This is a genomic window from Streptosporangium lutulentum, assembly GCF_030811455.1.
Lineage (GTDB): Bacteria > Actinomycetota > Actinomycetes > Streptosporangiales > Streptosporangiaceae > Streptosporangium > Streptosporangium lutulentum.
Map to the genome: position 1 here is coordinate 9842253 of NZ_JAUSQU010000001.1, position 114260 is coordinate 9956512.

At 69.4% G+C, this 114260-nt stretch carries 101 protein-coding genes, 1 tRNA gene, 3 pseudogenes and 1 riboswitch (2 of these 106 cut by a window edge); of the genes and pseudogenes, 61 read left to right on the forward strand and 44 right to left on the reverse strand.

Annotated features, from left to right (window positions below):
• Positions 1–343, forward strand: partial view of a hypothetical protein gene (locus J2853_RS44240; RefSeq protein WP_307567836.1) — the 3' portion only. It extends 407 nt beyond the left edge of the window; the window shows 343 of its 750 coding nt (coding positions 408–750); its start codon lies beyond the left edge, outside the window; the stop codon is at positions 341–343.
• Positions 344–418: 75 nt separating this feature from the next.
• Here J2853_RS44240 and J2853_RS48180 read toward each other — a convergent pair.
• Positions 419–475: pseudogene (locus J2853_RS48180) on the reverse strand (hypothetical protein); the annotation flags it as partial.
• A gap of 44 nt (positions 476–519) precedes the next feature.
• Positions 520–1638, reverse strand: coding sequence for an SMI1/KNR4 family protein (locus tag J2853_RS44245; RefSeq protein ID WP_307567837.1), 1119 nt, complete (start codon positions 1636–1638; stop codon positions 520–522).
• 553 nt (positions 1639–2191) lie between these two features.
• On the opposite strand from J2853_RS44245, the gene J2853_RS44250 reads away from it, so the two are divergent.
• Positions 2192–2941, forward strand: coding sequence for a glucose 1-dehydrogenase (locus J2853_RS44250; protein ID WP_307567839.1), 750 nt, complete (start codon positions 2192–2194; stop codon positions 2939–2941).
• A gap of 81 nt (positions 2942–3022) precedes the next feature.
• Here J2853_RS44250 and J2853_RS44255 read toward each other — a convergent pair whose 3' ends face one another.
• A complete protein-coding gene (locus tag J2853_RS44255; protein ID WP_307567840.1) occupies positions 3023–3622 on the reverse strand; it encodes a TetR/AcrR family transcriptional regulator in 600 nt (199 codons plus the stop codon).
• 233 nt (positions 3623–3855) lie between these two features.
• On the opposite strand from J2853_RS44255, the gene J2853_RS44260 reads away from it, so the two are divergent.
• The gene (locus J2853_RS44260; RefSeq protein WP_307567842.1) at positions 3856–5082 is read left to right on the forward strand and encodes an alpha/beta hydrolase family protein; all 1227 of its coding nucleotides are present in this window, start codon (positions 3856–3858) and stop codon (positions 5080–5082) included.
• 94 nt (positions 5083–5176) lie between these two features.
• Here J2853_RS44260 and J2853_RS44265 read toward each other — a convergent pair whose 3' ends face one another.
• Entirely contained in the window at positions 5177–6544 is a 1368-nt protein-coding gene (locus tag J2853_RS44265; RefSeq protein WP_307567843.1) for an ADP-ribosylglycohydrolase family protein, read from the reverse strand.
• 512 nt (positions 6545–7056) lie between these two features.
• On the opposite strand from J2853_RS44265, the gene J2853_RS44270 reads away from it, so the two are divergent.
• Both J2853_RS44270 and J2853_RS44275 read left to right on the forward strand, forming a co-directional pair.
• Positions 7057–8169, forward strand: a complete 1113-nt coding sequence (locus J2853_RS44270; protein WP_307567845.1) for an ROK family transcriptional regulator — start codon at positions 7057–7059, stop codon at positions 8167–8169.
• Between the two features lie 165 nt (positions 8170–8334).
• A complete protein-coding gene (locus tag J2853_RS44275) occupies positions 8335–9795 on the forward strand; it encodes a M81 family metallopeptidase (protein ID WP_307567847.1) in 1461 nt (486 codons plus the stop codon).
• A gap of 90 nt (positions 9796–9885) precedes the next feature.
• Here J2853_RS44275 and J2853_RS44280 read toward each other — a convergent pair whose 3' ends face one another.
• The gene (locus J2853_RS44280; RefSeq protein WP_307567848.1) at positions 9886–10272 is read right to left on the reverse strand and encodes a hypothetical protein; all 387 of its coding nucleotides are present in this window, start codon (positions 10270–10272) and stop codon (positions 9886–9888) included.
• Positions 10273–10349: 77 nt separating this feature from the next.
• Between J2853_RS44280 and J2853_RS44285 the strand changes: the two genes are divergently transcribed.
• Positions 10350–10505, forward strand: a complete 156-nt coding sequence (locus tag J2853_RS44285; protein ID WP_307567849.1) for a hypothetical protein — start codon at positions 10350–10352, stop codon at positions 10503–10505.
• A gap of 64 nt (positions 10506–10569) precedes the next feature.
• On the opposite strand, the gene J2853_RS44290 is transcribed toward J2853_RS44285, so the two are convergent.
• From J2853_RS44290 to J2853_RS44310, 5 genes are all read right to left on the reverse strand, one after another.
• Entirely contained in the window at positions 10570–13500 is a 2931-nt protein-coding gene (locus J2853_RS44290) for an AfsR/SARP family transcriptional regulator (protein WP_307567851.1), read from the reverse strand.
• Between the two features lie 390 nt (positions 13501–13890).
• Positions 13891–15039 carry an NAD(P)/FAD-dependent oxidoreductase gene (locus tag J2853_RS44295; protein ID WP_307567853.1) on the reverse strand — a complete coding sequence of 383 codons (1149 nt, stop codon included), beginning with the start codon at positions 15037–15039 and terminating at the stop codon, positions 13891–13893.
• 17 nt (positions 15040–15056) lie between these two features.
• Positions 15057–15818: an amino acid ABC transporter ATP-binding protein gene (locus tag J2853_RS44300; protein ID WP_307567855.1), complete on the reverse strand. Its 762-nt coding sequence runs from the start codon at positions 15816–15818 to the stop codon at positions 15057–15059.
• The gene (locus J2853_RS44305; RefSeq protein ID WP_307567856.1) at positions 15815–16669 is read right to left on the reverse strand and encodes an amino acid ABC transporter permease; all 855 of its coding nucleotides are present in this window, start codon (positions 16667–16669) and stop codon (positions 15815–15817) included. The genes J2853_RS44300 and J2853_RS44305 overlap by 4 nt, the downstream gene beginning before the upstream one ends.
• On the reverse strand, positions 16666–17550 hold the full coding sequence (locus J2853_RS44310; RefSeq protein ID WP_307567857.1) for an ABC transporter substrate-binding protein: 885 nt from the start codon (positions 17548–17550) through the stop codon (positions 16666–16668). Before J2853_RS44310 ends, J2853_RS44305 begins: the two co-directional genes overlap by 4 nt.
• Before the next feature lie 252 nt (positions 17551–17802).
• On the opposite strand from J2853_RS44310, the gene J2853_RS44315 reads away from it, so the two are divergent.
• Together J2853_RS44315 and J2853_RS44320 are read left to right on the forward strand one after the other, a co-directional pair.
• On the forward strand, positions 17803–18738 hold the full coding sequence (locus tag J2853_RS44315; protein WP_307567859.1) for a LysR family transcriptional regulator: 936 nt from the start codon (positions 17803–17805) through the stop codon (positions 18736–18738).
• A gap of 57 nt (positions 18739–18795) precedes the next feature.
• Positions 18796–21048, forward strand: a complete 2253-nt coding sequence (locus J2853_RS44320; protein ID WP_307567861.1) for a sensor histidine kinase — start codon at positions 18796–18798, stop codon at positions 21046–21048.
• An 18-nt stretch (positions 21049–21066) separates the two neighbouring features.
• Here the strand turns inward: J2853_RS44320 and J2853_RS44325 are convergent, their stop codons facing one another.
• A complete protein-coding gene (locus J2853_RS44325; RefSeq protein ID WP_307567862.1) occupies positions 21067–21672 on the reverse strand; it encodes a response regulator transcription factor in 606 nt (201 codons plus the stop codon).
• A gap of 91 nt (positions 21673–21763) precedes the next feature.
• On the opposite strand from J2853_RS44325, the gene J2853_RS44330 reads away from it, so the two are divergent.
• The 4 genes from J2853_RS44330 (at position 21764) to J2853_RS44345 (ending at position 27483) form a co-directional block, all read left to right on the forward strand.
• A complete protein-coding gene (locus J2853_RS44330; RefSeq protein WP_307567863.1) occupies positions 21764–22495 on the forward strand; it encodes an ABC transporter ATP-binding protein in 732 nt (243 codons plus the stop codon).
• A complete protein-coding gene (locus tag J2853_RS44335) occupies positions 22495–25026 on the forward strand; it encodes an ABC transporter permease (RefSeq protein WP_307567865.1) in 2532 nt (843 codons plus the stop codon). The genes J2853_RS44330 and J2853_RS44335 overlap by 1 nt, the downstream gene beginning before the upstream one ends.
• Positions 25027–25261: 235 nt before the next feature.
• Positions 25262–25804 (forward strand): hypothetical protein, encoded by a 543-nt coding sequence (locus J2853_RS44340; protein ID WP_307567867.1) that lies wholly within the window; start codon positions 25262–25264, stop codon positions 25802–25804.
• Positions 25805–25920: 116 nt separating this feature from the next.
• A complete protein-coding gene (locus J2853_RS44345) occupies positions 25921–27483 on the forward strand; it encodes a PepSY-associated TM helix domain-containing protein (protein WP_307567869.1) in 1563 nt (520 codons plus the stop codon).
• 232 nt (positions 27484–27715) lie between these two features.
• On the opposite strand, the pseudogene J2853_RS44355 reads toward J2853_RS44345, so the two are convergent.
• The 3 genes and pseudogenes from J2853_RS44355 to J2853_RS44365 form a co-directional block, all read right to left on the reverse strand.
• A pseudogene (locus tag J2853_RS44355) lies at positions 27716–28794 on the reverse strand (methyltransferase).
• Positions 28791–29111, reverse strand: coding sequence for a zinc-binding dehydrogenase (locus J2853_RS44360; RefSeq protein ID WP_307567875.1), 321 nt, complete (start codon positions 29109–29111; stop codon positions 28791–28793). Before J2853_RS44360 ends, J2853_RS44355 begins: the two are co-directional and overlap by 4 nt.
• A 159-nt stretch (positions 29112–29270) precedes the next feature.
• Positions 29271–29909, reverse strand: coding sequence for an HD domain-containing protein (locus J2853_RS44365; protein WP_307567876.1), 639 nt, complete (start codon positions 29907–29909; stop codon positions 29271–29273).
• 461 nt (positions 29910–30370) lie between these two features.
• Between J2853_RS44365 and J2853_RS44370 the strand changes: the two genes are divergently transcribed.
• A complete protein-coding gene (locus tag J2853_RS44370) occupies positions 30371–31342 on the forward strand; it encodes a GlxA family transcriptional regulator (RefSeq protein WP_307567878.1) in 972 nt (323 codons plus the stop codon).
• A gap of 127 nt (positions 31343–31469) precedes the next feature.
• Here J2853_RS44370 and J2853_RS44375 read toward each other — a convergent pair whose 3' ends face one another.
• From J2853_RS44375 to J2853_RS44385, 3 genes and pseudogenes are all read right to left on the reverse strand, one after another.
• Positions 31470–32273, reverse strand: coding sequence for a helix-turn-helix domain-containing protein (locus J2853_RS44375; protein WP_307567880.1), 804 nt, complete (start codon positions 32271–32273; stop codon positions 31470–31472).
• A 285-nt stretch (positions 32274–32558) separates the two neighbouring features.
• Positions 32559–32987 (reverse strand): annotated as a pseudogene (locus tag J2853_RS44380) (ClpB D2-like domain containing protein); the annotation flags it as partial.
• Between the two features lie 127 nt (positions 32988–33114).
• Complete coding sequence (locus J2853_RS44385; RefSeq protein ID WP_307567882.1) at positions 33115–34329, reverse strand: cytochrome P450 family protein; 1215 nt, start codon at positions 34327–34329, stop codon at positions 33115–33117.
• 102 nt (positions 34330–34431) lie between these two features.
• On the opposite strand from J2853_RS44385, the gene J2853_RS44390 reads away from it, so the two are divergent.
• The 3 genes from J2853_RS44390 (at position 34432) to J2853_RS44400 (ending at position 36336) form a co-directional block, all read left to right on the forward strand.
• A complete protein-coding gene (locus J2853_RS44390; protein WP_307567884.1) occupies positions 34432–35565 on the forward strand; it encodes a TetR/AcrR family transcriptional regulator in 1134 nt (377 codons plus the stop codon).
• Between the two features lie 220 nt (positions 35566–35785).
• Positions 35786–36064 carry a type II toxin-antitoxin system Phd/YefM family antitoxin gene (locus tag J2853_RS44395; protein ID WP_307567886.1) on the forward strand — a complete coding sequence of 93 codons (279 nt, stop codon included), beginning with the start codon at positions 35786–35788 and terminating at the stop codon, positions 36062–36064.
• A complete protein-coding gene (locus J2853_RS44400) occupies positions 36061–36336 on the forward strand; it encodes a type II toxin-antitoxin system RelE family toxin (protein WP_307567888.1) in 276 nt (91 codons plus the stop codon). Before J2853_RS44395 ends, J2853_RS44400 begins: the two co-directional genes overlap by 4 nt.
• 214 nt (positions 36337–36550) lie before the next feature.
• On the opposite strand, the gene secA2 is transcribed toward J2853_RS44400, so the two are convergent.
• Complete coding sequence (secA2, locus tag J2853_RS44405) at positions 36551–38752, reverse strand: accessory Sec system translocase SecA2 (RefSeq protein WP_442480525.1); 2202 nt, start codon at positions 38750–38752, stop codon at positions 36551–36553.
• A 344-nt stretch (positions 38753–39096) separates the two neighbouring features.
• Here secA2 and J2853_RS44410 point away from each other — a divergent pair, with 344 nt between their 5' ends.
• Positions 39097–39888, forward strand: a complete 792-nt coding sequence (locus tag J2853_RS44410; RefSeq protein ID WP_307567891.1) for a class II aldolase/adducin family protein — start codon at positions 39097–39099, stop codon at positions 39886–39888.
• A gap of 292 nt (positions 39889–40180) precedes the next feature.
• On the opposite strand, the gene J2853_RS44415 is transcribed toward J2853_RS44410, so the two are convergent.
• The 4 genes from J2853_RS44415 to J2853_RS44430 all read right to left on the reverse strand — a co-directional run bounded on the left by J2853_RS44415 (position 40181) and on the right by J2853_RS44430 (position 42900).
• The gene (locus J2853_RS44415; RefSeq protein ID WP_307567892.1) at positions 40181–40495 is read right to left on the reverse strand and encodes a hypothetical protein; all 315 of its coding nucleotides are present in this window, start codon (positions 40493–40495) and stop codon (positions 40181–40183) included.
• Positions 40496–40760: 265 nt separating this feature from the next.
• A complete protein-coding gene (locus J2853_RS44420; protein WP_307567893.1) occupies positions 40761–41000 on the reverse strand; it encodes a hypothetical protein in 240 nt (79 codons plus the stop codon).
• A gap of 235 nt (positions 41001–41235) precedes the next feature.
• The gene (locus J2853_RS44425; RefSeq protein ID WP_307567894.1) at positions 41236–41730 is read right to left on the reverse strand and encodes a hypothetical protein; all 495 of its coding nucleotides are present in this window, start codon (positions 41728–41730) and stop codon (positions 41236–41238) included.
• Positions 41731–42009: 279 nt separating this feature from the next.
• Entirely contained in the window at positions 42010–42900 is an 891-nt protein-coding gene (locus J2853_RS44430) for a DMT family transporter (RefSeq protein ID WP_307567896.1), read from the reverse strand.
• Between the two features lie 447 nt (positions 42901–43347).
• Between J2853_RS44430 and J2853_RS44435 the strand changes: the two genes are divergently transcribed.
• From J2853_RS44435 to J2853_RS44450, 4 genes are all read left to right on the forward strand, one after another.
• Positions 43348–44607 (forward strand): lipase/acyltransferase domain-containing protein, encoded by a 1260-nt coding sequence (locus J2853_RS44435; protein ID WP_307567897.1) that lies wholly within the window; start codon positions 43348–43350, stop codon positions 44605–44607.
• An 87-nt stretch (positions 44608–44694) separates the two neighbouring features.
• The gene (locus J2853_RS44440) at positions 44695–45057 is read left to right on the forward strand and encodes a VOC family protein (protein ID WP_307567898.1); all 363 of its coding nucleotides are present in this window, start codon (positions 44695–44697) and stop codon (positions 45055–45057) included.
• Between the two features lie 520 nt (positions 45058–45577).
• Positions 45578–47401 (forward strand): M14 family metallopeptidase, encoded by a 1824-nt coding sequence (locus J2853_RS44445; protein ID WP_307567900.1) that lies wholly within the window; start codon positions 45578–45580, stop codon positions 47399–47401.
• A gap of 198 nt (positions 47402–47599) precedes the next feature.
• A complete protein-coding gene (locus J2853_RS44450) occupies positions 47600–48460 on the forward strand; it encodes a DMT family transporter (RefSeq protein WP_307567901.1) in 861 nt (286 codons plus the stop codon).
• Here the strand turns inward: J2853_RS44450 and J2853_RS44455 are convergent.
• Positions 48450–49703, reverse strand: a complete 1254-nt coding sequence (locus J2853_RS44455; RefSeq protein ID WP_307567904.1) for an FAD-dependent monooxygenase — start codon at positions 49701–49703, stop codon at positions 48450–48452. The two genes, J2853_RS44450 and J2853_RS44455, sit on opposite strands and share 11 nt — an antisense overlap.
• A 73-nt stretch (positions 49704–49776) precedes the next feature.
• On the opposite strand from J2853_RS44455, the gene J2853_RS44460 reads away from it, so the two are divergent.
• The gene (locus tag J2853_RS44460) at positions 49777–50346 is read left to right on the forward strand and encodes a TetR/AcrR family transcriptional regulator (RefSeq protein ID WP_307567905.1); all 570 of its coding nucleotides are present in this window, start codon (positions 49777–49779) and stop codon (positions 50344–50346) included.
• 73 nt (positions 50347–50419) lie between these two features.
• Here J2853_RS44460 and J2853_RS44465 read toward each other — a convergent pair whose 3' ends face one another.
• Both J2853_RS44465 and J2853_RS44470 read right to left on the reverse strand, forming a co-directional pair.
• Positions 50420–51004 carry a GNAT family N-acetyltransferase gene (locus J2853_RS44465; RefSeq protein WP_307567907.1) on the reverse strand — a complete coding sequence of 195 codons (585 nt, stop codon included), beginning with the start codon at positions 51002–51004 and terminating at the stop codon, positions 50420–50422.
• 80 nt (positions 51005–51084) lie between these two features.
• Positions 51085–51645: a YdeI/OmpD-associated family protein gene (locus J2853_RS44470; protein ID WP_307567909.1), complete on the reverse strand. Its 561-nt coding sequence runs from the start codon at positions 51643–51645 to the stop codon at positions 51085–51087.
• A 75-nt stretch (positions 51646–51720) separates the two neighbouring features.
• On the opposite strand from J2853_RS44470, the gene J2853_RS44475 reads away from it, so the two are divergent.
• The 3 genes from J2853_RS44475 (at position 51721) to J2853_RS44485 (ending at position 55356) form a co-directional block, all read left to right on the forward strand.
• The gene (locus tag J2853_RS44475) at positions 51721–52947 is read left to right on the forward strand and encodes an acyl-CoA dehydrogenase family protein (RefSeq protein WP_307567910.1); all 1227 of its coding nucleotides are present in this window, start codon (positions 51721–51723) and stop codon (positions 52945–52947) included.
• A gap of 42 nt (positions 52948–52989) precedes the next feature.
• Positions 52990–54165 carry an acyl-CoA dehydrogenase family protein gene (locus tag J2853_RS44480; protein WP_370879499.1) on the forward strand — a complete coding sequence of 392 codons (1176 nt, stop codon included), beginning with the start codon at positions 52990–52992 and terminating at the stop codon, positions 54163–54165.
• An 84-nt stretch (positions 54166–54249) separates the two neighbouring features.
• On the forward strand, positions 54250–55356 hold the full coding sequence (locus tag J2853_RS44485; protein ID WP_307567911.1) for an acyl-CoA dehydrogenase family protein: 1107 nt from the start codon (positions 54250–54252) through the stop codon (positions 55354–55356).
• A gap of 236 nt (positions 55357–55592) precedes the next feature.
• Here J2853_RS44485 and J2853_RS44490 read toward each other — a convergent pair whose 3' ends face one another.
• Positions 55593–56195 (reverse strand): TetR/AcrR family transcriptional regulator, encoded by a 603-nt coding sequence (locus J2853_RS44490; RefSeq protein ID WP_307567912.1) that lies wholly within the window; start codon positions 56193–56195, stop codon positions 55593–55595.
• A gap of 216 nt (positions 56196–56411) precedes the next feature.
• Between J2853_RS44490 and J2853_RS44495 the strand changes: the two genes are divergently transcribed.
• The 4 genes from J2853_RS44495 (at position 56412) to J2853_RS44510 (ending at position 60267) form a co-directional block, all read left to right on the forward strand.
• Positions 56412–57149, forward strand: a complete 738-nt coding sequence (locus J2853_RS44495; protein ID WP_307567914.1) for a nuclease-related domain-containing protein — start codon at positions 56412–56414, stop codon at positions 57147–57149.
• Positions 57150–57705: 556 nt separating this feature from the next.
• Entirely contained in the window at positions 57706–58683 is a 978-nt protein-coding gene (locus J2853_RS44500; protein WP_307567915.1) for an ABC transporter ATP-binding protein, read from the forward strand.
• 9 nt (positions 58684–58692) lie between these two features.
• A complete protein-coding gene (locus J2853_RS44505) occupies positions 58693–59454 on the forward strand; it encodes an ABC transporter permease (protein ID WP_307567917.1) in 762 nt (253 codons plus the stop codon).
• Between the two features lie 9 nt (positions 59455–59463).
• Positions 59464–60267: an ABC transporter permease gene (locus J2853_RS44510; RefSeq protein ID WP_307567919.1), complete on the forward strand. Its 804-nt coding sequence runs from the start codon at positions 59464–59466 to the stop codon at positions 60265–60267.
• Positions 60268–60483: 216 nt separating this feature from the next.
• Here the strand turns inward: J2853_RS44510 and J2853_RS44515 are convergent, their stop codons facing one another.
• The gene (locus J2853_RS44515) at positions 60484–60945 is read right to left on the reverse strand and encodes an ATP-binding protein (protein ID WP_307567921.1); all 462 of its coding nucleotides are present in this window, start codon (positions 60943–60945) and stop codon (positions 60484–60486) included.
• Positions 60942–61289, reverse strand: a complete 348-nt coding sequence (locus J2853_RS44520) for a hypothetical protein (RefSeq protein ID WP_307567922.1) — start codon at positions 61287–61289, stop codon at positions 60942–60944. Before J2853_RS44520 ends, J2853_RS44515 begins: the two co-directional genes overlap by 4 nt.
• A 146-nt stretch (positions 61290–61435) precedes the next feature.
• On the opposite strand from J2853_RS44520, the gene J2853_RS44525 reads away from it, so the two are divergent.
• From J2853_RS44525 to J2853_RS44550, 6 genes are read left to right on the forward strand one after another with little or no spacing between them, the layout of a single operon-like run.
• A complete protein-coding gene (locus J2853_RS44525) occupies positions 61436–62338 on the forward strand; it encodes a helix-turn-helix domain-containing protein (RefSeq protein ID WP_307567924.1) in 903 nt (300 codons plus the stop codon).
• Positions 62329–62535, forward strand: coding sequence for a DUF397 domain-containing protein (locus J2853_RS44530; protein WP_307567926.1), 207 nt, complete (start codon positions 62329–62331; stop codon positions 62533–62535). Before J2853_RS44525 ends, J2853_RS44530 begins: the two co-directional genes overlap by 10 nt.
• A 44-nt stretch (positions 62536–62579) precedes the next feature.
• The gene (locus J2853_RS48075; RefSeq protein ID WP_370879500.1) at positions 62580–63014 is read left to right on the forward strand and encodes a DUF397 domain-containing protein; all 435 of its coding nucleotides are present in this window, start codon (positions 62580–62582) and stop codon (positions 63012–63014) included.
• Positions 63007–66495: a DEAD/DEAH box helicase family protein gene (locus tag J2853_RS44540; protein ID WP_307567928.1), complete on the forward strand. Its 3489-nt coding sequence runs from the start codon at positions 63007–63009 to the stop codon at positions 66493–66495. Before J2853_RS48075 ends, J2853_RS44540 begins: the two co-directional genes overlap by 8 nt.
• Positions 66492–67901, forward strand: a complete 1410-nt coding sequence (locus J2853_RS44545) for a restriction endonuclease subunit S (RefSeq protein ID WP_307567930.1) — start codon at positions 66492–66494, stop codon at positions 67899–67901. Before J2853_RS44540 ends, J2853_RS44545 begins: the two co-directional genes overlap by 4 nt.
• Positions 67898–69475 carry a type I restriction-modification system subunit M gene (locus J2853_RS44550; protein WP_307567932.1) on the forward strand — a complete coding sequence of 526 codons (1578 nt, stop codon included), beginning with the start codon at positions 67898–67900 and terminating at the stop codon, positions 69473–69475. The genes J2853_RS44545 and J2853_RS44550 overlap by 4 nt, the downstream gene beginning before the upstream one ends.
• Positions 69476–69521: 46 nt before the next feature.
• Here the strand turns inward: J2853_RS44550 and J2853_RS44555 are convergent, their stop codons facing one another.
• Positions 69522–70892, reverse strand: a complete 1371-nt coding sequence (locus J2853_RS44555) for a vWA domain-containing protein (protein WP_307567934.1) — start codon at positions 70890–70892, stop codon at positions 69522–69524.
• Positions 70893–71146: 254 nt separating this feature from the next.
• Between J2853_RS44555 and J2853_RS44560 the strand changes: the two genes are divergently transcribed.
• Positions 71147–72340: an RNA-guided endonuclease InsQ/TnpB family protein gene (locus J2853_RS44560; RefSeq protein WP_307567936.1), complete on the forward strand. Its 1194-nt coding sequence runs from the start codon at positions 71147–71149 to the stop codon at positions 72338–72340.
• Between the two features lie 40 nt (positions 72341–72380).
• On the opposite strand, the gene J2853_RS44565 is transcribed toward J2853_RS44560, so the two are convergent.
• Complete coding sequence (locus J2853_RS44565) at positions 72381–73232, reverse strand: AAA family ATPase (RefSeq protein ID WP_307567937.1); 852 nt, start codon at positions 73230–73232, stop codon at positions 72381–72383.
• A gap of 101 nt (positions 73233–73333) precedes the next feature.
• Here J2853_RS44565 and J2853_RS44570 point away from each other — a divergent pair.
• Positions 73334–73407, forward strand: a tRNA-Lys gene (locus J2853_RS44570).
• Between the two features lie 128 nt (positions 73408–73535).
• On the opposite strand, the gene J2853_RS44575 is transcribed toward J2853_RS44570, so the two are convergent.
• A complete protein-coding gene (locus J2853_RS44575; protein WP_307567939.1) occupies positions 73536–74441 on the reverse strand; it encodes a S41 family peptidase in 906 nt (301 codons plus the stop codon).
• Between the two features lie 345 nt (positions 74442–74786).
• On the opposite strand from J2853_RS44575, the gene J2853_RS44580 reads away from it, so the two are divergent.
• The 4 genes from J2853_RS44580 (at position 74787) to J2853_RS44595 (ending at position 79594) form a co-directional block, all read left to right on the forward strand.
• On the forward strand, positions 74787–75686 hold the full coding sequence (locus tag J2853_RS44580) for an amidohydrolase family protein (RefSeq protein WP_307567941.1): 900 nt from the start codon (positions 74787–74789) through the stop codon (positions 75684–75686).
• A 229-nt stretch (positions 75687–75915) separates the two neighbouring features.
• Complete coding sequence (locus J2853_RS44585) at positions 75916–77265, forward strand: MFS transporter (RefSeq protein WP_307567943.1); 1350 nt, start codon at positions 75916–75918, stop codon at positions 77263–77265.
• 17 nt (positions 77266–77282) lie between these two features.
• The gene (locus tag J2853_RS44590; RefSeq protein ID WP_307567945.1) at positions 77283–78803 is read left to right on the forward strand and encodes an acyl-CoA synthetase; all 1521 of its coding nucleotides are present in this window, start codon (positions 77283–77285) and stop codon (positions 78801–78803) included.
• A gap of 257 nt (positions 78804–79060) precedes the next feature.
• Positions 79061–79594 carry an SPW repeat protein gene (locus J2853_RS44595; protein ID WP_307567946.1) on the forward strand — a complete coding sequence of 178 codons (534 nt, stop codon included), beginning with the start codon at positions 79061–79063 and terminating at the stop codon, positions 79592–79594.
• A 794-nt stretch (positions 79595–80388) separates the two neighbouring features.
• Here J2853_RS44595 and J2853_RS44600 read toward each other — a convergent pair.
• Together J2853_RS44600 and J2853_RS44605 are read right to left on the reverse strand one after the other, a co-directional pair.
• A complete protein-coding gene (locus J2853_RS44600; protein ID WP_307567948.1) occupies positions 80389–80967 on the reverse strand; it encodes a DUF7144 family membrane protein in 579 nt (192 codons plus the stop codon).
• 86 nt (positions 80968–81053) lie between these two features.
• Complete coding sequence (locus J2853_RS44605) at positions 81054–83990, reverse strand: helix-turn-helix transcriptional regulator (protein WP_307567950.1); 2937 nt, start codon at positions 83988–83990, stop codon at positions 81054–81056.
• Positions 83991–84478: 488 nt separating this feature from the next.
• Between J2853_RS44605 and J2853_RS44610 the strand changes: the two genes are divergently transcribed.
• The 5 genes from J2853_RS44610 (at position 84479) to J2853_RS44630 (ending at position 89074) form a co-directional block, all read left to right on the forward strand.
• A complete protein-coding gene (locus J2853_RS44610; protein WP_307567952.1) occupies positions 84479–85087 on the forward strand; it encodes a biotin transporter BioY in 609 nt (202 codons plus the stop codon).
• 7 nt (positions 85088–85094) lie between these two features.
• On the forward strand, positions 85095–86465 hold the full coding sequence (locus tag J2853_RS44615; protein ID WP_307567953.1) for a class I adenylate-forming enzyme family protein: 1371 nt from the start codon (positions 85095–85097) through the stop codon (positions 86463–86465).
• Positions 86465–87619: a thiolase family protein gene (locus J2853_RS44620; protein WP_307567954.1), complete on the forward strand. Its 1155-nt coding sequence runs from the start codon at positions 86465–86467 to the stop codon at positions 87617–87619. Before J2853_RS44615 ends, J2853_RS44620 begins: the two co-directional genes overlap by 1 nt.
• Before the next feature lie 54 nt (positions 87620–87673).
• Positions 87674–88348, forward strand: a complete 675-nt coding sequence (locus J2853_RS44625) for an energy-coupling factor ABC transporter ATP-binding protein (RefSeq protein ID WP_307567955.1) — start codon at positions 87674–87676, stop codon at positions 88346–88348.
• 120 nt (positions 88349–88468) lie between these two features.
• Entirely contained in the window at positions 88469–89074 is a 606-nt protein-coding gene (locus J2853_RS44630) for an energy-coupling factor transporter transmembrane component T family protein (protein WP_307567956.1), read from the forward strand.
• A gap of 132 nt (positions 89075–89206) precedes the next feature.
• Here the strand turns inward: J2853_RS44630 and J2853_RS44635 are convergent, their stop codons facing one another.
• Positions 89207–89764, reverse strand: coding sequence for a DinB family protein (locus tag J2853_RS44635; RefSeq protein WP_307567958.1), 558 nt, complete (start codon positions 89762–89764; stop codon positions 89207–89209).
• Between the two features lie 97 nt (positions 89765–89861).
• Here J2853_RS44635 and J2853_RS44640 point away from each other — a divergent pair, with 97 nt between their 5' ends.
• The gene (locus tag J2853_RS44640; RefSeq protein ID WP_307567960.1) at positions 89862–90842 is read left to right on the forward strand and encodes a helix-turn-helix transcriptional regulator; all 981 of its coding nucleotides are present in this window, start codon (positions 89862–89864) and stop codon (positions 90840–90842) included.
• Between the two features lie 132 nt (positions 90843–90974).
• On the opposite strand, the gene J2853_RS44645 is transcribed toward J2853_RS44640, so the two are convergent.
• Together J2853_RS44645 and J2853_RS44650 are read right to left on the reverse strand one after the other, a co-directional pair.
• Complete coding sequence (locus tag J2853_RS44645) at positions 90975–91778, reverse strand: YqjF family protein (protein ID WP_307567961.1); 804 nt, start codon at positions 91776–91778, stop codon at positions 90975–90977.
• Positions 91779–91783: 5 nt separating this feature from the next.
• Positions 91784–92287, reverse strand: a complete 504-nt coding sequence (locus J2853_RS44650; RefSeq protein WP_307567963.1) for a winged helix-turn-helix transcriptional regulator — start codon at positions 92285–92287, stop codon at positions 91784–91786.
• Positions 92288–92373: 86 nt separating this feature from the next.
• Here J2853_RS44650 and J2853_RS44655 point away from each other — a divergent pair, with 86 nt between their 5' ends.
• The 7 genes from J2853_RS44655 to J2853_RS44680 all read left to right on the forward strand — a co-directional run bounded on the left by J2853_RS44655 (position 92374) and on the right by J2853_RS44680 (position 100531).
• The gene (locus tag J2853_RS44655; protein WP_307567965.1) at positions 92374–94608 is read left to right on the forward strand and encodes a molybdopterin-dependent oxidoreductase; all 2235 of its coding nucleotides are present in this window, start codon (positions 92374–92376) and stop codon (positions 94606–94608) included.
• Between the two features lie 61 nt (positions 94609–94669).
• On the forward strand, positions 94670–95071 hold the full coding sequence (locus J2853_RS48080) for an FmdB family zinc ribbon protein (protein WP_370879501.1): 402 nt from the start codon (positions 94670–94672) through the stop codon (positions 95069–95071).
• Positions 95072–95256: 185 nt separating this feature from the next.
• The gene (locus tag J2853_RS44660) at positions 95257–95904 is read left to right on the forward strand and encodes an AmiS/UreI family transporter (RefSeq protein WP_307567967.1); all 648 of its coding nucleotides are present in this window, start codon (positions 95257–95259) and stop codon (positions 95902–95904) included.
• Between the two features lie 98 nt (positions 95905–96002).
• Positions 96003–97250, forward strand: coding sequence for a formamidase (gene fmdA / locus J2853_RS44665; protein WP_307567969.1), 1248 nt, complete (start codon positions 96003–96005; stop codon positions 97248–97250).
• Positions 97251–97477: 227 nt separating this feature from the next.
• Positions 97478–98329 (forward strand): DUF4253 domain-containing protein, encoded by an 852-nt coding sequence (locus tag J2853_RS44670; RefSeq protein ID WP_307567970.1) that lies wholly within the window; start codon positions 97478–97480, stop codon positions 98327–98329.
• A 193-nt stretch (positions 98330–98522) separates the two neighbouring features.
• Positions 98523–98670, forward strand: a riboswitch (cyclic di-AMP (ydaO/yuaA leader).
• A gap of 223 nt (positions 98671–98893) precedes the next feature.
• Positions 98894–99550, forward strand: a complete 657-nt coding sequence (locus J2853_RS44675) for a hypothetical protein (RefSeq protein WP_307567971.1) — start codon at positions 98894–98896, stop codon at positions 99548–99550.
• Positions 99551–99670: 120 nt separating this feature from the next.
• Entirely contained in the window at positions 99671–100531 is an 861-nt protein-coding gene (locus tag J2853_RS44680; protein ID WP_307567972.1) for an alpha/beta fold hydrolase, read from the forward strand.
• 47 nt (positions 100532–100578) lie between these two features.
• On the opposite strand, the gene J2853_RS44685 is transcribed toward J2853_RS44680, so the two are convergent.
• The 6 genes from J2853_RS44685 to J2853_RS44710 all read right to left on the reverse strand — a co-directional run bounded on the left by J2853_RS44685 (position 100579) and on the right by J2853_RS44710 (position 104752).
• Positions 100579–100950 carry a hypothetical protein gene (locus J2853_RS44685; protein WP_307567974.1) on the reverse strand — a complete coding sequence of 124 codons (372 nt, stop codon included), beginning with the start codon at positions 100948–100950 and terminating at the stop codon, positions 100579–100581.
• A gap of 12 nt (positions 100951–100962) precedes the next feature.
• Complete coding sequence (locus tag J2853_RS44690; protein ID WP_307567976.1) at positions 100963–101343, reverse strand: roadblock/LC7 domain-containing protein; 381 nt, start codon at positions 101341–101343, stop codon at positions 100963–100965.
• 58 nt (positions 101344–101401) lie between these two features.
• Positions 101402–102349 carry a hypothetical protein gene (locus J2853_RS44695; protein WP_307567978.1) on the reverse strand — a complete coding sequence of 316 codons (948 nt, stop codon included), beginning with the start codon at positions 102347–102349 and terminating at the stop codon, positions 101402–101404.
• Between the two features lie 4 nt (positions 102350–102353).
• The gene (locus J2853_RS44700) at positions 102354–102734 is read right to left on the reverse strand and encodes a roadblock/LC7 domain-containing protein (protein WP_307567980.1); all 381 of its coding nucleotides are present in this window, start codon (positions 102732–102734) and stop codon (positions 102354–102356) included.
• A gap of 151 nt (positions 102735–102885) precedes the next feature.
• Positions 102886–104100, reverse strand: a complete 1215-nt coding sequence (locus tag J2853_RS44705; RefSeq protein WP_307567981.1) for a DUF4032 domain-containing protein — start codon at positions 104098–104100, stop codon at positions 102886–102888.
• Between the two features lie 4 nt (positions 104101–104104).
• Positions 104105–104752: a class II aldolase/adducin family protein gene (locus J2853_RS44710; RefSeq protein WP_307567983.1), complete on the reverse strand. Its 648-nt coding sequence runs from the start codon at positions 104750–104752 to the stop codon at positions 104105–104107.
• Between the two features lie 331 nt (positions 104753–105083).
• On the opposite strand from J2853_RS44710, the gene ngcE reads away from it, so the two are divergent.
• From ngcE to J2853_RS44740, 6 genes are all read left to right on the forward strand, one after another.
• Positions 105084–106538: an N-acetylglucosamine/diacetylchitobiose ABC transporter substrate-binding protein gene (ngcE, locus tag J2853_RS44715; RefSeq protein WP_307567985.1), complete on the forward strand. Its 1455-nt coding sequence runs from the start codon at positions 105084–105086 to the stop codon at positions 106536–106538.
• A gap of 6 nt (positions 106539–106544) precedes the next feature.
• Entirely contained in the window at positions 106545–107456 is a 912-nt protein-coding gene (locus tag J2853_RS44720) for a carbohydrate ABC transporter permease (RefSeq protein ID WP_307567987.1), read from the forward strand.
• Entirely contained in the window at positions 107456–108334 is an 879-nt protein-coding gene (locus tag J2853_RS44725; RefSeq protein ID WP_307567989.1) for a carbohydrate ABC transporter permease, read from the forward strand. Before J2853_RS44720 ends, J2853_RS44725 begins: the two co-directional genes overlap by 1 nt.
• Before the next feature lie 97 nt (positions 108335–108431).
• Positions 108432–109034, forward strand: a complete 603-nt coding sequence (locus tag J2853_RS44730) for a hypothetical protein (protein WP_307567991.1) — start codon at positions 108432–108434, stop codon at positions 109032–109034.
• On the forward strand, positions 109021–109311 hold the full coding sequence (locus J2853_RS44735; RefSeq protein WP_307567992.1) for a 4a-hydroxytetrahydrobiopterin dehydratase: 291 nt from the start codon (positions 109021–109023) through the stop codon (positions 109309–109311). The genes J2853_RS44730 and J2853_RS44735 overlap by 14 nt, the downstream gene beginning before the upstream one ends.
• A 109-nt stretch (positions 109312–109420) precedes the next feature.
• A complete protein-coding gene (locus J2853_RS44740; protein WP_307567994.1) occupies positions 109421–109981 on the forward strand; it encodes a superoxide dismutase family protein in 561 nt (186 codons plus the stop codon).
• A gap of 48 nt (positions 109982–110029) precedes the next feature.
• Here the strand turns inward: J2853_RS44740 and J2853_RS44745 are convergent, their stop codons facing one another.
• Complete coding sequence (locus J2853_RS44745; RefSeq protein WP_307567995.1) at positions 110030–111001, reverse strand: pirin family protein; 972 nt, start codon at positions 110999–111001, stop codon at positions 110030–110032.
• 327 nt (positions 111002–111328) lie between these two features.
• Positions 111329–112696, reverse strand: coding sequence for a serine hydrolase (locus J2853_RS44750; RefSeq protein ID WP_307567997.1), 1368 nt, complete (start codon positions 112694–112696; stop codon positions 111329–111331).
• Positions 112697–112875: 179 nt separating this feature from the next.
• On the opposite strand from J2853_RS44750, the gene J2853_RS44755 reads away from it, so the two are divergent.
• Positions 112876–114260, forward strand: partial view of a sensor histidine kinase gene (locus J2853_RS44755; RefSeq protein WP_307567999.1) — the 5' portion only. Its footprint extends 382 nt past the window's final position; only the first 1385 of its 1767 coding nucleotides appear in the window; it begins with the start codon at positions 112876–112878; the stop codon falls past the right edge of the window.

Sequence of the window (114260 nt, forward strand, 5' to 3'; positions counted from 1 at the left end):
CGGTGAGGTGCAGTTCGGTCGTTCGGCGGGGGCTTCCTGTGCGCCCTTCGTCAGGCATGGCGGTGAGACCCTGACCATGGTCCGCTTCTATTCCAGGACGGTTGAAGTGCCTTTCGGGACGCTCAAGAAGCGCGTCCCGTTCAGCGACCCCATTCTCCGCGACGAGCTGCGCAGGCGCTTCAACGACGCTCCAGGCGTAGAGCTGCCCGCGGCCAAGCTGGAGCTCTATCCCTCCTTCGAGATTGATCTGATGGCGGACGAAGCCGTCTGGGACGTGGTGGTCGCCTGCCTCGACTGGTTCACCGCCCAGACCGAAACCGATGGCGGTCCGTCGACGACCTGAGAGTAGGGCGTGCACTACCGGAAACCTCGGGGGTGCGCTACAGGGGATCCGGGTAGAGCCCGGTAGCCGATCGGCCGCCTCGGCCATGCGGGCACGCAGCTCCGGCGGGTCGACTACCTCCGCCTCCGGGCCGAGGCGTAGAACTCATCGACGCGATCAGTACAGGTTCCAGGCTGTCACTTCGGGGCTGCGCGTGGAGCCCAGATCGGCCATGCCCACTCATCGGGATCACCGAGCTCGGAGCTGGTCATGCCAAGCCCGTCATGGCCCGTGAGCTCGGCGACAAGGAGCTCGGTGAGGGTACCGGTGAAGACCTCGGGGCCACCGTAATCCGCGTTCACGATGGGCCATTTATCGGGATCCGGGTCCTTGGTGTCCCAGCACAGGACGTCCCGGCCTTCGGTGCTCCCGCAGAACAGCAGACCGCCGGGTTCCGGGTAGACCGTGTAGCGGTCTCCCGGACCGGCGTCTTCCGGTCTGCCCTTGTCTACACACCACTCCCGAAGGAGGTTGGTGTGCAGTGCGTGCAAGGAGACGATTTCGGCCGGTCCCGCGACAAAAAAGCCATTGACGGCGAAACGCGGCCCGTACTCTTCGTAGAGTCGTTTGTAGTCCGTCGGCAGTCCGGTGACGTCCACCTCGCGTTCGACCGCGTCCCAATCATAAGTACGTGGTGTCCCCGGCCCGATGATGGTCCCCAACTGCGCCAGCGGATCCCGGACGGTCTCCGGGGCGGGTGCGGTGGTAGGGGCGGGTGCGGCGGCTTCCTGGCCGGCCCGGGTCAGGATGCGCTCGCGCCGCACCGGCGGCAGGGACAACACCGGCAGGTCGAGGCCGCCGTCCAGCCACTCGGTGAGGAACTCGGTGGTGGTGATGTTGAGCTGCTGGTGGCCCGCGCCGACAAGAACCAGTAGCCACCGGGCCGGATCGGGGTGAATCGGCAGCCACCAACAGGTCTCTCCGCTGCTGAATACCCCCCAGAGTCGCGCCTCTTCGTCTTCGTCCGGGGCACGGTGTCGTTGCTGCTCCGTTTCCAGGTCGAAGCCGTCGAAGCGCCCTGAACCGTCGTCGCATCCGGGGGCGAGCAGCCGGAGGGTCCCCCCGAGCGTTCCCGGTCCGGTCTGGGATATCAGCGCGACATAGTCCTCGGGGAAAGGAACATCGGGGAACCGTGGCTCCCACTTCTGTCCCTCCTCCGGCACGATCCGCAGGGTCGCGGCCAGCGCCAGGCCGACATCCCGGAGATTGGAGGCCGTGGAGCAGCTCGGGGACTCGCCACCGATGCTCGATGTCATGAAACGCACTCCAGTTGTGGGTCGGTAAGTCGGGTAAAAACCAATGCCCCATACATTAGTGATCTCGCGGTAGTCCCCGACATGGAGCTGAGTACCGGTCGCCCTCGGAGGTGACGTGCCCCGGGTTCGGTGATGACGACGATCAGGCCGCGCCGGTTGGGCTCGGCCTCGATCGCGGTCATCTGGTGTACCCCAAGGGGGGCGGAGCCGTACCGGCATGTGGCGCGAGGCGCGGGGGCCGAGGTCGAGCGAAACGCGATCGACCTGACCCTGCGACCGGCCGGCCTGTTCGGTGTCATCGGACGGCTTGCGGGGCCGATCGTTCGGTCCGACGACGGTCATGAGCCGGTGTCCTGTCGTTCGCGGTGTCTCGCCGTCTCACTTGACGCGGGGCGCGAAGCGACCTAGTTTCATATCGAGCACTACAAAACGTGCCTCACCCTCACCCCGCAACCCAGATCGCGTAGGTGCGCTCGGAGTTTGATGTAACAAGATGTGTTACATCTTGGTGCGAGGGTATCACCTCATCTTTTTTGATTCGGAGCATCAGAACATGGGACAGCTTGACGGCAAGACGGCGATCGTGACCGGCGGCACCACCGGCATCGGCTTGGCCACGGCTCAGCGGTTCGCCGCCGAGGGCGCGCACGTGTTCGTCACCGGCCGCCGCGAGGACGCGCTCGACGCCGCGGTGGCCAGGATCGGCCCCAACGCCACCGGCGTCGTCGGCGACGTCTCCGACCTGGCCGACCTCGACCGGCTGTACGAGGCCGTCGCACGGCAGGGCCGACGCGTCGACGTGCTGTTCGCCAATGCCGGCGGTGGCGAGTTCTCCACCCTGGAGCAGGTCACCGAGCGGCATTTCGACGCGACGTTCGGCACCAACGTCAAGGGCCTGCTGTTCACGGTGCAGAAGGCGCTGCCGCTGCTGAACGACGGCGCCTCGGTCATCCTCGCGGGTTCCACCGCGGCCACCGTCGGCAATGAGGCGTTCGGCGTGTACGGGGCTTCCAAGGCCGCGGTGCGGTCCTTCGCCCGCACCTGGGCCGCCGAGCTCAAGGGCCGGGCGATCCGGGTCAACGCCATCGCCCCCGGCACGATCGACACTCCGGGGATCGACGGCCTGGCCCCCGACCAGGAGCAGGCTGTCCAGCTCAAGGCCTTCCTGGCCGGCAAGATCCCCCTCGGGCGCCTGGGCCGCCCCGAGGAGATCGCCGATGCCGTCCTCTTCCTCGCCTCGGACCAGAGCGCCTTCATCACCGGAACCGAGCTCTTCGTCGACGGCGGCACCAACCAGATCTGACCACTCGCACGGAGACCCCCGCCGCGGGACGGCCCGGCGGGCGTCGGGTCGCCGGTCCGTCCTTCGCGACGCGGGCCGCGATCAGGCGCCCGCCCGCGACGGCCAGACACGCATGGCGAGGTCGACGGTCCGGTGCAACTGCTCCCGGCTCGCGCCGCCGGCCGCCTGAACGGCGATGCCCTGGTGAACGGTGGCGAAGTAGCGGGCGAGGCCGTCGGGGTCGGCGTCGTCCGGCAGTTCCCCCTCGACGCGGGCCTGCTCCAGCCTCGCGCGCAAGGCGGTCTCGCCCGCCTTGCGGCGCGTCGCAAGCTCGCTGCGGACGCCCTCCGCGCCGGGAGCGTGGGCGAGCCCGCCTTGCACCGTGAGGCAGCCGGGAGGGCAGCCGGGACGCGTCGTCCCGTCGGCGGCGCCGTGCAGGAGGTGCTCGACGACGGCCCGCGCCGTCGGCTGATCGAACGCTTCGCGAATGTAGCGCGCGGGGCCGTCGGCGTAGCGGTCGAGGACCTTCCGGAACAGCTCCTCCTTGTTTCCGAAGGCGCCGTAGAGGCTGGGCGGATTGATACCCATCGCCTTGGTGAGGTCCGAGATCCCGGTGCCTTCGTAGCCCTGGCGCCAGAACACCTCCAACGCCCTGTCGAGCGCCTCGTCGGCGTCGAAGGCGCGCGGTCGTCCTCCCGCCATGATGACCTCCCGGCATCGGCCGAAATATATAACGTTCACTAAGATACGTCATGACCTTCATGTCATGACGGGACGAACCTCGCAGATCCACGGCTCCCGGCGGACGACCTGAGTAGGGCGTGCACTACCGGAAACCTCGGGGCGCACTACCGGGAACCTCGGGGGTGCGCCACCCGGAATACGGGTGGTGTCCTGCTGGGGACGGCATCCGGCGCGGACCTAACCTCTCGAACGTGATCAGAAACCCGCGCCGCGTTCTCGCGCTCTCCTGTGCCGCCCTCATCGCCGTCGCCCCTTTCGCCGCGGTGACCGCCGCCACCGCCGCCACCGCCACCGGTACGGTTTCCACCCGAGGCGCCCTGGTCAAGGCCGAACGGACGGCCCAGCTGTCGGGCGGGCAGGTCAACGACTACCTCGGCAAGGCCGGTTTCCCGGCGGTCAAGGACGCCAAGGGGGTCGACGTCTACAGCGTCACCTACCGGACCGTCGACGTGCGGGGCAGGTCGACCACGGCGACCGGGGCGGTGGTGCTGCCCCGGGTGGCCGCTCGTGACCTGCGTGTGGTCAGCTACGCCCACGGCACGATGGCGACCAGGAAGGACGCCCCCTCGGTGGAGACCCAGACCGACGGCGGCTACATGTCGGTCTACTTCGCCACCCACGGCTTCGCCGCGGTCGCCCCCGACTACCTCGGCCTGGGCGGAGGGCCCGGCCCCCACCCCTACATGCACACCGCCACCGAAGCGAGCGCCTCACTCGACCTGCTCAAGGCCGCCCGGAGCCTGGCAGGGCAGAAGCGGGTCACGCTCGACAGGCGGATCCTGGTCACCGGCTTCTCCCAGGGCGGCCACGCCGCCATGGCCCTGGGCGCGGCCCTCCAGAAGGACAAGGAGTTCGGCGTGGCGGCCGTCGCGCCGGTCAGCGGTCCCTTCGACGTCGAGGACGCCGAGCTGCCCGCCGCGCTCAACGGAGGGCTCGACGACCGCTCCGCCACCTTCTACCTCGCCTACTGGCTCACCTCGATGGACCGGCTCCACAACCTCTACGACCATCCCGCCCAGGCCTTCCGCGCGCCGTACGACAAGAAGGTCACCAAGCTGTTCGACGGGAGCCGGGACTTCGACACGATCGTGGCCGGCCTGCCGCCCACGCTGGAGGAACTTCTCACCCCCGGCTACCTCAAGCAGCTCGGCAAGCCCTCGGGCGCGCTGCTGAAGGCGATCAGGGAGAACGACACCACCTGCCGCGACCTGCGGCCCGGTGTTCCCGTACGGCTGTTCGCCGCGAGCGGCGACCGCGACGTGGCCATCGCCAACTCCGAGAGCTGCCTGAAGGATCTGCGGGCGGAGGGCGTCGACACGAGCCTCACCGACGTCGGCGACGTGGATCACACCGGGTCGGTCATGCGATCGATGCCGCGGGTGCTCGACTGGTTCCAGAAGGAAGCCGCGACCGAGTAGTCCCGGGTGAGGCCGTGGTGCGCCTCCCGAGGAGGCGGGGGTCGCGGGCTTTTCACGTCGTCGGCGCCCGGGTGGCGTGGGGTCGTCCGGAAGGTCAGTCGCCGGGATACTTCGCGAGCCACGCGTCGGTGACCTCGTGTCCCTCGGCGGACTGGGCCGCGAAGTCGTCGGCGAGTTCGACGATGGCCTCACGGCCTTCGAGGTGGACGAGCCACTCGGCGGGGAGCGCGGTCTCACCGTGGACGGCTCCCAGGAGGTTGCCGCAGACGGCGCCGGTGGAGTCGCTGTCGCCGGAGTGGTTGACGGCGAGCAGCACCGCTCGCCGGAAGTCATCGGGTTCCGGGTGCACCAGGGCGCAGTAGACCGCGATGGCCAGGGCCTCCTCGGCGACCCACGCCCCGCCGAGTGACTCGACCCTCTTCGGGCTGGGATCGCCCATCGCCGCCAGGGACACGGCGGCGTGCAGTGCCCGGGTGGTCTCCTCGTGGGAGGGGTAGGTCGCCAGCAGGTCCATCGTCTTCCGTACGGCCCGCGCGAGCGGCTCGCCCGCCGACCGAACCTCGCCCGGCGACCCGGCCTCGTCCTCCCGTCGGGCCGCATCTCCCGGCCGGGCCCCGTCCTCCATCGGCTCGTCCTCCATCAGGAAGTGGACGATGGCGGCGAAGGCACCGGCGGCGAGGTAGCCGGTGGGATGGCCGTGGGTGATCTGGGCGCATTCGACCGCCAAATCGAAGGCGTCCCGGGCACTGCGCGCCCGGAGCCCGAAGGGAGCCGAGCGCATGACCGTTCCGCAGCCCTTGGAGCCGGGGTTGACCGGGCCCGGCAGGCCGGGGGCGGCGGGGGCCGCTTCCCGCGGGTGGCGCAGGCCCGACAGGCAGGCGTTTCCGGGTGCCCGCTGGGAGTAGAGCCATTCCTGCTCGCGGAGCCGGCCGGTGCGAACCGTCCCGTTCACCGAGGAATCGGAGGAGGCGGCGGGGGGAGGGGAGGGGTGCTGCTGGGTGTCCAGCCAGCGCAGGTAGGCCCGCCGGACGACGGCGGTCTTCGCCGCGCGGGCCGCCGCTTCCGCACGGGTCGCATCCGCGCGGGCCGCTGCCTCCGCACGGGTCGCATCCGCGCGGGCCGCTGCCTCCGCACGGGTCGCATCCGCGGGGGCCGCCGTCTCCACATGGGCCGCCCCGGTGGCCCCGCCTCCGGGGGACGGCCTGCCCGAGGGATCCGCGCCCGCGCGGATCAGCCCCTCCACGGTGAAGAGCGTCATCTGCGTGTCGTCGGTGATCAGCCCGACCTCGCCGCGCCAGTCGGCGACCAGCCCGGTCAGCCCCGCGGAGCCGTACTTCCCGCGGATCCTCCCGATCGACTCGAACTCGACGGGAGCACCCAGCGCGTCGCCGAGCGCTCCGCCCAGAAGGCAGCCTCGCACTCGGCTGCGGTAGTCCGGCAGGTCATCGGGGGAACGGAGCACCGGCATGATCCTTTGGACTCTGACGAGCGTTCTGGGCGATTAATACAAGCATATGATCATGCGTTGCCTGTCACGGTCCCCTGTCCTTCCCGCAGGCGGAGGCGGTCGGCACGCCGTTCCCGCTGCTCGACGGGGTCGGGGACCGGCGCCGGTGTCACCGGGCGCCGGGTGTGAGAGGGATGGCGGGGGGTCTCTTCATCGGTGCTCCCGGTGTGAGGTGCCTCGTCTGCGGAGTTCGACCAGACGGCGGCGGCGATCCATCGGTGCTTCGAACGAAAACAGGGACGAATCAAAATAAGTTGCCCATGTCCCGTCTACCAGGACGATGGCGGTCGTTCATGCTGTCCTGGATTGGTGGACTGTGGCGGTTTGACTTGCTATCGTCGGCAAACTTGCCGAAGTAACGTTCGTTGTCGAAGTAAGTCCTTGCATGGTTCGATCGAACTCGACGGTCGAGGTTGATCGCTGGGGTTGCCGCGGCAACTGTGGATCACAGGAACGAAGGAGCCACCGTGTCGGCCGCGCAGATCATGGGGCTCGTCGCGTCGGGTCAGGCCACCTCGCGGGCCGATCTCTCACGCCTGCTCGGGTGGGCACCGTCGACGGTCTCCGCCCATGTCCAGGAGCTTCTCGACTCCGGACTGCTGAAGGAGTCCGGCGAGGGGCGCTCGCGAGGCGGACGGCGGCCCCGCCTGCTGAGCGTCCACAGTGGGGACGGCGTGATCCTGGCGGCGGACCTGGGCGGTCATCACGCCCGGGTCGCCACCCTGGACGGCTCCGGACGGCCACAGGTGATCCGGGACCTCGGCCTCAACATCGCGGCGGGGCCCGAGTCGGTCCTGGAGCAGATAGCGGACGCCTTCGGTGAGCTGCGAGCGGGACGGCCGGTGCTCGGCGTCGGGGTCGGACTGCCCGGCCCGGTGGGACTCGCGGGCGTGGTGGTCGGCCCGTCCCGGATGCCGGGCTGGAACGGCTTCTCCGCACGGCAGTGGCTGGCCGGCCGGTTCGAGGCGCCGCTCATCGTGGAGAACGACGCCAACCTGATGGCGATGGGCGAGATGGTCGCGCGAGGTCCCGAACTGCGCGACTTCGTCTTCGTCAAGGCCGGGACCGGGGTCGGGGCGGCGGTCGTCGGTGACGGCCGCCTGCACCGCGGCGCCCGTGGCGTCGCCGGCGACGTCAGCCACCTCCGCGTCCCCGCCGGCGGCGACCAGCCGTGCAGCTGCGGGAACTTCGGCTGCCTGGAGACCATCGCCAGCGGCGCGGCCCTGGTCGCGGCGGTGCGGGCCGACGGCGTCAGCGTGCGGAACACCGCGGACCTGGTCCGTCTGGCGCACGACGGCAATCCCACCGTCACCACGAATCTGCGCTTCGCCGGCCGGCAACTCGGCGAGGTCCTCGCCACGGTCGTGAACGTCTTCAACCCGCAGGCGGTGATCGTCGGCGGAGCCCTGGCCGCCTGCGACCTGCTCATCGCCGCCGCGCGCGGCGTCCTGTACGAGCGCTGCCTGCCGCTCACCACCCAGGACCTGGAGATCGGGAGGAGCGTCGCCGGGGCCGACGCCGGGCTGCTCGGCATCGGCAGGCTCGTCATCGACCAGGGCCTGTCCGTGGCGGCGTCCTGACCGAATGAGGCGAAAACGCCCGGTCGAGAAGGATCCCGCCGGACGAAAGGGCCATGACCGGAGAGGACCGGCCTCTCGGCAGAAAGCCCGGACGAAGAGGGTCGGGCCGAACGAAGCCAACCCGCCCGAACGAAGAGAATCCGCACCGTAGAACGAGGAATTTCCGTGACACCACTGCGCATCGGCATCGCTGGAATCGCGATCGAGTCGAGCACCTTCTCGCCACACCGCACCCGGCTGCCGGACTTCACCGTCACTCGTGACGACGCGCTGCTGGCCCGCTACCCGTGGATCCGGGAGCCGCGCGACTGGTGCGCGGGCGTGGAGTGGGTGCCGCTCCTCCACGCGGTCTCGCTGCCGGGCGGCGCGGTCGAGACCGAGGTGTACGACCGGCTTGAGGCCGAGATCGTGGAACGCGCCAGGGCGGCCGGTCCGCTGGACGGGTTGTTCTTCGACATCCACGGCGCGATGAGCGTGGTCGGCCGGACCGACGCCGAGGCCGGGCTGGCGGACGCCGTGCGCGCGGCGGTCGGCCCGGACACCCTGATCTCCGCCTCGATGGACCTGCACGGCAACGTCTCCCGGGAGCTCGCCGAGACCGTCGACCTGATCACCTGTTACCGCATGGCGCCCCACGAGGACGTCTGGGAGTCGCGGGAACGCGCGGCCCGCAACCTCGTGACCCGGCTGCGCGACGGCGGCCGGCCGCTGAAGGCATGGGTGCAGGTGCCGGTCCTGCTGCCCGGCGAGAAGACCAGCACCCGCATCGAGCCGGCCAAGAGCCTCTACGGCCGGGTCCCCGAGGTGGAGGCGCTGCCCGGCGTCCTGGACGCCGCGATCTGGGTCGGCTACGCCTGGGCCGACGAACCACGCTGCCGCGCGGCCGTGGTGGTCACCGGCGACGACCCGGAGGTCGTCACCGGGCAGGCGCGCGAGCTGGCGGAGGCGTACTGGCGGGCCCGCGAGGAGTTCGCGTTCGTCGCCCCCACCGGAACGCTCGACGAGTGCGTCGCGGCGGCGCTCTCCAGCACCTCCCGGCCGTTCCTGATCAGCGACTCCGGGGACAACCCGACCGCGGGCGGCGCGGGTGACGTGTCCGCCACGCTGGGCCGTCTGCTGGAGGTGGACGAACTTCGCTCCGGCGCGGTGAGCGCGATCTACGCGAGCATCGTCGACCCGGAGGCGGTCGCGGCCGCCTTCGCGGCGGGCGAGGGCGCGGACGTGACCGTGCACGCGGGCGGAAAGATCGACCCGGGTCCGGCCGGGCCGGTCGAGCTCTCCGGCACCGTGTACTCGCTGCGCCGTGACGAGCCGGTCGGCGGCGACATCGCCGTGATCGAGGTCGGCGGGCTGCGGGTCATCCTGACGTCGCGGCGCAAGCCGTACCACGAGATCGTCGACTTCACCCGTCTGGGACTCGACCCCGCCGAAAGCGACCTGGTGATCGTCAAGATCGGTTACCTGGAGCCGGAGCTGTACGAGCTGGCGGCGGACTGGCTGCTCGCTCTCACGCCCGGCGGCGTCGACCAGGATCTGCTCAGGCTCGGTCACCACGCCGTGCGGCGTCCGCTGTTCCCGTTCGACGCCGGGATGTCCTCGCCGGACCTGACGCCCGCGCTTCTCTGACCTGCGCCGGACGATTCCGCCGAACGTCGTGTCTCACGCCGGACGGGGGTGAAACCCCGGTGAAACCGATCCTCCTTACCCTGATCTCGATCAGCGTCGATGTCGCCCGGGGGCGGCATCCGAGGTGTTCGTGAGGTGAAGGTGGCTGTCCGTGCCCGGTTCCGACGACGTGCTGCCCGGGGAAGTCGCGAGCCACGGCTCGGTGAGCGCCACCGAGGCTCCGGGCACGCGGTCCACCTTCGCGGAGTCGTCCAGCCGGCCGAGGTGTGGCGGCCCCTTCGGGAGTCGTGCCGCGTCCCGGCCGGTGCCGGCCGGGAGCGACGTCAGGCGGGGCGCGCCTGGCGAGGGCGTCATCGCCGTGACCTCCGCGGGGGCGGTCACGGCCTTGGCGGGGGCCACCGGGCCGTACGCGGTCAGGACCAGGCTTTCGGGACGATCGGGGAACCTCTCCACCGGCACGCCTTCTCTCACCGTCACGTGACACAGGTGACAGATGGGCGCGCAGACCGGAGACTGCTCCTGATCCCATCGAAGACGAGGACGGGGAGGAACGAATGAAGAAGATGAAGAGCGCGTTACTGGCCATGACGGTGGCCGCTCTGCTGGGGGCGGGCGCCGCGCCCGCCGCCGCGGTGACGCCCTACGACGGCCACTGCCCCAAGGGCGCCGACTGCGACAGTCACTGGATGGCTCCCGGTGACCCCGACTGATGCGGCGGCGACGGCCAGGCGTGAGGCGCGGATCGCTCTCGCCTGGCCGCGCGACGCGTCCGGATCAGTACGGTAGGGGAGGGGACAGCATGTCGTCGAGGGCACGCCGGGCGTCGAGCGCCCGCTCGTGCCAGAGGGGCAGGCCGATCTGGGCGAACTCCCTGATCGCCCGATCCAGCATGGACACGGCCTGCTCGCGCTCGCCGCGTTTCGCCGCGAGCCGCCCGCCGGCCAGCCGGGCGCGGGCGGCGACGAACGCCTCCCCGAGTCCGTCGGCCAGCGTCAGCGCGGCGTCGAGGTGCTCGGCCGCGTGGTCGAGTTCTCCCGCCAGCAGTTCGGTCTCGCCCATGCCGAGCAGGCCGTACGCCTCCCCGATCCGGTCTCCGATCGCCTGGGACGCGGCGCTCACCTGCCGGTACGCGGCCTTGGCCTGTTCCGTGCGGCCCTGCCGCAGGTGCAGCGCGCCCATCCGGTTGAGGATCTGGGCGGCTCCTCGTAGATCGCCCAGATCGTGGTAGACGGCCAGCGCGGTCTCCAGGAGGGGGGTCGCGTCGGCGCGGCCGTGTTCGAGGTGGATCTGGGCGATGCTGCCGAGCACATGGGCCTCGGCGTGCCGGTCACCGACCTCGCGGAGCATCCGCAGCGCCCGCCGGTAACGGCGGAGCGCCCTCCCGGCGCGTCCCTCCACCCGCTCGATCAGCGCGGCGTTGCGCAGGGTCAGCGCCTGGCCGTGCTGGTCGTTCACCGCCTCGAAGAGCGGCAGCGCGGCGTCGAAGTGTGGTTGTGCGGCGATGTAGTGCTGCCGGAACAGGTCGAGGGTGCCCAGCGAATAGAGCATCGCCGCCTCACCCCGCGTGTTGCCCACGCGCCGGACCGCGGCCAGCGCGGTCTCCGAGGTGTGCCGCCAGTTGTCGAAGTGCCCCTGGGCCTCGAACAGCGTGATCGCCGTCATGGCCAGGTCCCAGCAGGTGTCGCTCAGGTCGAGCCGGGCCGCCTGCTCCACCGCCGCCACCAGGCCGAGCCGTTCGCTGCGCAGCCAACCGGCCGGATCGGAGAGCAGCCGTCGCACGGTGGACGTCCCGCAGTCCCAGCGAGGCCCGTCGCCGTGCAGCACGGTGTAGTCGCCGCCGTACTGCCGCCGGTGCGCCTGTTCGGCGAGCGCGAGGTAACCGCCGGTCAGCCGGGTCAGAGCCGCGTCGACGGCGCCGGGCGGCTCGTCGGCCCCGCCGCGTTCCCTGGCGTGCAGCCGTACCAGGTCGTGGATGCGATAGCGCGGCTCACCGATGCCGTCCAGGCCCGCGTACTCGATGAGCTGCGCCTCCATCAGCCCCTCCAGCACGTCCTCGGCCTCGCGTGGTTCGGTGTCGAGGAGGGCCGCGGCGACCCAGCCGGCGAAGTCGGGTGTCTCGACCAGGCCGAGGCGCCGGAACAGGGTACGGCTGGGCTCGGTGAGTCCCGAGTAGCCGAGGGCGAGGCTGGCCCGCACCGACAGGGCGCCGTGGGTGAGCTCGTCGAGCCGGTCGTGCTCGGCGGCGAGCCGGGAGACCAGCCGATCGACGGTCCAGTGCGGTCGTGCGGCCAGCCGCGCTCCGGCGATCCGGAGGGCCAGGGGCAGCCGTCCGCACAGCTCGGCCAGGTGCTCCACGGCGGCGCCGTCGGCGGTCAGCTCGGCCCGGCCGGTGATCGCGCTCAGCAGTCCGACGGCGGCGGTACCGGTGAGGACTCCGAGGACGAGGCGGTGCGCGCCGGGCAGCGCGGTCAGCGCGCCGCGACTCGTGATCATCACCGCGCAGCCGTTCCCGGGCGGGATCAGCGGTTCGACCTGGGCCTCGTCGGCGGCGTCGTCCAGCAGGACCAGGACGCGCCGGCCGGACAGCCGGGCGCGGAACACCTCGGCGCGCTCGTCCAGACCGTCCGGGATGGCCGAGCCCGGCACACCGAGCGCGCGCAGGAACCGGCTGAGCGCGTGCGACGGTTCGATCGGCTCGGCTCCCGCGCCGCGCAGGTTCACGTACAGCTGGCCGTCGGGGAAGTCGTCCCGCATCTCGTGGGCGGCCTGTACGGCCAGCGCGGTCTTGCCCACCCCCGGCATGCCGGAGACGGCGCATATCGCCGGGGTGGCGGCGGGGCGGTCGCGCAGGATCGAGGTGAGCCGGCGCAGTTCGTCCTCGCGTCCGGTGAGATCGCCCACCCCGGCGGGGAGCAGGAACGGCACCGGATCCGACGGCGCGGTCGCGGTCGGCCCTGCCGGCGGCTCCGCTCCCGCGTGGAGGTCCAGGCCGATGTGGGCGTCCCCGCGCAGGATGGCCGCCTCCAGGGCGCGCAGTTGCGGCCCCGGTTCCAACCCCAGTTCCTCGGCCAGGACGGCGCGGGTACGCCGGTAGGTCTCCAGTGCCTCCGTACGCTGCCCGGACCGGTGCATCGCCACCATCAGCCGGGCGGCGGCGGACTCCACCAGCGGATTCTCCGCGACCATCGAGATCAGCTCGGGAATGATCTCGGCGTGCCTGCCCAGCACCAGATCGACGTCGATGCGTTCGGTCAGCACCCGCCTGCGGTCCTGCTCCAGCCGCTCCGCGGCCTCCGCCAGCGGGGTCACGTCGTCCAGACCGGCGAAGGCGCGGCCGCGCCACAGCGCGAGCGCCTCTCTCTGCAGGACGGCCGCCCGCTGCAGATCCTTCAGGTCCAGTGCCCTCCTGGCGCGCTCGGCCAGGTCGGCGAAGTGCCAGGCGTCCACTTCCGCCGTCTGTGCCGACAGCGCGTAACCCGAGCGGTCGTGCCGGATCCGCTCGGGATCGTCCAGGGTCTTGCGCAGCCGATGCACGAGCACCTGCAGGTTCTTGCCGGCGCGGGGCCCGAGCCGCTCCCCCCACATCGCGTCGATCAGCGTCTCGGCTGCCACGACGCGCCCCTGCGCGCAGATGAGCAACGCCAGCAGTTGCTCCTGCCTCCGGGAGGACAGCGACGCCGGCTGCCCGTCGACGACGAGCGTCATATCGCCAAGTACCTGGAACCTCACCGAAGCTCCCGAATGGTTCGCAGATCTCAAGGGCCGGTACGAACCGCGCCGCTCCGGAGACGGTCCGTAGTTGTCTGATTTCGGGGAGTATAGCCCGAATGGATCACCTTATGGTAAGGCGTTGAAGGTCCATTTCGGTGGCCATAATGCCGATTCGGATCGCCCGCTCACCGGGGTGCCGACGGCGAGGGCGCTCCTCCTTCCGCGCCGGGCGAGTCCACGGGAGGGGGAGCGGGTGGTCGGCGATGAGATCGAAGCTGTGAGGGTCCGTGGTGTGCGGTTTCTCGCGGAGCGGGCGTGGGCATTCGTGATCGGCTGGGGGGGCGAACGCTCGAAGCCCTCACTCTGCCGCGATGTCGGACGGCGTCAGCGAGAGGTCATGGTGGACAGGCTCTCGTCCTGCACCGACGCCGCCACGTCCCGCGTCACACGGTATCCGGAAAGGTCGGCGCTCTCACCGCCGGTGACGATCTCCTCGGCGGCGAGGCGGCCGAGTTCGGGTGCGAGATTCACCCCGCTGTGTGTCACGAGGTTGTAGAGGCCAGGCGCCTGCGGGTGCACGCCGACGAGCGGCAGCCCGTCGACGGGCACCGGCCTGATGCCCAGGCGGATACCGGCCAACCGGGCCGCGCGCAGCGCGGGGATGACCCGCTGCCCGCTCGCGTGCAGCCGCTCCTCCAGCCCGCTCTCCGCCTCCGCGGTGCCCTCGGCGGACAGCAACGCGTCGACGGGCCAGGAGATCGAGCAGATCCGGTCGCCGGGCGCGGGGCGCAGGTCCACCTCGGGTGTCGCGAGGATGGCGCCCAGCCGTGCGTCCGGAACGGGGGTGCTCTCCCCGACCAGCCCCGGGATGCCGGTCATGGGCAGGCCGATGCCCGCGAGAGCGGCGACGCGGTCGGCGTCAGGACCGGTGCAGTTCACCACCCAGTCGGCCTCCCACCGGCGGATTCCGGTCTCGACCCCCCTGACGCGGTCGCCCTCGCGGATCAGGGCGGTCGCCCGCTGGCCGTACCGGATGTCGGCGCCGAGCAGGGCCGCGCGGTCGAGCAACCGCCGCACGAACAGCGGGGCGTCGTACCAGGCACTCTGGTCGTGGATCACCAGCTCGTGGGCGGTGCAGGAGCTCGGGTCGACGGAGGGCGCGAGCTCGCGGAGCTCCGCGGGGTCGGCGATGCGGCATGGGTGTCCCCAGGACTGCAGGCGGATCGCCCGCTCCCTGATCGCCCGCTGGTCCTGCTCGCTGCCGCCCCACTGGATCGCGGGCATCGGATGCCGCCAGGACGGGGCTCCCAGTTCCTCGGTCAGCGTGGTGTGCAGCGCGGAGCTGCGGCGGTTGAGTTCGTAGTAGGAGCGCGGAGTCTTCAGATGGGTGACGTCCATGGAGAACGTCGCGCTGGACGTGCCGGCGGCGGGGCCACCGGCTTCGATCACGACGACCGAGGCCCCGGCCTGGACCAGGTGGTATGCCACGGAGGCGCCGAGAACTCCGGCGCCGAGAACGATTACACGGGACACGTGGATTTCCTTCGGAATCAGAGAACCTTGCTCAGGAACGCCTTGGTGCGCTCGTGCTGGGGCGCGCCGAGAAGGGCGCTGGGCAGCCCTGACTCGACGACGACACCGCCGTCCATGAAGACCAGCGTGTCGCACACCTCGCGGGCGAATCCCATCTCGTGGGTAACGATGATCATGGTCATGCCGTCCTCGACGAGCGCGCGCATGACGTCCAGTACCTCGCCCACGAGTTCGGGATCCAGAGCGGAGGTGGGCTCGTCGAAGAGCATGAGGTCGGGCCGCATCGCCAGGGCGCGGGCGATGGCCACTCGCTGCTGCTGTCCGCCGGAGAGCTGTGCGGGGTGGGCGTTCGTCTTGTCCGCCAGTCCCACCCTGGCGAGCAGGTCGTGGGCGCGCTCGCGGACCGCGGCCTTGGGCTCCTTCTTGACCATGATGGGTGCCGCCATGACGTTCTCGAGCGCGGTCATGTGCGGGAAGAGGTTGAAGCGCTGGAAGACCATTCCGATGCCGCGACGTTGCCGGGCGACGGCGTGGTCCGGCAGCTCGTAGACCTTCCCTTCGCGCTCCTCGTAGCCGATCAGCCGATCGTGGACGTAGAGGCGGCCCGCGTCGATGCGTTCCAGATGGTTGACGCAGCGCAGGAAGGTGGACTTGCCCGACCCGGAGGGGCCGATCACGGCCAGCACCTCTCCCTGCCCCACCTCGAGATCGATGCCCTTGAGCACCTCGAGCGTGCCGTAGCTCTTGCACACTCCCTCGGCTCTGACGACTGCGTTCATCTGCTGAACCTGCGTTCGATGTAGTACTGGCCCGCGTTGAGTACGGTCGTCGCCACGAGGTACCAGACGCATGCCACCGTGAGGAGCGGGACCTGCTGGAAGTTGCGCGAGTAGATGCCCTGAATCGAGGTGAGCAGCTCGGGTACGGCTATCGCGAAAACGAGCGAGGTGGTCTTGAGCATCGAGACCACCTGGTTGCCCGTAGGCGGGATGATCACTCGCATGGCCTGGGGAAGGATGATCTTCTGCAGTGTCTGGAAGCGGGTCATGCCCAGGGCGTGGGCCGCCTCGGTCTGGCCGTCGTCGACCGAGGTGAGGCCCGCGCGGACGATCTCCCCCATGTAGGCGGCCTCGTGCAGCCCCAGTCCGAGCACCGCCGCCGCCATCTGCGTGATGATCTGATTGGTGTCGAACTCGAAGAACGTCGGCCCCCACGGGACGCCCACCCCGATCTTCGGGACCACGGCGGACAGGAAGTACCAGAACAGCAGCTGAACCAGTAGCGGGGTGCCGCGGAAGACCCAGATGTAGAACGCGCTCAGCTTGGACAGCAGCGGATTGGGCGACATCCGCAGGACGGCGAGCAGGGCTCCGCCCGCGATGCCGACCACCATGGCGAGAAACGTGAGCAACAGCGTGGTGCCGAGCCCCCGCAGGACCGCCGGGGAGAAGAGGTACTCGCCGACCACCTCCCACTGCATGCGAGGGTTGGCCGCCCACCCCTGCAGCAGGAAGATCACCAGGAAGGCCAGCACCGCCGAGCCCACCCACCGGCCCGGGTGCCGAAGCGGAACCGCCTGGATCGTGGCGGTCCCCGAGCGCCGGTCGGAGGTCTCGGGAGGCGTGGTCACGCTGAGCCGCCGTCGACCATGGCCTTGTCAAGGGCGCCGGACGACACCTGCCATTTCGTCAGGATCTTGGCGTAGGAGCCGTTGTCCATCAGCTCCTGCAGAGCTCCCTGAACGGCCTTCACCAGGGACTGGTCCTCTTTGTTGACCAAGATCCCGTAGGGCAGGAAGCGGTAGGGCTGCCCGACCTGTTTCATCTGCCCGCCGGACTGCCCTGCCTGGTAGGCGACGGTGGGGGTGCCGCCGATGAAGGCGTTGGCCCGCCCCGTGGAGACCGCCTGGATGCAGCCGACGGTGTCGGGGAAGACCAGCACCTTGAGCTCCGCCTTGCCCGCCGCCGAGCACTTCTTGGCCTGCTGCTGGGCGTCGTCCACCTGGGCGGTGCCCTGCTCGACGGCCGTCACCTTGCCGCAGAGATCGTCCAGCGAGGCGACCGACGCGGCGTCCTTCTCCTGGACCAGGAGCGAGCTGCTCGTCTTGAAGTAGTCGACGAAGGTGACCTTCCCGCGGCGTTCCGGCGTGTCCAGCATCGCCTGGACGGCCAGGTCGTAGCGGCGCGCCTGGACACCGGCGATGAGGCTGTCGAAGCTGGCCTGGTTGAACGTCACCTTGACGCCCATCACCTGGCCGATCGCCTTCATCAGCTCCGGCTCCAGGCCGGTGATCGACGTGTTGTCGGTGTCGAGGAAGACCAGGGGCGGGTAGTTGTGACCGGCCGCGATGTTCAGCGTGCCGCTCTGCTTGATCTTGTCGGGCAGCAGGTCGTACAGCCCTTGGTCCTTCTGTTGCGCCGGGGCGGCCACCGTGGCCTTGCCGTCGGCCGGGTCGTTCCCGCCACAAGCCGCCACGGACAGAAGTCCCGCCAGGCTGAGAGCGACAGCCACACCGGCTTTCAAACGCATCGCCACAGGACACCCCCTCTCAGGTGAAACGCCGTTTTCATTAGTCCCTAATGATGGGAGTCCGGCGTGAGAAAACAAGATGAACCAGAACGCCGGTTCGCGCACAGGTTGTTCAGCTGTCCTTATCCTCGGCAACAACCTCCACCTGCATATACGACGTGGGCGCCGGATCTGTCATGGACGGGCAAGCGTCAGCTCTAGTGGGCATGAGTTCCCTGCTGTTAAGTTGTGCCGATGCTGACCCCGATCCAGTTGCGGGCAATTCGCGAGGTGGTCGCCACCGGCTCGCTCCGGACGGCCGCCAAGCGCCTCGGATTCACCCCTTCGGCCGTCTCGCAGCAGATCTCGTCCCTCGAACGCACACTCGGCGTCCAGCTGTTCGAACGCTCCCCACGCAGCGTGCGCCCCACCGCGGCGGGGGCTCAGCTCGCCCGCAAGGCGGCCAGGCTGCTGGCCGAGCTGGAGGCGACCGAGGACGAGATGCGCTCGTTCGCCACCGCGCATCGGGGCAGGCTGCATCTGGGAAGCTTCTGGTCAGCCGGCTTCCGGCTGGTGCCGGCCGTGCTCGCCGAGTTCCTGCGCGACCGCCCGCAGGTGGACGTCAGATACGAGGAAGGGGACCCACAGGTCACCATCCCCGCCGTCATCGAAGGGCGGCTCGACCTGGCCGTGGTGTTCGAGTACGGGATGGTCCCGCACAGCTGGCCCAGAGATCTGGACATGACGTTGATCATGGAGGAGCCGCTCTACCTGCTGGTGCCGACCGGCCATCGGCTGGCCGGCAGGAAGCGCATTCAGTTCGGCGAGCTCGCCGCCGACCGGTGGATCTCCTACACGGAGGGCATGGACGCCGCGCGCAACCTGTCGTACATCTGCGCGGCCGGCGGTTTCCAGCCTGACGTGTTGTTCCGCACCAACGACTACAACCTGCCCTTCGAGCTCGTGCGCAAAGGGCTGGGGGTCGCGATCGTGCCGGAGCTGGCCATGATCGAGTCACATGATGTGTACGCGTTCAAGCTCGGCAACCCGGCTCATGTCCGGAGGGTTTCCACCGTGCGCCGCGCCGCCGACCCCAACCTCCTCTTCAACCATGCGATCAGCAGGCTCAGGACGGCCGCCGAGGCTCTCGACCGGCGGACGGACTTCCCGACGGCCCTGGCGGGTGACTGACGCGGCGTCGGTAGTGCTTTGGCCACTTATCGGCCGTTGCTGAGAAGATGTCGGGATATGGATCGCATCGACCTGGTTCCGCGCCTCGCCCGGGTGGTGGTCATCGCCGTCCTCGGCGGGTTCGCCGGCGTCTACGTGCTCGCGGAGCTGCCCTCGCCCGCGCCCGTGCTGATCGCGGTGGCGGCCTTCCTGGTTCAGGTCGCCTACGTCCTGCCGGGCGCGCGGCCGTGGTGGTTGCTCGCGGCGCAGGCCGGTCTGGGGTGCCTGGGCGTGCTCGGCTTCGGAATATCGGTGGGGATGCTCGGCTTCGTGGCCGGGTCGCTGCTGCTGACCGCCGCCTGGCCCGTCGCGGTGCTCGTCGTGGCGGCCGCCGGGATCATCTCGCTGTCACCGGACGCCACGATCACCACGCTGCTGATCGCCCTGGTGATCTACGGGCTGGCCCGGATGATCGAGCTGGTGGACGAACTGTTCACGGCACGGCTTGAGCTGGCCATGGCGGCCGTGGCCGAGGAGCGACTGCAGATCGCCGCCGAGCTGAACGCCGGCGTCGGCCGGAGCCTGGCGGTCGTCGGAAGGCTCGATCCGGAAAGGCCCGAGATGCTCGGCGAGGTCCTGGCCGTCGCCCGGCAGGCCCTGGCCGACGCCCGCGCCGCCGCCGTCGACTACCGGTCCCTCTCCCTGGCCCCCGACACCTCGTCGGCCCGCGCCCTCCTTCTCGCGGCCGGAGTCGAGGTCGAGGTCCGCGTCGGCCACACCGAGCCCCTCGGCCCGACCGGCGCCCTCCTCGCCGTCGCCCTCCGCGACGCGGTCTCCGATTCCGTACGGCACGGCACCGCCCGCCACTGCCTCATCGAGACCTCCGAGTCCGAGGACTCCGTACGGCTCCGCGTCGTCCACGACGCCCCTCGCACCGCCGTCCAGGCCGCCGAGGCCCTCTCCGAAGCCCAGGCCCGCATCGTCTCCGCCCACGGGACCCTGACCCTCGACCTCGCCCCCGACGGCCGTCTCACCGTCGACGCCCGTGTCCCCAAGACCCCGCCCGCCCGGCCGGCGGCGATCGGCGCGGCGGACCCGGCGACGGGTACCCCGGACGGGGCGAGCGGCGAAGCGGGTGCCGGCGGGCGTCCCGGCGGTGTCTCCGGGCGTCCCGGCGCCGGACGCTTCGGCTTCGGACGCTTCGGCTTCGGGCGTCTCGACGTCGGGCGTCTCGGCACGGTGGAGAACGCGGACTCGGCGTATCGGCTGTCGGTGGCGTTGCTGGCGGCCGTGCTGGTGGGATTCTGCGCGAAGGCGCTGTTGCGGGTGACGGCGGAGACGCTGCTCCCGGTCGCGGTGTGCCTGGGCCTGGTCGTCTTCCTGCATCTCAGGTCGGTGAGAGGACGGCATCCGTGGAACCTGCTGGTGATGGCCGCCCTGACCTACCTGCCGATCCTCGTGTTCGGGTCGGGCTGGTTGGTGGTGGCGGGATTCCTGGCCGGACCGTTGCTGCTGGCCCTCCCTCCGGTGGCGGCGTGGCCGCTGGTCGCGGGGGTCATGGGCAGCGTGGCGGGGAGCGCCATGATCATGGATCTCGACCCCGAGGTGGTCGCCAACCTCACGATCAGCACGCTGGTGACCGGGCTGGTCATCTACGGCCTGGGCACGCTGGCCCGGCTGGTCAAGGAGCTCCAGACCGCCAGGGAGCGGCTGGCGAGCGCGGCCGTCGTCCAGGAAAGGCTCCGGACCGCCAGAGACCTGCACGACCTTCTCGGCCACAGCCTCGCCGCGATCCTCCTCAAGTGCGAGCTCGCCCGCCGTCTCGCCGGCAGGGACCCGGAGCGGGCAAGGGCCGAGCTGGCCGACGTCGTCGAGATGGCCGAGCGGGCGGTGGCCGACATGCGCGGGGTGTCGGGGGACGGGTGGGAGATGTCCCTGGAGGCCGAGGCCGAGTCGGCCAGGTCGGTGCTGGCCGCCGCGGGGATCGAGACGGAGCTCGACCTCTCCCACGACCTCCTGCCGCCGCGGGTGGCCACCGTACTGAGCGCTGTGCTCCGCGAGGCCGTGACCAACGTCCTGCGCCACAGCTCCGCCCGGCGCTGTGTCATCAGGACCACGTCCGAGGGGCTCAGCGTGGCCAACGACGGGGCGCCCGCCGTGGGGAAGAAGCCGGGGTCCGGGATCGGCAACCTGACCACCCGGCTGGCCGCCCTCGACGGCAGGCTCACGACCCGGACCGACGACGGCTGGTTCGAGCTGCGCGCCGTACTGTCCCTGCCGACGGGGACTCCGGTGGCCGGGCGTTCCCAGGCCGCCGTGGGCGGGCGCTGAGGGGCTCGTGGCGCTCGGCTAGATCCAGCCCGCCTCGGTGGCGATGCGGACCGCGTCGGTGCGGTTGCGGGCGTTGAGCTTGGCCACGATCGCGGTGAGGTAGTTGCGGACGGTTCCCGCGGTCAGGTGGAGCCGGGCGGCGATCTCGGGTGCGTCGGTGCCCTGCGCGACGAGGCGGAGCACGTCGGTGTCGCGAGGGGTGAGCGGGTTGTCGGCGAGGTCCCAGGCGGTGACGGCGAGCTTCGGGTCCAGCACCCGCCGGCCGGCGGCGACCGCGTGGATGGCGTCGACCAGTTCCTCGGGCGGGGCGGTCTTGAGCAGGAAGCCGTTGACCCCGGCGGCCAGGGCCTTGCGGAGGTGGCCCGGCTTTCCGTTCCCGGTCAGCAGCAGCGTGCGGCATTCGGGCAACCGGTCGCGAAGTGAGGCCGCGGCGGCCAGGCCGTCCATGACGGGCATGTCGATGTCGAGCACGGCGACGTCCGGACGGTGTTCGAGCGCCGCGGGGAGAACCTGGTCACCGGAACCGACCGCGGCGACCACGGTGAGATCGGACTCCAGTTCCAGCAGCGCGACGAGGGCGCCTCGGACCACATGCTGATCTTCGGCGAGGAGAACCTTGAGCATGTGGTCATATGTACCAGTTCATGACGAGGTCATGGTTCATCGGTGAGGACGTCTCTGGGCCGGAGATCACGCGCTCGGAAGACTCGTCCCCATGAACAACGTGGTGCGTCTGGACGCTGTGAGCAAGGTGTACGGCAGGGGGCAGAGCGCGGTGGCCGCCCTCCGCGAGGTGACGATCGGCCTTCCGCAGGGTGGTTTCACGGCGGTGATGGGCCCCTCGGGCTCGGGTAAGAGCACGTTCCTGCACTGCGCGGCGGGCCTGGACAAGCCGACCTCGGGATCGGTGCGGCTCGGCGGCACGGAGTTGTCGAGGATGAACGAGACCGAGCTGACCGAGCTGCGTCGCGAGCGGATCGGGTTCGTGTTCCAGGCCTTCAACCTGGTGCCGTCGCTGACCGTGACGCAGAACATCACGTTGCCGCTCCGGCTGGCCGGGGCGAGAACGGACAGGGCCTGGCTGGAGGAGGTCGTCGAGCGGGTCGGGCTGACCGGCCGGTTGGACCACCGGCCCGCGCAACTGTCCGGCGGGCAGCAGCAGCGGGTCGCGATCGCCCGTGCCCTGGTGGCCAGGCCCGAGGTGGTCTTCGGCGACGAACCGACCGGCGCCCTGGACATGATGACGGCTCGCGACGTGCTGGCCCTGCTCCGCGAGGTGGTGGACGGGCTGGGACAGACCGTGGTGATGGTCACCCACGACCCGATCGCCGCCTCCTACGCCGACACCGTTCTCTTCCTCGCGGACGGCCGCATCGTCGACTCCGTGACCGCCCCGACCGTCGAGACGGTCGCCGAGCGCATGACCCGCCTGGGAGCGTACGTCTGATGATCTCCTTCGCCCTGCACAACCTGCGCCACCGCAAGGCCTCCTTCGCCGGGGCCTTCCTGGCGCTGCTCTGCGCCGCGGCACTCGTCTGCGCCTTCGGCACACTGCTGGAGACCGGCCTGCGCGGCACCGTCTCCGCCGCCCGTTACGCCGGAACCCCGGTGATCGTCGCCGGTGACCAGAACGTCCGGGAGACGATCCGCAAGTCCGAGGACAAGGTCAAGGTCAAGGCCAAGCCCATCGCCGAACGGGCGTGGATCGCGGCCGGGCTGGCCGGCAGGCTCCGGGAGGTGCCCGGCGTGACCTCGGTCGTCACGGAGGTGACCTTTCCGGCCTACCTCACCGGGGAGTCCTCGGGAACGGCCGCGGAACCCGGTGCCTCCGCGAGTCAGGTCTCACCGCCGGTCCCCCTCCTGGGACACGGCTGGGAGTCGGCCGCTCTCACCCCCTTCACCCTGGCCGAAGGCCGGGCGCCGGCGGCGGACGACGAAGTCGTCACCGACGCGGCCACCGGCCTTCGCGTGGGCTCCCGCGTCACGATCCAGTCCACTGCCACGCCACGCGTCTACCGGGTGGCCGGCGTGACCGCGCAGGCGCTGGAGAACCAGCCCACTATCTTCTTCTCCACGGCGGAGGCCCGCCGCCTGGCCGGCCGTCCCGGCCTGGTCAGCGCGATCGGCGTCTTTCCCGCCACGGATGTCACCGCCGCGCTCAAGGACGCCTCCGCACCGGACCCCGCCGCGCAGGCGCCCGCCGCGATGAAGGGCGCCGTCGCGGTGGCGTACACCGGCGCCGCCCGTGGCCCGCTGGAGTTCCTCGACGCCGACAAGTCACGGATCAAGCTGATCAGTCTCGGCGGCGCGCTCGGAGGCACCTCGCTCCTGGTCGCGATCATCGTGGTGGTGGGGACGTTCGCGCTCTCCATCCAGCAGCGCCTTCGTGAGATCGCACTGCTGCGGGCCGTCGCCGCCACCCCCGGGCAGATCAGGAAGATGATCGGCTGTGAGGCACTGCTGATCGGCCTCCCCGCCGGAGCGGCCGGCGCCCTCCTCGGTACCGGGCTCGCCCTCTGGTTGCGTGCCAGGTTCGTGGAGCTCGGCGCGATGCCGGTCAACCTGGACCTGGTGGTGAGCCCGTTCCCGATCATCGTCGCCGTCCTGGCCACGGTCGCCGCGGCCTGGACCGCCGCTCGCGTCTCGGCCCGCCGTACGGCACGGGTCAGGCCGGTCGAGGCGCTCGGCGACGCCGGGCCGGGCCCGGCCCGGCTGCCCGTGGTCCGCGTACTGGCCGGGCTGGGCTGCGTGGCAGGCGGCGTGACCCTCACGATCGTGCTCTCCACGCTCTCGTCCGAGGCCGCGTCCAGCCCGGTCACGATGCTGACGGCCCTGATCTGGGCGGTCGCCGTGGCCCTGCTCGGCCCCGTCGTCGCACGGATCCTCGTCGCCGTGCCGGCCCTGCTGCTCCGCGCCTCCGGGGCGGGCGGTTACCTCGCCGCCGCCAACCTCCTCACCGGCGCCCGCCGCCTGGCCTCCGTCATCGCCCCGCTCACCCTGATGGTGACCATGACCTGCACGATCCTCTTCGTCCAGGACACGACGGGCCACGCCGCCGCCGGCCAGCTGCGCGACGGCACCCGCGCCGCCCACGTGCTCGGGCCGCGCGTTCCCACCACCGCGGTCGAGGCCGTACGGCGCGCGCCCGGGGTCACCGCGGTCACCGAGGTCCTGCACACCACGGTCCGGATCGGCCTCGCCAAGCACGGAGCCCAGGCCGTCACCCCCGCCGGGCTCGGGCAGACCACGGACCTGGGCGTGAGTTCCGGCTCGATCGGGCTCCTGGCCGAGGACACCGTGGCGGTCAGCGAGAAGCTGGGCTTCGAGGTCGGCGACCGGATCGGGCTCACGCTCGGCGACGGCACGCCCGCCTCGTTGAAGGTCGTCGCGACCTACACCCGCAATCTCGGCTTCGGCGACCTCACCCTGGCCCGCGGACTGGTGGCCGCCCACGTCGACAACCCCCTCAGCGACACCGTTCTCGTCGCCGGATCCTCGGCCGCCGGCCTCGCGAAGGCCCTGCGGAACTTCCCCGGGATCGCGGTGGCGGACCGGGCGACCGTCGTGGCCGAGCGCGAGCAGGCCGGCGCCGAGATCAACTACGTGGCCATGGGCCTGATCATCGCGTTCACGGCCATCGCGGTCGTCAACACCCTCGCCATGGCCACCTCGGACCGCGCCCGCGAGTTCGCCCTGCTCCGCCTCGTCGGCACCACCCGCCGCCAGGTCCTGCGGATGCTCCGCCTGGAGACCCTGTCCGTGGTCGCCGTCTCGGTGCTCCTCGGCACGGCCGCCGCCCTGGTCACGATCTCCGCCTTCAGCGTCGGCATGACCGGCTCCGCCCTGCCCTACGTCCCCCCTCTCACCTATGCCCTGATCGTCGCGGGGGCGGTGATCCTGGCGTGGGCCGCCACCGGCGTCCCTGCCCGTTTCGCCCTCCGAGGCCGCCCCGCCGACACCATCGGCGCCCGCGAGTAAATCTCCCTGCCAACCCCTGTCGCCCAGGTCCCGGATTCCCTCCGGGACCTTCGGCATTCCCGCTGGACCCGATGGACGGACCCGGGTTTCTCGCGGAATGGGCGTGGCCGAGCCCGTTCCGCGAGGAGTCCCTGGCGTCTTGGCGATCCTCAGCGGAGGATCAACCGGTAATAATGCACATTGCTGAGAAGATCAAGGGGCTGGCAGATTCGCCGTTCTCTGTCACCATTGCCCCATGCATGTCCTTCGTCTCATGCGCGCCGCGGTGTTCGCGGTCGTGTGTGTGACGGTGTCGATGGCCATGCACACGCTGGCCCAGGGCGCTCCCGTGGCCCCGGGCGTCCTGGCCGGGGCGATGCCACCGGTCGCGGTGGGAGCGTTCTTCCTCGCCCGGCGCCAGCGTGGGCTCGGCGTGCTGATGGGGGCCGGGTTCGCCACCCAGTACGGCCTGCACCTGTGGTTCTCCGCCGGAATGGTTCCGCCGCCCACCGAGCACCCTCATGGCGGGGGCCTGTCCGCGGGCCTGTTCATGCTGCTGGTGCACGTCGCGACGGCACTGCTGTCGGCCTACTGGCTGGAACGTGGAGAATCGGGCCTGGCCGTCATCCTGAGGCTGCTCGTCGCCTCGGTCCTCACCCTCCTGGTGTGGCGGGCCCCCGTCATCGCCCACCGCGTCACCCCTCCGGCCAGGGGTGACGATCGCGTTCCCCTCGTCACCCGGCTGCTCACCGCGGCCGTCTCCCGGCGTGGTCCGCCGGCAGGTTTCTCCGTCATCTGATCGGGCCCGCGGGCCCGAGTGCCGCCGCGCCCCGCGGACGGCCTTTCTCATGAACCCCTCGCCGAGATGGCGCGTACCTCTCGTCGTGCGCGCCTCCTGTGAACGGAGAACCTCCCATGACGTCGGACGTCGAGGTTCAGCCCACCGCTGAGCCGTCCTCCCCTTCCGCACCCCACGAGCCCTCCACCTGGCCCGTCCTGCGTTCGCTCCTGCTCCGCCTGCACTTCTACGCCGGCATCCTCGTCGCGCCCTTCCTGCTGGTCGCGGCGACGACCGGCCTGCTCTACGCGGCCTCCTACCAGGTGGAGAAGGTGGTCTACTCCCACGAGCTGACGGTCCCGGTCCCGGCGGGGCAGGCGAGGCTGCCGCTCTCGCAGCAGGTCGCCACCGCCACGGCCGCACACCCCGAGGGCACCCTCGGCGCCGTACGAACCGCCGCCGGACCCGGGGACACGACCCAGGTCCTGCTCGATGTGCCGGGCCTCGCCGAGAGCACCCGGCTGGCGGTCTTCGTCGACCCCTACACCGGCGAGGTGAGGGGGGCCCTGGAGAGTTACGGCAGCTCCGGCGCGCTGCCGGTGCGAACCTGGATCTCCACCTTCCACCGTCACCTGCAACTGGGCGAGCCGGGACGTCTCTACAGCGAGCTGGCCGCCAGCTGGCTGTGGGTCGTCGCGCTCGGCGGACTGCTGCTGTGGCTGAGCCGCCGCCGGAACGGCCGGCGGTTGCGCCGCCTGATCGCGCCCGAACGCGGCGTTCGCGGCCCGCGGCGGACGCTCTCCTGGCACGGCTCGGTCGGCCTGTGGGCGGTGGTCGGTCTGCTCTTCCTGTCCGCCACCGGTCTGACCTGGTCGAAGTACGCCGGAGCGAATGTCGACGCGCTCCAGACCGCGCTGAACTGGTCCACTCCGGCGCTGTCCACCTCCGCGGGCGACCACGCCGACCACGGGGGCGGGGGCGGCGCCGGTCACGGCTCCACCCAGCCCGTCGACGCCGACCAGGTCACGCGGGCCGCCGAGGGCGAGGGGCTGTCCGGGCCCCTGGAGATCGTCTGGCCGGGCGAGCCCGGGAGCGCCTACGTCGTCAAGGAGACGGACCGCGACTGGCCGCAGCGCAACGACCAGGTGGCGGTCGACCCCGCCACCGGCCAGGTCACCGGTGAGCTGCGCTTCGCCGACTTCCCCATCGGGGCCAAGCTCACCCGCTGGGGCATCGACGGGCACATGGGCGTGCTGTTCGGCCTGCCCAACCAGATCCTCCTGATGGCGCTGGCCGCGGGACTGATCTCCGTCATCGTGCTGGGCTACCGGATGTGGTGGCTGCGCCGTCCGACCCGCGGCTTCGGCACCCCCTACGAGCGAGGCGACCTGCGGCGGCTGCCCTGGGCCGTGGTCCTGCCCCTGGCGGCCGTGGTGATCGCCGTGGGACTGTTCCTGCCGCTGCTCGGGATCTCGCTGCTCGCCTTCCTCGTGCTCGACGTCGTACTCGGTCGGGTCAAGGCGTCCCGCGCCGGAGCGCCGGGCGTCGGGAAGCCGGACGCTGAGATGCCCGACTCCGGGAAACCCGCCGCCGGGTCGTCCGGCCCCGTGAAGTCCGGTGCCGGGGACAACGCCGCCGGGCAGTCAGGCGATGAGGAATCCGGAGTCGAGACGTCCGATTCCGAAAAGTCAGGGGTCTAGGCGCCCGCCTGACGTGGGTGGGGGTACGGCGTCGCCGTACCCCCACGCATGGGCCGGTTCACTGCTTGACCGGCGGGCCTCCTGCCACGACGTTCCGGACGTTGGCCTTCCACCGTTCGATCGATTCCCGGATCCTCCGCTCCCGCGACTCGGCTCTGCGCAGCCTCCGCGAGCCCTGCCGACAACGACGCCGCGCCCAGGGCGAACCGGGGCGGGCCGGCCGGGACGGACGTCAGACCGCTTCCAGCTCGATCATTGTGAAGCTGAGACCTGTCGGGGTGACCGAGACCCGGCGCCATCTCGAGGCGGCGAACAACGCATCGAATTCGGGCAGGTCACGCTCTTGGCCCGGCGACATGGCCAGCATGTGCATGTCGGCGAGCGGTTCGACACCCGGGGCCCCGATCTCACCGATCACGTTCTCCACGACCACGGCGCGGGCTCCCGAGCGGGCGGAGGCACGGCAGTTGCGCAGGATCCGCACGCACTGCTCGTCCGACCAGTCGTGCAACACCGCCTTCAGCAGTACAGGTCGGCTGCCGGAACGGCGTGGAAGAAGTCACCGCCGACGGCCTCGAAACGGTCCGCCACACCGTCCTTCTCGGCCTCTTGCCGGGCCGTGGCCGCGTTGACCGGCAGGTCGAGGTTCAGGCCGCGCAGCGCCGGGTTGCTCTGAAGGATGCCGCGTACAAGTGCTCCGGTGGCGCCGCCGACATCCACCGCGACCGAGACGTTCGTGGTGTCGATCGTCGCGGCCACCAGCCGGTTCAACCGGTCGCTGACGCCCGCCAGCGCGGCCGAGAACAGCGCGGCCTCCTCGGGCCGTTCGGCCAGGTAGGAGAAGAAATCGGTGCCCAGCACCGCCTCGACCTGAGTACCGCCCTTGCGGACGGCCTCGGGCATCCGCTCCCAGGGCCGCCAGTGTGACGGACCGGCCCAGACCAATGCCAGTTCCCGCAGCGTGTTCGGCACTCCCGACCGGAGCAGCTCGCTCATCGGTGTCCCCGAGAACCGGCGATCGCCCTCGTAGGCCACCAGGCCGAGTGACGCACAAGCTCGCAAGAGCCGGTATGTGGTGCGCGGGTCGCTGGACTCGCGCTCAGCGATCTCTTCCGCGGTCAGTGACTCCGTGGCGAGATGATCGGGGATGGAAAGGTCAACCGCCGTGCGGACGATCTGGCTCACCCAGTAGCCACTGATCATCTGCATGAGGGTGACGACAACGGCCGGGGTCTCGGTTTCGCTCGCCGAAGAGTTCACGGTCTCGGTCATGGATTGATCGCGGACCTTGTTGTTTCGCACCTTGGTCATGAGCGCTGCGCTCCTTGTTCGTCCGCGACCTGAATGATCGTCTTTCCGGGCGTGCGGCGGTGGCGGGCGAACACCACGTCCACCTCGCCGACGTGCCGCAGATCGTCGGCGTCCAGGTCGAGGAAGGTCTGCGCGCCGAGGCTGAGCGCGATGTCACGATCGTCGTCCCGGCCGGTGCCGATCACGCGGGCGCCCGCCTCTCGCGCGAGTTGGACGGCGATCGAGCCGACGCCGCCCGCGGCGTGAGGGTAAGGCATGCCGGTCAGGGTGAGGCTGCCGACACCCACGTCGCGGTCTCGTACGGTGATCGCTCGCATGCTCGGTCCTTTCATGAACGTTCGTCGCCATGGGGTGGTCGTGGGGCTCAGCGCGGGTCCGCTCGTAGCGCGCTTGGTGCCGGATCCTGGCCACGGAGGCCGCGGATCGCCCGTCGTCGGTGCGCCTGTGAGCGTCGTGTGGCCTCGTGTGATGTCCGATCAGCTCGGCCAGGGCGAGCCGATCATGCGCTCGACCGTCGTCGTGCGCTGGAAGCCGGGGATGAAGTGCTCGAGCACGTCGGAGTTCACGGTGCCGGCCGTGGTTTCGGGGCGGTTCTTGAGCCCGTCGACGTAGGCTCGCAGAAACTCGTTCTTGAAGTCCCCTCGCGGGTGGACGGCGAGGATTTCGCCCAGCTGGTCGTGTTCCAGTCCGTCCAGGCCGAAGCCGAGCACGTCGGTCAAGACGCCGAGGTACGTGGTCGCGATCTCCGGGGCCATCCGGTCGGGAATGCCCGGCGTGGTGTGCAGCGCGATCGCCGTCCAGACGGTCTCGGCGGCGGCCGCCGAGAAACCCCGGTCCAGAAGGAACTTGCGCGCATGGTCGGCGCCATCGACTTCGAAGCGCTGCTCGACGTCGGAAAAGGGGGTCAGGAGTCCGGTGTCGTGGAACATGGCCGCCACGTAGAGCAGCTCGGGGTCCGGTTTCACGCCGAGCTTGTGAGCGTGAATCAGGCTGAAGAAGAAGACCCGCCGGGAGTGGTGGTAGATGAGAGGGCTGGTCGTCTCCTGGATGAGCCTGGTCGCTTCGGCGACCGCCGCTGTCGCAGGGATCTCCAACCCTGCGATGACCTCTGACATGACCTCTGGCCTCCTGGGAAGTGCGTCGGCGGTGGACCGTGTGTCCGACGTCCATGCTGCCCACCGGCCGGCGTGCGGCGCCGCCTTCGTCCGGCCAGGAATCACTTATATCCGGACAGGGCGAGATCGCAGCCGTGCGCTCCACCACGTCGCGTGGCCAGGTCCGGCACGTGGCCTGCGACGTCGCGTCGTCCGTCACCGCCGGTTCCGCGCGATGCCCGGTGCGGGGTTCATCGCGTGAGCCGACCGGGCCTCGGTCGCGGCACGCCGAAGCCATCCAGGGGCCGGAGGGGTGGCTTCGGCGCTCGCTGCCGGTTGAGCAACCCGCTCAGGAGGATCTTGGTAACGGTGTGCTAACAATGAACGGTGTCCATGCTTCCTGCGTCGCCGGCCGGCGGCGGTCGGTGCCGCCGGGATCCGGTCGGTCACCGCGCGGGTCCGGCTCCGGAGGGATCGGAGCGGTGAACGCCCCCCACTCCGTCGCGATCCTCGTCTACGACGGGGTGACGTTGCTGGACGTCGCCGGTCCCGCGGAGGTGTTCAAGGAGGCGAATCGGTTCGGTGCCGACTACCGGATCGTGCTGCTGTCGCCGACCGGTGCGGACGTCACGTCGAACATCGGAGCCCGGCTCTCGGTCGACGGCGCCGTCTCCTCGGAGCCGGCTTTCGAGACGTTGCTGGTGGCCGGGTCCAACCTCTATCCGCGCGCCCGTGTCCCCGGCGACCTGGCGGACGCCGCGCGGATACCGGCGGCTGTGGCCGGCCGGGTCGCGTCGATCTGCACCGGGGCGTTCGTCCTCGCCGCCGCCGGTCTCCTCGACGGCAAGCGCGCGACCACGCACTGGCAGGTCGCGCACGAGCTCGCCGCCCGGTGTCCGACGTGCCGCGTCGAGCCCGACGCGATCTACGTCCGCGACGGCACCACGTACACGTCGGCGGGGGTGACGGCCGGCATCGACCTGGCGCTCGCTCTCGTGGAAGAGGACCACGGGCCCGACCTGGCGCGCGATGTCGCCCGCGCCTTGGTGGTGTACATGCAGCGTGCGGGCGGCCAGTCCCAGTTCTCGGCACCGCTGCAAGGACCGCCGCCCCGCTCGCCGGCTCTCCGCACGATCACCGACCTGGTGACGGCGAACCCCCACGGGGACCACTCGCTCGGTGAACTCGCGAAACACCTCAGCATGAGCACCCGGCACCTCACCCGGCTTTTCCACGACGAGCTGTCCACGACACCGGCCCGCTACGTGGAAAGCATCCGATTCGACATGGCCAGGGCACTGCTCGACCAGGGACACACCGCGACGCAGGCCGCGACCCTCGCCGGGTTCCCCAGTTACGAAAGCATGCGACGGGTCTTCGCCAGGAAGTTGTCGATCAGCCCCGCCGCCTACCAACGCCGGTTCGGCACGGCCCGCCGCGCCAACGCGGGTTAGCGGCGCTCTGTCAGGCCGGTGTGTCGTGGGGTCGCCGGGGTGGAGTGGGCAGGCGCATGCCCCACCTGCCGCCGGACGATGAAACCGTTGCGTCGCAGCGGTCATCGACAGGCCTGGCAAGGCATTGCTAGTCCGGGTGGTGCTGGTGCTGCAGGTAGGCGGCGGTCTCGGGGTTGGCCGGGAAGTAGGCCTCGATGGCCAGCTCGGCGACGGTGATGTCCAGCGGGGTGCCGAAGGTGGCCATCGTGCTGAAGAAGGCAAGCTCCCGGTAGCCGCGGCGGAGCCGTAGCGGGATCACGATGTCGCCGGACCCCGGCCGCTCTATCTCGGGCTCGGGCTGGTCACAGGGATAGTCGTCGAGCTCGCGCCAGAGCGCGGCGAGGTCGGGATCGGCGGTGAGACTGATCTGGCGGCGCAGCCGGTGCAGCAGGTGGGCTCGCCACTCGCCCAGATTGGTGATCCGCTGGGCCATCCCCTTGGGGTGCAGGCTCAGCCGGAGCACGTTGACCGGCGGGACGAGCAGCTCCGGTGCGACCCCGCGCAGCAGCAGGCCGGTGGCGGAGTTGCGGTCCACCAGATTCCAGCGCTGGTCGACGACCACCGCGGGGTAGGGCTGGTGCCCGCTCAGGACCTGGCCCAGAGCCTCCCTGACCGAGGCCATGTGCGGGGAGTTTAGCGGGGTCTCCGAGTAGACCGGGGCGAACCCGCCGGAGAGCAGGAGGTGGTTGCGCTCGCGGAGGGGAAGCTCCAGCTCCTCGGCGAGGTGGAGGATCATCTCCCTGCTGGGTTTGGAGCGGCCGGTCTCCACGAAGCTCAGGTGACGGGTGGAGATGTCGGCTTGGAGGGCGAGATCCATCTGGCTCATCCGCCGACGTTCCCGCCACTGGCGGAGAAGTTCGCCGACTGGCCGGGACACGCTGGTGCTGGTCACGCATAACACGATAACCGGCAGGGGCGGGGGGAAACCATTACCGTCCACGTAGTGATTACCATGATGTTATCTAGCGTGCACGAGATACGCGTATGCCAGATGAAAACATCGGTCGCACTAGATTTACCGATGATAAATGCCTATTAAAGGTGGAAAATGCGATGCGTTTGCCGGTAAGTGGTGGAGGTGTTTCGGGGTGAGCCGGGGAGGCGTTTCGGCCAGGTAAGAGGAGCCGCGAACGCCCGGCCCCGTTTCCGCGGGCGGAGCTCACGGCCGGGGGACGCCTCAGGCGGATTTCCCGGGGCTGTCCCATCGGCGATCGGGCTGCTCACGCGGGACCAGGGTCGGGTTGACGTTGTCGAGCACGGTGTCGCGGTCGATCACGACGCGGGCCACGTCGTCGCGGCTCGGCACCTCGAACATCACGTCGAGCAGGACCTCTTCGAGGATCGCCCGGGTGGCTCGGGCTCCGGTGCGGCGGAGCAGCGCCTGTTCGGCGATCGCACCGACGGCGTCCTCGGTGAACTCCAACTCGACCCCGTCGATCTCGAAGAGCCTCCGGTACTGCTCGATCAGCGCGTTGCGCGGCTCGGTGAGGATCCGGATCAGCGCCGTCCGGTCCAGCTGCCGGAAGGTCGACACCACGGGGAGCCGGCCGACCAACTCCGGGATCAGCCCGAACGTCAGCAGGTCCTCGGGCAGGACCTCGGCGAGGGCGCCCTCCTCCTGCTCCTTGCCGCAGAACGTGCACCTCAGCGGGTCGCCGCCGGCGATGCGTGCCATGGGAAACGTCTCCTCAACGGTTGTGCGGTCCGGAACGCGGGAGGGCCGGGTCCGGGGGTCAGAGGGTCACGGGCAACGACGCCAGACGCCAGGTGCCCGGGTCGGGGACGAGCCCCGTGGCCTGCGGGTCGGCGAGCGCCAGCTCGGGGAAGCGGCGCAGCAGGGCGGTGAGCGCGACCTCGGTCTCCACCCGGGCCAGGGCGGCCCCGAGACAGAAGTGCGGTCCGTGGGCGTAGCCGAGGTGGCCCGCCGCGCCTGCGGCACGGCCGAGGTCGAGCCGTTCGGGGTCGGCGAACGCGCGGGGGTCGCGGTTGGCGGAGACGATGGAGACGGTGACGGGGTCACCTTTGGGGATCGTCACGCCGAACAGCTCGACGTCCTCTCTCGGGTGGCGGGGAATGCTCAGCAACTGCGGCCCGCACCAGCGGGTCAGCTCCTCGACGGCACGGGGCATGAGCTCGGTGTCCTGGCGCAGCGCGGTGAGCTGGCCGGGATGGCGGAGCAGGGCCTCGACGGCGTTGGCGATGAGGTTCGTCGGCGTCTGCCCGGCGAGGACCAGATTCCAGACCAGGGTGACCAGCTCGGCGTCGCCGAGCCGGTCCTCGTCGTCGGTTCGGGTGCGGACGAGGGCGGAGATCAGGTCGTCGCCGGGCTCGGCCCTCCGGCGGGCGACCGCCGCCTCGGCCCCTTCCATGATGCCGGGTATGGCCTCGGCGAACGCCTGGCCCCAGCCGGCCGCCACGGCGGCTCCGTACTCCCGCCAGCGCGGCCGGTCGGCCTCGGGGATGCCGACCAGCTCGCAGATCACCTCGATCGGCAGCGGCCGGGCGAAGTGCGCCAGCAGGTCCACCGAGCCGTCCTCGGCGTGGTCCGGCAGGTCGTCGAGCAGGCTCTCGACGATCGGTTCGATCCGCGGCCGGAAATCGGCGGCGCGGCGCGCGGTGAACGCGGGCGACACCAGCCCGCGCAGCCGCGCGTGCTCCGGTCCGTCCATTTCCTGCATGGTCCGCATGTAGGCCAGGCAGTGCTCGGGGATGCCGGCGGGCCGGATGAAGCTGTCGGCGTTGAGCTCGAAGCGCGGGTCGCTCAGCATCGCCTTGGCGTCCCGGTGCCGGGTCAGAACCCACATCGGTCGCATGCCGGGGGCCAGGAGCCGGGCCAGCGGCGAGTGCTCCCGGACGCGTCCGTAAGCGGCGGCGGGGTCGCGCAGTACGTCGAGGTCGGTCAGGTCGATCTCGGGAACGCCGCTCGCATCCGGTCTGACGTCGGTCATGAACACTCCAGTTTTCAGATGATGAGATCAGATGTTCTCATCATATGCACAGCCCCGAGTATCTTGGGGCGGGACGAACGGGCATGCCGGAACGAGGAGACGATGGGCCAGCTCAGCAGGGCGGAAATGCAGGAGCGCAACCGCGCCAAGGTGCTGGCCGCCGCCAGGGAGGAGTTCGCCGAGCGGGGCTTCCGCGACGCCAAGATCGACAGCATCGCCGAGCGCGCCACGCTCACCCGCGGCGCCGTCTACTCCAACTTCCCCGGCAAGCGCGCTCTCTACTTCGCCGTCCTGGCCGACCTCGCCGAGCGCACCCCCGAGTCACCGCACCCGGAGCCGGAGCGCACCGCCCGCGAGGCGCTCGGCGCGTTCGCCCGCGCCTGGGTCGCCCGGCTCCCTCTCGCCACCGACGAAGAGCACGGCACGGCCCGGCTCGGCATGGACCTGATGTCGGAGATCCTCGTCGAAGAACGGACCCGGAGGCCGTACACGCAGCTGATGAAGCTCGACGCGATCCTGCTCGGACTGGCCCTGGAACGGCTGCGTCCGCCCGGGGCACCCGCGGGCCGCCTGGTGAACGTGGCCGAGGCCGTGCTCACGACCCTGCACGGCGCGAGCCAGCTGGCCGCCGCCGCTCCCGGTTTCGTCGAGCCCTTCAACGTCGTCAGCGTCTGCGAGCACCTCGCGGATCTCGGCCTGGGCGACGTGTGGCAGCCTCCGCACCTCGCCTACGTCCCGCGGGCGAGGCCCGCGGGCGAGCCGTGGTCCCCGCCGCCCGCCGTGGACGTCATCGGCGGCGGACCCGCGCGGCTCGCGGGCGACGGCGTGGTGGCGATCCTCGGGCTGCACCGGCTTGAGGCCGTCGAGGAGGCGGTACGGGCCGCACCACCCGAGGCCACGGTCACCGCCGTCCTGGTCACCGGCGATCCCGACGAGCTGGCGCCGCTGGCGCGGCTGGCCGTCGCCGAGCTCCGCGTCTGCCTGCGCCAGGCATTCCCGCCGTCGGCATGGCCTCGCCTGCAGGTGGTGTACGACACCGCCGGCGTCCTCGCCGCGGCGGCCGGCGTGCCCGCCGTCAGCGACGGGACCGAGGCGGCCGTTCGCGTCCAGGCGGGCCGGATCGTCGCACGGGCCGACGGCCGAGGCGCGTGCCACGCCGCGGCGTCGGACGGGCCGGACGGGCCGGACGGGTCGGAGAGCCCGGCCCGGACGCCGCACGCGAGATGGGACGGGTGACGGCCGACGCCTCGCCCGGGAGCTCCCGTTGTGCCTCGGCGCGCGTATCGCCGTGGCGCCGGCTGCCCGGACGGCCTCCGGAGAATCCGCTGATTCCCGTGAGGCCGGAGGGGCCGCATCCATGCCGGCTGAGGGCATGGCCACCCACCTTTGAGCCGGCAGGCGAAGGTCGTGCACGTCTCAGCGGCTGCTGCGCTTCACATTGTCTATAATTATGTACATGACAGTTCTTCCTCTGGCTGATGCCCGTGCCCGGCTGTCCGGCATCGTCGAATCCGCCGTCAGCACACACGAACGATTCGAGATCACTCGCAACGGCGTGCCGGCGGCCGTGCTGCTGGCCGCGGACGACTACGAGACGATGCGCGAAATGATCGAAATTCTCGCCTCCGCCGAAACGGTGGCGGCCATTCGCGAGGGACTCGCCGATCTGGAAGCGGGACACGTCCACTCCCAGGCGGAAGTGGAAGCCGAACTACGCCGGGCCGGTCGCCTGTGAGCAAGCGGTACGAACTTCACCTCACCCGCCGAGCCAAGCAGGACCTTGCCGAACGCCTACCGGCGAAGGTCGTGCCGGCCGTCTGGGAGTTCGTCACCGGACCGCTGCTGGACAGTCCCCAGCGAGTGGGCAAGCCCCTCGACGAACCTCTCGCCCCTCAATGGTCGGCACGCCGAGGTGACTACCGGGTTCTGTATTTGATCGACGACGGCCGGATCGTCGTCCAGGTGATCACTACCCAGCATCGGGCAGACGCCTATCGGTCTCACTAGTGCCGTGTGCACGAACCGGAACGACAGGTCGCATGACCGATATACCTCCGCGGCTCACGACGCGGGCGTTCATCGCGGGTGGTGTCTCCGGCGACACCCGGTGGAGTTGTACGGAGCGGTCGAACACGTCAGCCTCGGGAGGGAGCCCGAGGCTGAAATCGTCGTGACCTGTCTGTAGGGAGTGGTTCTTTCGTCTCCGCTTCGAACAGTGGGGTCAGCGGCGACGGACCTTGGTGGTCAGGCGGTTGAGGATGCGCTCCCACTCGGTGCCGAAGGGGTTGTCCTGGACGAGGTAGGTCCAGGTGGCGGTGGGACGCTTGAGGCCCGCGCCGTCGAGGTCGAGGCCGTCCTCGGTGATCGGGGCGGTCTCGAAGGCGGCGATCGAGAGGGACTCGGTCTCGGCCAGCATGCGCTGGTAGGCGGCCTTGGCCTCCTTGTTGAACTCGTCGATCGGGCTGAGGCGGCCCAGGGCGCGCAGGTGGATGCCTTCGCGGAGGTCGGCCAGGTCGGCCAGGTGGCCGGCCCAGGATCGGTCGAGGTGGAACAGCACGATCTGCCGGGCGGCCTCGTGCAGCAGGTCCTCGCCGACGGACTCCTTCAGCTCCGACCACCGCTCAGGAGCTCCCGCCGCCAGGGCGTCGCCGGCCGAACGGCCGCGCAGGATCTTGTCGCGGAGGTCGAGGACCAGGCTCCGGTGGAGTTCGAGGAGGCGGGTGTAGCGCCAGGTGTTGCGGTGGATCTCCATGTTGACGCCCTCGGCGACCCGCTGGGCGTGACCCACGAGGCTGTGCTCGGGCACGCCCTTGGCGTACTCGTCGGCCACGTAGTGAGTGATCAGCTCGTCCTCGCCGCTCACGAAGAAGATCGAACCGCCGGGGTCGCCCTGACGCCCCGCGCGCCCGCGGAGCTGGTCGTCCAGGCGGCTGCTGGTGTGCCGGCCGGAGCCGATGACGTACAGGCCGCCGAGCTCGTCGACGCCCTCTCCGAGGCGGATGTCGGTGCCGCGCCCGGCCATCTGGGTGGAGACCGTGATCGTGCCGCGCTCGCCGGCCCCGGAGATGATCGCCGCCTCTTCGGCGTCGTTCTTGGCGTTGAGGACCACGCAGTCGAGGCCGCGCCCGCTCAGGGTCAGCGCCAGGCGCTCGGACTCGGCCACGTCCAGGGTGCCGATGAGGATCGGCCGCCTGGTGGCGTGCACCTCGACGATCTCGTCGACCAGCGCGCGGTCCTTCTCCATCCGGTACTCGAACAGCCGGTCGGGCTCGTCGATCCGCACACACGGCCGGTTGGACGGGACGACGACCACCTTGAGGTCGTAGAACTCCCGGAGCTGGTCCCCGACCGCGACCGCGGTGCCGGTCATCCCGCACTTCTCGGGATAGCGGGTGATCAGGCCCTGGACGGTGATCGAGTCGAGGATCTCGCCGGTCTCCGAGGGGGCCAGCGCCTCCTTGGCCTCCACCGCCGCCTGCAGGCCGTCCGGCCAGCGTTGCAGCATCGCCACCCGGCCCCGTGACGGATTGATCAGCTGCACCTTGCCATCGCGCACGATGTAGTCGACGTCCTTGGTCAGCAGGGCGTGAGCGTGCAGGGCGAGGTTCACCTCCGTCAGGGAGGACGGGCTGTCGTAGAGGTTCAGCTGCAGGGCCTGCTCGACGGTGTCGATGCCCTTGGTGGTCAGGTGGACGTTGCGCGCCTGGTCGTCGAGCTCGTAGTGGTAGCCCTTGACCAGTTGGCGGACCAGCGCCGCCATCTCCGGCACCGAACCGCCGGGGTCGGCGCTCCCGGCCAGGACCAGCGGCACCCGGGCCTCGTCGACCAGCACCGAGTCGGCCTCGTCCACCAGCGCCACGTTGGGGGTGGGCACGATCAGGTCGGCCACGTCGGTGCAGAGCCGGTCGCGCAGCACGTCGAAGCCGATCTCGCTGACCGAGCCGTACGTCACGTCCTTGGCGTAGGCGGCCCGGCGCTCCTCCGGCGTGGAGCTCTGGCCGATCCAGCCGACTGAGACACCCAGCGCCTCGTACAGCGGGCCCATCCACTCGGCGTCCCGCTGGGCCAGGTAGTCGTTGACCGAGATCACGTGGACGCGCTTGCCCTGGAGGGCGTATCCGGCGGCGGCCATGGCGCCCGACAGGGTCTTGCCCTCGCCCGTGGCCATCTCGGCGACGTTTCCCGACATCATGGCCAGCGTGCCGACAAGCTGCACGTCGTACGGCCGCAGCCCCAGCGTGCGGTGCGCGGTCTCCCGCACGATCGCGCAGAATTCGGCCAGATCGTCCGTGGAGGGCACCGGAAGCTCGTCGAGCTCCCTGATCCGGTCCTCGCGGGTCGCGGCAGCCGCCACGGTCCGCTCGAACGGCGTCCGGTCGATCGAACCGGGGCGCTCCAGGAACCGCCTGACGAGCTGAGTTATCGAGGCCACGTTCCCTCCAACGCCCGTTCCCGGGCTCACGTTCCCACTGTCGCCCTTACCGTACCGACTGTCGTCTCACCGTACAGACGGGGTAGATCATTCCTGAGATGGGACCACCGAAGCGAGCCGGAGGCCCGCTCGATACGGGGAATCGGGAGGGCGGCGCCGCGTCGGCCGTACCCTCGCGACACAAAACCGAACCGGATTCGTGTCAGCCGTGGACACGACGTCCGGGGGAGGACACGCTAGGCGCGTGCCCTTTCCCGACCGGGTGTCCGCACCGGCTCGGGCATCGTCACGGCCCTCGCGCGGTGTCATACCCCGTCCCTTTCCCCGGAGGCACGATGAGCCTGTCCGATCTGCAGCCGGTCCCCGCGGACCGGCTCCTCTTCCGGCTGCCGCCGACGTTCGAGACCGTGGAGGAGGAACGCCGCCATCGCCGGGAACGCCTGGTGGCCGCGCTGCGGCTGTTCGGCCGGTTCGGCTTCGAGGAGGGCGTGGCCGGTCACATCACCGTCCGCGACCCCGAGCACACCGACCACTTCTGGGTGAACCCGTTCGGCATGTCGTTCAAGCAGATCACGGTGAGCGACCTCATCCTCGTCAACCACGACGGCCAGGTGGTCGAGGGCCGCTACCACGTCAACCAGGCCGCGTTCGCGATCCACGCGATGGTCCACCAGGCCAGGCCGGACGCGGTCGCCGCCGCGCACAGCCACTCGGTGCACGGCAAGGCCCTGTCGTCGATGGGCACGCTCCTGGAACCGCTGACCCAGGACGCGTGCGCGTTCTACGAGGATCACGGCCTGTTCGACGACTACACCGGCGTGGTCCTGGAGACCGAGGAGGGACGTCGCATCGCCCAGGCCCTCGGCTCCTTCAAGGCCGTCATCCTGCGCAACCACGGCCTGCTCACCGTGGGTGACAGCGTGGACGCGGCGGCCTGGTGGTTCATCACGATGGAGCGCTCGTGCCAGGCCCAGCTTCTGGCCAAGGCGGCCGGCCCCACGGTCAGGATCAGCCACGAGAACGCCAAGCTCACCCACGGCCAGATCGGCAACGACCTGGTCGGCTGGATCAACTTCCAGCCGCTCCACGACCAGATCATCGCGGCGGAGCCCGATCTGCTCGACTGATCCCTGCGGGCGGGGCCTGTCTCCCGAGCCTCCGGGGCTTTCCGGGGCTTCCGGGGACGGCTCCCGCTCCGAGCGTGTCCCACCCAAAAGAGGGTCCTGTGACATCGCAAGTGGTCGTATGACGGTGATCCCACCCATGGGGCGGGCCGGTCTGGTGGGGCTGCCTCGCAAACCGGCCTACCCGTCTTTCGTGTCAGACGCGATGCGTTTCAAACGGACCGTGAAACAGTCGGTGTCAGGTCTCTTCCGGGACCGTTCCGCCGCGGCCCGGTCTCCTCGCCGCGAGGGAGGATTATTCCACCATGGTGCAGAAGCGGCGATAACCGGCGTTGTAGCCGGCTACCCAGCCCCTGTCGTACTCGCTCATTCTCCGGTCTCCCTGGAAAGAGTGCATTATCCTGCTCCTGCAGTCCTGTCCGGCGGCCCTGTAACCGTCTCGGTAGCCATCCCAGTACCCGCGCCACGGTGGCTGCTCGTCCGACACGCCCGCGCCCGTCGCCGTTCCGCTGTGCGATGCGTCCGAGGCGTGTGAGATCGAGGCCGGTCCGAGGGCGAGGAGCGAGAGAAGCATCGGTCCGAGCACCATCAGCTTTTGCTTGCCATGCATGGATTTCTCCTTTAGCCGGGCCGTGATCAGGGATAACCTCACGGCCGTGAACAACGGCCACGCTATAAGGCGAATTGTTGGGAGCAAAGGATTTAATTGCTCATTTTCGTATTCTTGGAGCAAGCCCAGGCGAAGCCAATTTTGCCTCTCATTTTGTTTATCTCGGTTTTTTGGGGGAACTTGTCAACCCCTCGGGAAAGCGCGGAAATCAGTGCTCCGAAGTCGCGGGGCGAATGGAAAGGCCGGTTCGAAGATGTGACGGCCCTTACGTGACGGCCTTTGTGCGGCGGCCTTTGTGCGGCGGCCTTTGCGTGACGGTCGGTGAGAAGCGGCCTACCTTGGCGCCGAGGAGTCGTTTCTCTCGCGAAGGGCGAGCAGGCCGGACAGTGGCGAGGAGCAGGGCCGCGCCGCAGGCGGTCTGCGGGGTGAGCCGTTCGCCCAGCAGGAGCATCCCGATGACCGCCGCGCGGACCGGTTCCACGTCATCCACAAGCAGGGAGATCACGGAGGCCGTGGTGGCCCGCACCGCGGCGAGGCCGGCGGGGAACGGGCCGTGGGCCGGACGAGGTCGCCGCCACACACGGCCACTCGGTGTACGGCAAGGCCCTGTCGTTTGACGGTGATTTCACTCAAGGGACAGGCCGGTCTGAGGCGAAGCCCGTGGGCCTCCGTCAGCAGACCGGCCTGGTCTCTTCGAAACCTGGCTTCTCTCAGCGGGGTCTCAGCGCCGAGAGGAAGGGTCAGTCTGTGGTGGCAGTGCCGGTGACAGCGCCCGTGCTGGTGCCTGTGCCCGTGCCGGTGACAGCGCCATCGCCACGGCCACGGCCATCGTCACGGCCACGGCCGCGGTCATCGTCACGGCCACGGCCATGGTCATCGTCACGGCCACGGCCGCGGTCATGGTCATGGTCACGGCCACGGGTGCAGAAGCGGGCGTAGCCGTCGTCGTAGCCGGCCAGCCAGCCTCTGTCGTAGTCGCTCATTCTATGGCGATGGTGGAAGGAGCCTCTCCTTCTGCAGTCCTGGCTGGCAGCCCTGTAGCCATCCCGGTAGCCGTTCTGGTACCCACCTCTTGGGGGCTGGTCGTCGGCCGCCGCTCCGTTGTGCGAGACGTCTGCCGCCACCGCCCGCACGGAACTCGGCGTGGCCGAGGCGTGCGAGATCGAGGCCGGTCCGAGGGCGATGACCGCAAGAAGCGCCGGGCCGAGCACCGTCAGCTGTTGCTTTCCATACATGGATTCCTCCTGGTCGGGCCGCGAGCAGGAATCGCCTGGCGGCCGTGAACAACGGCCACGCTATAAGGCGAATTGTTGGGAGCAAAGGATTTAATTGCTCATTTTCGTATTATTGAAGCAAGCTGCGGCGAAACCAATTTTGACTCCTGTTTTGTTTCTTTCGATTGTTTTTGGGAACTTATCGGCTTTCTGGGAAGGCGTGGAAAGTCGGGCTCGCGCGGTCGTGGGGCGGACGGAAAGGCCGCTCCCGGCGATGGAGCGGCCTTGGCGCGCGGAGGCTCACCTCGTCCGCGAGGAGTCCCTCCTCTCGCGAAGGGCGAGCAGGCCGACGGCGGCGAGGAGAAGGGCCGCGCCGCAGGCGGTCTGCAGGGTGAGCCGTTCGCCCAGCAGGAGCACCCCGATGACCGCCGCGCCGACCGGTTCCACCAGGGAGATCACGGAGGCCGTGGTGGCCCGGACCGCGGCGAGGCCGGCGAAGAACAGACCGTAGGCCAGGGCGGTCGGGACCGTGCCGAGGTAAACGATGATCGCCGAAGAGGCGAGCAGGTCACCGGACGGCAGCAGGCCCTGGGCCAGAGCGAGGGGAAGCAGGCAGAGGCCGCCGACGACGAAGCCGCCCATGGCGGTGGCGTACGGCTCGTCGGCGGAGGCGCGATTGAGCAGGGTCACTCCCGCGTAGCCGGCCGCCGAGAGCAGCGCCCACCCCATGCCGGGCGCTTCGACGGTCGCCGGTCCGCCGTCGAGGGTCAGCATGGCCAGGCCGGTCAGAGCGATCGCGACGGAGCCCATCCCGGCCGCGCCCAGCCGCTCGCCCAGCAGCAGGCGAGCTCCGGCGGCCACGAAGACGGGCGTGGCGCCGGTCGTGACCACCGTGGCCACGGCCAGCCCGGATTCGGCGATCGCCGCGAAGTAGGCCGTCTGATAGATGGCCATGGCCACGCCCGTGACCACGATCCGCCCGAGGCCGCGGACGCGCCCGAGGCCGAGGCCGAGGAAACGGGAGGCCAGCAGGAGAATGACCGCGCCTGCGGCGAACCGCCAGAAGGAGACCGAGACGGGGCCGAGCCCGCCGGTCCGGTAGAGCAGCGCCCCTGCGGCGCCACCGGTGCCCCAGGCGGTCGCCGCGATGGAAACGTACAGCAGACCCCGCCGTACGGAGACATGCGTCATGGAGATCTCTCCAGATGAAGTGGTTGTCGTTCGGGCCGCACGTATGCGGGCGCCAACCACCCACCGGACCGCTCGGATCCGGTTGTCAGGAGAGAGCCGCCCGCTTAGCGGGCGGCGGGCGGAGAGATGATCAAAAGCATGGCGCCACCCTAACCGGGCACCAGGGGTGTCATCCAGCGGTTATCGAGCGCCCCGGCGGGGTGACGGCCGCTCTCGCCTCGCGAGGGTCGAAAGAACCGTCACCGGTGTGCTCCCCGCGGAAACGGCCCGGCCGCCGAGCCGGCCCCGGCGGCGGAGCCCGGCCGTGACCTCTCCCGCGTGTCGCGGGCTCGCTGGAGGTCCGGGCCCCCTGAACTGCAAAAATAGAGTTCGTGGCGGGATTCTTCCCCCAGCGATGGGGGGATGGCCACGTCGAACGGCGGTCGTGACCGAGCGAGGGAGACTCGGATGCCCGACAGATTCTGGAGCCGGGCCGTGCTCGCGGCACTGACCCTGCTGGCGGTGTTTCCGGGTACGGCCGGGGCGTCGCAGCCGGGCAGGATCCCGGTCGTGCTGTTTCCCGCGTTCCATCTCACCAAGCTCATGGTGACCGTCGACGACCAGACGGCGGCTCCCGGATGCCCCCGGTCGGGCCGTTTCGAGGACTGGTTCCGCAACGATCACCCGAGCACCGTCTTCAGCCAGGTCTGCCAGGATCGGCTCCTCACGCTCCGCTACCGGGGGAGTCCGTCCACCCCGATGTCGTCGCGCTTTTCGAATCAGCCCGGGGTCGACGTCCGGATCGTCGGTTACGGCAGAACGGGCAGCGCGCCGTTCTACGAGCCGCTGTACCGCAGGCTCGAGGCCGCCGGGTACGTGCGGGACGCCGATATCCGGGTCGCCGGTTACGACTCCAGGCTCACCCCGGACATGGGCGGTTTCCTGCGGCGGACCCGCGAACTCGTCGAGGACACCTACCGGGACAACGGCGACCGGCCCGTGCACCTGATCGGCCACTCCAACGGGCCGCTCTACGCGCAGTACCTCCTCACCCACACCACACGTGCGTGGCGAGACAAGTACATCCACGGGTTCACGCCGATCGCGGGTAACTTCCCGGGGCAGGGCCTGCTGTACCCGGTGCTGTTCACGGGGCTGAACGTCCAGGACTTCGGTTATCCGGCGACCGAGGAGAACGCCGGGAGCAGCGCGCGCCTGTACCTGAGCGCGCCCTCGTCCTACATGAGCGCGTCCGACCCCGAGGTCTTCGGTGATCGCGAGGTCGTCGTCCGGGACGCCTCCACCGGCCGCGACTACACCCCGCGCGACTACCCGCGCCTGTTCGCCGACGCGAACCTGCCGGTGGCCGGGGAGATCGCCGACCACTACGTCGGGTTCATCGCGTTCGCCGACGCCCGGTCGTTCCCCGACGTGGACGTGTACGCGGAGAGGGGCTTCGGGCTGGCGACGGTCGTGGGGGCACGGCTGCCGAATCTGACCGTGGGGCAGGTGGCCGATACCTCCGGGTTCCTGAACCGGGACGGCGACGGCAACCAGGAGGACATCACCAACGAGGCGGTGCTGGCCTGGAAGGCGATGGGCTGTCATCGGTTCAGCCTCACCGACAACCCCGGGGTGGACCATTTCGCGCTGCCGGGCGACCGGAACGTGCTCGATCGCCTGCTCGCTCACCTCGAACGCCCGCGCTCGCTCTGCCCGTCCCGGTAAGGCCTTGACCCGGGAACCGCAACGGCGACGATACTCATCGCCTATACGTGACAGGAGTTGACAGGTACGGGCGTGAGGATGAGACCCATGACCACGACCGCGAAGTTCCTCGCCGTTAACATCGACTGTGCCGAGCCCAAGCGGCTCGCCGAGTTCTACGCGGCGGTCTTCGGCTACGAGATCCAGTACGCCGAAGACTCCTACGCCGGCATCGGCGACGGCACGATGACCATCTACTTCCAGCAGAACCTCGATCGCAAGCCGGCCGCGTGGCCCGGCTCCGACAAGCAGTTCCACCTGGATGTCCGCGTCCCCGACCTGGCGAAGGCCGTACAGGACTATCTGGAGCTCGGGGCCACGAAGCCCGATTTCCAGCCCGACGAGGCCAGCTACGTGGTGCTCGCAGACCCCGAGGGGCACCTCTTCTGCGTCTGCCCGCCCCGTGACTGAGCTTCGCTTCTGACCCGGTGACGGATCGTTCTCGACGTGGGCCGGCCACCGCGCGACGCTCCGGGTACGACCGTGTGCCCGGAGGCGTGTGGTGGCCTGCCGGCCAGACGGCCGGATCGGCGGTCTGCGGTATTCGCCATCGACGTCAGCCGCCCGGCGCGCGACGATGCCGAATGCTCACCTGACCGCGGGTTCTCCTACCACCCCACCCGGCACTCGGCGGGCAAGCCGACCATCGCCGGGTGGGCATTCTCCTGACCGGCAGGCGGGCGGAGGGCCTGGCCCGACGCGAAAGGCTCAGCCTTTATTGAGGTGTCCGCCAGGCCGAAGACGTCGTCGCCGGATGAGGCGGGGATCGTTGGCGATCACATTTCCCCTGGCGGTGGAGCAGAGCGGGACGTGACCGCGAGGGCGGCTGTACAGGCCCTTGAATTTGGGCCTTTGCGGATCGACGAACTTGCTTGACTCTCAGTGCAGGCATGCGACAACTCCCTAGATCGCGTGTCTGAGGAGGACGTAGGTGAGACGTCGTCTGACCGTGATGATCGCGGTCCTGGCGCTGTTATGCGTCGGCATGACCGGGGCGGGCGCCTCGGCCGAGCCGCAGCCGAACGGCCAGTACAAGGTGCAGGGTCCGAGCGACGCGCGGCAGCGAAGCGCGGTCGCGGCCACCGGCGCCGCGATCGACCAGGTCGACTCCGCCTCGATCGTGGTCACCGCCACCGAGGCCGAGGTCGCCGAGATCAAAAGACTCGGCTACACCGTCACAAAGATCGCCAAGCCCTTGTATCCGGTGGAACCCGAGAAACGCGCGGACTTCCCGCCGGCCGACTCCGGCTACCACAACTACGCCGAGCTGACCGCCGCGGTGAACCAGATCGTCGCCGACCACCCGGCCATCGCCAGGAAAATCAGCTACGGCACCTCCTACGAGGGCCGCGACCTGATGGCCGTCAAGATCAGCGACAACGTCGGCACCGACGAGAACGAGCCCGAGGTGCTGTTCACCCACCACCAGCACGCCCGCGAGCACCTGACCGTCGAGATGGCGCTCTACCTGCTCAACCAGCTCACCGACGGCTACGGCAGCGACAGCAGGATCACCAACCTGGTGAACGGCCGCGAGATCTGGATCATGCCCGATCTCAACCCCGACGGCGGCGAGTACGACATCGCCAACGGCTCCTACCGCTCCTGGCGCAAGAACCGGCAACCCAACGCCGGCTCCTCCTCCGTGGGCACCGACCTCAACCGCAACTGGGCCTACCAGTTCGGCTGCTGCGGAGGCTCCTCCGGCTCCACCTCCAGCGAGACCTACCGCGGCACGGCGGGCGAATCCGCCCCGGAGGTCAAGGCGGCCGCGAACTGGGTGCGCAGCCGGGTGGTCGGCGGCGTGCAGCAGATCACGTCCCACATCGACTGGCACACCTACGGCGAGCTGGTCCTGTGGCCCTACGGCTACACCTTCAACGACACCGCCTCCGGTCTGACGCAGGACGACCGTGACGCGTTCGCGGCGCTGGGCCAGAACATGGCCTCCACCAACAACTACACCCCCCAGCAGGCCAGTGATCTTTACATCACCGACGGCTCGATCGGCGACTGGATGTGGGCCACCTACAAGATCTTCAGCTATACCTTCGAGATGTATCCGACCGGATCGCCGGGCTTCTATCCGCCCGACGAGCAGATCGTGACGCAGACGAGCCGCAACCGGGAGGCCGCGTTCCGCTTCCTGGAGTACTCCGACTGCGTCTACCGGATCACCGGCAAGGAGTCGCAGTACTGCGGCACCGGCACCCCGCCGACGACGGTCTACTCCGACACCTTCGAGACGGCGACCGGCTGGACGGTCAACCCGGGCGGCACCGACACCGCCACCCTCGGCGCGTGGGAACGCGGCGACCCCGCGGCGACCACCTCCAGCGGCGCCAAACAGCTCGGCACCACGGTCAGCGGCACGAACGACCTGGTCACCGGACGCCTGGCCGGCACGGCCGCCGGAGACTACGACCTCGACGGCGGCACCACCAGCGTCCGCTCACCCGCCATCACCCTGCCGACCGGCACGCTGAACCTGTCGTTCTCCTGGTATCTGGCGCACGGCTCCAACGCCTCCAGCGCCGACTTCCTGCGGGTGCGGGTCGTCGGTTCCACCACCACCCAGGTGTTCCAGCAACTCGGCGCGGCCTCCAACCGCAACGGCGCCTGGGCCACGGCCACCGCCGACATCTCCGCCTTCGCCGGGCAGAGCGTCCGCATCCTGATCGAGGCCGGTGACGCCTCCGGCGCCTCCCTGGTCGAGGCCGGAATCGACGACGTCACGATAACCCGGCAACCCTGAGCCCACTCGGGGCGTCCCGCGGGGCGTCCCGAGTCTTCTCTCCCGGCACTCGGCCGTTTCTCCGGCACCGGTCAGCTCATTCTGTCGGGACTCCCAAGTGAGGGATCAGCCCTTACCCCCTTGCCTGGCACCTTAAGCTTGCAGGATGACCCGAGAAACTCTCTTTTGCGTATCCTCGCTCTCCCCAGGTGGGTGGAGATGACTTGGGTCGGGATTTCCATCGCCCTCGTCGGCGCTCTGGGCTATGCGCTCGGGGCCGCGCTGCAACAGTTCGAGGCGGTTTCGGAGGGGGCCTCGCTGAAGCTGATGAGGAAGCCTCGCTGGTTGCTGGGCGGCATCATCGGTTTGACCGGGGCCTGCCTGCACGCCGTCGCACTGAGCTTCGCCCCGCTGATCGCCGTGCAGCCGATCAGCGTGGCGACGCTGGTGTTCGCGGTGCCGCTGGCGGCGATGATGCACGGCCGGCGCCCGCGCAAGGAAGAGATCATGGGGTCGATCGCGGTGGCCGTCGGCCTGCTCGGCCTGGTGCTGCTGCTTCCCACGCATTCCGTGAAACCGCATCTGACGAACCACGAGGCGTTCGGCTTCCTCGGCGCCGTCGGACTGATCGTGCTGGTGGCCCATTTGGCCGCGCGGAAGGTGACGGGCTCGTCCAAGGCGCTGTTGCTGTCGGTCGGCGCGGGTGCGGTGACGGCGTCGGTGTCCACCTTCGTCCGGGTGGTGGGCGGGAACTTCGACGGTAACCTGTCCGGGCTGTTGGGCTGGTTCCTGTTCGCCATCCCGGTGCTGCTCATCTGCGCGATCGTGCTGCTTCAGAAGTCCTACGAGGTCGGCTACTTCGGCATCGCCTACGCCACCGTCCAGGTGGTGGATCCGATCACCTCGATCATCGCCGGTGTGCTGCTGCTCGGCGAGGCGATGCCGAGCGGCTGGCTGGACGTGATCCCCGCGATCTTCGCCGCGGCCCTGCTGGTCTGGGGGACCATCACTCTCGGGCGCCTCGCCCCCGACCACAGCGTTTCCGCCCTGCCCCGCGAACCGGTCGCGATCAACTCGTAGGCGTCTGGGGTGCCGGGGGCTTCGCGGGCGTCGAGGGAGGAGTCCAGCCGAGCACGTCGTCCATCGCGCCCGCCGCGCGAGCGGGGGCGAGGCGCCAGGTGAGCGTCACCACGGCGTCGCGCAGCCGTACGGCCAGCGGATTGCGCAGCCGGGTGACCCGGCAGATCGAGGCGGATCGGGCGACGATCCCGGTGGTCCGTTCCAGCCTGGCGGCGGTGTAGGCGGCCGGCCCCGCGCCGGTGCCCGCGACGTGGGCCAGCACCACCGCGTCCTCGATCGCCTGGCAGGCGCCCTGGCCCATGTTGGGGGTCATGGCGTGCGCCGCGTCGCCCAGCAGGACGACCTTTCCGCGGTGCATCGCGGGCAGCGGGGTGGCGAGGTGGTGGACGTCGTTCCTGAGCACGTTCTCCGGCGAGGCCGAGGCGAGCAGGGCCGGGATCGGGGCGTGCCAGTCTCCGAACAGGCGCAGCAGCTCGGCCCGCTGGTCCCCGCCACCGCCGCCTGCCGGGACCGCGTCGGTGGCGTAGCAGTAGGCGAGGCCGCCGGCCAGCGGCATGACCCCGAAGACCTTTCCCTCGCCCCAGCTCTCGAAGGCCTGGCCGGGAACGCCTCCGCCGGGAATGAGCAGCCGCCAGCTGGTGACCCCGGCATAGCGCGGGCCGGGGTGGCCGGGGAACAGCGCGGCTCTGACGGGGGAGTGGATGCCGTCGGCGGCGACCACCAGCTCGGCCTCCAGCTGCGACTCCCGGCCCGTGCCGTCATGGGGCTCCGGCGCGGTGGCGTGGTCGGCCGCCGGATGGGGTCCCGAGGCGGTTTCCGGGCCTCGGGTCTCGAAGATCACCCCGCCGGTCTCCGGGTCCACCTCCTTCACCGTGGTGTTCAGCCTGACGGTGCCGGGTTCGAGCCGGGCGGAGAGCGCGTCGACCAGGTCCGCGCGGCGCAGCAGCACCACCGAGTCGCCGTGCCGGGCGGAGGCGGCCTCCTCGGTGGTCTTCACCAGCCATCGGCCGTCGGCGCGCCGGATACCGGCCTCGCCCTGGATCGCGGACAGTTCGCGGATCTCGTCGCCGACGCCGATCGTGTCCAGGGCCTTGAGCGCGTTGGCGGCGACGGCCAGGCCGGAGCCGACCGGCTCCAGGGACGCCGCGCGCTCGAACACCGTCACGTCCCAGCCTCGCCGCTGCAGCGCCACCGCCGCCGTCAGCCCGCCGATCCCCGCCCCGATCACCACTGCGCGCCCCATGACGTGCTCCTCACTACGACTGTAGTGGAGGCTACTACGCCTGTAGTTAAACTACAAGTGTAGTATCACGAGGGTGAAGCCCCAACGCGCCGAACTCATCGCGGAGACCGCCGTCACCCTGCTGGCCGAGCGGGGCATGCGCGGCCTGACCCACCGGGCGGTGGACGAGGCGGCCGGGCTGCCACCGGGCTCGACGTCCAATCTGGCCCGCACCCGTTCGGCGCTGCTGGAGCTGACTCTCGCGCGGCTCACCGAGGTGGAGTCCGACGTGCTCGCCTCGGTGTTCGACCTCGCGGGGCCGGCCACGCCGGACATGCTGGCCGAGGTGACGGCCCAGGCGCTCTGGGCACAGCTGACCACCGGCCGCCGCCGGACGATCGCCCGTTACGAGCTCGCCATGGAGGCCACCCGCCGCCCCGAACTGCGCAAGATCTACGACGAGATGGGGATCCGGTTCCGTGACCCCGTGATCGCGATCCTCTCCGCCGCGGGATCGCCGGATCCGGTACGGCACGGCCGCCAGCTGGTCGCCTTCGGCGAGGGCGTGATGTTCGACGCCATCGTCGGGGCGGGAGCCGAGCCGACCCTGGACGACCTCCGCCTCGGAGCGCGGGAACTGCTGCGCGGCATGCTCGCCGGGTGAGCCGGGTGAGGCGCGGTGAGGTGGGCCGGGCCGGTGGTCGCGAACTCCCGCGCGGAACGCCTGCCGGGTGAGGTTATGTGAGCCGGGTGAGCCGCGCGCGGTGGGCGGGCCACTCGTCGTCGAGGATGCTGAAGTAGGCGGTGTCACGCCAGGTGCCGTCCGGGCGGCGCCGGTGGCGGCGCAGCACGCCCTCCGCGACGCCTCCGATGCGCCGGATCGCGGTCTGGGAGCGGATGTTGAGGATGTCGGTCTTGAGCATGACGCGGTTCGCGCCCAGCTTGTCGAAGGCGTGGTCGATCAGCAGGATCTTGCACTCGGTGTTCACGGCCGAGCGCCAGACGGTCCTGCCGTACCAGGTCCAGCCGATCTCGATGCTGTCGTCGAATCCGGGGACGTCGTGATAGGTGGTCCAGCCGACCGCCCGGCCGGTCTCCTTGAGGATCACCGTGAACGGCACCACGCCGGGCTTCTCGATCAGCCCGGCCGCGATCTCCGTCAGTTCGGCCTCGCTGTGCGGCGCCGGCGTCGGCATCCAGCGCCACACCTCGTCGTCGCCGCCGCCGGCCAGGAACAGGTCGGGGATGTGGGTGAGGCTCAGCGGCTCCAGCCGTACGACGTCGCCTTCGAGAGTGACGGGATCAGGTGTGTTCGCGGTCATGAACACGACCTTAGGGCTGAAAGTGGACCTGCTCTAAGGTCCACTCCCGCGTGTTTTCTCGGGACCACTCCGGGGTCCGGCTAGCTGAGCCTGCGGCCCTGAGCGGAGTCCTCGATCAGCTGTGTGAGGCGCTTCTCCCTGGTCTCCGGTCTTTTGGCGGCGGTCACCCAGTGCAGCGCCGTCCTGCGATAGCCGGGTGGCTGGCCCTGGAACCATGTCCAGGCGGTCGTCTCGGCCCGGAAGCGATGCTCCTGTTCCGGGGTCAGGGCGGGGTCCTGGCTCCGCTCGTGGGAGTAGAGGAGGGAGTTCTCCTCGGTGCGCCGCTCGAAGGCGCTGACGCCCGCGGGATGCATCAAGCCCAGTTCGGTGAGCTCCGCGACCTTGGCGATGTTGACCGCGCTCCACGTGCTGCGGGTTTTCCGCGGGGTGAAGCGGATGGAGTAGCTCTCGGCGTCGATGGTCCTGCGGACCCCGTCGATCCAGCCGAAGCAGAGAGCCTGGTCAACGGACTCCGGCCAGGTGATGCTGGGACGGCCGGTGCCTTTCTTAAAGAAACCGACCAGGAGCTCGGTCTCGGTGGTGTGATGCTTCTCCAGCCAGAGGCGGAAGTCTTCTGGGGCGGCGAAGAAGATGGGCTCCATGCCGTTCAGAATAGAGGGCGTGTCGACATCCATACCGGCCGGTCGGTACGCTCCTGGAAGACCTGAGGAGGGCCCATGGACTTCGCGTTCGACGCCGAAACCGAGAAGCTGCGGGGACGGCTGCTCGACTTCATGGATGAATGTGTGTACCCGGCCGAGGAGGCCTTCGAGGCCCAGGCGGCGACAAGCGGCTGGGCCAGTCCACCGCTGATGGAGGATCTCAAGGAGGAGGCGCGCAGGCGGGGCCTGTGGAACCTGTTCCTGCCGGGGGAGCACGGCGCGGGGCTGACCAACCTGCAGTACGCGCCGCTGGCCGAGATCATGGGCCGCTCACCCCGGATCGCTCCCACCGCGACGAACTGCGCCGCCCCGGACACCGGCAACATGGAGGTCCTCTCCATGTTCGGCAACGAATGGCAGCGCAAGGAGTGGCTGGAGCCGCTGCTGAACGGGCGGATCCGGTCGGCGTTCGCGATGACCGAGCCCGAGGTGGCGTCCTCGGACGCCACGAACATCGCGCTGTCGATCGTCAGGGACGGCTCCGAGTATGTGATCAACGGGCGGAAGTGGTTCGCCTCCGGTGCGATGAACCCCAACTGCAAGATCTTCATTGTGATGGGGAAGACCGACCCCGAGGCGTCCTCGCACAGGCAGCAGTCGATGATCCTGGTGCCGCGCGACACACCCGGCATGCACGTCAAGCGGGGCATGCACGTGTTCGGCTACTCCGACGCCGACCACGGCGGGCACGCCGAGATCGTGTTCGAGGACGTCAGGGTGCCGGTGGACAACCTGATCGGGGAGGAGGGCGGCGGTTTCTCGATCGCCCAGGCCCGCCTCGGACCGGGACGGATCCACCACTGCATGCGGCTGATCGGGATGGCCGAGCGGGCCGTCGAGCTGATGTGCGCGCGAACCCTGTCCCGGAGCACGTTCGGCACGCCGATCGCCCAGCAGGGGGTCGTCCAGGACTGGATCGCCGAGTCGCGGGTGAGGATCGAGCAGCTTCGCCTGCTCGTGCTGAAGACCGCCTGGCTGATGGACACCGTCGGCAACCGAGGGGCCCACACCGAGATCCAGATCATCAAGATCGCCACTCCGCGCGACGTGGAGTGGATCCTGGACAAGGCGATCCAGGCCCACGGCGCCGGCGGCGTCAGCCAGGACTTCCCGCTGGCGGCCCTCTGGGCGGGGGCGCGGTCCCTGAGGCTCGCCGACGGACCAGACGAGGTGCACAAGCGCTCCCTCGCCTACCGGGAGCTCAAGAAACACATGGCGCCTCCGGCGGCTCCCCGCGACTGAAGCCGATGGTCTCCGTTCCAGAATCCCGTTGAAGGAGTGTTCGTGGCATTGGACGAAAAGGCGATCCAGGAGCGCGTCTCCGCGTTCCTGGCCGAGCATGATCCCACCGGGGACCGGCTGGAGTTCCTGCGAGCCAGGTTCGACGCCGGGCTGGCCTGGGTGCACTTCCCCGAGGGCCTCGGCGGGCTCGGCGCCCCCCGCGAGTTGCAGAACGTCGTGGAGCGGGAGCTCGCGGACACCCCGCAGATCACCCCGGGGGTGCAGACGATCGGGCTGGGAATGGCGGCGCCGACGATCCTGACGTTCGGCACCGACGAGCAGCGGAAACGGTTCCTGCGCCCGCTGTGGACGGGCGAGGAGATCTGGTGCCAGCTCTTCAGCGAGCCCGGCGCCGGATCGGACCTGGCGACGCTGGGCACGCGCGCGGTCAGGGACGGTGACGAGTGGGTCGTGGACGGGCAGAAGGTGTGGACCTCCGGGGCCCACCACTCCCGGTGGGCGATCCTGGTCGCCAGGACCGACGTGGACGTGCCGAAGCACCGGGGGCTCACCTACTTCGTGTGCGACATGCACGCCCCCGGCGTCGAGGTCAGGCCGCTCCGGCAGATCACCGGGGAGGCCGAGTTCAACGAGGTCTTCCTGACGGGGGTACGGCTCGACGACTCTCTGCGGCTGGGCGAGGTGGGCGACGGCTGGCGGGTCGCCCAGACCACGCTCATGAACGAGCGGGTGGCGATCGGCGGCGCGCCGGTCCGGCGAGGTGGCGGCATGGTCGGCCTGGTCGCCGAGACCTGGCGCGCCCGGCCCGAGCTGCGCACCCACGACCTGCACCAGCGCCTGCTGCGGCTGTGGGTGGAGGCGGAGGTGACCCGGCTGGCCGGGACGCGGCTCCGTGAGCAGTTGTCCGCCGGGCAGCCGGGACCGGAGGGCTCCGGCATGAAGCTCTCCTTCGCCACGCTCAACCAGGCGTTGTCCGGGCTGGACCTGGAGATGCGGGGGGAGGAGGGGCTGACCTACGACGACTGGTCCTTCCGCCGCTCCGACAGCGTGGACTTCTTCGGCCGGGGCCCCGGCTACCGCTACCTGCGCGCGAAGGGCAACTCGATCGAGGGCGGCACCTCGGAGATCCTGCGCAACATCGTCGCCGAGCGCGTGCTCGGCCTGCCGTCCGAGCCCCGCGTCGACAAGGACGTCCCCTGGAAGGATCTTCCCCGATGACACGGAGCGAGCCCGACGCAGTGAGTGGAGTGGGTCGCGAGGAACGAGCGGGCCGCGTAGCGAATGAGGAGTGGTGAGCGACCAGTGACGCTGCTGTATACCGAGGTCGAGGAGGAGCTCCGGGCCTCCGTGCGGGATCTGCTCGCGGACCGTTGCGGACCCGATGCCGTGCTGAAGAGGGTCGAGTCGGCGACGCCGTACGACATGGACCTCTGGAAGACTCTGTCCCGGGAGATCGGGGTGGCCGGCCTGCTCGTGCCGGAGGAGTACGGCGGGGCGGGGGCGTCGGCGCGGGAGGTCGCGGTCGTGCTGGAGGAACTGGGGCGGTCGGTGGCGCCGGTCCCGTTCCTCACCAGTGCGGTGCTCGCCACGAAAGCCCTGCTGCAGGCCGGTGAGAAGAACCTGATCCAGGAGCTCGCCTCGGGGGAGACCACCGCGGCGCTCGCGGTGTCGATGGTGGCCTCGCCGTACCGGCCGCTGCCGGAGACCGTCACCGTCACGGACGGGCGGCTCCTGAACGGGGAGGTCCGGGCGGTGGCGGGCGCGGATGTGGCCGACGTGCTGCTCGTGCCCGTCGGGACGGCGCTCTACGCGGTGCGGGCCGAGAACGTCCGGGTCGACGTGGTGCCGTCACTGGACCTGACCCGGCCGATCGCCACCGTCACGTTCTCGGACACTCCCGGTGAGGCGATCGGTGCTTTCGACGCGCGGCGGGTGCTGAGCTTCGGCGCGGGCCTGCTCGCCTCCGAGCAACTCGGGGTCGCCGAGTGGTGCCTGAGCACGACGCTCTCCTACATCAAGGAGCGTCACCAGTTCGCCCGGCCGGTCGGCTCCTTCCAGGCGATCAAGCACCGGATGGCCGATCTCTGGCTGGACGTGGTGCGCGCCCGCGCCGCCGCGAGGAACGCCGCCGACCTGCTGGCCGCGGATTCGGGACCGGACGCGTCCCACGACGCGGAGGCCGTCCAGGGCCGCGAACTGGCGGCGGCGGTGGCCACGTCCTGGTGTTCGGAGGTGGCGGTGCACGTGGCCGAGGAGAGCGTGCAGCTCCACGGCGGGATCGGGATGACCTGGGAGCACCCGCTGCACCTCTATCTCAAGCGCGCCAAATCCACCGAGATCGCGCTCGGCAGCCCCGGTGCCCACCGGGACGCCCTGGCGGCCCTGGCGGACCTGCCCGGCCCGGCCTGACCGCACGTCGACGCGATGACCTCCGGCTCCGTGCCGGAGGTCATCGTGCTTTCATGCCGTACAGCAGGATGCCGATGATGCGGGCGGGGAGATGACGTCGGAGGCGGTCGTCAGGACCGCGCTGCGCGCGCTTGACCGCGATCGGGGTTACGTGGTCCCCGGGCTGGGCAACTCCGTCCAGGCCCATCTCATGTCGAAGCTGCCGCGCAGGCTCGTCGCCCTGCTCGGGCGGAGGGTCACTCGGGGAGTGCCGGCCGATCCGGTCGCAGCGAGGTGAGCAGCAGGTCGGCGAAGTGCGCCCCGAGTTCGGCGCCGGAGAGCGCGCCCTCCGTGCTGTACCAGGTGCCCAGGTGGTGGACGGAGCCGAAGAAGAAGTCGACGACGATGTCGGCGGGGGTGTCGGACCTGAAGGTGCCCTCGCGCTGCCCCTCGGTGATCAGGTCGCGAAAGCGCTCGTGGTAGAGGCGCCGCTCGGCGCGGACGCTCTTGCGGGTGTCGGGCGCGAGCAGGTGCATCGAGCGGAAGAAGATCTTGGAGTCGTTCAGGTTGGCCACGGTGGTCGTCACGACATCGGAGGCGGCGGCGTAGAGGCGCTCGGCCACCGGCCCCGGGCCGGCGGCGAAGTGGGTGAGGCGCTCCATCTGCATGCGCAGTACCCGCCCGTAGATCTCGTGGAGCAGGTCGTCTTTGGAGTCGAAGTAGTGGTACATGGCACCCTTGGTGACGCCGGCCGCCGCCACGACCTCCTGCACCGACGTGCTCTCGAAACCTTGCTCGGCGAACAGGCGAGTGGCCTCGCTGAGCAGGCGCTGCCGTACCGGCTCCTGGTCCTGAGTCATCCATCCCCCCTGGTGTGGTGCGGCCAAGCATACCGACTGGTCGGTTGAGCCGCTGGCGGGGTGGCTGGGTTGTGTTACTTTCATCACCTTCGGATAGCTGGAGCCCCCACTTGGGTATCCCCAGTCCGAGGGATCTTCAGCGTGGCAGATCCGTTCCCCTTCTCATCCACCGTTCGAGCCTCCAGGGGGTTCGCTTTGCCAGGCGGATCTATCTACGTGACACCTGTCGACCAGGTCCACGGACTGTCGCCCCAGGTCATGTACGAGCAGTTCTGGCTCAAGGAAGCCGCTCAGCGAAGGAAGATGACCGGGGTCAAGGCCGCGGCCGGACTGGTGGTGGGCGTCGCCCTGGCCTACCGGTTCAACCTCTCCGCTCCCGTCGTCGGGCTCCTGTTCGGTCTCCTCGTCGGAGCCGGTGACATGTTCTGGAACTGGCGGACGCACGACGCCACGGCGGTCTGGCGTGGAAAGCGCCGGGGCGACGTCATCACCGGCAAGCTGCTGCGCCGCAGGCTCCGCAGACGCGGCTATCACATCCTCGAAGGCCGCGCGGTGCCGGGGAAGGCCTCGATCGACCACCTCGTCATCGGTCCCGGCGGAATCTGGGTGGTCGACAACGAGGCGTGGGATCCCGAGACCGAGATCGCCCGGTACGGTGACCGGCTGTTCCTCGGCGAGAAGTACGGGTCGAAGGTGGCCAAGGCGCTCGTCGAGGTCTCCGAATCGCTGGCCGAGGTGCTGTCCCGTGAGTCGGGCATCCCCGTGACGATCGAGCCGCTGCTCGCCGTGCACGGCGGGGTGATCAGGCGCTCGGTCACCGCGGAGGGCCTCACCCTGCTCAAGCCGCGGCTGGTGGTGCGCTGGATCCTGAACGGGCCGCGTGCGGAGTTCGACGAGTCCCAGGTGGAGGTGCTCGCCCGGACCGCCGCCCGGGTACTGCGCCGGATGAGCTGACCTACACGGATACCGACGCTCCGTGACCACGGAGCGCCCTCCGGCCGGGAGGCACGGCTTCCCGCGGGGCGCTCCGGCATCGGCGTCCCGATGACGTGCCGGGCATTCCGCCGAGCATCGGCGCCCGACGGGGTTCGATCATGCGAGCCCGGGTGGCGCCTTCGCGTACCTGGCACGGAACCTGGGCGGGCGGCGCACGAGGTGACCCCGCTCGACCTCTTCCGGACGTCCATGAGCGGCGTCGTCCGCATCTTCGTCCCGGCGGCCGGGAACACCGCGGCCGAGAACATCGTGGCCGGGGACCTCGCCCCGCCAGGGGGCCGGCGCCCTGCCTCCATCTCATCGTCGAGTTCGCACGGTCCATCGCCGCCGGCGAGCACCCGGGCGACGAGTCCGCCATCCTGCCGACCGCCGCCGGTCACCTGGACCGATGTGCGACGTCTCGTTGCGCGGTAAATATATTGCGCCGGTTGTACGAACTATTGCAAAATCTAGTTCCGAATATCCCACTCTCTATGGGTACCGTGACTGGTCGTACCGCGAATACGAGGTGTCCATGGCAGGCGACGGCAGCGAGACACCACTGATTCAGGCGGAGGGGCTCGGGAAGACGTACCCGCCCAGGGACAGGCGGGGCACCGCGTTCCGGGCCGTGGCGGGGATCGACTTCCACGTCAACCGGGGAGAGGCCTTCGGGTTCCTCGGCCCCAACGGGGCGGGCAAGTCCTCGACGATGCGCATGCTCGGCTGTGTCTCCCCGGCCACCGAGGGAACCCTGCGGATCCTCGGCATGGACCCCGCGCGCGACGGCCGGAAGATCCGGGCGCGCCTGGGAGTGGTCCCGCAGGACGACGTCCTGGACCCCGATCTCACCGTGCGCGAGAACCTGACGATGTACGGCCTCTACTTCGGGCTGCCCCGCCGGGTGATCAGGGAGCGCACGGAGCGGCTGCTGGAGTTCGCGCAGCTGGAGGAGAAGGCGGGCGAGGCGCTGGGGGCGCTGTCCGGCGGCATGCGGCGGCGGCTGACGATCGCCCGCTCCCTGATCAACGAGCCGGACATCCTCCTGCTCGACGAGCCGACCACCGGGCTCGACCCGCAGGCCAGGCACGTGCTGTGGGACCGGCTGTTCAGGCTGAAGCAGCAGGGGGTGACGCTGCTGCTCACCACCCACTACATGGACGAGGCCGAGCAGTTGTGCGACCGCCTGGTGGTGATGGACAAGGGGCTCATCGCGGACGAGGGATCACCCCAGGAGCTCATCCGGCGGCACTCGACGCGCGAGGTCCTGGAGCTGAGGTTCCGGATCGACGAGCACGAGCAGGCCGCGGAGAAGCTCCACGACCTGGTCCGCCCCGGCGAGGGGGAGCGGGTGGAGGTGTTGCCCGACCGGGTGCTGGTCTACACGCACGACGGCGAGGCGGCGCTGGCCGCGGTCACCGTCGCGCGGATGACCCCGATCACCGCCCTCGTACGGAGATCGACGCTGGAGGACGTGTTCCTGCGTCTGTCCGGCCGGACCCTGACGGACTGAGGCGGACACATGCCCATGTTCCTTCGGGAGTTCTCCTCGTGGATGCTCCGCTACCGCCGCACCTGGAAGAGCACCATCGTCATCAGCGTGGCGAACCCGCTGCTCTTCCTGGTGGCCATCGGCGCCGGGCTCGGACAGCTGGTGGACCCCTCGTCACTCGGCGGCCTGACCTACCTGGAGTTCTTCGCCCCCGGCATACTCGCCGCCGCGGCGATGCAGAACGCCTACATCGAGGCGGCGTTCGTGGTCCACGGCTCCCTGCGACAGGACAAGAGCTACCTGGTGGCCGCCGCGACACCGCTGGAACCCCGCGACATCATGGCCGGGCACATGCTGTTCATGGCGTTCAGGATCGGGACGAGCGCGCTGGCCTTCGCCGCGGTGATGGCGGCCCTCGGCGCCACCCGCTCCCCGTGGGCCGTGCTCACCGTGCCCGCCGCCCTGCTGACCGGTATGGCCTTCGCGGCCCCGCTGGCGGCCTGGACGGTGACCGTCGGCAGGTTCGGCGCCCTCAACACGGTGTTCCGGTTCGTGCTGATGCCGATGTACCTGTTCTCCGGGACCTTCTTCGGCATCGAGACGCTCCCCGACTGGCTGCGCCCGCTGGCGTACGTCCTGCCGCTGTGGCACGGCGTCGACCTGTGCCGCACCCTGAGCCTGGGCACCGCCACCCTGCTCACCTCCGCGATCCACGTCGGCTATCTGGCCGCGCTCACGGCCGGGGGCGTCGCGGTGGCCCTCGTCACCTACCGGCGCCACATCCACGTCTGAGGGGTCGACATGCTGCAGAACCTGGAGATCAGGGTGCCGTCCGCCGTCCCCCGCTGGGGCGGCGCGCACTTCCTGGTGTTCCGCAACCTCCGGGTCCACACGGGCGGCAACCCGTGGACCATGGCGATGTACTCGATCTTCGAGCCCATCCTGTACCTGCTGGCCATAGGTGTCGGCATCGGGCAGCTCGTCGGGGATGTCGAGGGAGTCGACGTCCCCTACGCCGCGTTCGTCGCGCCCGGCCTGCTCGCCACGGCGGTCATGAACAGCGCCCTGCACGAGACGATGGAGGGCGCCTTCGTCAAGTTCACCCAGGAGAGGTTCTACCAGTCGATCCTCTTCACCCCCGTGTCCCTCACCGGGATCGTCGTCGGTGAGGTGGCGTGGGCGGTGCTGCGCGGGTTCGTCACCGCGCTGGGGTTCCTCCTCGTGATCACCGTGTTCGGGTTGGTCTCCTGGTCGAACGCCGTGATCACGGCGGCCGGGACGCTGCTCGTCGCCTTCGCCTTCGGGAGCGCGGGGCTGGCGGTGACGACGCGCATCAGGACGTGGTCCGACTTCCAGTACGTGCAGCTGGTGCTGCTGCCGATGTTCCTGTTCGCGACGACGTTCTACCCGGTCACGGTCTATCCCCGGCCGGTGCAGGTCATCGTGGAGACGCTGCCCCTCTACCACGCCATCCAGCTGCTCCGAGGTTGCGCCCTCGGCCAGCTCGGCTCCGGCATGATCGTGAGCGTGGTCTATCTCCTGGTCCTGGGCGCACTGGGCCTCGTCGTGGCCCGCAGGCAGTGGGCACGCATCATGCTGCACTAGAAACCGCCCGAGACCCGTGTGGTCCGCAAGGCAGTGGGCGCGCGTCTGCTGCACTAGAAACGCCCGGAGCCCGTTGTCCGCCCCCTCACGCGCCACTCCGGTCGCCGAGGAGGACGGCCGGGCGACCTGGGACGACTGACCGATGTCATGCCCCCTCGGGGGATTGCCCGGCCAGGTGAAACCAGTGCGCGCCATCGGCCATCTGGTTCGGGACGACTATCCCGCCACCTGGAACCAGACCGACCTGCCCATCCCATCGTGACGGAACCCCCATGCGGCGGCGAGCAGGTCGACCAGCCACAGGCCCCGGCCACCGTCGGCCTCGGGGTCCGGCACGTGCACGACAGGGGTGCTGGTGGCCGAACCGTCGTCGGTCACCTCCACGTGGACCGCTCCGGGATCGCACGTCACGTGGACCGTCACCCGCCCGTCCGCCGTACGGCCGGAGTCGGAGTGGGTGACCGCGTTGGTGACCACCTCGCTCAGGAGCAGCAGGACGTCGTCGAGCGCCGGAGGTGCGAGCCGTACGGCCAGCAGCCCGTGCGCCCAGGTACGGGCGGCCGGTACGGAAGACACCTCGCCGGGGAACTCCCTGTGCCACGCGCACGCACCGGGTGACTCCGGAGCCGCGCCGTCATCGTCGCCGTCGTGGGGCCTGGTCCGCTCCTCCGATCTCATGCGCTCACCTCGGCCATGACGATGTCGGCCGCGTTGTCGGCCTCCGCAGGCACCCATTCGCTCCGCCGCCACAGACACGCCCACCACGGTCGCCAGGTGAACACCCAGCCGTGGTAACGCCGGATGACCGTGATCCGGGCCAGGGTGCCGGCCGCCGAATGGATCTCCAGGATGGGCTGCCCGGTCACCGGCAGGACCAGCGAGGTGCGGACTCCCAGAATGCGCAGGTCCCAGCCAAGCCGTACCAGATGGGCGAACCGCTCCCACTGCTCCGTGGTCGCGGGGTTCGGAGGCTTCCGGTGGGCGTTGGCAGAACGGGAAAAGCCATATTCCTGATCGCGCATTACTCGTCTCGCTCCTGTTTGACGGACGCTTGGACGTCTTTCTTTTCCTTCATGCCGGAAAGAGAAGACGTGTGCTTAGATTGCCCTTGGAGCAGGCGAAACAATGGCGTATAAGCAATCCGGGGGATGGCTGGCAATGACAGGCTTTGGTTTTTTCAAACCGGGTTCTGGTATTGCCGGTGGAACAGGAAGTCCGTTTTTCTGTTTTTGGGAGGAATGTGATGAGCGTCGAGCCATTTCCCGATCCCGGATCCCCTCGTGTGCGGTTCGGTGCCGAGATGCGCCGCCTGCGTGAGGAGGCTCAGCTCTCCCAGGCTGCCGTGGCCTCCCGGCTGGGGTGCACGCAGACCCAGGTGAGCCGTCTGGAGTCCGCCACCCGGACCCCGTCCAAGTCCGACGCCGAGCGGCTGGATCGCCTTTTCGGCAACGGTGACGGCACTTTCTTCGCCGGACTGCACCGGCGCATCGTCGCCCGTCCGGGTAGCCCGGCCTGGTTCATGAACTGGACTGAGGAAGTTGAGCCCACCGCCCTCGTCCTGCGCTCCTGGGACCCACTGCTTGTCCCCGGTCTCCTTCAAACAGAGGCGTACGCCCGGCAGGTCTTCTGCCATGCCCCTCGGATCACTTCCGACGAAGTGGGAGAGCGCGTTGAAGCTCGTATACGGCGCCAGAGCATTATCAACAGGGACGATCCCCCTCTGCTCCTAGTCCTCATTGATGAGGGGGTGCTGCGCCGCCGAGTTGGAGGGCCGGAGGTGATGCGCGAGCAGCTTGGTCATCTACTTGAGGTCACCCAGCAGCCGTCCGTTACCGTCCAACTCGTCGACCAACAGTGCTTGTCAGGCATGCTGGGCGCTTTCATGATCGCCGAGCTTCCAAACGGGCAGCCGGATGCCATTCATGTGGACTCTTCAACGGAGGGGCAGGTTTCGGCTGACCCTGTCCATGCGACTTCGATATGGAACCGCTATGAAGCGATACGCCGATGGGCTTACCCTGACCATATGTCCCTCAAAATGATCGAGGAAGCGAGGCGGGAATGGATCTGAGTGCCGCTGTATGGCGGAAGTCGTCATTTTCTGGCGACAATGGTGGTCAGTGTGTCGAGGTCGCTTCCAATCTGCCGGGTGCGGTTGCGGTCCGTGACAGCAAGGACCCTGACGGTCCCAAGCTGCTCCTCACCCCCGCCGGGTGGCGGTCCTTCGTCGGCGGCATTAAATCTGGAGAGTTCGATCGGCTGGCCTAACTGCTTCCGATGGTCGGACATCTTCCAAAGAAGGTGAGGCGAGAATGGATCTGAGCGCCGCTGTGTGGCGGAAGTCGTCTCGTTCCGGATCGAATGGCGGGCAGTGCGTTGAGGTCGCCACCAACCTGCCCGGTGCCGTCGCGGTTCGTGACAGCAAGGACCCCGGGGGTCCCAAGTTGCTCCTCACCCCCGCCGGGTGGCAGTCCTTCGTCGGTGGCGTCAAGGCCGGAGATTTCGACCGTCTGTCCCGATTGTCGCAATTGGGTAAGTTTCGGCCTTCTCTTAATCGGAGTACAACTCCGTCCTTTTTTATCTTCCACCCCCGATCGGACAACCGATCGGGGGTTTTGTGCGTCCGTAACGGTGCTGACCGATTCTGGGATAGAAGTTTTGGAATTCCTGGCTCGTGCGATGTGATTTGGGATAACCTGCAAGGCTTTGTTGAATCCGGCGTGATGTCTGTGAGGGTGCATGAATGATGGAGTCGGTGGGCTGGCAGGCGGGTCTCCCAACTTCGGGTTCCTGCTTGCGCACGAGCCGCTGCTCGTGGTGTATGGGACGGGCGCCGAGACGTCCGTCTTCACCGACTCCAATGGTGCCCTGGTCAAATGCCGTCAGTTCATCGAGGTCCTGACGACCGTCATGGTGCGCCGGACCGGCATTGCGGTGTCCGGTAGCAACCGGTTGGAGAGCCGGATCCACGCCCTTTCCGACAACGGCGTCATCCTCAGGGGCGGTGCGGACGCCTTCCATGAGATCCGGCGGGTCGGAAACAAGGCCGTTCACGAGTACTACGCCGACTCCAGGGCCGCTCTCGACGCGGTGAACAAATGCTTCCAGCTCGGCCTGCTCCTGCACCGCGCCATCACGGGGGACCGCCAGGTCGTCACCTTCGTTCCGCCTCAACCGCCCGTCGATGTGGCCGGACAACTCCGCGAAGACCTCGAACGCTACAAGCGTGAGCTCACCGAGGCGCGGCTCATCCTGGACGGCAGCCGCTCCCACATGGAGGCGGTCTCCGAAGCCAGCGCGAAGGCCGAGAACGAGCTCCGCCGCGTGCTACGCGAACGGGACCGGCTGGCAGCACAACTGGAAGCGTTGCAGGGCACCGCTCAACAGCTCAGGTCGGAGTTCGACCAGCGGACTCCGGGCAAGGTCTCGATCTCCAGGCGCAGGCTTTTCATCGAGCAGGCGCGGGCGCCGGAACCGCTCACCGAGGCGCAGGCACGCCGAGAGATCGACCGGATGCTCGGCGAGGCCGGTTGGGTCGTGCAGGACTTGGCCGAGCTCAACCCGCTCGCAGGCAAGGGAGTGGCCGTACGGGAGTTCGCCTTCGCCAACGGCAGGTCCGACTACGCCCTTTATGTCGAGGGCATGCTCGTCGGCGTCATCGAGGCCAAGCGGGAGGGCACCTCGCTGACCGGGGTGGAGTGGCAGAGCGCCGGATACGCTGCCGCGCTCCCCAAGGAGTTTGCCCTGGCCACATGGCGCAGAGACATTCCACTGCCGTTTCGCTACGAGAGCACGGGCGTGGAGACCCGCTTCACCAACGGCCTCGACCCCGATCCCCGGTCTCGCGGAGTCTTCTCCTTCCACCGGCCCGAGACCATCAAGGCCTGGATGGTCGAGGCCGACGACCAGCCGGACGCGCCGACCCTCCGCGCGCGGGTACGGCAGATGCCCGCCCTTATTGAGGCCGGGCTGCGTCCCGCCCAGATCGATGCGGTCAAGGGGGTCGAGACCTCTCTCTGCCGGGATCTTCCCCGCGCTCTCGTCCAGATGGCCACTGGTGCCGGGAAGACGTTCGCCGCCGTCACCCAGGCATACCGGCTGATCAAGCACGCGGGCGCGAAGCGGGTGTTGTTCCTGGTCGACCGGAACAGCCTCGGCGACCAGGCGACATCGGAGTTCCGCAACTACACCACGCCCGACGACGGCCGGAAGCTCTCCGATCTGTACAACATCCAGCGGCTGGCCGGCGGGGTCGTCCTGGACTCGACGAATGTCGTGATCACCACGATTCAAAGGCTCAGTCTCGCCCTGCGCGGTGAGCAACTCCCGTCCGAAGAGGACGATCCGCAGATCGATGGCTACGTGCCCGATCGGCCGGTGGACGCGCAGTACAACCGGCGGTTCCCGCCCGAGACCTTCGACCTGATCGTCGTGGACGAGTGCCACCGATCGATCTACGGCAAGTGGCGGGCGGTGCTCGACTACTTCGACGCGCCCATCGTCGGGCTCACCGCCACGCCGACCGCCCAGACGCTCGGCTTCTTCGACCAGAACATGGTCTCGGAGTACCTCTACGAGCAGGCCGTGGCCGACGGGGTCAACGTCGACTACGACGTCTACCGGATCCGTACGGAGATCAGCGAGGACGGTGGCAGCATCCCGGCCCTCGACGAGGAGGGCACCCGCATGGTCGTCCCGTTCCGGGACCGCCGCACGCGGATGCAGCGCTACGAGGAACTGCAGGAGGACTTCACCTACTCCAGTGAGCAGATCGGCCGCTCGGTGCTGGCCAAGGACCAGATCCGACTGGTCCTCAAAACCTTCCGCGACAAGGTCCTCCCCGAGCAGTACGGCAGGCGGACCGTCGTGCCCAAGACGCTCATCTTCGCCAAGAGCGACGAGCACGCCGACGACATCGTGCAGATCGTCCGGGAGGTCTTCGGCAAGGGCAACGACTTCGCCGCGAAGATCACCTACAAGTCGAAGGACGTGGGCGACGATCCGAAGAAACTGCTGCAGCTCTTCCGCACCAGCGCGGCCCTGCGGATCGCCGTCACCGTCGACATGATCGCGACCGGGACGGACGTGCGTCCGCTCGAAATCGTGTTCTTCATGCGCGGCGTGCAGAGCGCGGTCTATTTCGAGCAGATGAAGGGCCGCGGGGCCCGCACCGTCGACGAGACCGAGTTCCGGCAGGTCAATCCCGACAAGGCGGCCCGTCGCAAGGACCGTTTCCTGCTGATCGACGCGGTTGGCGTCACCGACAGCCCGCTGTGCGACGCGCGCCCGCTCGAACGGGCTCCGTCGCTCAGCCTGAAGGATCTACTGGCCAAGGCGGCCAACCTTTCGATCAACGAGAACGAGACCGCCAGCCTGGCGTCCCGGCTTGCCCGCCTCGACTTCGACATCAACGATGACGACCGCAGCGAGATCGCCCGCGTCAGTGGGGGCACCACGCTGCGCGACATCGTTCGGGGGCTCGTCGACGCCGTCGACACCGACAAGCTGATCGAAGCCCGGGACGCAGGCGGAGAGAGAGCGGTTCAGCGACGACTGCACGAGGCCGTCGCCCCACTTGCCGCCAACCCCGAGTTGCGCCGGCGCCTCCGCGACATCCGTCGCCAGTACGACACCGTCATCGATGAGATTTCGGTCGACAAGCTGATCTCAGCCGAGGGCGCGGACCGCGCCCAGGAGGCGGTCCAGTCCTTCCGCCAGTTCGTCCAGGAGAACCAGGACGAGGTGATCGTCCAGCAACTCCGGCACGGCAGTGGGCCGAGGCTGACGTACGCGCAGCTCCAGGACCTGACCGACCGGGTGAAGCGGCTACCGAACGTCTACAACGTCGACTTCCTCTGGAGGTCGTACGAAGAGCTGGGCGAGGCACCATCCCTCGGCGAGGGCGAGGCCGCCGTCACCGATCTGGTCTCCCTGCTCCGCCGCGAACTTGGCGTGGACCGGGAGGTCAGGCCCTTCCGATCGATCATCGAGGAGCGCTACGCCACGTGGCGCGTGAGCCAGGAACGTGCCGGGGTGGCCTTCACGTCGGAGCAGCGCTGGTATCTCGACAACATCGTGGGCGTGATCGCCACGAGCGTCGAGGTCACCGTCAAGGACCTGCACGGCATGCCGTTCGACCAGCGCGGAGGTGCGTATGGCTTCGCCGACGCCTTCGGCGACCGCGCCGAAACCATCCTCGAAGAACTCAATAAGGAGCTAACTGCGTGACCGATCTTCCCCCCGGTTGGACATCTGTACGGTTGGGCGAAGTTTCTTTGTCGGTTGAGAAGATTGAGCCAAAGGAACTTGGTCGGCCGAACTTTCGCTACGTTGATATTGGCTCAATAGACGGAGGTAGGCAGCTTATCGCTAATGTCGAATCTGTGGCGGTCGAAGATGCACCGTCACGGGCTCGTCAGTTGATCAAGTCTGGCGATACTGTCTTTTCTACGGTGCGCCCATATTTAAAAAAAATCGGATACGTATCTGATGAACTTGACGGAGAAATTGCTTCTACTGGATTTTGCGTGCTGCGGCCGGACTCGTGTTTGAACTCACGCTACTTGTTTCATTTGAGCTACAGCAGTGGTTTTCTCGATCAAGTGCTTCCCAAGCAGCGGGGGGTCAGCTATCCGGCGGTAAGACCAGTCGACGTTTTTGATGTGGAGATCCCTCTTCCGCCGCTTGCCGAACAGGGGCGTATTGTTGTCGCTCTCGAAGGGGATCTTTCTCGTCTCGATTTTGGAATAGAAGCAGTTAAAAAATCCAGAGAGCGCCTACGGTTGTGGACCAATGCTTTGCTGTCTCAAGCGCTACAGGGTTCCTACCACGAGGCCGATGAACTCCCCTCTGGCTGGGAGTGGAGCACGGTTGGTGATTTGGCTGACGTTGGCACGGGAATGACGCCTCTGCGGTCTCGTCAAGATTATTACGCCGACGGAATTATCCCATGGGTGACAAGTGCCCTCGTCAACAAACCTTTTATTGGCGAGGTTCAGCAGTATGTTACGGAAAAGGCAATCGAGGAGACTTCGCTCAAAATCTGGCCGAAGGGAACGCTCGTCGTTGCGATGTACGGTGAGGGGAAAACGCGCGGACGATCTTCGGAGCTGCTCATAGATGCGACTATGAATCAAGCGTGCGCCGCGATTGTTTTGAAATCCCACTACGAAAACCGTCGACCATGGGTCAAGCTGGCGCTTGAGGCCAACTACTCTAGAATGCGCCGCCTTGCCTCTGGGGGGGTGCAGCCAAATCTTAATTTGAGTCTTGTGCGCAGTATTCGAATTCCGTTGCCGCCGCCGGCGGAGCAAGGCCGCATCCTGCAAGATGTCAACGAGGCTCGGTCGCGCCAGGCCAGATTGAATCAAGCGCTTGTATTGGCGGAGATCCGGGGGGCAAAGCTTCGCGATTCTTTGTTGAGAGATGCATTTGCCGGGCGGCTGCTCCCACAAGACCCGACTGACGAACCTGTTTCCGAGCTGTTGGCCCAAATCAAAGCTGAACAAACCTCGCAAGCAAAGCCTAAGCGCACACGCCGTACCACCCCCAAAGAATCGCCGAGCGCGACTCGTACCGAATGGCCCGACGCAGGCCGTACCCCCGTGAACTACGAGCAAGAGGAACTGCTGTGACGACGACCCTGCCCGACAACGACGAAGCCGAGCGGGTGGCAGAGGCGACCCGACATGCGGAGGCGCGGCGGCTCGCGGACAAGATGTGGAGCTACTGCGATGTGCTTCGCGACTCGGGTGTGTCGGCGATCGACTACGTCGAGCAGTTGACCTACCTGCTCTTCCTCAAGATGGCCGATGAGCGAGCCAAGCTCCCGGAGAGTCTCGGTGGCGGACAGATCCTGCCCGAGGGGATCAGCTGGGAGACGCTGAAGAAGCAGAGCGGTGACGATCTAGAGAAGGCGTACAGGGGTGCGCTCACCGAACTGGGCAAGGAGAAGGGCATCCTTGGGGTCGTCTTCCGCAAGGCACAGAACAGGGTGCAGGAGCCCGCGCTACTCAAGAAGCTAATCGTTGACCTCATGGACAACGAGACCTGGGGACGGCGCGGCACCGACGTCCAAGGCGACGCCTACGAGCAACTCCTTGCCCGCAGCGCCACCGACGTCAAGTCCGGCGCCGGGCAGTACTTCACCCCGCGCCCCCTCATCAACGCGATCGTCGACTGCGCGCAGCCCACCCCCGGGGACACGATCATCGACCCGGCCTGCGGCACCGGCGGTTTCCTGCTGGCCGCCAACGACTACATTCGCAGGCATCACACTGAGCTGACGCCCGGCCAGCGGCACCGTATGACACACGGAGAGGCGTTCCTGGGAACCGAGCTTGTGGACGGTACGGCGCGGCTCGCCGCGATGAACATGCTGTTGCACGGCATGTGCCAGGCGGATGGCGAGTCGCCCATCAAGATCGAGGACGCGCTCGCTGGCTATCCCTCCGTCCGCGCCTCCCTGGTGCTCGCCAACCCGCCGTTTGGCAAGAAGTCCGCGATCACTGTCGTCGGCATGGACGGCAAGGCGACCCGGGACGACATCTCCTATGACCGGCAGGATTTCTGGGAGACCACCACCAACAAGCAGCTCAACTTCGTCCAGCACATCGCCCGGCTGATGGAGATCCCTGGCCGGGCCGCAGTGGTCCTCCCCGACAACGTGCTCTTTGAGGGCGGCGCGGGGGAGGGGATCCGCCGCGTGCTCCTCAAGGAATATGACGTCCACACCCTGCTCCGGCTCCCCACCGGGATCTTCTACGCAGGCGGGGTCAAGGCGAACGTGCTCTTTTTCGACCGAAAACCGGCCAGTGAGGAGCCCTGGACGAGGAACCTCTGGGTGTACGACTTCCGTACTGGCCAGCACTTCACGCTCAAGCAGAACCCCCTCCGCCGCGAGCACCTGCAGGAGTTCGTCGACTCCTATCTGCCGGGCAGGTCGCCCGACGAGCGGGTGGAGACGGAACGGTTCCGGAAGTTCGGCTACGACGAGCTGGTCACGCGCGACAAGTGCAACCTGGACATCATCTGGCTCAAGGACCCGAGCCTGGAGGACGCCGACGCGCTCCAGCCGCCCGAGATCATCGCGCAGGAGATCGTCGATGACCTGGAGGCCGCGCTGAGCGAGTTCGCCGCCATCGCGGAGGCACTGCAGAACCGCGTGGCTTCACGGGATCACGGAAGCACGTCGAGCGAAGATCTTTGAGCGGTGCGGACCGGCCCGCGGCGGCTGGTCCGTACCGCCGGGATCGTCAGGCGAGTTCCTCGATGAAGGCCGCCAGCTGGGCGACGTTCCGGCATTCGTGCATCGGGACGATCCCGCCGTAGGCGGTCGCCAGTGAGTCGCCGGTGTCCCACTGGGCGGTCGGTTCCGGGTTCAGCCAGTAGGCGTGCCGGGCGCCGACGCTCAGGCGCCTCAGCGTCTCCAGCGCGGGCGGCTGGTAGTTGGACCGGGCGTCGCCCAGGATCAGCAGCGACGTCTTGGGCCCGATGGCGTCGCCGTACCGCTCGGCGAACTCCTCCAGCGCGTGGCCGTAGTTGGTGCGGCCGAACCGCACCATGTCGGCCTCCTGGGTCAGCCTCGTCATCGCCTCCACCACGTCGGCGCCGGGGACGAAGAACCGGGTGATCTCATCCACGGTGTCCACGAACCCGAACGCCCGGACCTTGGTGAACTGCTCGCGCAGCGCGTAGGTCAGCAGCAGCGTGAAGTGGGCGAAGGAGGCGACGGAGTCGCTGGTGTCACAGAGGACGACCAGCTCGGGCTTGTGCGGGCGGCGCGGCTTGTTGAAGGTGTTCAGCGGCACCCCGCCGCTGGACAGTGAGGCCCGTACGGTCCGGCGGAAGTCCAGGCGGCCGCGGTGGCCGAGCCGGTGCTTGACGGTCAGCCGGGCGGCCAGGCGGCGGGCGAGCGGGTGGACCCCCCTGCGGAGCCTGGCCAGGTCGGCCTTGGTGATCCGCAGGAAGTCGAGCTGTTCCAGCGGCGGCCGTACGGCGGAGCGGGCGATCCGCTCGATCCCGGAGTCCTCGGCGATCCGGCGGCGCACGTCGGTGGAGACGGCGTCCTCGAACCGCCTGGTGTTCTCGTTGATCCGCTGCCGGGCGACCTTCTCGGCCAGCCCGCCGCGTTCCTGGCCGGTCAGGACCTCGGCGAGCAGCCGTGCCATGAGCGTCTCGGGGGAGAGCGCCCGCATCACCGAGTAGGAGAACCAGTTCTGCCTGCCGGGGCCCGCGGGCTGGCGGCCGAAGCGCTCCACCATCGCCCGGGCGAACTCGTTCATCCCCTCTGCGCCCAGCAACAGCTGGGCCAGCCGGTCCCGCAGCTCGGGAAGCGGGGCGGCTTCCAGATCCAGGTCGGGGGCGTGCGAGCCGCCTTCCTGGCGGGGGTCGTACAGGCCGCTGGTCGAGGCGGGGAACCACAGGTCGAAGAGCACGTCGAAGCCCGGCCGGTGCGAAGGCCGCTTGACCAGGGTCGAGGCATAGGCGGCGCGCAGCGAGTCCCGCTCGCTCAGGTCGATCACCTGCAGGGCCCTGGCGGCGTCCAGCCCCTCGGCCAGCGACACCGGCAGCCCGGCCTCGCGCAACGCGTGCACGAAGCCGATATGACGGTCGAGCAGGCTCATGTCCCGGCCCCCGCGCCGCTCGCACATCCGGTCCCGCCGCTCGCACATCCGCTCTCGCGGTTGGTCTGGACGTTGAAAGATCCATTCTTGCGTCCGATCCGGCCGTTGAAAGATCCGGTCACGCGCCTGGCCCGGCCGTTCACCGAGTACTTACAGCGTGGAGGCCCCGTCCTTCAGGGCGGGAAGGAAATGCGAAACGGTCACACACGGTGGTCCCCCGGTTTTTGTCGGTGAGATTCGGTAAGTTGCTCGGCGTGTCGCGCTACCGGCTGCAGCCCTCGCCCGCCCAGGAGGCGGCGCTGCTGGAGCACTGCGGACATGCCCGATATGTGTGGAACCTGGCCGTGGAACAGCACGCCCACTGGCAGCGTGGGCGGGCGTCGGCGCCGGGGTTTGCCGAGCAGTGCCGTCAGCTCACCGAGGCGCGCGCCGCCTGCGCGTGGCTGGCCGCCGGATCGGTCATTGTTCAGCAGCAGGCGCTGAAGGATTTTCACCAGGCGATGGCGAACTTCTTCGGCCAGACCCACCAGCGGCCGACCTGGCGCCGGCGCGGCCGACGCGAAGGTTTCCGGATCGTCGCGGTCAAGGCGAGCGAGGTGCGCCGCGTCTCGCGCAAGGTGGGCGAGGTGCGCATCCCCAAGGTGGGGTGGGTGCGGTTTCGCTGGTCGCGCCCCATGCAGCAGGCCAAATCCTTCCGGGTGAGTCGGGATGCGGCGGGGCGTTGGCATGTGGCGTTCGCCGTCATCCCCCAGCCGGTCCCCGGACCGGGCACCGGTGCGGCCGTTGGCGTTGACCGAGGCGTCACCGTCTCGGCCGCTCTGTCGACCGGTGAACTGCTGAGCGTGCCACCCCTGAGCGAGGCGGAGAAGAAGCGGCTGGTGCGGCTGCAGCGCACCCTGGCCCGAGCCCAGCGCGGATCGAAGCGGCGCGGCAAGGTCAAGGCGGCGATCGCCCGGTTGAAGGCGCGCGAGGGTGATCGGCGCAGGGACTGGGTGGAGAAGACCAGCACCGATCTGGCCCGCCGCTTCGATGTGATCACGTTCGAAGACCTGAAGATCTCGAACATGACCCGGTCGGCGAAGGGCACCCTTGAGGCGCCGGGCACGAATGTTCGTCAGAAGGCGGGGTTGAATCAGGGCATTCTCGCAGGCGGCTGGGGCCGGTTGGTGACCCGGACGGGGCACAAGGCTCCGGGCCGGGTGCAGTTGATTGATCCGCGGTATACGTCGCAGACCTGTAACGTTTGCAAGCACATCGCCAGGGAGAGTCGCAAGAGCCAAGCTCTCTTCCTGTGCGTGGCCTGCGGGCATCGGGATCACGCCGACGTGAACGCGGCGAAGAACCTTCGAGATACCGCCGCGGGGCATGCGGTGGCTGCGCGGGGAGGCCTGCCGCCTGGCGGGCCGGTGAACCGCGAACCTCAACGCGACCTCCTCCTGGTGGGGTAGTTGCCGTTGGAATCCTCTGCCCTTCAGGCAGGGGAGGATGTCAAAGGGCCAGCTCCTTGCGCGCCCGGGTCTGGTCGGAGGCGTGCTTGAGCACCACTCCGAGGGTGGCGCCGATCGTCGCCTCGTCCAGCTCGGTCCGTCCCAGGGCGAGCAGGGTGTTGGCCCAGTCGATCGTCTCGGCGATCGAGGGCGACTTCTTCAGCTCCAGGGTGCGCATCGTGGCGACCGTACGCGCCAGTTGCTCGGCCAGGCCCGCCTCGATCGCGGGCACCTGGGCCAGCACGATGTCGCGCTCGCGCTCCGGGGTCGGGTACTCCAGGTGCAGGTAGAGGCAGCGCCGCTTGAGCGCCTCGGAGAGCTCGCGGGTGGCGTTCGAGGTGAGCACCACGTACGGCCTGCGCACGGCGGAGATCGTGCCGAGTTCGGGGATCGTGACCTGGTAGTCGGAGAGGATCTCCAGCAGCAGTCCCTCCACCTCGACGTCGGCCTTGTCGATCTCGTCGATCAGCAGGACCGTCGGGGTCTCGGAGCGGATCGCCCGCAGCAGGGGCCGCTCCAGCAGGAACTCCTCGGTGAAGATGTCATCGTGGGTGGCGTCCCAGTCCTGGTCCGATCCGGCCTGGATGCGCAGGAGCTGCTTTTTGTAGTTCCACTCGTACAGCGCCCTGGCCTCGTCCAGGCCCTCGTAACACTGCAGCCGGACGAGCTGGGCCCCGGTGGCGGTCGCCACGGCCTTGGCGAGCTGGGTCTTTCCCACCCCGGCCGGACCCTCGGTGAGCAGCGGCTTGCCGAGCGTTCCGGCGAGGAAGACCGAGGTCGCGATGGAGGCGTCGGAGAGGTAGTCGACGGCGCTGAGCCGATCCCGGACGTCGGCGGGCGAGGCGAACCACATGTGTGCTCCCAGTACAGGACCGAATGTTGTTCTAGCTTAACCGCTGATCGTCGGTGATTTCGAAGCCCTGCCCGATGTGCGCTATCCTTCGAGGGCTTCAAGCGCCGCTAGCTCAGTTGGTTAGAGCAGCTGACTCTTAATCAGCGGGTCCGGGGTTCGAGTCCCTGGCGGCGCACACCGCATCTGACCAGCGCATCCACGATTCCGTGGGTGCGCTGGTCGCGTTTCAGAACGCCCCGGTTCCTGCCGCTTTCTGCCTGATCTTGGCTCTCAAAGCCCACGCTGTCGATGAGCTGGACCGCGTCAGTCCGCCAGTTGGGCGAGGGCCAGTGCGTGCGCCTGGTCGAGGGACTCGGCAGCGGCGCAAGGGACGTCCGGCTGCACACCGGTGCCCTCCCAGTTCGCGCCGGAGACGGGGTTGATGGCACGGCCGGTGGGGACGGTGGCTTCCAGGTGGGGGTGCACGGTCCAGCCCTTGCACGGGTGTGCGCCGCCGCGGGTGGGCTCGCCGACGACAACGGCGCGCCCGAGCTGCTGCAGGTCGTAGGCCAGTTCCTCGGCGGCGGAGAAGGTGCTGTCACTGGACAGCACGTACAACGGTTTGCTGCCGCCGAAACGCGCGCCGGGAACGTGCGGCAGGCTCCAGGACTGCTCGCTGCGCTCGCCGCGGCGCCAGTACATGGTGTTGAGGTGGGTGCGCTCGTCCAAAAGGTAACTGCAGACGAAGGCGACGGTGTCCGGGTCGCCGCCCCGGTTGTTGCGGAGGTCCACGATCAGCGCTCGGGCGCGGGAGGCCAGGGTGAGCGCGGCGCTCAGTGGTTCGGCGGCCCACTCCAGCGGAAACAGCATCGGCGCCAGCTCCACCACGGCGACCCCTCCGTCGAGCAACTCCACCCGGGGCGCACCGCCCAGCGAGGTGTCGAAGTCCCGGCGGATGGAATCCAGGGTGGCCGCGCCCTGCTCGGGGGACACCGGGTCGGCGTGGTGCTTCAGTCTCAGGTGCTTGTCGTTGTTGACGGACTGCAGGTCCGTGGTGACCAGACGGGCGAGCTCCTCGGCACCGTCGACGTCGTAGGCGCCCTCGGCGAGGCGTCGTTGGAGCAGGCCGGCAAGCTGCTCGGCTATCTCAGGGAAAACGTAGTGCTCGGTCAGCAGCCGAGCCGTCTCGTCAACGACAGGGGCAGGCCGGACGTTCGTCAGAGTCGTCATGGCGGAGAGTAGAGCACTGCCCTTACGACAGCGTCAAAGGCTTTGAACCGGCGTGCTTCCCTTCGTATTCGCCTTGCATCGCCCGGAACGCCGGCTTCCCAATGATCATCCCAGGGCGGACGCGCCCCGGGGTCGCCTCCTTCGTCGAGCTTCACCCGGGGGAGGGTAGACGGGCCGGATTTTTTTAGGAAAAGCTCTGATCTAGATCGCGAAACTGTCCCAGGTTCGCGGGGGCGAACCTCTGGTGTGCGGAGAGGTGTAGTCCATGGATCTGTCCGGCAGGGTTGCCGTTGTCGCGGGTGGGGCCCGTGGCCTCGGGCGTGCGTACGTCGAGGCGATCACTTCGTGAACGTCGCGGACCTGGTCGCGATCGACGTCCATACCCACGCGGAGGTCTCCGAGGACGGGCACCGCTCCCTGAGCCCGGAGCTGTTCGGCGCCTCCGAGGAGTACTTCAAGGCACAGGGGCACCGGCAGCCGACCATTCCCGAGATGGCCGCCTACTACCGCGAGCGGAAGATGGCGGCCGTGGTGTTCACCGTCGACGCGGAGCACGCCACGGGGCACCGTCGCATCTCGAACGAGGAAGTGGCCGGCGGCTGCGCCGAGCACGCCGACACGCTCATCCCGTTCGGCAGCGTCGATCCATGGAAGGGCAGGGCCGGCGCGCGAGAGGCCCGCCGGCTCGTCGAGGAGCACGGCATACGCGGCTTCAAGTTCCACCCGAGCGTTCAGGGCATGGCTCCCAACGACCGGACGGCCTACCCGCTCTACGAGGTCATCGAGGAGGTCGGCGTTCCCGCGCTTTTCCACACCGGTCAGACCGGCATCGGCGCGGGAGTGCCCGGGGGAGGCGGCATCCGGCTGAAGTATTCCAATCCGATGCTGGTCGACGACGTCGCCGTGGACTTCCCCGAGCTGCGGATCGTCCTGGCTCATCCGTCGTTTCCATGGCAGGACGAGGCTCTCGCGGTCGCGACGCACAAGCCCCACGTCTACATCGATCTGTCCGGATGGTCGCCGAAGTACTTCCCGCCGCAGCTCGTCCGGTACGCGAACACGCTGCTGAAGGACAAGGTGCTCTTCGGGTCCGACTACCCGATGATCACTCCGGACCGCTGGCTGTCGGACTTCGAAAAGCTCGATATCAAGCCGGAGGTCCGCCCCAGGATCCTGAAGGACAACGCGGTGCGCCTGTTCGGGCTGGACGCCGTTGGGAGAACGCCGTCCACAGGGGGTGCGTGAACGCGGTCATGACGACGGCGGTGGACGGCTCGCGAGGGAAGGACCCGGGCCACAGCGGCGGCTGGAGATCACTCAGGAGAGGGCGAACTCCTTCGGTGGCGTCACCGCGGCGCGCGTTCGCCGATATGTCATGACGTTGTGAAAAGTATTGACGGTCATGGTAAAGGTGCTTAATCTCCCTGCGAGAGGGCGAGATCCCCTCACTCGCTCCCGGTGAGGAGCCCTGATCATGGCGAACATGTCAGCCGCACCGCACGATCAGACTCAACTCCGCCGCGCGGTGGCGTCGAGCTTCCTGGGCAGCACCATCGAGTTCTACGACTTCCTGCTGTACGCCACGGCGTCGGCCGTGCTGTTCAACAAGATCTTCTTTTCCAACCTCGACCCGCTCGCGGCCACGGCCGCCAGCTTCGGCACGTTCGCCACGGGCTACCTCGCCAGGCCGCTCGGAGGCATCGTCTTCGGCCACTTCGGCGACCGGCTGGGCCGGAAGCGGATGCTGGTCCTGACCATGGTCCTGATGGGGGTCGCCAGCTTCCTCATCGGCCTGCTCCCGACGTACGACCAGATCGGCAGCCTGGCGCCCATCGCGCTCATCGTGCTGCGGGTCGTACAGGGCATCGCCGTGGGGGGTGAATGGGGCGGCGCGGTGTTGATGTCCACGGAGCACGCCACGACGCGACGGGGCCTGTGGGCCGGCTTCACCAACGCCGGGGCCCCGTTCGGCATGGTGCTCTCGACCGTCGCGCTCAGCGGCACCGCCGCCGTCGTGGGCGAGGAGGCGTTCCTGAACTGGGGCTGGCGCGTCCCGTTCCTGATCAGCATCGTGTTGCTCGCGATCGGCCTGTTCGTGCGGCTGAAGGTTGAGGAGACCCCGGTGTTCAACGCCGCCAGGCACCAGGTGTCCCGGCTCCCGCTGCTGGACGTGCTGCGCGGCCAGCCGAGGACGCTCCTGCTCGGGGTCGGCATCGGCCTGGCCTCGTTCGTGGCTCAGGGGACGCTGACCACCTTCGTCATCGCCTACGGGGTGCAGGCGGGGTTCCCGCGTCAGACCGTCCTGAACGGCCTGACGCTCTCGTCGGCGCTGGCCGTGATCGGCATCATCGGCTGGTCGGCGGTGTCGGACCGGCTCGGGCGGCGCCCGGTGGTGATCACCGGTGCGCTGATCATGGCGGTGTACGTCTTCGCCCTCTTCCCGATGGTGGACAGCGGCAACGCGGCCGTGCTCGTCCTCGCGCTCGTGGTCGGTCAGGCGGTCATCCATCCCCTGATGCACGGACCGCTCGCCGCGTTGTACGCGGAACTGTTCACCACCCGCAGCCGCTACACCGGCGCCTCGCTCGGCTACCAGATCTCCGGTCTCGGAGCCGGTCTGGCTCCCCTGCTCTTCGCCCAGATCCAGGTGATGAACGGTGGAGGCGGGACCATCGTGATCTCCGCGATCATCGCCGGCTTCTGCCTGCTCGCCGTGGTCTGCACCCTGGCGCTGAGGGAGACCAGCCGCGACGACCTGACCTCGGCGACCGTTCCCGCCCCGGCGGACAGCGTGACCGGCCGGGCCAAGCCCTCCGCCACCTGAAGGAGGGGTCTGCTCCGATGCGGAACGCAGGATTGGGCGGCTGGACGGCTCGCCGCGCCCAGATGACACCGAACCGCACCGCCTTCGTCTTCGCGGACCGGTCGATCACCTACGACGAGGTCCACACGCGCACGACGAAACTGGCCTCGCAGCTGAGGGACGGCGGGGTGAAGCCCGGGGACCGGGTCGCCTACCTCGGCCCCAACCACGTCGCGTTCGCCGAGATCATGTTCGCCACGCACATGCTCGGCGGCATCTTCGTCCCGCTGAACTTCAGGCTGGCCGCGCCCGAGATCGACTACATGCTGAACCACTCCGGGGCGGCGGTCCTGATCTACGCGCCGGAGTGCGCCGAGGTGGTCCGGGCACTCCCGGACACCTCGGGCCTCCTTGAGATCGTGTGTCTCGAACCCTCCTCGACGGAGGAACGGGATTACGAGAGCCTGCTCTCGAAGGGGGACCCCACCCCGATCGACGTGCCGGTCGGGCTCGACGACGTCGCCGTGATCCTCTACACCTCGGGCACGACGGGTCGCCCCAAAGGCGCGATGCTCAGCCACGCCAACCTGGTGTGGAACGCCTTCAACCTCATGATCGGCCTTGATGTGGCGAGTGACGAGGTGACGCTGATCAGCGCCCCGCTCTTCCACGTCGCGGCCCTCGCCCAGATGCTGCTGCCGACGTTCATGAAGGGCGGTCGCTCGCTGATCATGCCGTCCTGGGACGTGGACAGGTGCTACGACCTCATCGAGGAGCACCGCGTCACCTGGATGTTCGGCGTCACCACCATGTTCGCCGCGTTCGCCCGGTCGCCGCGGTGGGCGGAGGCGGACCTGTCCTCGCTGCGCAACCTCATGACCGGGGGGTCGGCGATCCCGGTCTCGCTGATCCGTGCCTACCAGGAGCGGGGCCTCGTGTTCTGCCAGGGGTACGGGCTCACCGAGACCGCGCCCGGGGCGACCTTCCTTGAGGCGAGCGAGAGCATCCGCAAGGCGGGTTCGGCGGGGTTGCCCGTGTTCTTCGCCGATGTGCGGGTGGTCCGGCCCGACCTCGCCGAGGTGGCGGTGGGGGAGGCGGGTGAGGTGCTCGTCCAGGGACCGAATGTGACCCCCGGCTACTGGAGGGACCCGGAGGCGACCTCCGCGGCGTTCGCCGGGGACGGCTGGTTCCGTTCCGGTGACATCGCGGTCCGCGACGACGAGGGGCACCTGTACATCGTGGACCGCGTCAAGGACATGTACATCTCCGGTGGGGAGAACGTCTATCCCGCCGAAGTCGAGGGCGTGATGTTCGAACACCCGTCCGTGGCCGAGGTCGCCGTGGTCGGGGTGCCCGACTCCACGTGGGGTGAGGTCGGTCGCGCCTTTCTCGTCTGCCGCCCAGGTGCGAGCGTCACGGGCGACGAGCTTCGCGCATTCCTCCGTGGACGGCTGGCCACGTACAAGATCCCCCGCTATTTCGACGTGGTGGACGACCTTCCGAAAACGGGATCAGGGAAGATCCAGAAATCCCGGCTGCGAGACCGGGCCCGGCCGTAGCGGCAGCGGTCGTCCCGCGGTTCTCCCGCCTCCGGCCGGGTGTAAGAGGCGGTGATGCGCCGCTTTTTCCCTTGCCATTGCGTCAATGAACGGCAAAATTCGGACAATCGGTCTGATTGGAAGCCCGATGCTCTCTGTCATTGCGGGGGAAATCCCACGCTAGGTCAAATTTATTGTTGTATGTACTTTTTGTCGGCTTATGGAGGGTATAGGGATTTAAGTCCGTTCCGTACGAAAGCCGGAAGGGGGCGTGGGTCATGATCCGACCCGCAGGCCTAGAACAACATCCCGATCTCATCGAGATGCGAGAGAGGTACGAGAGAGCGGGCTCCAGCACGGCAGCCCAGGGAATCGATGGACTCACCCTTCTCGCAGGTCTATGGCTGGCGATCTCTCCATGGGTGGTCGGCTTCAACGGCCTGTCCAGGATTTCCGTAAGCAACCTGATCACCGGTATCGCGCTCGCCGCCCTGGCGATGGCGTTCGCGGCGGCGTTCGGCCGGACCTACGGGCTCAGCTGGATCGCACCGATCATCGGAATCTGGACCATCATCGTGCCGTGGATCACAGGCTCGGCGACGACGTCGACCATCTGGAACAACGTCGTCACCGGCGTCATCATCTTCCTGCTCGGGCTGGGAGCGGTGGCGGTCAGCGCCAGGAAGATGCCCAGCATGAACAGGGGCTCCCACATGTCGCCCGACATGTCGGGCAGGTCCACCTCCAACATGCCGGGCAGCAACATGCCGGGCAGCAACATGCCGGGCAGCAACATGCCAGGCAGGCACTGAGCCGGTGTGACATGGTGTGGCGGGCTGGGGGGCCGCCACACCCACCGGTGCCGAACGTCCCCGGACAGGCGTGAACGCGGGCTATTCGGGGGTACGGACCGTGGCGATCCGGGCCGCCTGGGCGACCAGGCGGCCCTTGCCGTCCCAGGCGTGCGCGGTCCTGTTCGTCCCCTCCAGGCCATCCGAGTGGTGACCGGCGCCTCGACGGCCCGCCTGGGTGGGCCGGGCGCGGACCCGGATGGCGCTCCGCCCCCGCCTCGGGTCTCGACGAGAACCTCGGCCCGGCCGGGCCCGGGTGCCGTGACGAGGGCACCGCCGATCGTTGTCGGGTGCGGGTGATCCCGCCCGGCTGTGGCGGACGGTCCCGAGCGTTTCGCCCGCGCCGCCCGCCTGCCTCGGCCCCACCGCCGAGACTGTGCCCGTGTGTGTCCGGGGCCGTGTCCGTGTCAGAGGCCGTGTTCGCGTGCGTGTCCGCGTGTGCTTCGCGTTTCTCCCGCGAAGGCGTCCCCGAGAGCCCTGGGCCGGTCGGGAGCCCTGGGTCGGTCGGCGGGCTTTGAGTCGTCCGAGGGCTCTGAGCTGGTCGACGGGCTCTGAGTCGCCTCGGGAGCCCTGAGCTGGTCGACGGGCTTGATATGCCCCGGCCGACCGGCTGGGCGACCCCGGGCTCGACGAGGAATGACGCCATGAGGCGCGGAACGGGCGGGTGCCCCTTACGGGACCCGCTCCGGCTCGCGCTTCCCGATCGCCGGGGGCCGGCCTCTGGCCGGCTCCCTTTTCCCGTGGAACGGCGCCGGCTAGAGCCGCGCCCGTTCGCTCTCGCGTCCGTGCACGATCAGGGCGTAGATCACGAGCACGTCGATGGCGATGGCGAGAAGCGACCACCAGGGGTAGGCGGAGAAGAGCAGCATCTGCGTGATGGCGTTCACCATGGCGAGGGCGACCGCCACGACGCGGCCCCAGGTCTGTCCGGCGATCACCGCGAGACCGGCGACGACGAGGAGGATGCCGAGTATCAGGTGGATCCAGCCCCAGGCGGACAGGTTGAAGAGCAAGGTGTTGTTGGGGGTCTCAAGGAAGAACGTGTTCCTGAAGATGGCGACCAGGCCGTAGATGATGTTGAACGCGCCCGTCAAGATCATCATCAGGGCCGCGAACCAGACCCAGCCCATCCAGCCGGTGACCTGCGGGGTCCCGGTTCCTCTCGCGGTCATCGTGTCTCTCGCGCCGTGCGCCATGCCGGTTTCCTCACCGTGCGGCGTGCCCGGTTCGCCGTGCAGCGTGCCCGGTTCGCCGTGCAGCATGCCGGTTCCCTCGCCGCCCACCCTGCCGGTCCCCTCGCCGGGCATCCTGCCGGTTCCCTCGTTGTGCACCATGCCGTCTCCCCCTCATGATCGCGAATCATTACCAGGAGTGATCGCCGTTGTGAGGGGAGGTCATGTCACCCGAAAAGGGTGAACTTCTACACGAAGCCCCGTCGCGCGGCCTGGTTGATCGCCTCCCGGCGGGTCGTGACCCCGAGCTTGCGATACACCGAGCGCAGGTGGGTCTTGACGGTGTTGACCGACAGGAAGAGGTCCTCGGCGATCTCCTTGTTGGTCATGTGTGACGGCAGGAAACGGAGTACGGCCAGCTCACACTGGGTCAGGGACGGAGCCTCTTCGCCCTGGGGGTTCACCGCCCCGCGTTCGAACCGGCGGAGGATCTCGGTGCCGAAGGGGAGGCGTGGATCGTTGGGCGGCACGAGAATCGTCAGGAGCGATCTGACCGACCGGCCGCCGTCGAGGAACACCCGCCGTGCCCGGTGCGGCTCCGCCAGCTCCAGGGCCTGATCCAGCAGTTCGGCGGAGAGTGACACCGCTCCCAGGCGGCGGTGTGCGGCCGAGGCGACCAGCAGGGCGGCGATGCTGTCCAGCGGGCGCGTCTCGCCCGCCGTGCCGCTCAGGCAGTCCCGCACGGCGGCGAGTGCGCGCGCCGGGTCGTTCCGCATGAGGTGCAGCCGGCCCACGGCGACGGCGTTCGAAGCGAGCGGCGAGGGGCCGGCCTCGTCAGTCGTGGGCTTCAGGGCCGCCGGAGGTTCCGGGGCGGTGGGGTTCGGAGCCGTCGGATCCAGGGGCAGGGCGCCGGGAAGGTCGGCCGCCGGAAACCAGGCGACGTCGAGGAGGGTGACCGCCTGGATGAGGCGGGTCGGCGGTCGGCGCCGCCTGTGGAGTTCCGCCAGGCATGATCGGGCGGCGGCGGTCTCGCCCTCGGCGACCAGGGCTCGCGCTCGGATCAGGGTGGCGAACGCGGAGACCGGTCCTTCTCCCGGAGGCCGCCGCCGTGGCCACGGCTCGATCCGATCCAGCAACCGGTGGACGTCGGCGGGTTCGTCGCGTTCCAGGTGCACCCAGGCGAGGGCGAGGTCGGCGATCGGATGAGGTCGCAGCGGCCCGTCCGGAGCCGAAGCCGGGGTGCGGAGAAGGCCGCCCGTTTCCTCCGGACGGGCCGGATCGCTCTGGACGGCCCCGATCGTTTCCTCGGCCCCCGTCAGATCGCCCCGGATCGCGTCGGCCAGCGCCGCGCACGCCGTCGCGAAACCCGTCAGGGCCGGGAAATCACCGGCTTCGAGTTCCCTCACCGCTCGGCGCAGGGCCGTACCGGCCGAGACGAACTCGGCGTTCCAGGCATGAGCGAGCCCCAGCGCCAGCAGCAGGCAACCGGCCGCTCGGCGCTCGGCGGCCGAGGGCGACGGTACGCCGCCGGTCCGGCGGAGCGCCTGACGGGCGGTGGAGAGGTCCTCCGGGGCGCAGTCGCCGCTCATCCAGACCCGGAGGAGGTTCAGCGCGGCGATGAGCCGGCCGGGGTGAGGCTCCACGGTCCCGGCGGATCTCTCCGCCGCCTCGAGGTACGGCCCGGCCGCGTCGGGATCTCCGGTGATCAGCCGGATCCAGGCGTGGGCGAGGGCCACCATCGGCGTGGTGGAGGTGAGCTCGGGCGGAAGCCGCGCGAGGATCGCGGAGAGCTCGCCGTCCCCGGCCCGGAGGAGGACGCGCACGTCGTCCTCGGCCAGGATCTCGGCGGCGTGTCCCCAGTCCGCCCCGGCGACCGCGGCCCGCAGGGCGTCCAGCGGCCTGCCGTTCGATCGATGCCGGCGCGCCGCCTCGCGGAGAAGGTGGGGCACGTCCTCGGGGGACTCGCGCCCCAGTTCGGCCTGGAGGAACTCCCGGAAGAGCGGCTGGAAGCCGTACCCCGGCGGGTCGGCGTCGATCGTTTCGAGGAAGCAGTTCTCCCGGCTCAGCCGGTCCAGGATCCGCGCCGCGTCGGCCGTCCCGGTGAGCGCGCCGGCCAGCTCGGCGTCGAGCGGCGAGGCGATGCTGGTACGCAGAAGGAAACGGCGGATCTCGGGATCCTGGCGGCTGATCACCTCGTCACGGAAGTAATCGCCGACGATGCGGCTGTTTCCCGTGAAACCGCGCACCAGCCGCTCCATCTCGCCCCGACCGAGGCCGCGCCGGTTCACGGTCTCCGGGTCCGCGCTCTCCGGGTCCGCGCTCTCCGGGTCCGCGCTCTCCGGGTCCGCGCTCTCCGGGTCCGCGCTCTCCGGGTCCATGTCCCCGGGGTTCACGCCGCCCCGGTCCGGGTCGCGCCGGTCCGGGTCGCGCGGATCAGCACCGTTCCGGTCCTTCAGCCACAGGCAGGCCAGGCGCAGGCCGGTGCTCCATCCGCCGGTGCGTCTCACCAGCTCCGCCACCTGTTTCGTGTCGACCGGCAGGCCCGCCGCCCGGAAATACTCAGCGGCCTCGGACTCGGTCCACGCGAGATCTTCGGCTCCCATCTCCACCAGATCGCCGGAGACTCGCAGCCGGGAGAGCTGGAGGGCGGGCCGGCGGCGTCCCGACAGCAGGAGACGAAGCTGTGGCGGGGCATGCCGGAGCAGGAGGTCGAGGCCGTGCAGGATCTCCGGCCGATCGAGCTCGTGAACGTCGTCCATCACCAGGACGATCGGCCGGTCCCTCCCGGAGACCGCCTCGACGATCTCGCCGACGAGATCCATCGTCGGAGCACGGTCCGGCGCCGGGACCCTCAGAGACGGATGAACCCGCCCGAGCGCCGCGGCCAGGTGAGGCCAGAACCTGCGCGGCCGGTTGTCCTCGGAGTCGAGGGTGAGCCAGGCGACGTCGTGAGCCCCGTCGCCGTCCGTGCTCCACGACGCGCACGCGACGGTCTTGCCGGAGCCGGCGGGAGCGATGATCGAGACGGCCCGGCGTTGGACGGCGCGGTCGATCCTCCTCTGGATTCGGGTCCGGGGCAGCACGGCCACGTGGAGACGGGGAGGCGCGAGCTTGCCGGCCAGCAGCGCGCAACCGTCGTCTCCCGGCCGGGGAGTGGATCCCCGCGCATCGGCCACAGCCGTCATGACACCCCCGACCTCCTAGACGGAGCACGAACAAAATCCCCACTTGTCCGGCGGGCCGTACCAATCACCAAATTACTTCTGAATTACCGCTTTTCCCGGAATCAGCGCAGGTCACTCGTGTTCCGGGCCGACCTTACGAATCCTCGACGTTCGGCCCGGTCGCTCCTCCGGCGCCCCGGCCCCGCCCGTCCGCCTCTCCGGCGCGGCACCGTACGGTGTCACCGGCGCCCGTCCGGAGGTCCGGGCCGGGCGGCTTTCATCCCGGACACCCGGTCCGACCGCGTACCCTTCACCGGAACCGATCGATTCCTCCAAGTCCCCCTTCCCCCGGGCCGTCCGAGAGAAGAGGGCCGTCACGTCCGGGTGCGACAGGTATCGCGGAAGAATGTTGTGGCATCCCTCCTGCCTGTATCAGGGCGTTCTGGTGTGGAATCGGATCCGCACAGCTACGAACAGAGCTGCACACTCACGACAGCGGAGGGGGCGGGATGCCGAAGTTCCGACGGGGAAGCGGATTCCCCACCGGGGACCTCGCCCGGGTCAGCGTCTTCGCGGCGTTGATCGCCGTGCTCGGCCTTCCGGGCGCTCTGAACGTCTTCGGCAACGCGGTGCCGATCACGTTGCAGACGTTCGGGGTCATGCTCGCCGGCGCGATCCTGGGCACGTGGCGGGCGGCCCTGGCCATCGTCGTACTGCTCGTGCTGGTGGCCGCGGGCCTGCCGCTGCTGGCCGGCGGCCGTGGCGGACTGGGCGTCTTCGTGGGGCCGTCGGCGGGGTTCCTGCTCGGCTGGCTCCCCGGCGCGGCCCTGACCGGCTGGATCGTCGAACGCGGCGGCCGCAGTCCGGGCATCGCGCGACTGCTGACGGCCTGCCTGGCCGGCGGAGTCGGGATGATCTACCTCGTCGGCATTCCCGTGCAGGCGGCCGTCGCCGGGATCTCGCTGGGGCAGGCGGCCCTGCTCAGCGTCGCCTTCCTGCCCGGCGACGCGATCAAGGCGATACTGGCCTCGATCGTGGTGAGGGGCACCCAGCGGGCCTACCCCGATGCGATCCCGGCCGTCCACCGCGAGCGGCTCAGCGCCGCCAGGAAGGGCTGACCCGGTCATGCCGGTCGCCGCACAAGTACTGCGACACGCCTCCATCCGCCCGGACCGGCCCGCGGTGCGCGGTCCGGGAGGCGAGCTGAGCTACGCCGGGTTCGCGCGGAGGGTCCGCGGCGTGGCGGCGCGTCTGTCCGGGCGGGGGGCCGGCCGTGGCACGCTGGTCGCGATCAGCCTGGCGGATCCGGTGGATCTGCTCACCGTCGTGCTGGCGGCGGACCTGGCCGGGGCCACGCCGCTGTTGTGCGACCCCTCCTGGGACGCGCGGGTGCGGGAGGCGATCCCGGCGGACCTGCGCGTCGACGTGATGCCGCCCATCGCGGACGGCCCGCAGACGTGGCCGGATCCCCTCCCCGGCGATCGCGCGTGGGCCTGCTTCGGCTCCGGCAGCACGGGCCGTCCGCGAGCGGTGGTGCGCACCCGCGCGTCGTGGACGGCGTCGTTTCAGCGGGTGAGCGAGCTCGCCGGGATCGGTTCCGACGACGTCGTGCTGGTGCCGGGGCCGCTGACCTCCTCGCTGTACGGCTTCGCGGCCGTGCACGCGCTGGCCGCCGGGGCGACGGTCCTCGTGCCGGGCCGCTGGTCGCCCGGCACGCTGGCCGCGCAGCTCCGCGGGGCGACCGTGGCCCACCTCGTGCCGCACTACCTGCCCGCGGTGCTGGACGCCCTGCGCGAGGGGGCCGAGAGCTCGCTGCGGACGGTCGTGATCGGCGGAGCGGCCCTGCCTGCCGGACTGCACGAGCGCGCGGCGGACGCCGGTGTGCGCGTGATGTCCTACTACGGCGCCACCGAGCTGTCCTTCGTCGCCGTGGACACCGACGGTTCGGGGCTGCGCCCCTTCCCCGGGGTGCGGATCGAGGTCAGGACGCCGCCGGGTGAGTCCCTGGGGGAGGTGTGGGTGCGCTCGCCCTGGCTGTCCGAGGGGTATCTGGCCGACGCGGTGGGCCCGCTGAGGGTCGACGGCGACGGCTGGATGAGCGTCGGCGACGTGGCGGAGCCGTACCGGCCCGGCGAGGCCCTGCGGCTGCGCGGCCGCGGCGACGGCGCGATCCAGACCGGCGGGGCCACCGTCGTGCCCGAGGACGTCGAGGAGGTGCTCAGGAGCGTGCCGGGGGTGGGCGACATCGTGGTGGTGGGCTCGCCGCACCCGGACCTGGGCGCGGTGGTGACGGCGATCCTGGAGGTGGGCGCGGGGGCGCCGCCGCCGAGGGCGACCCTGGAGGCGGTCGCGCGCGGCGGGCTGGACGCGGCCCAGCGGCCACGCCGCTGGTACGCCGTGGAGAGCCTGCCCCGCACCCCTGCGGGCAAGCCGGCTCGCGGGCTCGTCGCCGCCCGCCTGGCCGGCGGCGACCATGACCTGCGGCGGCTGAACTGATGGGCGAGGCACCGGTCATCGTGGCGGCCCGCCGCACACCGATCGGCACCGCCGCGCACGCGTTCAAGGCGGTGACGGCCGATCGGCTGGCGGCGCCCGTCCTCGGCGCGCTCGCCCGCGACGTGGCCTTCCTGGGCGCGCCGATCGAGGACGTGGTGCTCGGCAACTGCATGGGGCCCGGCGGGAACCTCGCGCGCGTCTCGGCGCTGGGCGCGGGACTGGGTGAGGCCGTTCCCGGCGTCACCGTCGACCGGCAGTGCGGCAGCGGGCTGGCCGCGATCCTGATGGCCGGCCAGGCCATCCGCGGCGAGGAGATGGAGCTCGTCATCGCCGGTGGGGCCGAGAGCGCCTCCACCGCACCCCTCCGGGCCCACCGGGGACCGGCGGGTGAGCCCGCGGTGCCGTACGAGCGGGCGCCCTTCACCCCCGAGGGCCATCCGGATCCGGACATGGGCGCGGCGGCGGAGGCGCTCGCCGGCGCGTGCGGGGTGGACCGGGACCGTCAGGACCGTTACGCGTGCGAGAGCCACGCCAAGGCGGTGGCCGCCCGGGAGGCGGGCCGGTTCGAGGAGGAGATCGTCCCGATCGAGGGCCGGGCACAGGACCAGCGTCCGCGGCTCCTGCGGCAGGCGTCGCTGTCACGGCTGCCCGCGGCGTTCGTCCACGGAGGCTCGGTGACCGCCGGCAACTCCTCCCCGATCAGCGACGGCGCGGCGGCGGTCGTCCTCGTGTCGGAACGGCTGCGCGCGGCGGCGGGGGTGCCCGGGCTGCGGCTGCGGGCCGGCGTCGTCGTCGGGTGCGACCCCGCGCTGCCCGGCTGGGGTCCGGTGCCGGCCGTACGGCGGCTGCTCGGCCGTACGGGCGTGAGCATGGAACGGATCGCGGCGGTGGAGATCGTGGAGGCGTTCGCGGCCCAGACGCTGGCGGTGACCGACGCGCTCGGGCTCGACCCGCTGGGCGCCGACAGGGACCGGGTCTGCGCCGACGGCGGCGCCCTGGCCCTCGGCCATCCGTGGGGCGCCACCGGAGCCGTCGTGGTCACGCGGCTGTTCACCAGGCTCGTACGGTCGGGCGCGTCCCCGGGGACGCTGGGATTGGCGACGGCGGCGGTCGGCGGCGGCCTCGGGGTCGCCGCCCTGTTCGAGGTGGTCTGAGTGATCGAACTGGCTGACGGCCACGTCCGGTCCGGGCAGTGCGGGGTGGCGTGAGTGATCGAACTGATCGACGTCCATGTCCGGCTCGGACAGCGTGAGGTGCTGCGCGGCATCACCGTCTCGCTGCCCGAGCACCGGGTCGGTGTGATCGGGGCCAACGGTTCGGGCAAGAGCACCCTGGCCCGGCTGGTCAACGGCCTGGCCCTGCCGACCTCGGGCAGCGTCACCGTCCTCGGTCACGACACCCGCCGCCACGGGGCCAGGATCAGGCGCCGCGTCGGATTCCTGTTCACCGATCCCGACGCGCAGATCGTGATGCCGACCGTGGCCGAGGACGTCGCCTTCTCCTTGCGCCGCAGGAAACTCCCGAAGGAGGAGGTCCGGAGCAGGGTCGCCGCCGTGCTGGAGCGGTACGGCCTGGCCGGGCACGCCGACCATCCCGCCCATCACCTGTCGGGCGGGCAGAAACAGCTGCTCGCGCTGTGCTCGGTCCTGGTGCTCGAACCCGAGATCCTCGTCATGGACGAGCCGACGACGCTGCTGGACCTGCGCCACTCCCGCCTGGTCGCCGAAGCGCTGCGCGATCTGCCCCAGCAGGTGATCGTGGTCAGCCACGATCTCGCCCTGCTGGAGGACTTCGACCGCGTGCTGGTCCTGGACGACGGCCGGATCACGGCCGACGACTCGCCGGGGGCGGCCGTCGACCACTACCGGAAGACCATGGCGTGAACGGGCTCACCGGTGCCTTGCCGGGGGCGGCCGTCGACCGCTGCCGGAAGGCCGTGTCGTGAACGGGCTCACCGGTGCCTTGCCGGGGGCGGCCGTCGACCGCTGCCGGAAGGCCGTGTCGTGAACGGGCTCACCGGCGCCTACGTGCCGGGGGACTCCCTCCTGCACCGCCTGCCGGCCGGAGCCAAGCTCCTGGGGCTGGCCGCCTCGTGCACGGTGCTCCTCCTCCTGAGCGCTCCGGTGTCGATGGCGGTCGCCGCGGTCGTGGCCGCCCTGCTGTTCGCCCTTTCGGGGGTGGGCGCGGCGGCGGCCTGGGCGCAGCTCCGCCCGATCCGCTGGTTCGCCGCGGCCCTGTTCACCATGCAGGCGCTGGTCGTGGACCTGCCGACCGCCGTCTCCTCCACGGCCCGTGTCGTCCTGGCCGTCGCCCTGGCCGGACTGGTCACCCTCACGACGCGGACCTCGGACCTGATGGCCTGCCTGGAGCGCTGCCTGTCCCCCGCGCGGTGGGTGGGACTCGACCCGTTCCGGCTGTCCCTGCTGCTCTCCCTCACCATCCGCAGCGTGCCGGTCATCGCCGCCCTGGCCACCCGGGTACGGGAGGCCCAGCGCGCCAGAGGAGTGGAGCGGAGCGTGCGGGCCTTCGCCGTACCGCTGGTGGTCAGCGCGTTGCGGCACGCGGACGCGCTGGGCGAGGCGCTCAGCGCCCGCGGCCTGGACGACTGAGCGGCGCGGGCCGGGGCGGCCGAGGACGTCCGGCGCCGGCGTGGGAGGCGGTGACACCCCCCGGCCGCTGGGAGGCGGCGGCACGTCCCGGCCTCTGGGAGGCGGCGGCACGCAACCCGGGCGCGTCACCGGTCAGCCCATGCTCTTGGCGCCGTCCAGGGCCTCGCGGATGATGTCGGCGTGGCCGGCGTGCTGGGCGGTCTCGGTGATGAGGTGCATCAGCACCCGGCGGGCCGACCATCGCGTGTCGGCCTCGAACCACGGGGCCTTCGGCAGCGGCTGGGTGGCGTCCAGGTCGGGCAGGGTGACGACCAGCTCGTCGGTCCGGCGGGCCACCTCGGCGTAGTCGGCCAGCACACCGGCCAGCGTCTCACCGGGCAGCAGCCGGAACTCGTCGTCCCTTCGGGCCCAGTCGGCCTCGGTCATGTCGGCGAAGTCGCCCATCGCCGACGGGCCGTTCAGGATGAAGTCCGTCCAGGACCGCTCGCCCGCGGTCATGTGCTTGATCAGTCCGCCCAGGCACAGCTCGCTGACGGTGCTCCGCTGCCCGGCCTGCTCGTCGGTGAGGTCACGGGTGGGGAAGCGCAGGAAGTGCCGGTGCTTGGCCAGCATCGCCAGCAGGTCGGCGCGTTCGCCGGTGGCGACGGGCGCGTCAGCGGTGTCGTGGCCGGTCAGTTCGTTGACGGTCATGGTTTCTGCCTTCCGTTGTTCTTGCTCCGCCGGTCAGGACCACACTGACGGAAATAAGGGTCACTTTCTGACCTCAATCGCAGGAATAATCAAGAACATGGCGAACACCAGTGCTCGGACGCTGCGACTGCTGTCCCTGCTCCAGACCCACCGGTACTGGCAGGGCGGCGAACTGGCCGAGCGGCTGGGAGTCTCGCCCCGCACCCTGCGCCGGGACATCGACCGGCTGCGCGAGCTGGGCTATCCGGTCGAGGCGCAGCGCGGCGTGGACGGCGGCTACCAGCTCGCCGCGGGCGCGGCACTGCCGCCGTTGGTGGTCGACGACGAGGAGGCGGTCGCCCTGGTCGTGGGCCTGCAGGCCGCCGCGCAGGGCGCGGTGGAGGGCATCGCCGAGTCCTCGGTGCGGGTGCTGGCCAAGGTGGTGCAGGTGATGCCGGCCCGGCTGCGGCGCCAGGTCGAGGCGCTGCGCGCGATGACCGTGCCCGACGGCTGGAACGGCCCGGAAGGGGAGGGCATCGACCCGGGCGCGCTCACCGCGGTCGCGCTGGCCTGCCGGGACAGCGAACAGCTCCGCTTCTCCTACACCGCCGCCGACGGCCGGCGCACCGACCGGCACGTCGAACCGCATCGCCTGGTCTGTCTCGGCCGCCGCTGGTATCTGGTCGCCTACGACCTGACCCGGCACGACTGGCGCAGTTTCCGGGTCGACCGGCTCACCGCGCCGCAGGGCGACGGCTCCCGGTTCCGGTCCCGCGACCTGCCCGCCGCCGACGCCGCCGAGTTCGTCCGCGCCGGGCTGGGCAACCTGCCCCGCTCGTACCGGGTGGAGGTCCTCATCGACGCCCCGGCCGCGGTCGTGCGCGAACGGATCGGCAGGTGGGGCGCGGTCGAGGAGGTCGACGCCGGGCACTGCCGGGTGCGCATGACCGTCGACTCCCTGGACTGGCCGGCCATGGCACTGGGCGTGATCGACGCCGATTTCCACGTCCTCGACCCGCCCGAACTGCTCGACCGGGTCCACAACTGGGGAGCCCGGTTCACCCGTGCCCGGCTCGGCGAAGGGGCCGCCAGCGGGTGACTCGGTGAAGGGGCCGGCACCGGGTGATGACGCGAAACCGGCGGAGGCGGGGGGCGCCTCTCCCGGCCGGGGCGTTCGCGTCGGACGCGGCTCGGTGAGTCCAGGCTCGCACCGGGTCTCGGGCGCGGAACGCTAGGGCGCCGGGACGCCGCCCGGACGGGTGGGACGCCCGAAACGTACGGGGACGCCCGGTGAGTACAGCACGCTCACCGGCGGCCCGGCCGGCTCGGGCAGTCCTGCCGCGGCTATCAGGTCTTCGTCGCACTCGACCAGGTCGGCTCGGTGCAGGGGCCAGCGCGGATGGGTGTTCGGCAGGTACATCGGCCGCCCGAAGAAGGCGTTGTGCATGCCCCAGCGGGCGGTCAGGAAGTGTTCGAGCTCGGTGGGATCCTCGATGCGCTCGCCGGTCCGTACGGTGATCCGGCTGTGCGCGCCGCGCGGTCCGGGCAGACGCCGCGTGCTGGTGTAGGTGATGGTGTCGCCGCGCCGGCGGATGGCCATCCGGGACCACACGTACGGCAGGCGGAAGGCGGTTCGAGCGACGATCACCGGGATCAGCCGGGAGGCGTCGAGCGAGCGGAAGACCACGCCGCGCCGCCCGTGGGCGTCCACCGAATAGAGGCGGACGTTGGTCTCGGGGAAGGTGCCCAGGTAGGGGATGCCGGGGAGCCGTAACCAGCCGATGCGGTGCATCCGGAAGGCGACGAGGCCGACGTAGGTGACCCCGCCGAGGGTGTCGGGGACGACTCCCGGCGGCAGCAGGGGCGCCACGTCCGCGGGGTCGGCGGCCCAGTGGAGGAAGGCCATGTCGAGCCACGACTGGGTGAGCAGAGGGCTCGGGGTGGAGCGGGGCGGGTCGGCTGTGACGGGCTCCGGGACGGCGGGCGTGAGCGACACGATGTCAGCATCGCAGAACACCTCGCGCCTGTCCGTCACCGGACTCAGTCCACGGTCGCGTCGTCCGGGAAGCGGCCGGAGACGTCGGGGCGGGCGCGCAGGTGCTCGGGGAAACCGGGGCCGAGCGTGGCGGACACGGCGCGGAGTTCGAGGGGCTCCCGGCACTCGGCGCAGACGACCTCGGCATGGGTGTCGTGGCCGTGGTGCAGCAGGTTGATCGGCGGGCCGTCGGGGGAGAGCCACTTGTCGCCCCAGCGCATCATGGCGGCCAGGACCGGGAAGAAGTCACGACCCTTCTCGGTGAGCACGTATTCGTACCGCTTGGGCCGCTCCTGGTACGGAACGCGTTCGAGCATTCCCTCCTCGACCAGCCGCTTGAGCCGCTGGGTGAGGATGTTGCGGCCGATGCGCAGGTTGCGCTGGATGTCGTCGAAGCGCCGGGTGCCGTAGAAGGCCTCGCGGAGCACGAGCGGCGTCCACCAGTCGCCCAGCAGGTCGACGGATCGGGCGATGGAGCAGGGCCACTCGGCGAACGGCGTGCGCTTCATGATCCCATTCTATCCGCCGCTTCTTGTCCGTTGCACTAGTGAACTTATATATTGGGGTCAGTTGCGCTAATGAACGGAGACGGTCCATGACGTGGCAGCCGACCGCATGCGTACTGTGCGCGAGCAACTGTGGCATCGAGATAGAGCTGGACGAGCGCCGCCTCAAGCGGATCCGCGGCGACAAGGCACACCCCTCCTCGCGGGGATACACCTGCGAGAAGCCGCTCCGCCTCGACCACTACCAGAACGGCGCGGACCGGCTCACCCACCCGCTGCGGCGGCGGCCCGACGGCACGTTCGAGCGCATCGACTGGGACACCGCGATCACGGAGGTCGCCGGGAGGCTGGCGGCCGTGCGGGACGCCCACGGCGGAGAGACGATCTTCTACTACGGGGGCGGCGGCCAGGGCAACCACCTGGGCGCCTCCTACGCCGGTTCGGTGATGCGGGCCCTGGGCGCGCGATACCGGTCCAACGCGCTGGCCCAGGAGAAGACCGGGCAGTTCTGGGTGTCGGACCGGATGATCGGCAATTTCGCCACCGGTGACTTCGAGCACTGCGAGCTCGCGCTGTTCGTCGGCAAGAACCCCTGGCAGTCGCACGGCATCCCCAGGGCCAGGCCCACGCTGCGCGAGATAGCCCGCGACCCCGCCCGGTCCATGATCGTTATTGACCCGCGGGTCACCGAGACCGCCGAGCTGGCGGACATCCACCTGAGGCTCAGGCCGGGCACCGACGCGTGGCTGCTGGCGGCGCTGGCCGCGGTGCTGGTCCAGGAGGACCTGATCGCCCACGACTGGCTGGCCGCCCGCGCGGACGGCCTGGACGAGGTCGTGGCCACCCTGACCGAGGTGCCGGTGGCGGCCTACGCCGAGATCGCCGACGTGCCGGAAGACCTTGTGCGGCAGGCCGCCCGCCGCATCTCCTCGGCCTCGAGCGTGGCCGTCGTGGAGGACCTCGGGACCCAGATGACCCTGCACTCCACGCTCAACAGCTACCTCGACAATCTGATCGTCCTGCTCACCGGCAACTTCGGGCGGCCGGGCGCCAACAACCCGCCGATCCTGTTCATGCCGCTGGTCCAGACGTCCTACCTGCGGCCGCAGAAGGAGCGGTTCAGCCCGGTGGCCGGAGCCAGGATCATCTCGGGTCTGGTCCCCTCCAACGTGGTCGCCGAGGAGATCCTCGCCGACCATCCGGCCCGCTACCGCGCGATGCTGGTCGAGTCGTCCAACCCGGCCCACTCCCTCGCCGACTCGCCCCGCATGCGCGAGGCCCTCCAGGCGCTCGACGTGCTGGTCGTGATCGACGTCGCCATGACCGAGACGGCGAGGCTCGCCGACTACGTGCTTCCCGCGCCGAGCCAGTTCGAGAAGTGGGAGGCGACGTTCTTCAACCTGGAGGCGCCCGCCAACTACTTCCACCTCCGCCGCCCGATCCTGGACCCGCCGCCCGGCTCGGACCTGCTGCCCGAGCCGGAGATCCACGCCCGGCTGTGCGAGGCGCTCGGCGCCCTGCCCGACCTGACCGCTCTGCACCGGGCGGCGGCCGAGGGACGTAAGGCCTTCGCCGGCGCGTTCCCGGCCGCGATGGCGGCCGATCCCGCGCTGGCGGCGGTGTCCGCGGTCGCGCTCTACCGCACCCTCGGCCCGACGCTGCCCGCCCCCGCCGCGGCCTCCCTGTGGGCGCAGGCCCACCAGGTGGCGCTGCGCCACCCGGACGCGGTCCGCCGCGCCGGAATCACCGGGGACGATCTTGGTGATGCCCTCTTCGAGGCGATCCTCTCCAGCCCGTCGGGGACGCACTTCACGGTGGACGAGCCGGACGACGGCCTTTCGCGGATCGGCACCCCCGACGGGCGGATTCACCTCGCCCTGCCCGATCTGCTCGCCGAACTGGGCGGCCTGTCCCCGGCAGGTCCGCCTCGCCACCCGGACTTCCCGTTCGTGCTCTCCGCGGGGGAGCGGCGCGCCTTCACCGCCAACACCCTCTACCGCGACCCCGCCTGGCGTCGCCGAGACGCCTCGGGGGCCCTGCGCATCAATCCCGCGGACGCCGTCGGGCTGGGGCTGGAGAACGGCTCGCTCGCCCGGGTGACCACCCGCCGGGGCAGCGTCGAGGTGGAGGTCGAGCTGTTCCCCGGCCTTCGTCCCGGTCACGTCTCCCTGCCCAACGGCCTCGGGCTCGGTTACCCCGCGAGGGACGGCGTCTCCGCCCTGACCGGGGCGCCGCCCAACGAGCTCACCTCCTCGGGCGACCGCGACCGGTTCGCGGGCACCCCCTGGCACAAGCACGTCCCCGCCCGGGTGGAGGCGGTCTGACGATCTCGGGCGGGCGCCGCCTGGGACTTGACATAACGGTAGAGGGTCCGGTACTCCGGAAATGTGGGCTCGACACATCGTGGATCAAGGGTGCTCTGAACGCCCGTCGTGGATCCGCAGTGCCGACCGCTGGGGAGCCAGGGCGGAAAAGCCCCTGTTTCCCCAGGTGAACGGGGTGGAGGTGCCTGTGGCGATCTACGAGTACCTGTGTCCGGCCTGCGGGCCGTTCGACGTGCGCCTTCCGATGGGAACCGCGCCACTGTCTCGTGACTGCTCCACATGCGAGCGCGGTGCCCGCCGCGTCTTCTCCCCACCGGGTCTTTCCCGTGTGCACCCGGCGTTGTCCGCCGCGCTCGATCGCGACGAGCAGAGCCGGGACGCGCCCGCGGTCGTTTCCCGCACGCCCGGCCGGCGGCACCCGCAGCCACCGCACCCGGCACTGGCGCGCCTGCCACGACCGTGATCGACAGCGACATCGGGTCAACTGAACAACACGTCCGCGTACGTCCGGATCCGCCGCGTCCACCGTCTGGCCGACGACCCGGCGTACGGTGCGGCGACGGTTGGCATGATCATGTCACCGCACGGCGTACGGGGATCGCGTTGTCCATCTGAGCCGCCCATCACAGACGCTAGGGGGTCTCGCGGATGGGAAACGTTGGACTGCTCTACGTCGGTGCGGTGCTCTTCATCAACGGGCTGATGCTCCTGGGAAAGGTCGACCCCCGGGGAGCGTGCCTTCTCAACCTCTTCGTCGGGGCACTGCAGGTGATCACACCCACCGTGCTGATCATCACCGCCAACGGCGACACGAACGCGATCCTCAACGCGTCGGGCCTCTTCCTCTTCGGCTTCACCTACCTGTACGTGGGGATCGGCCTGATCACGGGAGTCGACACCACGGGCGTCGGGTACTTCTCGCTGTTCGTGGCCGTCATGGCGCTCGCCTACGCGTTCGCGAACTACCAGGTCCTCGACAACAGGCCTTTCGCCGTCATCTGGCTCTACTGGGCGTTCCTGTGGTTCCTCTTCTTCCTGCTGCTGGGGTTGAAGCGGGAGCACCTCACCGCCTACACGGGCTGGGTGACCGCGATCCAGGGCTGGGTCACGGGGGCCATCCCGGCGTTCCTCCTCCTCACCGGTTACTGGCAAGGCTGGAACCAGAACCTCATCGCGATCATCATGATCGTGTTCGGGGTCGTGGTGTTCGGCGCGCTGTGGCCGCTGACCCGGAGAGGGCACAGAACCCCTGCCCGCGCCGGCTCCACCGGCGGAGAGACCATCGCCGCCCATTGAGACCCGTCCGCCCGGCGGAGAGCCGGATCCGGGGAGAGGAGGTGACGCGGCCTTCCGGCGCCGAAACGCTGTGCATCCGATCAGGAGGAGAACCAGTCATGCCCGAAGTCATATTCAGCGTGGATCAGTCGAAGTCGATGCGTGACCAGGCCGTACCCGGTCACAACCGGTGGCACCCCGATATCCCCGCGGCCGCCATGGTGCGGCCCGGAGACGAGTTCCGCCTCGAATGCCGGGACTGGACCGACGCTCAGATAGGCAACAACGACTCGTCCAACGACGTGCGGGACGTCGACCTGTCCCAGACGCACATGCTGAGCGGACCCATCGGGGTCGAGGGGGCGGAGCCGGGAGACCTTCTGGTGGTCGACATCCTCGACCTGGGGCCGGTTCCCCAGCAGGTCGGCAAGGTGTCGGGACAGGGCTGGGGTTACACCGGCGTGTTCGCCAAGGCCAACGGCGGCGGCTTCCTGACCGACTACTTCCCGGACGCCTACAAGGCGATCTGGGACTTCCACGGCGGGCAGGCCACCTCCCGTCACCTGCCCGGTGTCCGGTTCACCGGTATCAGCCACCCCGGGTTGTTCGGCACCGCGCCGTCGCCGGAAATGCTCGCGAGCTGGAACAGGAGGGAACAGGCCCTCATCGACACCGACCCCGGCAGAGTCCCGGCGCTGGGCCTGCCGCCGCTGGCGGACAACGCCCTCGTCGGAACGGCGACCGGCGAGATGGCGAACCGGATCGCCCGCGAGGGAGCCCGTACGGTGCCCGCCCGGGAGAACGGCGGCAACCACGACATCAAGAACTTCACGCGCGGGGCACGCGTCTTCTACCCCGTCTACGTGAAGGACGCCAAGCTTTCGGGAGCGGACCTGCACTTCAGCCAGGGCGACGGCGAGATCACCTTCTGCGGCGCGATCGAGATGGGCGGCTTCATCGACTTCCATGTGGACCTCATCAAGGGCGGCATGGAGAAGTACGGCGTCACCACCAACCCGATCTTCATGCCCGGTAACGTCGAGCCGCGCTACTCGGAGTTCATGTCGTTCATCGGCGTCTCGGTCGACCACGACACGGACACGAACTACTACCTCGACGCGACGGTGGCCTACCGCCGCGCCTGCCTCAACGCCGTCGAATACCTCAAGAGGTGGGGTTACACGGGCGAGCAGGCCTACCTGCTCCTCGGCTCGGCGCCCATCGAGGGCCGGATCAGCGGGATCGTCGACATCCCCAACGCCTGCTGCTCGCTTTACCTGCCGACGGAGATATTCGACTTCGACGTGCGTCCGAACATGGACGGACCCGTCAGGAAGGATCGCGGGCAGTGCGCCGTGTCATCCTGACCGGCGTGGCACAGCGAGACGCGGTCGGCGGGGAGCGGCGTCCGCCGCTCCCCGGCATCCGCGCGTCCGAGGGGTCCGCCGGGGGTGGCGGCCGCCTCGGAGAGCGGAGGTGACGGACGTCGCCTTCCGGTGACCGCGCCTCGTCCCGTCCGGTGGTATACCGATAATTTTTGCCTGGCCCAGGGCAGAACTGTCCCTTGGGGCGCTTGACAGGCCAAAATTGGTCCGTGGTCAGGATCGGATCGGTAGAGATGGACGAATGCGAGCGTGGGCAACTTCCGCCGGTGCTGGGTCAGCTGTTCGCCGGCGGAGGTGACGGGCGGACGCTCTCGGTGGAGTTGCCGTCGGGGGACGTGGTCTGGCCCGATCCCGGTTACGCACAGCTGGCCATCCGCCGCCGTCCGGCGTTCTGGCTCAGTGACGAGGCGGTCTCCGGCGAGCTGTGGGCCGAGTTGAGGGCCCAGCACGAGCACTCGGGCCTGTGGCCGGTGCTGCTGGAGGACTCCATGCAGCCGTGGTCGGCCGGACAGGTCGCCCCGGACACGGTGGTCGAGATCGATCACTACCACACGGCGGCGTTCATGGCCGAGGTGTGGGCTGACTGGATCGCGAGGGCGCACATCGACCAGTTGGAGCTGCTGGACCCGTTCGGCCCCGAATGCCCCGGTCCAGCCCCGTCGGGCACGCTCGCCGCCGATCCCGGCGTGGTCGCCGACTGGTACGCCGGGCTCGTGGCCGAACGCAGGACCCCTCTCGGGCTGATCGCGGCCGACCGGGGGGCCGACGCGCTGGCCGTCATGGGGTGGCAGGGCGCCCTGAACCACAACGAGTGGATGGTCCCGCTCGCCGCCGTGGTGCGGAGCTGGGAGGACAGGTTCGGGGCCCGGGTGGTCGGCATGGGATTCAACACCCTGGACCTGAGCGTCGCCGCACCCCCGCTGACCTCGGAACACGCGCTGCACGTCGCCGCCGAGCACTGGACGTTCTGCCCCGACAGCATCACCCAGGGCGCCGGGACGCTCATCGACTACGCCGAGCAGATCAAGGGCAGGAACGCCTGGTCGTTCTGGTGGGACTGATCGGGTGTGGGCCACCGGTGGTCCGGCGGCGCGAAAGCCGCCACGGCGGCGACGGCCACGGCCTGACCGGTAAGGGTTCCTTGACGAATGCAGGTAGATCTTCTGGGGCTTTCGTGGCTTTTGCTTTGCTTTGTCCCATATAGGTCGGTAGTGTCCATTTACCGGTTGGCGACCTGCCCTTCATCGGAAGGAGCGGCCGGCCGCGTCGAATCCCGAGGGTCGATAAAGCCCCGGGAGCCGGGGACCCACTACTTGGGGTGAATCCACCGCGAACGCGGTGGTAGGGCAACTCCACCGCCCGAATCCGTCAGCTAACCCGGTAGACGAGATGGAGAGGAGATCCCTTATGGATCACCGCGTCATGTTCGTTCCGGCCCGTCTCCCGTTCAGGTCGATCACCCAGAGCTTCCACCGCGCCTGATCGCGGTGTCCTCCCGAACGCGCTCCACGTAGCGTCCGGTCGATCCGGCTACGTCCTTCTTTTATCCGTGAGTGCGCCTCCGCCCGTGCCCCCTTCTGTTCGTACGCGGCTGCCCCATTCCCTCGCGAAAGAGGCTCTCTTCCATGCGTTTCTCCCTCGGCCCGCATAAGAACCGTCTCGCCGCCGTCACCCTCCTCGGCGCGAGCATCCTGACCTCCGCGAGTGTCGCCTCGGCGCTCCCGGCCTCCGCGAACTCCCTCTATGCGAGCCCGGCCTCGGCATCCTCCGCCGCGGCGCTCTCCACCCGGGACGGCCTCGCCCCCGAGGTCGGTTCCGGTGCCACCCTTCTCAAGGGTTCGACCACGGCCTCCTACTTCTGGGACGACGCCTCCGGCCGCGCCGGGGACACCGGCCTGCCCGCGAGCGGCAAGCCGATGCAGAAGGGCATGATCGCCAGCCCGAGCTGGCCGCTGTTCACCGAGGGTTACCTCCTCTACAAGGGCAAGAAGGCCCCCTTCTTCGTCGGCGACCGCGGTCCCGGTGCTCCCTCCAGCAGCGGAATCATGATCGACATCGACGCCAAGACCTTCGCCGAGCTGACCGGCGGCACGTTCAACTCCAGCACACTCGCAGTGGAGAACAACGGCGGCCTGGGCCACATCGACGTCCAGTACGTGGTCACCAAGTGGGGTGAGGGCGTGGGCAAGAAGGGCTACCCCGTGGCGTTCTCCACCGGCGCGTGGGGCCGCAAGGACCTCAACCCCGTCGCGCCTCCGAAGGCCGAGCCCGTCGAGGGCTAGTCTGAGCACGTCCCGGGAGGGCGCCGGTCCCCCGCGAAACTCTTGTCCCCGTCCCTACAGAATGACATTCTGTTTTGCGGAATCAGCACGACGTCCGCGGGACCAGCAGGTAGGAGTGCCATGACTCAGCGCGCCTCGGCGAACGGCATCGAGATCGCCTACGACACCTTCGGCTCCTCAGGGGGCCGCCCGCTCCTCCTGGTCATGGGACTCGGCTCCCAGATGATCCACTGGGACGAGGAGCTCTGCGAGTCGCTCGCCGACGCGGGACACCACGTCGTACGGTTCGACAACCGCGACGTCGGGGAGAGCACACACTTCCACGACCACGGGATCCCCGCCTTCGGCGGGAACGGGCAGGTGCCCTACCTGCTGGACGACATGGCCGACGACACCGCGGGGCTGCTGGACGCGCTCGGCTGGGAGTCCGCCCACGTGGTCGGCGCCTCGATGGGCGGCATGATCGCTCAGTTGCTGGCGGTCCGCCACCCGCACCGGGTGCGCAGCCTCACCTCGATCATGTCCACCCCGAGCCCGGGGGCCGCCCGGCCCACCGAGGCGGCGATGGCGGCGCTCATGGCGCCTCCCGCCTCCGACCGCGAGGGCGCGATCCAGCGGGCACTGGCCACCTGGAAGGTCATCGGCTCTCCGGGATATCCGATCAACCATGAGCGGATCACCCGGCTCGCCGGGCTGAGCTACGACCGGTGCTTCGACCCGGCGGGATCGACCAGGCAGCTCGCCGCGATCATGGCCTCCGCCGACCGCGCGCCGATGCTCAAGGAGCTCACGGTGCCCGCCCTCGTACTGCACGGCGAGGACGACCAGCTCGTGCCGCTCTCCGGCGGGATCGCCACGGCCGAGGCGATCCCCGGGGCCAAACTGATCACCTTCCCCGGCATGGGACACGACCTGCCCCGCCCGCTCTGGCCCGAGTTCGTCGGCGCGATCGGCGAGCTCACCGCGGCCGCCGAGGGTTGAGCTCCGGTACGGCTTACGCCTCCCGGGGCGTAAGCCGTACCGGAGGATCAGATCTCGAGCTTTTCCTCGATGCCGCGGAGAGAGTGCCGCGCGAGCGCGAGGTTGGCCCGGCTGCGGTCGAGCGCGAGATAGAGGAAGAGCCCCTTGCCGCTCCTGCCGGCGAGCGGGCGGATCACGTGATACTGGCCGCTGAGCGTGATGAGGATGTCCTCGATGCCCTCCTTGAGGCCCAGCGACTCCATGGTCCGCATCTTGGCCTTGACGACCTCGGTGTTACCCGCCGCCGCGACCTGAAGGTCAAGGTCCTTGGAACCGCCGAGCGCACCCAGCGCCATCCCGCTGTTGTAGTCCACGACCACCGCGCCGATGGCACCGTCGATCGCCATCATCTCCTTGAGAGAGATGTCCATGTTGCCCATTTCAGGCTCCGATCACTGAGTTAACGACATCTGAGATGTGATGGCGGCCAGGTTCGCCGCCGTCTTGCGGCCCTCCAGCCGGAGCAGCCCGAGGTTGGTCCCGGGGCGTGCGAGGACTGTAAGGACGATCTTGGGGCCGGCGGCGTAGAAGACCGCGTAGCCGTTGGTGCCGGAGATCAGCGTCTCCTCGAAGGTGCCCTTGTCGACCATGCTCGTCATCCGGCGGCTGAGGGCCAGTAACGCGGAGGAGAGCGCGCCGATCTGCTCGGCGCCGCCGTTCAGGTCGTCGGCGATCGTCAGACCGTCGACGCTGCACGCGACGCACCCGTCCACGTCGGGCATGCGCACGCGGAGCAGCACCATCTCATGACGCACCAGGTCACGGAGTTCCACCGGAATCCTCCTTCCCATCGACTTCAGCCTCCGCGGCCTCAGCGGCATCGGAGCCAGCTCACGTCAGTGCCTCCAGTGCGTTCCTCAGCCGGATGAGCAGGTTCAGGTCGGTCGGGTCCCCCGTCGCGGCGGGGAGCCAGTCGGACGATTCGGAAGAGGCCGCCGCGCCGGCTCCCGGGATCTGCGTGCCGCCGCGTGTCCGACGGGGCAGCAGGCCGGTCGTGTCGGGTGGTTGCGGCGTGGTGGTGGGGGGATCGGGCGGATCCGGTGCGGCGCCCGGACCGGAGGCGGCGGGGACGGCCGGCCCGACCGGCCCCGCCGGGGCGGCGGGGACGACTCCGGGCTTGGGCTCCGGCACGCGGAGCAGCCCGGACGAGGCGAGCTGCCGTACGGCCAGCAGCACCGAATAGGCGGGGCGGCCCAGCCTGTGCGCCAGTTCGGCGGGAGGCGTCGCCGAGTCGGCCCCGACCAGCACCTCCCATTGCAAGGGGGTGAGCACCACCCGCTGAGCGGTGATGCGTCCCAGCGGGACGACCGGGAGCGAGTCCAGCTCCGCGGACGGCCAGGTCTCGTCCAACCGAGCCCTCCTTCGTTCGCACTCCCTGAGCAGTCCCGTCACCTCGAAGTACCACTGCGGCCCGAGCCAGTGCCGCTCTCCCTGCCGGAAGCGCGGCCGGTGCCCGGTGGCGTCGCGCAGGAAGTAGGCGGCGTCGAGCACCGCGTTCAGCACGCAGAACTCAAGCTCACCCCTGGTGAGCACCCCCTTGTCGACCAGTTGCTCCCCGCCCCACCGGTCTTCGGTGGCGGCCTGCCTGGCCTGCCGTACGGCGTGGGCGGAGATCCTGCGGCCGGCGGTGAGAAGGTCCTCCACCCGGGGAGCGGCCGTGCTCTCGGCGTAGGTGACGCGGCCGTCGGTGAGGTAGAACGTTCCGGATTTACCCAGACGCAGTGAGCCGGTGGCCCGATCGTCGGCCAGGCCTCGGAGTATGTTCTCGACGCTCTGCATGGGTTCACGTCGTTATCAGGCAGTCGGACAGGGTCTGAAGACGATGACGGGCCAGAGCCAGATTCGAACGGTTCGGATCGAGCCTGACATGAATGACCATAGGGCCGTCGAAAACCGTTTCCAGCGGTCTCAGTAAATGGTGTCCCTCGTCCGTGGTTATGATCATGTCGCGGATTCGGATTGTTCCACCGGGAGCGGTCACGGCGAGCCCGTCCAATGTCGCGCGGAGGATTTCGCTCAATCCCGCGGCGGACTTCTCCGCGTCGAGATGACGGCTCCCGCCGCCGGTCGCCACGGCCATCCCGCTGGTCTGATCGATCAGGACCGCGTCCAGCGCACCGGGGATGGCCATGACCTCGGCCAGACAGTCTTCGATTCCGAGCACAGGCTCTCCCTCGCCAGCGACTTTCAAGGCGTCGCCCGGCCAGCGTAGGGAAAGCCCGCCGAAGTCGAGTGCGTTAATCGCGATTACGGCGAGAAGGGGCGCAGAGTTCAATAACCGGATAGAAGAACAAACCCTCCGGGTATAAATCCATCTACTGATCTTCGGTGATAAGTGCCTTCTCGTCCGGCTTGAAAATAAGAACATTCTTCACATAAGAATCCACCGCGGCGGGCAGGCCGACGTCGTTTCCGGCCTCCTCCGACATGAACCAGCGGTGGTCGAGCACCTCGTGGAAGAGCTGGGCCGGCTCCAGCTTGCCCCGCAGTTCCTGGGGTACGGCCTGCACCGTCGGCTGGAAGACCTCGGCGAGCCACCGGTGGGCGACGATGGCCTCGTCCTCGTGACGCAGGCCGTACGACACCCGGAAGGAGTCGAGGTCGTTGAGCAGCCGCCTGGCCTGGTTCTCCTCCACGTCCAGGCCGGTGAGCCGCAGCAGCCTGCGCTGGTGGTGGCCCGCGTCCACCACCTTGGGGCGGACGATCAGCCGCCCGGTGCCGGCCTTGCGGCGGACCATCATCTCGGCGACGTCGAAGCCGAGCGAGTTCAGCCGGCGGATCCGCTGGTCGATCATGTGCCAGTCCACCTCCTCGATGATCTCGTCGGACGTGAGCTCGCCCCAGAGCCGGTGGTAGCGCTCGCAGATCGAGTCGGCGACCTCCTCCGGGTCGATGGAGGAATGGAGCAGGCCGCCCGCCTCCAGGTCGAGCATCTCGCCGAAGATGTTGGTGTGCGCCACGTCGATGTCGTACAGCCGCTGGCCCTCACTGATCATCGGATGGAGCTCGCCCGTCTCGGCGTCGACCAGATAGGCGGCGAAGGAGCCCGCGTCCCGGCGGAACAGGATGTTCGACAGCGAGCAGTCGCCCCAGTAGAAACCGCTCAGGTGCAACCGGACCAGCAGTACGGCGAGCGCGTCCATCAGCCGGTTGAGCGTCTCCGGCCGGAGTGTGCCCGACATGACCGCCCGGTAGGGCAGGGAGAACTGCAGATGCTGGGTGATGAGCGCGGAGTCGAGCGGCTCGCCGTTCGCGTCGGCTCGCCCGGTGACCACGGCCACCGGCTCGACCGAGGGGGTGTCCATCCGGCTGAGGTCCCACAGGAGGCGATACTCCCGCTTGGCGTAGTACTCGCTGATCTCCTTGATCGCGTAGACCTTGCCGGAGAGCCGGGCGAAGCGCACCACGTGCCGGGAGATGCCGCGGGGCAGGGAGACCAGGTGATGCTCCGGCCACTCCTCCAGCGGGACGTCCCAGGGAAGGCGGATCAGATCCGGGTCGCTCGGGGCGCCGGTGAGCTGGAGGGGCATGGGGTCAATCCTCGCGACGGGGAAAGGTGGGCGGGTTGAAGGCTCGCAGGACCACCGCGGAGAGCTGCTCCTCGGTGAGCACCCGGGGCCGGCCGACGCTCCTGGCCCGCACGTAGACCTCGCAGAGCCATTCGAGCAGCCGGGTCGCCTCGAAGGCGGCGTCGAGGTCGCCGCCGACGGTGACCCCGCCGTGGTTGGCCAGCAGCGCGGCCTGCCTGTCCTTGAGCGCTTCCCTGACGTTGGCGGCCAGTTCGGGGGTGCCGTAGGTGGCGTAGTCGGCGACCCTGACGGTCCCCCCGAGCAGCAGCGCGTTGTAGTGGATCGGCGGGAGCTCGGTCATGGTCGTGGCCACCACGGTGGCGAAGGTGGAGTGGGTGTGCGCGACGGCCCCGGCGCCGGTGGCCGTGTAGACCGCCAGATGCATGGGGGTCTCGGAGGACGGCTGCGACTCTCCCTCGACCAGGCGGCCCTCGACGTCGACGATCGGGCAGCTCTCGGGCTCCAGCCGGTCCAGGGCGATCCCGCTGGGCGTCACCGCGACCAGCTCGCCCGCGCGGACGCTCAGATTGCCCGAGGTTCCGATGACCAGTCCGGTCTCCGAGGCCCGGCGGCCGTACTCGCACAGCAGTCGTCGTTCCTCCGCCAGCAACATGTTCCTCAACGTAGGGGCTTGCGGTGGCGGGCGGCAAACCTTCATTATCTGGTCTAGACCGGTTGTTGTCCGTTGCCGACGGGAAGTCGGGGATTCGTTACCCTCCTGGAAATTGAAAGTCAATGGTCTTGCAGGAGATATCGGGTGTTCTGCGACCTTCTGTCATGGGAGAGTGCTTCTTCGGCAGGTGATTGCTACCGGATATGTCGCGAGGACATCACGGCTCGGTCTAGACCGGCTGGGACCTCTTGACGCTGGACTGCGGAGGTACGTACCTTCGGGCAAACGTTTAGGAAACTTTCCTAATTGATCCCCCGCTCAGGAGGGTTACATGTCCAACTCGGCCGGTACGCCAGGAGCTATCACCCGGCGGCAGATGATCCGCCGGATCGGTCTGACCGCTCTGATCGCCGGCCCCGGTGCCGGACTGCTCAGCGCCTGCGCCACCAGCGGAGGCAGCGCCCCCGCCGCCTCCGCCGCTCCGTCCGCCGGGGGCGCCGTCTCGGCCGCCAACCCGTTCGGAGTCGTCGCCAACGCCCCGCTCGAGGTCGTCATCTTCAAGGGCGGCCTCGGTGACAGCTACGCGACCGAGGTCCACGAGCCGCTGTACAAGAAGGCCTTCCCGCAGGCTCAGGTCAAGCATGTCGCCACGCAGAAGATCGCGCAGACCCTGCAGCCGCGGTTCGCCGGCGGCGACGTGCCGGACATGATCGCCAACTCCGGCAGCGACAACATAGACAACGGCGCCCTGCAGCAGGAGGGCCAGCTCATGGACCTCACCGAGCTGTGGGACGCCCCCTCCATCGACGACCCCAGCAAGAAGGTGCGCGACACGGTCGCGCCGGGCACCGTCGAGTCGGGTCTCATCTCCGGCAAGCCGTACCTCCTGAACTACGTTCTGTCGGGCTACGGCCTCTGGTACGACTCCGCCCTGTTCGAGAAGAACGGCTGGACCCCGCCGAAGACCTTCGAGGAATTCAAGGCCTTCTGCGAGACGGCCAAGGCCGCCGGGATCGTTCCCTTCGCCTATGCGGGCCAGAACGCCTCCTACTACGCCTACTGGATGATCCTCATCTCCGCCGCGAAGATCGAGGGCAACCAGTTCCTGATCGACGTCGACAACCTCGTCGACGGCGTCTGGAAGCGCGACTCGATAAAGCAGTCCGCCGCCGCCTGGGCCGAGATCGGCAACAAGTACATGGACAAGTCCTTCGAGGGCCTGATCCACACCGATGTACAGACCCGGCAGAACCAGGGCAAGATCGCCCTGTACCCGTCGGGCTCCTGGCTGGAGAACGAGCAGAAGAGCCAGACCCCCGCGGAGTTCAAGTACGCCCTGACGCCCACTCCCAGCGTCACCGCGGCAGACAAGATGCCCTTCGAGGCCATCCGTACCACCGCCGGTGAGGCCTATATCGTCCCCTCCAAGGCCAAGAACCCCAGGGGTGGCCTGGAGTACCTGCGCATCATGCTCTCCAAGGAGGGCGCGAAGGGCTTCACCGAGACGTCCAAGAACATGACCGTCGTGACCGGCGCCGCCGACGGCCTGGCGCTGTCCCCGGGTAACGCGAGTCTCACCGCCGTGCAGGCCGCCGCCGGTTCGAACGTCATCACCTACAGCAGCTTCGAGAACTGGTACAAGGAGTTCGAGACCGAGCTGCGCAAGCAGACCAACGCGCTGATGTTCGGCCGCATCTCCGCCGACGAGTTCTGCGACAAGATGCAGAAGGCCGCCGACAAGACCAAGGCCGACTCCTCCATCACCAAGCAGAACCGGACGGTGTAGGCACCAATGCGGCACGGCAGGTATCCGTTCATCGTCGGCTTTCTCGCCGCGCCGGTGCTCCTCTACGTGGTCTTCGTGGTCAGCCCGTACATCCAGGCTTTCTACATCTCGCTGACCAACTGGAAGGGCATCTCGGCAAATCCTCAGTTCATCGGTCTGGAGAACTACTCCAACCTGCTGAACGACGAGGTCTTCTGGGCCGCGGTGCGTCACCACGGTGTTCTGCTGCTTGTCATGCCGCTGGTCACCATTGTGATCGCCCTGTTCTTCTCCTTTCTCCTCAACGTGGGAGGAGGGCAGAGGGGCGGGCAGATGGCCGGAGTCTGGGGCTCGAAGGTCTACCGTGTGATCTTCTTCCTGCCGCAGGTCCTGGCCGTGGCCATCGTCGGCGCGCTCTTTCAGGCGATCTATCGCCCGGACGAGACCGGCGTGATCAACGGCCTGCTCGGCAAGGTCGGCATCGACCCGGTCGGCTGGCTCATCGACCCGAACATCGCCCTGCTGGCGATCATCGCCGTGATGGTCTGGCAGGCCGTCGGCTTCTACGTGGTCCTGTTCTCAGCCGGCATGTCCACCATCCCCAAGGACGTGTTCGAGGCCGCCGCACTGGACGGCGCGGGCCGGTTCACCCTGTTCTTCAAAATCACGCTTCCGCTGCTCTGGGACACCATGCAGGTCGCCTGGGTCTACCTGGGCATCGCCGCCTTCGACGCCTTCGCCCTGGTTCAGGTGCTCTCGGTCGACCGCGGCGGGCCCGACAACTCCACGACAGTGCTTCCGCTGGAGATCTGGCGCACGGCGTTCAGCTTCTCCAAGTTCGGCTACGCGTCGGCGATGGGTGTGGCGCTGTTCTTCATGACCATCACGTTCGCGGCACTGACCCTGCGCGTGACCAGGCGCGAGAGGATCGAGTTCTGATGGTCACGAAGTCCTCCTCCGCCGGTAGGCCCGCGAAGCGGAAGAACCCGCTCGGGATCTTCGGCACCATGTCCCACCTCGCGCTCGTGATCTGGGCGATCCTCATCATCGGCCCGATCCTGTGGACGTTCCTGGCCTCCTTCAAGACCAACACCGAGATCTTCGGTGATCCCCTCGCGCTGCCGGCGTCCTTCGGCTGGGACGCCTGGGGCCGGGCCTGGGAGAAGGCCCACATCGGCCAGTACATGCTGAACACCGTCTTCGTGGTGGCGTGCAGCACGGCCGCGACCATGCTGCTGGGCTCGATGGCCGCCTACGTGCTGGCGCGCTACACCTTCCCCGGCAACCGGCTGATCTACTTCCTGTTCGTGTCGGGCATGACGTTTCCGGTGTTCCTCGCGCTGGTCCCGCTGTTCTTCGTGGTGAAGAACCTCGGCCTGCTCGACACCCACCTCGGCGTGATCCTGGTCTACACCGCCTACTCGCTGCCGTTCACCGTCTTCTTCCTGTCGGCGTTCTTCAAGACGCTGCCCACCTCGGTGGCGGAGGCGGCGATGATGGACGGCTGCTCCCACACGCGGACGTTCTTCCAGATCATGGTGCCGATGGCCAAGCCCGGCCTGATCAGCATCACGATCTTCAACATCCTGGGACAGTGGAACCAGTATCTTCTGCCGATCGTGCTGCTGTCCGGCAACGTCGAGAACAAGTGGCTGATCACCCAGGGCGTCGCGAACATCTCCACCAGCGCCGGCTACGAGGCCGACTGGCCCGGAATGTTCGCCGCGCTGAGCATCGCCATCATCCCGGTCATGTTCATCTACATCATCTTCCAGCGCCAGATCCAGTCGGGTCTCACCTCGGGCGCCGTCAAATAGCCGTAACGGTGTCGCCTCACCGGTAATCCCGGCGGGTCCGTCGGGAGTCGTTCTTATTCGGAACGACTCCCGCCCCCTCTCGTCGGAGAAGCCCCTCATGGCAGACCAGGAACAGGCATTCCCCTTCCCGTTCTTCGGGGCGGGGGAGGCCAACTACTACATGTGGGCAGAAGTGCACGTGCGCTTCGGCCGCGAGCCCACGCGTTCGCAGCGCGAGGCCATCGTCGAGGCCGTCCCTGCCCCTCTGCGGGGAGCGGTCGACTGGTGCGAGGGGCGTCAGTTGCTGGCGGCCAGCGGCCTGTTCCTGCACGGCGCGGTGGTTCGCGCGTACGCCGCCACCGGAGACGAGCCGGACCGGATCGGAGCGGACGGCTGGCTCTACGCCGCGCCGTCCCGGATCGCCGCGCTCAACGCCGACATCGAGGCGTGGCTCGTCCGGATCCACGGCGAGTGCCCGATCCTGGCGGCCTACCGCGCGGAAGACCCCGACAGCGGCGGAACCCGCCTGTCGTCCTGGCACGAGTGGAGCCTCACCCGGCTGCCCGGCCTCATGCCGGAACTGGAGCGGGTCCTCGACAAGGGTACCCACGCCACCTCCATGGCCCAGGGCATCATGGCCATGGCGCGGCGCGCTGGAAACCTGCCCCGGCTTGGCGTCTTCGCCCAGAACGTGATCTCCTGGGCCGATGGACCTGCTTGATGACCCCGCGGTGAACCAGAGGCTGACCGGCGTGCCCGAGTGGCGGCGGGAGGGCGACGAGATCCGTCGTACGATCACCGCCCGCGACTTCCCTGCCGCGATCCGCATCGTGGACGAGATCGCGGTCGAGGCCGAGAAGCTCAACCACCATCCCGACATCGACATCCGCTGGCGCACCCTTCACCTGGCGCTCACCACCCATGACGCCGGCGGCCTGACGGACATGGACTTCACCCTCGCCGCCCGCATCGACGAGATCGCCGTGCCTCACACCTGAGGAGAAGCCATCCGGCATCCGGGCGGAAAATGTGAATACCATGAGTGATCACATGATTACTGATTAGAGTGGGCGCGGCTTCTGCCGTATCTGATCAGGGAGATACTGGATGCGCATCCTCGGTGTTCTCGTCGCCGTCGGCCTGCTCGCCGTGGCCTGTGGCCGGCAGGCCCCGGCGGCCCATCCGCCGGAGCACAGCCCGGCGGCCGCCGGGATCCGGCTGGCCGGGGGCGGCACGCTCGTCGCGGCCGCGCCCAAGGCCTCGGCGATCGTCTACGACACCGCGCTGGCGCCCGCGGGGGCCTCGGTCGAGGTCACGGCCGAATCGGGGGCGGTGCTCGCCACCTCCACGGTCGCCGTCGAGCGGCTGCTGCCCAACCGGACGTACGGCGTGCACCTGCACATGAATCCGTGCGGGCTCACGCCGGAAGACGCGGGCCCGCACTACCAGCATGCCCACACCCACGCGAGCGCGGACAACGAGGTGTGGCTCGACTTCACCACCGACGGCTCCGGGGCCGCCACCGCCACCGCCACGCAAGACTGGGCGTTCGTCGCCGGTCGGCTGCCCCGGTCACTGGTGATCCACGCGGAGAAGACCCGGACCGCCGGCGCCGAGGCCGGCACCGCCGGAGCCCGGATCGCCTGCGTCACCCTCACCGAGCGCTGATCCGGGCGATCCGCGGGGTGAGGACAGGCCGTTCTCCGTCGGCGAGCCCTACAGCCCGCCCCTCGTCATCCCGTGCACCGCCGGGACCGTGCCGAGGCGGCCCTTCTGGAAGTCCTCGAAGGCCTGCTGGAGCTCCTCGCGGGTGTTCATCACGAACGGGCCGTAGTGGGCCATCGGCTCCCGGATCGGCTGTCCGCCGAGGACGACGACCTCCAGGTTCGGGGTGTTCGCGTCCTGCTGCTCGTCCGCGCGGACGAGCAGCGAGGAACCCGCGCCGAAGACGGTCGTCTGCCCGGTGTGGACCGGGCGACGGTCCGTACCGGCGCTGCCGCGGCCGGCCATCACGTACACGAGGGCGTTGAAGTCCTCGCGCCACGGGAGCGTGAGCTCGGCGCCGGGCGCCACGGTCGCGTGGATCATGGTGATCGGCGTGTGCGTGATGCCGGGACCCTGGTGGCCGTCCAGCTCACCGGCGATGACGCGCAGGAGCGCGCCGCCGTCGGGCGTGCTGAGCAGCTGGACCGAGCCGCCGCGGATGTCCTGATAGCGCGGCGCCATCATCTTGTCCTTGGCCGGGAGGTTCACCCACAGCTGGAGCCCGTGGAAGAGACCGCCCGACATGACGAGTGCCTCCGGCGGGGTCTCGATGTGCAGGAGGCCCGAGCCCGCGGTCATCCACTGGGTGTCGCCGTTGGTGATGGTGCCGCCGCCACCGTTCGAGTCCCGGTGGTCGAAGACGCCGTCGATGATGTAGGTCACGGTCTCGAAGCCGCGGTGCGGGTGCCAGGGGGTGCCCTTCGGCTCCCCGGGCTGATAGTCCACCTCGCCCATCTGGTCCATCATGATGAACGGGTCCAGGTGCCGGTAGTTGATCCCCGCGAACGCTCGCCGGACGGGGAAACCCTCGCCCTCGAAACCGCTCGGCGCGGTCGTCACGGCCAGCACGGGGCGAGCCACGGCCTCTATCGGCGCGGCCACACGGGGCAGGGTCAGCGGGTTCTCTACGGTCACGGCTGGCATCTTGGATCCCTTCCTACGATGTTCGCCGTTGATAACTCAGTTGATGTTTCAACTATTCCGCGACGCCCAGGCCGCGACACCGGGAGTGCCGCGACCTGGAGGCGGCCGGCCGTCCGGCGGGATCGGCGGTCGGCCGGATCACCGATCGAGGCGGAGGATCCGGCCGGACCTGGCCGGTGCGGGCGCGGTGATCCGCTCAGGGCACGGGTCTGGCCGCTGTGTACGCGGTGATCCGCTCAGGGCGTGGGCCCGGCCGCGTGGACGCGGCGATCCGGCTGGGGCATGAACCTGGCCGGTGCGGACGCGGCTGTCCGGCCGGGAGTGGGCTCAGCCGGACGTGGCCAGCGTGAACGCGCCCCGGCTCAGGGAGATGAGCTCCCCGGCGGCCGTCCTCTCGTCGATCGCGCTCTGGGGGTTGTTGGTCAGCGCGGTGACGACGTAGGTCTTCCCCTTCGAGGAGCGGGCGCGGAAGGACAGGTCCAGGACCCCGATCTCGTCGCCGCCCTTGGCCCAGACGATCGGCCATTTCCCGGGGTTGAGCTGGAGCCCGAGGTCGTTGGCCGACATCACCTCGTGCAGCGGCTTGCTGTTCAGCGCGGTCAGCCCGGCGTAGGCACGGCAGACGTCACGGGGCGAGCCGAACCACTCCAACCGGTCGATCTCGCGAGGCTTGTCCCAGGGCTTGATGTCCGTCAGGGCCTGCTTGGCGACCGTGTTCTTCAGGTAGGCCGCCTTCTTGGCGGTGCTGAGGGACAGGTAGGCGTCGGCCTGCCCGGGGTAGTTGACGCCCTTGAGCAGGAAGAGCTCGCGCGTGGTGAGGAAGGGGACGTTCTGCTTGGCGTGGCTCGACCACCGGCGCATCGTGGTCTCCACGGCCTTGCGGCCGACCGTGTGGATGAGGATGTCGGTGGCGGTGTTGTCGCTGATCGAGATCATCAGCTTGGCGGCCTCCCGGACCGTGACGGTGCTGTTGTCCGGCCGTTCCGCCAGGCCGCCCACGCCCAGGCTCCTCCACTCGGGCTTGATCGTGAGCTTGGTGTTCCAGCTCAGCTTGCCGTCACGGACCTTCTCGGCCACGGCGCCCATCACGTAGAGCTTGAAGATCGAGCCCAGGGGCTGCGCCCTGTCCGGATTCACGGCGTGGACGACCTCGCACCGGCCCCGGGAGTCGATCTCGGCGGCGAGGAAGCCGACCTCGGGGGCCGCCTCGCGGAGCCGGGTGTCGAGCTGCTTCCAGCTCGTGGGGGAGGGGGGAGGGGGCGGCGTGGGGAGCGTCACCCCGATCAGGTCGATCTTCCCCGCCGTGTCCACGCGGATCTGGACGATGAACTTCTGGCCGCCGATCGTGCCTGCGCCGACCAGGGCCGTCGGCGTCACCGTGGTCAGCTCCTCCAGTTGGAACCCGGTCACGTTCTTGAGGAACGCGTTGAAGCCGTCGGCCGTCAGCGCCTGGAGATAGGCGCCGTTCAGGTGCTCGCCGAGCTCGCTCTCCGTGAGAGGCGCCCGGTTCGGCGCGTCGAGGAACCAGCGGAGCTGCCTGCCCGCCGGGCTGTCGGGGATCTCCGGGGCGGCGGTGACCACCTGGGCTGTGGACGCCGTCGCGGCCTGTCCCCCGCCCGCGAGCGCCGCGAGGGGGACGGCCGCCGTGACGACGGCGAGGGCCAGGAAACGCGTCGACCGGAACGGTAACCGCACGAGAGACTCCTCATCACTGGTGTCGTGGCCACCTATCCGGCGGCCTTGATCCAAAACTAGGACGGGCCGCGGCACCGCACCATCCGGCGGACCTCCGTCTTCCGGGGTGCGGCGAACCGCACCGAATGTGCGGACAACCTCATGGACGGCGGCCCCTCCGATAGGCCACCCTGCCTTCCATGACCTTCCCCGCTCCGGTCCGCGTGCTCGCCGCCTCGATGGCCGTGGTGGCGGCGGCGGGGATGGTCGTGGGTGAAATACTGGTCGTTGGTCTGCCCCTGCCGATCAGCGAGTGGTTGTTCGTCGCGGCGTGCATGCCCCTGCCGGCCGTGGGCTGGCTCATCGCGGTCAGGCGGTCCGACAACGTCTACGGCTGGCTGCTGCTGGCCTCCGCCGACTGCCTGGGCCTCAGCATCCTCGGGGTGGGTCTCATGGCGAGGAACGGCGCCGATCAGGGACTCGTATCGATCCTCGGAGCCTCGCTGACGTCGCTGAGCACGGTTTTCTACGGCCTGACCTGGGTTTTCGTCCCCCTGCTGTTCCCCGACGGGCGCCTGCCCTCGCGGGGCTGGCGCGTGGGCGTCTGGATCGCCGTGACGTCGATCGCCGCCCACTGGCTGGGCGTGCTCCTGTTCCCGGACGAGATCTGGGCCGGTGCCCCCTCCGGCGGCAACCCGCTGGGACTCGATGGGACGGCCGGTCTGCTCGCGGCGGCCGTGGGCGGGACGGGACAGGTGGTCACCTACCTGGTGGGGCTGTCGGTGCTCGTCTCCCTGATCCGCCGCTGGTGGCGCAGCACCTCCATCGAGCGCCGCCGGCTCCGCTGGATGGTCGCCGGTTCCGGAGTCACCCTGGTGGGATTCGCGCTGACGCTGCTGATGGCGGGGGAGAGCCAGGCGGCGAGCTGGGTCGGCGTCATGGTCGCCATGGCCACGCTGCCCGCCGTGATCGTGGTGGCCGTGTTCCGGCACAACCTGCTCGACGTCCGGGTGGGAATCCGGGGTTCGCGATTTTTCCTGATCTTCGACCTTCGCCCGACGGTGGACGAGCTCCTGACGGAGCTCGGCCCGGGGCTGGAGGAGGCCGAGCCGGTGGAGCAGCTGGGCAGGCTGGCGGGAGCCGTACGGGCGGGGCTGGAGACGCGGTGGGCGGCCGTCACGCTCGCGGACGGCACGCGGGTGGTGGCGGGGCGGGAGGAGGGAGAGGCCGTGCTCACCGTTCCGGCGGGGCTGGGGCACATCGAGTGCGGTCCCAAGGTCGCGGGGCGCCTCACCTCCGAGGACCGGAGGCTGCTCGCCGCGCTGGCGGTGCCGATCGGGCTGGCGATCCAGAACGCGGGGCTGGTGGCCCGGCTGGTCAACGCGCAGGAGGCCGAGCGCCGGCGGATCGAGCGCAACATCCACGACGGGGCGCAGCAGCAGCTCGTCGCGCTGATCGCCGGGCTGGAGCTGGCCCGCGCGACCGGCGGCGGGGCCGACAGCCTGACGCTCCTGCGCGAGCAGGCCCGCCAGACCCTCAACGACCTGCGGGAGCTGGCGGCCGGGATCCACCCGTCGGTGCTCAG

Excerpts from the sequence above, each read along its gene's own strand:
- J2853_RS44245 (WP_307567837.1), bottom strand. The coding sequence starts at position 1,638 with ATGACATCGAGCATCGGTGGCGAGTCCCCGAGCTGCTCCACGGCCTCC.
- J2853_RS44250 (WP_307567839.1), top strand. The coding sequence starts at position 2,192 with ATGGGACAGCTTGACGGCAAGACGGCGATCGTGACCGGCGGCACCACC.
- J2853_RS44255 (WP_307567840.1), bottom strand. The coding sequence starts at position 3,622 with ATGGCGGGAGGACGACCGCGCGCCTTCGACGCCGACGAGGCGCTCGAC.
- J2853_RS44285 (WP_307567849.1), top strand. The coding sequence starts at position 10,350 with ATGAAGAAGATGAAGAGCGCGTTACTGGCCATGACGGTGGCCGCTCTG.
- J2853_RS44290 (WP_307567851.1), bottom strand. The coding sequence starts at position 13,500 with ATGACGCTCGTCGTCGACGGGCAGCCGGCGTCGCTGTCCTCCCGGAGG.
- J2853_RS44300 (WP_307567855.1), bottom strand. The coding sequence starts at position 15,818 with ATGAACGCAGTCGTCAGAGCCGAGGGAGTGTGCAAGAGCTACGGCACG.
- J2853_RS44315 (WP_307567859.1), top strand. The coding sequence starts at position 17,803 with ATGCTGACCCCGATCCAGTTGCGGGCAATTCGCGAGGTGGTCGCCACC.
- J2853_RS44320 (WP_307567861.1), top strand. The coding sequence starts at position 18,796 with ATGGATCGCATCGACCTGGTTCCGCGCCTCGCCCGGGTGGTGGTCATC.
- J2853_RS44325 (WP_307567862.1), bottom strand. The coding sequence starts at position 21,672 with ATGCTCAAGGTTCTCCTCGCCGAAGATCAGCATGTGGTCCGAGGCGCC.
- J2853_RS44330 (WP_307567863.1), top strand. The coding sequence starts at position 21,764 with ATGAACAACGTGGTGCGTCTGGACGCTGTGAGCAAGGTGTACGGCAGG.
- J2853_RS44335 (WP_307567865.1), top strand. The coding sequence starts at position 22,495 with ATGATCTCCTTCGCCCTGCACAACCTGCGCCACCGCAAGGCCTCCTTC.
- J2853_RS44340 (WP_307567867.1), top strand. The coding sequence starts at position 25,262 with ATGCATGTCCTTCGTCTCATGCGCGCCGCGGTGTTCGCGGTCGTGTGT.
- J2853_RS44345 (WP_307567869.1), top strand. The coding sequence starts at position 25,921 with ATGACGTCGGACGTCGAGGTTCAGCCCACCGCTGAGCCGTCCTCCCCT.
- J2853_RS44360 (WP_307567875.1), bottom strand. The coding sequence starts at position 29,111 with ATGCGAGCGATCACCGTACGAGACCGCGACGTGGGTGTCGGCAGCCTC.
- J2853_RS44365 (WP_307567876.1), bottom strand. The coding sequence starts at position 29,909 with ATGTCAGAGGTCATCGCAGGGTTGGAGATCCCTGCGACAGCGGCGGTC.
- J2853_RS44385 (WP_307567882.1), bottom strand. The coding sequence starts at position 34,329 with ATGACCGACGTCAGACCGGATGCGAGCGGCGTTCCCGAGATCGACCTG.
- J2853_RS44390 (WP_307567884.1), top strand. The coding sequence starts at position 34,432 with ATGGGCCAGCTCAGCAGGGCGGAAATGCAGGAGCGCAACCGCGCCAAG.
- J2853_RS44395 (WP_307567886.1), top strand. The coding sequence starts at position 35,786 with ATGACAGTTCTTCCTCTGGCTGATGCCCGTGCCCGGCTGTCCGGCATC.
- J2853_RS44410 (WP_307567891.1), top strand. The coding sequence starts at position 39,097 with ATGAGCCTGTCCGATCTGCAGCCGGTCCCCGCGGACCGGCTCCTCTTC.
- J2853_RS44415 (WP_307567892.1), bottom strand. The coding sequence starts at position 40,495 with ATGCATGGCAAGCAAAAGCTGATGGTGCTCGGACCGATGCTTCTCTCG.
- J2853_RS44425 (WP_307567894.1), bottom strand. The coding sequence starts at position 41,730 with ATGTATGGAAAGCAACAGCTGACGGTGCTCGGCCCGGCGCTTCTTGCG.
- J2853_RS44430 (WP_307567896.1), bottom strand. The coding sequence starts at position 42,900 with ATGACGCATGTCTCCGTACGGCGGGGTCTGCTGTACGTTTCCATCGCG.
- J2853_RS44435 (WP_307567897.1), top strand. The coding sequence starts at position 43,348 with ATGCCCGACAGATTCTGGAGCCGGGCCGTGCTCGCGGCACTGACCCTG.
- J2853_RS44440 (WP_307567898.1), top strand. The coding sequence starts at position 44,695 with ATGACCACGACCGCGAAGTTCCTCGCCGTTAACATCGACTGTGCCGAG.
- J2853_RS44450 (WP_307567901.1), top strand. The coding sequence starts at position 47,600 with ATGACTTGGGTCGGGATTTCCATCGCCCTCGTCGGCGCTCTGGGCTAT.
- J2853_RS44455 (WP_307567904.1), bottom strand. The coding sequence starts at position 49,703 with ATGGGGCGCGCAGTGGTGATCGGGGCGGGGATCGGCGGGCTGACGGCG.
- J2853_RS44465 (WP_307567907.1), bottom strand. The coding sequence starts at position 51,004 with ATGACCGCGAACACACCTGATCCCGTCACTCTCGAAGGCGACGTCGTA.
- J2853_RS44470 (WP_307567909.1), bottom strand. The coding sequence starts at position 51,645 with ATGGAGCCCATCTTCTTCGCCGCCCCAGAAGACTTCCGCCTCTGGCTG.
- J2853_RS44475 (WP_307567910.1), top strand. The coding sequence starts at position 51,721 with ATGGACTTCGCGTTCGACGCCGAAACCGAGAAGCTGCGGGGACGGCTG.
- J2853_RS44490 (WP_307567912.1), bottom strand. The coding sequence starts at position 56,195 with ATGACTCAGGACCAGGAGCCGGTACGGCAGCGCCTGCTCAGCGAGGCC.
- J2853_RS44500 (WP_307567915.1), top strand. The coding sequence starts at position 57,706 with ATGGCAGGCGACGGCAGCGAGACACCACTGATTCAGGCGGAGGGGCTC.
- J2853_RS44505 (WP_307567917.1), top strand. The coding sequence starts at position 58,693 with ATGCCCATGTTCCTTCGGGAGTTCTCCTCGTGGATGCTCCGCTACCGC.
- J2853_RS44510 (WP_307567919.1), top strand. The coding sequence starts at position 59,464 with ATGCTGCAGAACCTGGAGATCAGGGTGCCGTCCGCCGTCCCCCGCTGG.
- J2853_RS44515 (WP_307567921.1), bottom strand. The coding sequence starts at position 60,945 with ATGAGATCGGAGGAGCGGACCAGGCCCCACGACGGCGACGATGACGGC.
- J2853_RS44520 (WP_307567922.1), bottom strand. The coding sequence starts at position 61,289 with ATGCGCGATCAGGAATATGGCTTTTCCCGTTCTGCCAACGCCCACCGG.
- J2853_RS44530 (WP_307567926.1), top strand. The coding sequence starts at position 62,329 with ATGGATCTGAGTGCCGCTGTATGGCGGAAGTCGTCATTTTCTGGCGAC.
- J2853_RS48075 (WP_370879500.1), top strand. The coding sequence starts at position 62,580 with ATGGATCTGAGCGCCGCTGTGTGGCGGAAGTCGTCTCGTTCCGGATCG.
- J2853_RS44540 (WP_307567928.1), top strand. The coding sequence starts at position 63,007 with ATGAATGATGGAGTCGGTGGGCTGGCAGGCGGGTCTCCCAACTTCGGG.
- J2853_RS44555 (WP_307567934.1), bottom strand. The coding sequence starts at position 70,892 with ATGAGCCTGCTCGACCGTCATATCGGCTTCGTGCACGCGTTGCGCGAG.
- J2853_RS44565 (WP_307567937.1), bottom strand. The coding sequence starts at position 73,232 with ATGTGGTTCGCCTCGCCCGCCGACGTCCGGGATCGGCTCAGCGCCGTC.
- J2853_RS44575 (WP_307567939.1), bottom strand. The coding sequence starts at position 74,441 with ATGACGACTCTGACGAACGTCCGGCCTGCCCCTGTCGTTGACGAGACG.
- J2853_RS44585 (WP_307567943.1), top strand. The coding sequence starts at position 75,916 with ATGGCGAACATGTCAGCCGCACCGCACGATCAGACTCAACTCCGCCGC.
- J2853_RS44590 (WP_307567945.1), top strand. The coding sequence starts at position 77,283 with ATGCGGAACGCAGGATTGGGCGGCTGGACGGCTCGCCGCGCCCAGATG.
- J2853_RS44595 (WP_307567946.1), top strand. The coding sequence starts at position 79,061 with ATGATCCGACCCGCAGGCCTAGAACAACATCCCGATCTCATCGAGATG.
- J2853_RS44600 (WP_307567948.1), bottom strand. The coding sequence starts at position 80,967 with ATGGTGCACAACGAGGGAACCGGCAGGATGCCCGGCGAGGGGACCGGC.
- J2853_RS44605 (WP_307567950.1), bottom strand. The coding sequence starts at position 83,990 with ATGACGGCTGTGGCCGATGCGCGGGGATCCACTCCCCGGCCGGGAGAC.
- J2853_RS44610 (WP_307567952.1), top strand. The coding sequence starts at position 84,479 with ATGCCGAAGTTCCGACGGGGAAGCGGATTCCCCACCGGGGACCTCGCC.
- J2853_RS44615 (WP_307567953.1), top strand. The coding sequence starts at position 85,095 with ATGCCGGTCGCCGCACAAGTACTGCGACACGCCTCCATCCGCCCGGAC.
- J2853_RS44620 (WP_307567954.1), top strand. The coding sequence starts at position 86,465 with ATGGGCGAGGCACCGGTCATCGTGGCGGCCCGCCGCACACCGATCGGC.
- J2853_RS44635 (WP_307567958.1), bottom strand. The coding sequence starts at position 89,764 with ATGACCGTCAACGAACTGACCGGCCACGACACCGCTGACGCGCCCGTC.
- J2853_RS44640 (WP_307567960.1), top strand. The coding sequence starts at position 89,862 with ATGGCGAACACCAGTGCTCGGACGCTGCGACTGCTGTCCCTGCTCCAG.
- J2853_RS44650 (WP_307567963.1), bottom strand. The coding sequence starts at position 92,287 with ATGAAGCGCACGCCGTTCGCCGAGTGGCCCTGCTCCATCGCCCGATCC.
- J2853_RS44655 (WP_307567965.1), top strand. The coding sequence starts at position 92,374 with ATGACGTGGCAGCCGACCGCATGCGTACTGTGCGCGAGCAACTGTGGC.
- J2853_RS48080 (WP_370879501.1), top strand. The coding sequence starts at position 94,670 with ATGTGGGCTCGACACATCGTGGATCAAGGGTGCTCTGAACGCCCGTCG.
- J2853_RS44660 (WP_307567967.1), top strand. The coding sequence starts at position 95,257 with ATGGGAAACGTTGGACTGCTCTACGTCGGTGCGGTGCTCTTCATCAAC.
- fmdA (WP_307567969.1), top strand. The coding sequence starts at position 96,003 with ATGCCCGAAGTCATATTCAGCGTGGATCAGTCGAAGTCGATGCGTGAC.
- J2853_RS44675 (WP_307567971.1), top strand. The coding sequence starts at position 98,894 with ATGCGTTTCTCCCTCGGCCCGCATAAGAACCGTCTCGCCGCCGTCACC.
- J2853_RS44680 (WP_307567972.1), top strand. The coding sequence starts at position 99,671 with ATGACTCAGCGCGCCTCGGCGAACGGCATCGAGATCGCCTACGACACC.
- J2853_RS44685 (WP_307567974.1), bottom strand. The coding sequence starts at position 100,950 with ATGGGCAACATGGACATCTCTCTCAAGGAGATGATGGCGATCGACGGT.
- J2853_RS44695 (WP_307567978.1), bottom strand. The coding sequence starts at position 102,349 with ATGCAGAGCGTCGAGAACATACTCCGAGGCCTGGCCGACGATCGGGCC.
- J2853_RS44705 (WP_307567981.1), bottom strand. The coding sequence starts at position 104,100 with ATGCCCCTCCAGCTCACCGGCGCCCCGAGCGACCCGGATCTGATCCGC.
- J2853_RS44710 (WP_307567983.1), bottom strand. The coding sequence starts at position 104,752 with ATGTTGCTGGCGGAGGAACGACGACTGCTGTGCGAGTACGGCCGCCGG.
- ngcE (WP_307567985.1), top strand. The coding sequence starts at position 105,084 with ATGTCCAACTCGGCCGGTACGCCAGGAGCTATCACCCGGCGGCAGATG.
- J2853_RS44720 (WP_307567987.1), top strand. The coding sequence starts at position 106,545 with ATGCGGCACGGCAGGTATCCGTTCATCGTCGGCTTTCTCGCCGCGCCG.
- J2853_RS44725 (WP_307567989.1), top strand. The coding sequence starts at position 107,456 with ATGGTCACGAAGTCCTCCTCCGCCGGTAGGCCCGCGAAGCGGAAGAAC.
- J2853_RS44730 (WP_307567991.1), top strand. The coding sequence starts at position 108,432 with ATGGCAGACCAGGAACAGGCATTCCCCTTCCCGTTCTTCGGGGCGGGG.
- J2853_RS44735 (WP_307567992.1), top strand. The coding sequence starts at position 109,021 with ATGGACCTGCTTGATGACCCCGCGGTGAACCAGAGGCTGACCGGCGTG.
- J2853_RS44740 (WP_307567994.1), top strand. The coding sequence starts at position 109,421 with ATGCGCATCCTCGGTGTTCTCGTCGCCGTCGGCCTGCTCGCCGTGGCC.
- J2853_RS44745 (WP_307567995.1), bottom strand. The coding sequence starts at position 111,001 with ATGCCAGCCGTGACCGTAGAGAACCCGCTGACCCTGCCCCGTGTGGCC.